106 protein-coding genes and 3 tRNA genes (1 of these 109 running past the window's edge) are annotated in these 115,343 nt (G+C 54.4%); 95 read left to right on the top strand and 14 right to left on the bottom strand.

Features of this window, described 5'->3' with window-relative positions; all coding sequences use genetic code 11:
- From ML541_RS04775 to ML541_RS04675, 21 genes are all read left to right on the top strand, one after another.
- Positions 1–550, top strand: partial view of a sigma 54-interacting transcriptional regulator gene (locus ML541_RS04775; RefSeq protein ID WP_243371291.1) — the final stretch only. It extends 1,217 nt beyond the left edge of the window; 550 of the gene's 1,767 nt are visible here — the last part of the coding sequence; the start codon falls outside the window, past its left edge; the stop codon is at positions 548–550.
- A 515-nt stretch (positions 551–1,065) separates the two neighbouring features.
- Positions 1,066–2,376, top strand: a complete 1,311-nt coding sequence (locus ML541_RS04770) for an acetyl-CoA hydrolase/transferase C-terminal domain-containing protein (RefSeq protein ID WP_243371290.1) — start codon at positions 1,066–1,068, stop codon at positions 2,374–2,376.
- 190 nt (positions 2,377–2,566) lie between these two features.
- Positions 2,567–5,776, top strand: a complete 3,210-nt coding sequence (locus ML541_RS04765) for a SpoIIE family protein phosphatase (protein ID WP_243371288.1) — start codon at positions 2,567–2,569, stop codon at positions 5,774–5,776.
- Between the two features lie 93 nt (positions 5,777–5,869).
- The gene (gene recG, locus ML541_RS04760) at positions 5,870–8,188 is read left to right on the top strand and encodes an ATP-dependent DNA helicase RecG (protein WP_243371286.1); all 2,319 of its coding nucleotides are present in this window, start codon (positions 5,870–5,872) and stop codon (positions 8,186–8,188) included.
- A gap of 157 nt (positions 8,189–8,345) precedes the next feature.
- Complete coding sequence (pruA, locus tag ML541_RS04755) at positions 8,346–11,330, top strand: L-glutamate gamma-semialdehyde dehydrogenase (protein ID WP_243371284.1); 2,985 nt, start codon at positions 8,346–8,348, stop codon at positions 11,328–11,330.
- A 177-nt stretch (positions 11,331–11,507) separates the two neighbouring features.
- Positions 11,508–12,041 carry a DUF177 domain-containing protein gene (locus ML541_RS04750; RefSeq protein ID WP_243371282.1) on the top strand — a complete coding sequence of 178 codons (534 nt, stop codon included), beginning with the start codon at positions 11,508–11,510 and terminating at the stop codon, positions 12,039–12,041.
- A 13-nt stretch (positions 12,042–12,054) separates the two neighbouring features.
- The gene (gene rpmF / locus ML541_RS04745; protein ID WP_243371280.1) at positions 12,055–12,237 is read left to right on the top strand and encodes a 50S ribosomal protein L32; all 183 of its coding nucleotides are present in this window, start codon (positions 12,055–12,057) and stop codon (positions 12,235–12,237) included.
- 51 nt (positions 12,238–12,288) lie between these two features.
- On the top strand, positions 12,289–13,329 hold the full coding sequence (gene plsX / locus ML541_RS04740) for a phosphate acyltransferase PlsX (protein ID WP_243371278.1): 1,041 nt from the start codon (positions 12,289–12,291) through the stop codon (positions 13,327–13,329).
- Between the two features lie 14 nt (positions 13,330–13,343).
- A complete protein-coding gene (locus tag ML541_RS04735) occupies positions 13,344–14,324 on the top strand; it encodes a beta-ketoacyl-ACP synthase III (RefSeq protein WP_243371276.1) in 981 nt (326 codons plus the stop codon).
- A gap of 21 nt (positions 14,325–14,345) precedes the next feature.
- Entirely contained in the window at positions 14,346–15,281 is a 936-nt protein-coding gene (gene fabD / locus ML541_RS04730) for an ACP S-malonyltransferase (protein WP_243371275.1), read from the top strand.
- Positions 15,278–16,018 (top strand): 3-oxoacyl-[acyl-carrier-protein] reductase, encoded by a 741-nt coding sequence (gene fabG, locus ML541_RS04725; protein ID WP_243371274.1) that lies wholly within the window; start codon positions 15,278–15,280, stop codon positions 16,016–16,018. Before fabD ends, fabG begins: the two co-directional genes overlap by 4 nt.
- A gap of 139 nt (positions 16,019–16,157) precedes the next feature.
- Positions 16,158–16,391 carry an acyl carrier protein gene (acpP, locus tag ML541_RS04720; RefSeq protein ID WP_012647694.1) on the top strand — a complete coding sequence of 78 codons (234 nt, stop codon included), beginning with the start codon at positions 16,158–16,160 and terminating at the stop codon, positions 16,389–16,391.
- A gap of 77 nt (positions 16,392–16,468) precedes the next feature.
- Positions 16,469–17,701, top strand: a complete 1,233-nt coding sequence (fabF, locus tag ML541_RS04715; protein ID WP_243371273.1) for a beta-ketoacyl-ACP synthase II — start codon at positions 16,469–16,471, stop codon at positions 17,699–17,701.
- Between the two features lie 15 nt (positions 17,702–17,716).
- The gene (rpiB, locus tag ML541_RS04710) at positions 17,717–18,163 is read left to right on the top strand and encodes a ribose 5-phosphate isomerase B (protein ID WP_243371272.1); all 447 of its coding nucleotides are present in this window, start codon (positions 17,717–17,719) and stop codon (positions 18,161–18,163) included.
- A gap of 88 nt (positions 18,164–18,251) precedes the next feature.
- A complete protein-coding gene (gene glyA / locus ML541_RS04705) occupies positions 18,252–19,499 on the top strand; it encodes a serine hydroxymethyltransferase (RefSeq protein WP_243371271.1) in 1,248 nt (415 codons plus the stop codon).
- A 177-nt stretch (positions 19,500–19,676) separates the two neighbouring features.
- Positions 19,677–20,846, top strand: a complete 1,170-nt coding sequence (locus tag ML541_RS04700) for a hypothetical protein (RefSeq protein ID WP_243371270.1) — start codon at positions 19,677–19,679, stop codon at positions 20,844–20,846.
- Between the two features lie 12 nt (positions 20,847–20,858).
- Positions 20,859–23,255: a DNA internalization-related competence protein ComEC/Rec2 gene (locus ML541_RS04695; protein WP_243371269.1), complete on the top strand. Its 2,397-nt coding sequence runs from the start codon at positions 20,859–20,861 to the stop codon at positions 23,253–23,255.
- Between the two features lie 80 nt (positions 23,256–23,335).
- On the top strand, positions 23,336–24,709 hold the full coding sequence (locus tag ML541_RS04690; RefSeq protein WP_243371267.1) for a diguanylate cyclase: 1,374 nt from the start codon (positions 23,336–23,338) through the stop codon (positions 24,707–24,709).
- Positions 24,710–24,736: 27 nt separating this feature from the next.
- The gene (hisS, locus tag ML541_RS04685) at positions 24,737–25,984 is read left to right on the top strand and encodes a histidine--tRNA ligase (RefSeq protein ID WP_243371265.1); all 1,248 of its coding nucleotides are present in this window, start codon (positions 24,737–24,739) and stop codon (positions 25,982–25,984) included.
- An 81-nt stretch (positions 25,985–26,065) separates the two neighbouring features.
- Positions 26,066–26,854, top strand: coding sequence for an acyl-ACP thioesterase domain-containing protein (locus ML541_RS04680; protein WP_243371263.1), 789 nt, complete (start codon positions 26,066–26,068; stop codon positions 26,852–26,854).
- Positions 26,847–27,800, top strand: a complete 954-nt coding sequence (locus ML541_RS04675; RefSeq protein ID WP_243371261.1) for a divergent polysaccharide deacetylase family protein — start codon at positions 26,847–26,849, stop codon at positions 27,798–27,800. Before ML541_RS04680 ends, ML541_RS04675 begins: the two co-directional genes overlap by 8 nt.
- Before the next feature lie 15 nt (positions 27,801–27,815).
- On the opposite strand, the gene ML541_RS04670 is transcribed toward ML541_RS04675, so the two are convergent.
- Positions 27,816–29,165, bottom strand: a complete 1,350-nt coding sequence (locus tag ML541_RS04670) for a ParA family protein (RefSeq protein WP_243371626.1) — start codon at positions 29,163–29,165, stop codon at positions 27,816–27,818.
- A 103-nt stretch (positions 29,166–29,268) separates the two neighbouring features.
- Between ML541_RS04670 and xseA the strand changes: the two genes are divergently transcribed.
- The 36 genes from xseA (at position 29,269) to ML541_RS04490 (ending at position 68,132) form a co-directional block, all read left to right on the top strand.
- On the top strand, positions 29,269–30,624 hold the full coding sequence (gene xseA / locus ML541_RS04665; protein ID WP_243371259.1) for an exodeoxyribonuclease VII large subunit: 1,356 nt from the start codon (positions 29,269–29,271) through the stop codon (positions 30,622–30,624).
- Between the two features lie 76 nt (positions 30,625–30,700).
- Entirely contained in the window at positions 30,701–30,931 is a 231-nt protein-coding gene (locus tag ML541_RS04660; RefSeq protein WP_243371257.1) for an exodeoxyribonuclease VII small subunit, read from the top strand.
- Between the two features lie 33 nt (positions 30,932–30,964).
- The gene (locus ML541_RS04655; RefSeq protein ID WP_243371255.1) at positions 30,965–31,858 is read left to right on the top strand and encodes a polyprenyl synthetase family protein; all 894 of its coding nucleotides are present in this window, start codon (positions 30,965–30,967) and stop codon (positions 31,856–31,858) included.
- Complete coding sequence (gene dxs, locus ML541_RS04650) at positions 31,858–33,741, top strand: 1-deoxy-D-xylulose-5-phosphate synthase (protein ID WP_243371254.1); 1,884 nt, start codon at positions 31,858–31,860, stop codon at positions 33,739–33,741. Before ML541_RS04655 ends, dxs begins: the two co-directional genes overlap by 1 nt.
- A gap of 66 nt (positions 33,742–33,807) precedes the next feature.
- On the top strand, positions 33,808–35,073 hold the full coding sequence (locus ML541_RS04645; protein WP_243371252.1) for a peptidase MA family metallohydrolase: 1,266 nt from the start codon (positions 33,808–33,810) through the stop codon (positions 35,071–35,073).
- A 101-nt stretch (positions 35,074–35,174) separates the two neighbouring features.
- Positions 35,175–35,579, top strand: coding sequence for an Rrf2 family transcriptional regulator (locus tag ML541_RS04640; RefSeq protein ID WP_243371250.1), 405 nt, complete (start codon positions 35,175–35,177; stop codon positions 35,577–35,579).
- 78 nt (positions 35,580–35,657) lie between these two features.
- The gene (locus tag ML541_RS04635; RefSeq protein ID WP_243371248.1) at positions 35,658–37,007 is read left to right on the top strand and encodes a cytochrome ubiquinol oxidase subunit I; all 1,350 of its coding nucleotides are present in this window, start codon (positions 35,658–35,660) and stop codon (positions 37,005–37,007) included.
- 4 nt (positions 37,008–37,011) lie between these two features.
- Entirely contained in the window at positions 37,012–38,040 is a 1,029-nt protein-coding gene (gene cydB, locus ML541_RS04630) for a cytochrome d ubiquinol oxidase subunit II (RefSeq protein ID WP_243371246.1), read from the top strand.
- A gap of 286 nt (positions 38,041–38,326) precedes the next feature.
- Positions 38,327–39,631 carry a trigger factor gene (gene tig, locus ML541_RS04625; RefSeq protein WP_243371244.1) on the top strand — a complete coding sequence of 435 codons (1,305 nt, stop codon included), beginning with the start codon at positions 38,327–38,329 and terminating at the stop codon, positions 39,629–39,631.
- 20 nt (positions 39,632–39,651) lie between these two features.
- Positions 39,652–40,251, top strand: coding sequence for an ATP-dependent Clp endopeptidase proteolytic subunit ClpP (gene clpP / locus ML541_RS04620; protein ID WP_243371243.1), 600 nt, complete (start codon positions 39,652–39,654; stop codon positions 40,249–40,251).
- On the top strand, positions 40,248–41,501 hold the full coding sequence (clpX, locus tag ML541_RS04615) for an ATP-dependent Clp protease ATP-binding subunit ClpX (protein WP_243371242.1): 1,254 nt from the start codon (positions 40,248–40,250) through the stop codon (positions 41,499–41,501). The genes clpP and clpX overlap by 4 nt, the downstream gene beginning before the upstream one ends.
- An 18-nt stretch (positions 41,502–41,519) precedes the next feature.
- On the top strand, positions 41,520–43,949 hold the full coding sequence (gene lon, locus ML541_RS04610) for an endopeptidase La (RefSeq protein WP_243371240.1): 2,430 nt from the start codon (positions 41,520–41,522) through the stop codon (positions 43,947–43,949).
- A 90-nt stretch (positions 43,950–44,039) separates the two neighbouring features.
- Positions 44,040–44,116: transfer RNA gene (locus ML541_RS04605), tRNA-Asp, on the top strand.
- 6 nt (positions 44,117–44,122) lie between these two features.
- Positions 44,123–44,198 (top strand) — tRNA-Val (locus ML541_RS04600).
- 52 nt (positions 44,199–44,250) lie between these two features.
- Positions 44,251–44,327 (top strand) — tRNA-Asp (locus ML541_RS04595).
- Between the two features lie 197 nt (positions 44,328–44,524).
- Positions 44,525–45,280: a polyprenol monophosphomannose synthase gene (locus ML541_RS04590; protein ID WP_243371238.1), complete on the top strand. Its 756-nt coding sequence runs from the start codon at positions 44,525–44,527 to the stop codon at positions 45,278–45,280.
- A 171-nt stretch (positions 45,281–45,451) separates the two neighbouring features.
- Positions 45,452–46,483 carry a 6-bladed beta-propeller gene (locus ML541_RS04585; protein WP_243371236.1) on the top strand — a complete coding sequence of 344 codons (1,032 nt, stop codon included), beginning with the start codon at positions 45,452–45,454 and terminating at the stop codon, positions 46,481–46,483.
- A complete protein-coding gene (locus ML541_RS04580) occupies positions 46,480–47,244 on the top strand; it encodes a cytochrome c3 family protein (protein ID WP_243371234.1) in 765 nt (254 codons plus the stop codon). The genes ML541_RS04585 and ML541_RS04580 overlap by 4 nt, the downstream gene beginning before the upstream one ends.
- A gap of 10 nt (positions 47,245–47,254) precedes the next feature.
- Positions 47,255–48,352: a cytochrome c3 family protein gene (locus tag ML541_RS04575; protein WP_243371232.1), complete on the top strand. Its 1,098-nt coding sequence runs from the start codon at positions 47,255–47,257 to the stop codon at positions 48,350–48,352.
- 103 nt (positions 48,353–48,455) lie between these two features.
- On the top strand, positions 48,456–49,664 hold the full coding sequence (locus tag ML541_RS04570) for a type II secretion system F family protein (RefSeq protein ID WP_243371230.1): 1,209 nt from the start codon (positions 48,456–48,458) through the stop codon (positions 49,662–49,664).
- A gap of 8 nt (positions 49,665–49,672) precedes the next feature.
- Complete coding sequence (locus ML541_RS04565) at positions 49,673–51,394, top strand: GspE/PulE family protein (protein WP_243371228.1); 1,722 nt, start codon at positions 49,673–49,675, stop codon at positions 51,392–51,394.
- A gap of 21 nt (positions 51,395–51,415) precedes the next feature.
- Positions 51,416–52,342, top strand: a complete 927-nt coding sequence (pilM, locus tag ML541_RS04560; RefSeq protein ID WP_279342356.1) for a pilus assembly protein PilM — start codon at positions 51,416–51,418, stop codon at positions 52,340–52,342.
- Positions 52,342–52,881 carry a PilN domain-containing protein gene (locus tag ML541_RS04555; protein WP_243371224.1) on the top strand — a complete coding sequence of 180 codons (540 nt, stop codon included), beginning with the start codon at positions 52,342–52,344 and terminating at the stop codon, positions 52,879–52,881. Before pilM ends, ML541_RS04555 begins: the two co-directional genes overlap by 1 nt.
- 26 nt (positions 52,882–52,907) lie before the next feature.
- A complete protein-coding gene (gene pilO, locus ML541_RS04550) occupies positions 52,908–53,429 on the top strand; it encodes a type 4a pilus biogenesis protein PilO (protein WP_243371223.1) in 522 nt (173 codons plus the stop codon).
- Positions 53,426–54,058, top strand: coding sequence for a hypothetical protein (locus ML541_RS04545; protein ID WP_243371222.1), 633 nt, complete (start codon positions 53,426–53,428; stop codon positions 54,056–54,058). Before pilO ends, ML541_RS04545 begins: the two co-directional genes overlap by 4 nt.
- A 27-nt stretch (positions 54,059–54,085) precedes the next feature.
- Positions 54,086–56,530 carry a cohesin domain-containing protein gene (locus tag ML541_RS04540; protein ID WP_243371221.1) on the top strand — a complete coding sequence of 815 codons (2,445 nt, stop codon included), beginning with the start codon at positions 54,086–54,088 and terminating at the stop codon, positions 56,528–56,530.
- Positions 56,531–56,550: 20 nt separating this feature from the next.
- Positions 56,551–57,057 carry a type II secretion system protein gene (locus ML541_RS04535; protein ID WP_243371219.1) on the top strand — a complete coding sequence of 169 codons (507 nt, stop codon included), beginning with the start codon at positions 56,551–56,553 and terminating at the stop codon, positions 57,055–57,057.
- Complete coding sequence (locus tag ML541_RS04530; RefSeq protein WP_243371218.1) at positions 57,057–57,497, top strand: type II secretion system protein; 441 nt, start codon at positions 57,057–57,059, stop codon at positions 57,495–57,497. The genes ML541_RS04535 and ML541_RS04530 overlap by 1 nt, the downstream gene beginning before the upstream one ends.
- 44 nt (positions 57,498–57,541) lie before the next feature.
- Entirely contained in the window at positions 57,542–58,216 is a 675-nt protein-coding gene (gene ftsE / locus ML541_RS04525) for a cell division ATP-binding protein FtsE (RefSeq protein WP_243371216.1), read from the top strand.
- Complete coding sequence (gene ftsX, locus ML541_RS04520) at positions 58,200–59,147, top strand: permease-like cell division protein FtsX (protein WP_243371215.1); 948 nt, start codon at positions 58,200–58,202, stop codon at positions 59,145–59,147. Before ftsE ends, ftsX begins: the two co-directional genes overlap by 17 nt.
- Before the next feature lie 2 nt (positions 59,148–59,149).
- Positions 59,150–60,328, top strand: coding sequence for a peptidoglycan DD-metalloendopeptidase family protein (locus ML541_RS04515; protein WP_243371214.1), 1,179 nt, complete (start codon positions 59,150–59,152; stop codon positions 60,326–60,328).
- 53 nt (positions 60,329–60,381) lie between these two features.
- Positions 60,382–61,713 (top strand): S41 family peptidase, encoded by a 1,332-nt coding sequence (locus ML541_RS04510; RefSeq protein WP_243371213.1) that lies wholly within the window; start codon positions 60,382–60,384, stop codon positions 61,711–61,713.
- Positions 61,714–61,816: 103 nt separating this feature from the next.
- Positions 61,817–63,364, top strand: a complete 1,548-nt coding sequence (locus tag ML541_RS04505; protein ID WP_243371212.1) for a hypothetical protein — start codon at positions 61,817–61,819, stop codon at positions 63,362–63,364.
- Positions 63,365–63,415: 51 nt separating this feature from the next.
- Positions 63,416–64,723, top strand: a complete 1,308-nt coding sequence (locus tag ML541_RS04500; RefSeq protein WP_243371211.1) for a cohesin domain-containing protein — start codon at positions 63,416–63,418, stop codon at positions 64,721–64,723.
- Between the two features lie 213 nt (positions 64,724–64,936).
- Positions 64,937–67,480 carry a bifunctional aconitate hydratase 2/2-methylisocitrate dehydratase gene (locus ML541_RS04495; protein ID WP_243371210.1) on the top strand — a complete coding sequence of 848 codons (2,544 nt, stop codon included), beginning with the start codon at positions 64,937–64,939 and terminating at the stop codon, positions 67,478–67,480.
- Positions 67,481–67,640: 160 nt separating this feature from the next.
- Entirely contained in the window at positions 67,641–68,132 is a 492-nt protein-coding gene (locus tag ML541_RS04490) for a hypothetical protein (RefSeq protein WP_243371209.1), read from the top strand.
- A gap of 18 nt (positions 68,133–68,150) precedes the next feature.
- On the opposite strand, the gene ML541_RS04485 is transcribed toward ML541_RS04490, so the two are convergent.
- Together ML541_RS04485 and ML541_RS04480 are read right to left on the bottom strand one after the other, a co-directional pair.
- Positions 68,151–69,221 carry a PilT/PilU family type 4a pilus ATPase gene (locus ML541_RS04485; protein WP_243371208.1) on the bottom strand — a complete coding sequence of 357 codons (1,071 nt, stop codon included), beginning with the start codon at positions 69,219–69,221 and terminating at the stop codon, positions 68,151–68,153.
- A 38-nt stretch (positions 69,222–69,259) separates the two neighbouring features.
- On the bottom strand, positions 69,260–70,996 hold the full coding sequence (locus tag ML541_RS04480) for a DUF4388 domain-containing protein (RefSeq protein ID WP_243371207.1): 1,737 nt from the start codon (positions 70,994–70,996) through the stop codon (positions 69,260–69,262).
- 245 nt (positions 70,997–71,241) lie between these two features.
- Between ML541_RS04480 and aspS the strand changes: the two genes are divergently transcribed.
- The 20 genes from aspS to ML541_RS04380 all read left to right on the top strand — a co-directional run bounded on the left by aspS (position 71,242) and on the right by ML541_RS04380 (position 90,215).
- Positions 71,242–73,023 carry an aspartate--tRNA ligase gene (aspS, locus tag ML541_RS04475; RefSeq protein WP_243371205.1) on the top strand — a complete coding sequence of 594 codons (1,782 nt, stop codon included), beginning with the start codon at positions 71,242–71,244 and terminating at the stop codon, positions 73,021–73,023.
- 9 nt (positions 73,024–73,032) lie between these two features.
- The gene (locus tag ML541_RS04470) at positions 73,033–73,737 is read left to right on the top strand and encodes a LysM peptidoglycan-binding domain-containing protein (protein ID WP_243371203.1); all 705 of its coding nucleotides are present in this window, start codon (positions 73,033–73,035) and stop codon (positions 73,735–73,737) included.
- A gap of 269 nt (positions 73,738–74,006) precedes the next feature.
- The gene (locus ML541_RS04465; RefSeq protein WP_243371201.1) at positions 74,007–76,226 is read left to right on the top strand and encodes an NADP-dependent isocitrate dehydrogenase; all 2,220 of its coding nucleotides are present in this window, start codon (positions 74,007–74,009) and stop codon (positions 76,224–76,226) included.
- Between the two features lie 45 nt (positions 76,227–76,271).
- Entirely contained in the window at positions 76,272–77,225 is a 954-nt protein-coding gene (mdh, locus tag ML541_RS04460) for a malate dehydrogenase (RefSeq protein WP_243371199.1), read from the top strand.
- Between the two features lie 205 nt (positions 77,226–77,430).
- Positions 77,431–77,625 (top strand): 4Fe-4S binding protein, encoded by a 195-nt coding sequence (locus ML541_RS04455; RefSeq protein WP_243371198.1) that lies wholly within the window; start codon positions 77,431–77,433, stop codon positions 77,623–77,625.
- Positions 77,626–77,649: 24 nt separating this feature from the next.
- Positions 77,650–78,783, top strand: a complete 1,134-nt coding sequence (locus ML541_RS04450) for a 2-oxoacid:acceptor oxidoreductase subunit alpha (protein ID WP_243371197.1) — start codon at positions 77,650–77,652, stop codon at positions 78,781–78,783.
- A gap of 2 nt (positions 78,784–78,785) precedes the next feature.
- Positions 78,786–79,604 (top strand): 2-oxoacid:ferredoxin oxidoreductase subunit beta, encoded by an 819-nt coding sequence (locus ML541_RS04445; protein WP_243371196.1) that lies wholly within the window; start codon positions 78,786–78,788, stop codon positions 79,602–79,604.
- 24 nt (positions 79,605–79,628) lie between these two features.
- Positions 79,629–80,174, top strand: coding sequence for a 2-oxoacid:acceptor oxidoreductase family protein (locus tag ML541_RS04440; protein WP_243371195.1), 546 nt, complete (start codon positions 79,629–79,631; stop codon positions 80,172–80,174).
- Positions 80,175–80,301: 127 nt separating this feature from the next.
- On the top strand, positions 80,302–81,483 hold the full coding sequence (locus ML541_RS04435; protein WP_243371194.1) for an HD domain-containing phosphohydrolase: 1,182 nt from the start codon (positions 80,302–80,304) through the stop codon (positions 81,481–81,483).
- Between the two features lie 89 nt (positions 81,484–81,572).
- Positions 81,573–82,526: a GTPase-activating protein gene (locus ML541_RS04430; protein ID WP_243371193.1), complete on the top strand. Its 954-nt coding sequence runs from the start codon at positions 81,573–81,575 to the stop codon at positions 82,524–82,526.
- Positions 82,527–82,554: 28 nt separating this feature from the next.
- Positions 82,555–83,286: a hypothetical protein gene (locus tag ML541_RS04425; RefSeq protein WP_243371192.1), complete on the top strand. Its 732-nt coding sequence runs from the start codon at positions 82,555–82,557 to the stop codon at positions 83,284–83,286.
- A gap of 198 nt (positions 83,287–83,484) precedes the next feature.
- Positions 83,485–83,955: a cytidine/deoxycytidylate deaminase family protein gene (locus ML541_RS04420; RefSeq protein ID WP_243371191.1), complete on the top strand. Its 471-nt coding sequence runs from the start codon at positions 83,485–83,487 to the stop codon at positions 83,953–83,955.
- Positions 83,952–84,404, top strand: coding sequence for a transcriptional regulator NrdR (gene nrdR, locus ML541_RS04415; protein ID WP_243371190.1), 453 nt, complete (start codon positions 83,952–83,954; stop codon positions 84,402–84,404). Before ML541_RS04420 ends, nrdR begins: the two co-directional genes overlap by 4 nt.
- A complete protein-coding gene (ribD, locus tag ML541_RS04410; RefSeq protein ID WP_243371189.1) occupies positions 84,401–85,507 on the top strand; it encodes a bifunctional diaminohydroxyphosphoribosylaminopyrimidine deaminase/5-amino-6-(5-phosphoribosylamino)uracil reductase RibD in 1,107 nt (368 codons plus the stop codon). The genes nrdR and ribD overlap by 4 nt, the downstream gene beginning before the upstream one ends.
- Positions 85,492–86,139, top strand: coding sequence for a riboflavin synthase (locus ML541_RS04405; protein ID WP_243371187.1), 648 nt, complete (start codon positions 85,492–85,494; stop codon positions 86,137–86,139). Before ribD ends, ML541_RS04405 begins: the two co-directional genes overlap by 16 nt.
- A gap of 65 nt (positions 86,140–86,204) precedes the next feature.
- Complete coding sequence (locus ML541_RS04400; RefSeq protein ID WP_243371185.1) at positions 86,205–87,407, top strand: bifunctional 3,4-dihydroxy-2-butanone-4-phosphate synthase/GTP cyclohydrolase II; 1,203 nt, start codon at positions 86,205–86,207, stop codon at positions 87,405–87,407.
- 14 nt (positions 87,408–87,421) lie between these two features.
- A complete protein-coding gene (gene ribE / locus ML541_RS04395) occupies positions 87,422–87,889 on the top strand; it encodes a 6,7-dimethyl-8-ribityllumazine synthase (RefSeq protein WP_243371183.1) in 468 nt (155 codons plus the stop codon).
- Positions 87,889–88,326 (top strand): transcription antitermination factor NusB, encoded by a 438-nt coding sequence (nusB, locus tag ML541_RS04390; RefSeq protein WP_243371181.1) that lies wholly within the window; start codon positions 87,889–87,891, stop codon positions 88,324–88,326. The genes ribE and nusB overlap by 1 nt, the downstream gene beginning before the upstream one ends.
- A 34-nt stretch (positions 88,327–88,360) precedes the next feature.
- Complete coding sequence (locus ML541_RS04385) at positions 88,361–89,671, top strand: homoserine dehydrogenase (RefSeq protein WP_243371179.1); 1,311 nt, start codon at positions 88,361–88,363, stop codon at positions 89,669–89,671.
- Positions 89,672–89,828: 157 nt separating this feature from the next.
- Positions 89,829–90,215: a hypothetical protein gene (locus tag ML541_RS04380; RefSeq protein WP_243371178.1), complete on the top strand. Its 387-nt coding sequence runs from the start codon at positions 89,829–89,831 to the stop codon at positions 90,213–90,215.
- Here ML541_RS04380 and yrfG read toward each other — a convergent pair.
- From yrfG to ML541_RS04345, 7 genes are all read right to left on the bottom strand, one after another.
- Positions 90,208–90,918 carry a GMP/IMP nucleotidase gene (gene yrfG, locus ML541_RS04375; RefSeq protein ID WP_243371177.1) on the bottom strand — a complete coding sequence of 237 codons (711 nt, stop codon included), beginning with the start codon at positions 90,916–90,918 and terminating at the stop codon, positions 90,208–90,210. The genes ML541_RS04380 and yrfG overlap by 8 nt on opposite strands.
- Before the next feature lie 89 nt (positions 90,919–91,007).
- Positions 91,008–92,390 (bottom strand): threonine synthase, encoded by a 1,383-nt coding sequence (thrC, locus tag ML541_RS04370; RefSeq protein ID WP_243371176.1) that lies wholly within the window; start codon positions 92,388–92,390, stop codon positions 91,008–91,010.
- 112 nt (positions 92,391–92,502) lie between these two features.
- Entirely contained in the window at positions 92,503–93,426 is a 924-nt protein-coding gene (locus ML541_RS04365; RefSeq protein ID WP_243371175.1) for a tetratricopeptide repeat protein, read from the bottom strand.
- On the bottom strand, positions 93,419–94,393 hold the full coding sequence (locus ML541_RS04360; RefSeq protein WP_243371174.1) for an MlaD family protein: 975 nt from the start codon (positions 94,391–94,393) through the stop codon (positions 93,419–93,421). The genes ML541_RS04365 and ML541_RS04360 overlap by 8 nt, the downstream gene beginning before the upstream one ends.
- Complete coding sequence (locus ML541_RS04355) at positions 94,390–95,058, bottom strand: organic solvent ABC transporter ATP-binding protein (RefSeq protein ID WP_243371173.1); 669 nt, start codon at positions 95,056–95,058, stop codon at positions 94,390–94,392. Before ML541_RS04355 ends, ML541_RS04360 begins: the two co-directional genes overlap by 4 nt.
- Positions 95,059–95,070: 12 nt before the next feature.
- Positions 95,071–95,844, bottom strand: coding sequence for an ABC transporter permease (locus tag ML541_RS04350; RefSeq protein WP_243371172.1), 774 nt, complete (start codon positions 95,842–95,844; stop codon positions 95,071–95,073).
- Positions 95,845–95,859: 15 nt separating this feature from the next.
- Positions 95,860–96,615, bottom strand: a complete 756-nt coding sequence (locus ML541_RS04345) for a 3',5'-cyclic-nucleotide phosphodiesterase (protein WP_243371171.1) — start codon at positions 96,613–96,615, stop codon at positions 95,860–95,862.
- A 301-nt stretch (positions 96,616–96,916) separates the two neighbouring features.
- On the opposite strand from ML541_RS04345, the gene rimP reads away from it, so the two are divergent.
- From rimP to ML541_RS04275, 14 genes are all read left to right on the top strand, one after another.
- A complete protein-coding gene (gene rimP / locus ML541_RS04340) occupies positions 96,917–97,396 on the top strand; it encodes a ribosome maturation factor RimP (protein ID WP_243371169.1) in 480 nt (159 codons plus the stop codon).
- Between the two features lie 40 nt (positions 97,397–97,436).
- Positions 97,437–98,579 carry a transcription termination factor NusA gene (nusA, locus tag ML541_RS04335; RefSeq protein ID WP_243371167.1) on the top strand — a complete coding sequence of 381 codons (1,143 nt, stop codon included), beginning with the start codon at positions 97,437–97,439 and terminating at the stop codon, positions 98,577–98,579.
- A 17-nt stretch (positions 98,580–98,596) separates the two neighbouring features.
- Positions 98,597–99,187, top strand: a complete 591-nt coding sequence (locus tag ML541_RS04330; RefSeq protein WP_243371165.1) for a DUF448 domain-containing protein — start codon at positions 98,597–98,599, stop codon at positions 99,185–99,187.
- Between the two features lie 3 nt (positions 99,188–99,190).
- Positions 99,191–101,914, top strand: coding sequence for a translation initiation factor IF-2 (infB, locus tag ML541_RS04325; protein ID WP_243371163.1), 2,724 nt, complete (start codon positions 99,191–99,193; stop codon positions 101,912–101,914).
- 27 nt (positions 101,915–101,941) lie between these two features.
- A complete protein-coding gene (locus tag ML541_RS04320) occupies positions 101,942–102,313 on the top strand; it encodes a ribosome-binding factor A (protein WP_243371161.1) in 372 nt (123 codons plus the stop codon).
- Positions 102,294–103,250, top strand: coding sequence for a bifunctional oligoribonuclease/PAP phosphatase NrnA (locus ML541_RS04315; RefSeq protein ID WP_243371159.1), 957 nt, complete (start codon positions 102,294–102,296; stop codon positions 103,248–103,250). The genes ML541_RS04320 and ML541_RS04315 overlap by 20 nt, the downstream gene beginning before the upstream one ends.
- Complete coding sequence (gene truB / locus ML541_RS04310) at positions 103,250–104,170, top strand: tRNA pseudouridine(55) synthase TruB (RefSeq protein WP_347710782.1); 921 nt, start codon at positions 103,250–103,252, stop codon at positions 104,168–104,170. The genes ML541_RS04315 and truB overlap by 1 nt, the downstream gene beginning before the upstream one ends.
- Before the next feature lie 109 nt (positions 104,171–104,279).
- Positions 104,280–104,546, top strand: a complete 267-nt coding sequence (gene rpsO / locus ML541_RS04305) for a 30S ribosomal protein S15 (RefSeq protein WP_243371158.1) — start codon at positions 104,280–104,282, stop codon at positions 104,544–104,546.
- Between the two features lie 176 nt (positions 104,547–104,722).
- Positions 104,723–106,813 (top strand): polyribonucleotide nucleotidyltransferase, encoded by a 2,091-nt coding sequence (pnp, locus tag ML541_RS04300; RefSeq protein ID WP_243371157.1) that lies wholly within the window; start codon positions 104,723–104,725, stop codon positions 106,811–106,813.
- Between the two features lie 39 nt (positions 106,814–106,852).
- Positions 106,853–108,109, top strand: a complete 1,257-nt coding sequence (locus ML541_RS04295) for a pitrilysin family protein (RefSeq protein WP_243371156.1) — start codon at positions 106,853–106,855, stop codon at positions 108,107–108,109.
- A 5-nt stretch (positions 108,110–108,114) separates the two neighbouring features.
- Complete coding sequence (gene dut / locus ML541_RS04290) at positions 108,115–108,564, top strand: dUTP diphosphatase (protein WP_243371155.1); 450 nt, start codon at positions 108,115–108,117, stop codon at positions 108,562–108,564.
- 21 nt (positions 108,565–108,585) lie between these two features.
- On the top strand, positions 108,586–109,689 hold the full coding sequence (locus ML541_RS04285; protein WP_243371154.1) for an aminopeptidase: 1,104 nt from the start codon (positions 108,586–108,588) through the stop codon (positions 109,687–109,689).
- The gene (locus ML541_RS04280; protein WP_243371152.1) at positions 109,689–110,297 is read left to right on the top strand and encodes an L-threonylcarbamoyladenylate synthase; all 609 of its coding nucleotides are present in this window, start codon (positions 109,689–109,691) and stop codon (positions 110,295–110,297) included. The genes ML541_RS04285 and ML541_RS04280 overlap by 1 nt, the downstream gene beginning before the upstream one ends.
- A gap of 10 nt (positions 110,298–110,307) precedes the next feature.
- Positions 110,308–110,661, top strand: a complete 354-nt coding sequence (locus tag ML541_RS04275) for a hypothetical protein (RefSeq protein WP_243371150.1) — start codon at positions 110,308–110,310, stop codon at positions 110,659–110,661.
- 73 nt (positions 110,662–110,734) lie between these two features.
- On the opposite strand, the gene ML541_RS04270 is transcribed toward ML541_RS04275, so the two are convergent.
- The gene (locus tag ML541_RS04270; protein WP_243371149.1) at positions 110,735–111,085 is read right to left on the bottom strand and encodes a hypothetical protein; all 351 of its coding nucleotides are present in this window, start codon (positions 111,083–111,085) and stop codon (positions 110,735–110,737) included.
- A 194-nt stretch (positions 111,086–111,279) separates the two neighbouring features.
- Here ML541_RS04270 and ML541_RS04265 point away from each other — a divergent pair, with 194 nt between their 5' ends.
- Positions 111,280–111,708, top strand: a complete 429-nt coding sequence (locus ML541_RS04265) for an HI0074 family nucleotidyltransferase substrate-binding subunit (RefSeq protein WP_243371147.1) — start codon at positions 111,280–111,282, stop codon at positions 111,706–111,708.
- Complete coding sequence (locus tag ML541_RS04260) at positions 111,705–112,055, top strand: nucleotidyltransferase domain-containing protein (RefSeq protein WP_243371146.1); 351 nt, start codon at positions 111,705–111,707, stop codon at positions 112,053–112,055. The genes ML541_RS04265 and ML541_RS04260 overlap by 4 nt, the downstream gene beginning before the upstream one ends.
- 33 nt (positions 112,056–112,088) lie before the next feature.
- Here ML541_RS04260 and ML541_RS04255 read toward each other — a convergent pair whose 3' ends face one another.
- Positions 112,089–112,829, bottom strand: a complete 741-nt coding sequence (locus tag ML541_RS04255) for a type 1 glutamine amidotransferase domain-containing protein (RefSeq protein WP_243371145.1) — start codon at positions 112,827–112,829, stop codon at positions 112,089–112,091.
- 29 nt (positions 112,830–112,858) lie between these two features.
- Entirely contained in the window at positions 112,859–113,266 is a 408-nt protein-coding gene (locus ML541_RS04250) for a hypothetical protein (protein ID WP_243371144.1), read from the bottom strand.
- A gap of 387 nt (positions 113,267–113,653) precedes the next feature.
- On the opposite strand from ML541_RS04250, the gene ML541_RS04245 reads away from it, so the two are divergent.
- Together ML541_RS04245 and ML541_RS04240 are read left to right on the top strand one after the other, a co-directional pair.
- Entirely contained in the window at positions 113,654–114,115 is a 462-nt protein-coding gene (locus tag ML541_RS04245; RefSeq protein WP_243371143.1) for an NfeD family protein, read from the top strand.
- Positions 114,115–114,966, top strand: coding sequence for an SPFH domain-containing protein (locus ML541_RS04240; RefSeq protein WP_243371142.1), 852 nt, complete (start codon positions 114,115–114,117; stop codon positions 114,964–114,966). Before ML541_RS04245 ends, ML541_RS04240 begins: the two co-directional genes overlap by 1 nt.
- A gap of 14 nt (positions 114,967–114,980) precedes the next feature.
- Here the strand turns inward: ML541_RS04240 and ML541_RS04235 are convergent.
- A partial coding sequence (locus ML541_RS04235) for an IS30 family transposase (RefSeq protein ID WP_243371140.1) occupies positions 114,981–115,343 on the bottom strand: 363 nt, incomplete at its 5' end.

Genomic DNA, 115,343 nt, shown 5'->3' with positions numbered 1-115,343 from the left:
GATGGTCAAGGAGGGGAAATTCAGGGAGGACCTCTATTACCGGCTCAATGTGGTTAACCTAACCATTCCGGCCTTGCGTGAGCGGAAAGAGGATGTTTATTCCCTGACGATGAATTTCATCGAGCAGTTCAATGTGGAGTTCGGCTTGTCTGTGAAGGACCTGGACAGTGATGCCTGGCAAATCTTCAAGAGTTATGATTGGCCGGGCAATATACGTGAATTGCGCAATGTCGTAGAAAGCGCCTTTAATGTTGTCAGCGGCCCGCTGATCACCAGTGCCCACTTGCCGGAACAGCTTACCCAGTTATGCCCGGGCACCAACGTTGATTTCGTGGGGATCGAAGATTTCATCCTTGCCAGTCTGGGGAAGAAAGATATTAGTCAGATAATGGATCAGTTCGAAAACCTGCTTCTTCGGAAGGCTGTCGAGTTCTGCCATGGCAACAAACAGCAAGCGTCGAAGCTCTTGGGTATTTCCCGGCAGGGCCTATACAAAAAGTTGAGTAGGCAATTGGGCGGAGGAAGCGATATGGACACCTCCGAAATGTGAAAGTATGCCGTCCCACCTGCCCGTACATTATGCACGGGCAAATTCCCACATTACTAAACAATGTTTTAACGAATAATCTAATTTCTACCTATCTCGTTCAAGCTCTCCTTCTTTCGCCCTATATCAGTAAACATGGTCTATTTATACCACTGTAAACAAACGTTGACAGTGACTCCAAAGCTGTAAATCAACAGTCAAGCCGCAGTAGACAACGGATTGAGCGCAGATTTATGTTCATGTGCGAGGGTTGTGTAAACACTTGGTGACAGTGCTCGTCCAGGCTTATAGCTCTGACATTGTTGGGCGATAAAAAAATAATTGCGCAATATCAGGATGTTGAGGTATGGATGTGGGTGCTGCATTACATGAAAACAGTGTTTGGTATTCGAGTTGCTATAGAGAAAGCAGACAATCAGATAGGGATGTGCGTGAAGTGAAGATTTGATGAGAGCAAACCGGAGTTTTATCAAAAAACTAACTATTCTATAGAAAAGACATCACAGGAGGCTTCGAACATGAATTTGGCACTTACACAGCGCAGCTTTGAAAAAGAATATCAGGAGAAACTCTGTTCTGCTCAAGAAGCAGCGGCCATTATCAAGTCGGGTGATCATCTCTGTTTTCCTCTGGGGGTGGGTGAACCCACCCTGCTGGTAAGGGCGTTGGCAGCTCGCAAGCGCGAACTGGAAGGGGTCGTCGTCAATCAGCAGCACCATATTTGCCCCGACTATTTCACGGAAGATTCCGTCCCCCACATCAAGGTTAATGCCTGGTTCACAAGTCACGTATCCCGTGAGGCGGTGCAGAAGGGGTGGGCTGATTTCGTCCCCAATCACTTCAGTGAGGTTCCCCGGCTTCTGCGGGAATACTGGCCGGTGGACGTGGCGGGGACCGTTGTCTCCCCCATGGACGAGCATGGTTTCTTCACCTGCAGCCTGTCTGTGGGCTACACGATGGAAGCGGTGAAAAAGGCGAAGAAGGTCGTGGTACAGGTGAATCCGCAGGCACCGCGGACCCATGGCAACTGCCATATCCACATTTCGGAAGTGCATCACATTATCGAGTGCGACGAGCCGCTCATGGAACTGGACATTCCGCCCATTTCTGCGGTTGAGGAAGCGATAGGGGGTTACTTGGCCGAAATGATCGATGACGGCTCCACACTGCAGATGGGTTGGGGAGGGATCCCCAATGCGGTCTGCAAGGCGCTTCTCAGGAAAAAGGACCTGGGCATCCATACCGAGCTCATTTCCAACGGCATAGTTGATCTGATGCTTGCCGGGGCAGTCAACAATTCCCGCAAGCCCATCAATCGTGGCAAAAGCCTTGGAACCTTCGCCCTGGGGACGAAGAAGGTTTTCGAATTCATGAACGAGAACCCCATGATCGAAATGCACCCAGTAGATTATGTGAACGATCCTTATGTCATCGGCCAGATCGACAACATGGTCTCAATCAATGCCACCATCCAGGTGGACCTCCTGGGGCAGTGTTGTTCCGAGTCCTTCGGCCACCTGCAATGGAGCGGAACCGGCGGTCAGGCCGACTTTGCCCGGGGCGCCAACCGCTCGCGCGGTGGAAAAGGCTTCATCTGCACCGCTTCGACGGCTAAAAACGGCACCGTATCCTGCATTGTCCCCACATTGACCCCCGGTTCATCGACTACAACCAGTAAGAACGACGTGGACCATGTGGTGACCGAATTCGGCGTGGCAAAGCTCAGGGGCCAGACCGCCAAACAGCGCGCCATGAACCTCATCAACATTGCCCATCCTGACTTCCGGGGTGAACTGATGGAGGCCGCCCGAAGGATGAACCGCATTTAGAATTTACCCGATTCCTCGCTTCGCTTACCTCTCCCATTGTTATGCCCCCTTGAACAAAGGGGGTTTTTTTGTAGCTGTTTTCTCCCCAGGCTTAGCGCATTCTCCCCGGTTTGTGTCAAAATAGTCGACAGCGTTTCCGACACGGTTATAATTAAGCTATTTCACATCAGTAATCAGGGACAGGAATTCCATGCTCTCGGTCGGAACCGTTTCCACCATCACCCTCGTCTACCTCGGCTCGCTGTTCGCCGTGGCCTATTACGCCGACAAGAAGCGTGACAGTGGAGAGAGCATCATTGCCAATTCCTGGGTCTATTCCATGTCCATGGCGGTGCATTACACTTCCTGGACCATATACGGGACTGTGGGACTTTCGGCTACCAACGGCATTTCCTTTTTTTCACTCTATCTGGGTAACACCCTGATGGCGTTCAGCTGGTGGTTTCTCCTGCGCAAGATGGTGCGTATCAGCAAGGAGCAGCACATCACCAGCATCGCCGATTTCATCTCCAGCCGCTACGGCAAATCAGCTCTTTTGGGAAGCATCGTCACCCTTTTCAGCATCGTTATCATCATTCCCTTCATTGCCCTGCAACTGAAGGCCATCGCCTATACCTTCGACATTCTCACGGTCTCCCGCGGGGGGGAGCGCCTGAGAGAGGTGGCGCCGGTGCTTCCGGAATTCATCGATACTGCCTTTATCGCCGCCATCTTTCTCGGCATGTTCGGTATTCTTTTCGGGGCACGGCACCTGGATGCATCGGAGCGGCACGAGGGGATGGTGGCCGCCGTTGCCCTCCAGTCGGTCGTCAAGCTCATCGCCTTTATTGCCGTGGGAATCTTCGTCACCTATGGTCTTTTCAACGGGTTCAGCGATATCTTCAGCCGGTTCACCGCCAGCTTTCCAGAACGGCAACAGCTTTTTCTCCTGGGAACGAGCCAGGCACCCTATGCCACCTGGTTCACGCTCCTCTTTTCCACCACGGCATGGGTGATGTTCCAACCCCGCCAGTTCCATGTCATGGTCATCGAGAACTCCGATGAAGAGCACATCAAGGATGCCATGTGGCTTTTCCCAGCCTACACCTTTCTCATAACCCTGTTCGTCCTTCCCATAGCCCTGGGCGCAGTCATGATCAACGGCGGCAATACGGCCCTCGCCGATTTTTTCGTTCTCACCATACCGCTTCAGACGGGACACCCCTGGCTGGCCATGCTGCTGTTCATCGGCGGTTTTTCCGCCGGGGCCGGAATGGTCATGGTGGAGGCGGTGGTCCTTTCCACCATGATCCTCAATCATCTGATCGTACCGCTCATTATCCACCTGGGCATCGGCGGCTCCGACATCTCGGGCATTCTCATCAACCTGAAGAGGCTGGGCATTCTCGGCGTCGTCTTCCTCGGCTATCTCTATTACCGGTTCATCGGCGAGTCTTACACCCTGATCAACATCGGCATCATTTCGCTGATAGCCGCCACCCAGTTCGTTCCAGCCATTATCGGTGGCCTGTACTGGAAAAGGTCCAGCCGTCCGGGTGCCATCATTGGCCTTATCCTTGGTTTTTTCATCTGGTTCCACACCCTGATTGTCCCCATGCTGGCGAAAGCGGGCTGGCTGGACTCACGGGTACTGCAGGAGGGTCCGTTCGGCCTCTCTTTCCTGCACCCGCTCAAGCTGTTCGGCATGAGCGAATTGGAGATGCTGCCCCATTCCCTGTTCTGGAGCATGCTCTTTAACGTGGGGACCTTCATCACTCTTTCTCTGTTGACGGAGCCTTCGGAAAGTGTGGCTGAGCAAGCGGTGAAGTTTGTGGATGTTTTCGAGGAGCGCGAGGAGCCGATCCGGCGCAAGAGGATGAGCCGGGCACCTGTCATCGTGGAATTCGTTGAGCTCATGGCCAAATTTATCGGCGAAAAACAGGCCCACGCGGCCATAGCCCAGTACCTGGGGGACAAGGAAATCGACGAGCGGGGGAGCCTTTCCGAGTATGAACTTCCCGTGTTGAAACGGTACACTGAGAAGGTATTGGCCGGATCGGTGGGTGCTGCATCGGCAGGGATCATTGTAGAAAGTTATATGGCGGCACGGGGCAGCCAGCTTGAAGATGTTTTCGATATCTTCGGCACGGTGACCCTGAGCCGTACGGCCAGCCGGGAGCAATTGGGTCTCCTGTACGAGGCGGCGCGGGTTGTGGCGAGCAAGGCGGACTTGCAGGTCATCCTGGATAACATCCTCGATCACATCCAGCAGCAGTTCAAGTTCGATGCTTGTGTCGTCCGCATTCTGAATGAAGAAAAGGGACGCCTTGTCCTCTTGAGCCAGAAGGGGATGAGCATGAAGCATCTGGAGGAATCGGACCGGGAGCTGAACATGGAAACCTATGCGGGGGCAGCCTTTCTCAACAACTATCCGGAGGTGGTCAACGATGCGGACGTCATGAGCAGGCCGCTTTCAGCCAGCATTATCCGTCGGGAAGGCATCAAATCCTTTGCCCATGTTCCCATCACCATCGAAGGACAGCCGGTGGGGGTGCTCTCTGCTTTTTCCAAATCAATGAAAGGCATTTTCACGGAGGAGTTCATCCAGCTGTTCGCCAGCCTGGCGGGGCAACTGGGAATCGCCCTGCGCAATGCCCGGCAGGCGGAAAAGCTCATTCAGGCAAAGGAACATGAAAAGGAAATGCAAATCGCCAGAAGCATTCAACTGGGACTGCTTCCGGCAGATCCTCCCCGGATGGATGGGATAGCGCTGGCAGGAATATGTGTCCCAGCCCGGGAAGTGGGGGGAGATTACTTCGACTATTTCCCCACCGGCAGTGACGCAGTTGACCTGATCATCGCCGACGTTTCCGGGCATAATGTCGGGGCGGCGCTGATCATGACGGAGGTCCGCACCTTCATTCATGCGGAAGCGACCACTATCCGCAGCCCCCGGGACATCATGAACGCTCTCAACGAGTTCCTTTACGAGGACCTGACCCGTGCCGAGCTTTTCATCACCATGTTTTACCTGAATTACGATGCAGGCCTGCGAAAGCTTTCCTTTGCCAATGCCGGCCATAACCGGCCGGTCGTGTGGCGGGCCGCGTCGGGGGAATGCGAGTATCTCGATGCAGACGGGCTGATCCTTGGCATAAAGCGGAAGGTTGCCTTCGAACAGAAACAGTTGCTGTTGCAGCCGGGAGATGTACTGCTGCTTTATACGGACGGGATCGTCGAGACGGCGAACAATGTCGGGGAATTTTTCGGTGAAGACCGGCTCTGCAGGCTTCTCCGGGAATATCGTCACCTTTCCCCCCAGCAGATCATCGACAGCCTGCTCAGACAGGTCAGGGCCTTCGCCGGGAACCATGCTTTTGTGGATGACGTTTCCCTCATGGTCATGCGGGTGGAGGGATGAGGCGTGCAAGCCGGAAGCGCCAGATTTGGGTTGACAACACTCCATCATAATCCCTATAACTCCTGCTAATTTATTCTTTGCTCCAGGTCGTCTATGCCCATTGTAAAATTGCAGGATACCACTGCCTTGCCCTTGCCCGATGCCGTGCGGGAGGCCCTTGCCCTGAAGGCGGGGGATTCGGTTTCCATGGAGGTCGGTGATGACGGCGTGCTGATGGTGCGGCGGATGGACCTTTCCGGGCCGGCGATCGGCAGTGACCCGGCAACCACACCGCTGCAGCAGTCAATTCACCGCAAAAATCTTGCGACACCCATGGGGGCCATAAAAGGGGTAGGCCCCAAGCTGGCGGAACAGCTGGCAAAGAAGGGCATCTCCGTTATTGAAGATGCGCTCTTTCTGCTTCCCCATCGCTACGAGGACCGGCGGAGTTTGAGCAAGGTGGGGCGACTTCGCACGGGGTTTCATGAGGTTTTTCACGCCGAAGTTTTCTCCTGCGAGGCCAAGACCACCAAGGGAGGGAAGCATTTTCTCGAGGTGATGGTCGGCGACGAGACCGGTACGGTGATGCTCAAGTGGTTTCGCTTCAATCCGGTTTTCATGAGGAAGACCTTGCGCGTGGGGCGGAATGGAGTCTTTACGGGCGAGGTGGTTCAGTACGGCTTTCAGAAGGAGATCCACCATCCCGAGGTGGAGTGGCTGGACGAAGGGACCGACCTGGCGGCATTGACGGCAAAAGACCCCCTGAATTTCGGCCGCATCCTGCCCGTATATCCCCTCACGGAAGGGCTCCACCAGAAGACGTTGCGCAAGGTGATGAAGGAGGTTGTGGACCGTTTTTCAGCGGACGTGGAAAACCACCTCCCCGGGGGAGTCATGGAGCGGCACCACCTGCTGCCCCAGGACGAAGCGCTGCGTGAAGCACATTTCCCCGGGCACGATGCCGACCTGGCCCGGCTGAATGCCGGAGCCACCGTTGCCCATAAGACCCTGGCCTTCGACGAGCTCTTCTTTCTGGAGCTGGGACTGGCCCTGAAACGGCGCGGTGTTGCCTTGGAAGAGGGAATCCCATTCCAGGTGAGCCACAGGTACACCCGGGAACTGCTGAAGCTGCTTCCTTTTCAGCTGACCAATGCCCAGCGCCGGGTTCTTTCCGAGATCAAGAACGACCTGATGCTTCCCCATCCCATGCACCGGTTGGTTCAGGGAGATGTGGGGTGCGGCAAGACGCTGGTGGCGCTCATGGCTGCCCTGGTGGCGGTGGAAAACGATTACCAGGTGGCGATCATGGCGCCGACGGAGATCCTTGCCGAGCAGCATTTCCTCACCATTCACCGCTGGTGTGATGCACTGGGGATACGGGTGGCCCTTTTGACCTCTGGCATGAAGGGAAAGGCGAAAACAGCGGTTCTCGAAGAGGTCGCCGCCGGCACAGCGCAGATCGTCATCGGCACCCACGCGGTCATTCAGGAAAAGGTGGAGTTCAACCGGCTCGGCCTTGGGATCATCGACGAGCAACACCGTTTCGGCGTGCTGCAGCGCGGCATCCTCAAGAGGAAGGGACTCAACCCCCACATCCTGGTCATGACGGCGACACCCATTCCCCGCACCCTGGCCATGACCGTCTTCGGCGATCTTTCCCTATCGGTCATAGACGAATTGCCCCCGGGCCGGACGCCGGTTGAAACCCGCATCGCCTTCGAGTCCCGGCGGTCGCAGGTTTACGGCATCATCCGCGACGAGGTGAAAAATGGTCGGCAGGCGTACATCATCTATCCACTGGTGGAAGAGTCGGAAAAATCCGAGCTGAAGGCGGCTTCACAGATGGCCGAACACCTGGCCGGAGATGTCTTTCCGGAGCTCAGGGTAGGGCTCCTTCACGGGAGAATGAAGCCGGAGGAGAAGGAAGCGGTCATGGGCGCCTTCAAGGCCGGAGAAACGGACATCCTGGTTGCCACGACGGTTATCGAGGTCGGCATCGACGTGCCCAATGCCACGGTCATGGTTATCGAGCATGCGGAACGTTTCGGTCTTTCCCAGCTGCACCAGTTGCGGGGCAGGGTAGGGCGCGGGAGCGAAAAATCACGCTGCATACTACTTTCCTCCGGGCATCTTTCGGAAGACGGTGAAAAACGGCTGCGGGTGATGGAATCTACAAATGACGGTTTCCGCATTGCAGAGACGGACCTGGAGATCCGCGGCCCCGGGGATTTCCTCGGTACCCGCCAGGCAGGCCTGCCCGACTTCCGGGTGGCCAACATTCTCCGCGATGGTCGCATCCTGGAAGCGGCTCGGGAGGATGCCTTCGCCGTGGTCGAAAAGGACCCGGGCCTGGTTTCCTCCGAAAACTTCGGGTTACGCCAGGAACTGGCCCGTCGCTGGGGCGGCCGGCTGGAACTTGCCGCCATTGCCTGAGTCTCACTTTTTTGCACTTTTTATAACTGCTCCTTTCTTTGAAAAGACCTGCCACATCCTGCTCCCTTAATTTTCATTCCGGTCCAATTGATTAATCATCGATCCTTATTAAAATGTAGCTGAGAAGTGACCGATTCGCGGATTTGCAGGGGGGCATATGACCGAAAGTGCGCTGAACGGTAGGATCGTCTCCTGTGGGAAAGAGATGTTTGCCCGCATCCAGGGAGAAACCCCCTCCTTTTTCAACAGGGGAAGATGGTTGGGCAAGCTCATGGCCTGGAGCATGCAGGACGAAGCATTCAAAACCGCGCTCTTCCGTTTCGTCGATGTCTTTCCCGCCCTCACCTCAGATAGCATGGTAGCCGGCCACCTGGAAGAATACTTCGACCCGGCCACCCAGCCCCCGGCCCTGGCTCTGCTCCGCCAGGCCGCCGGTTTCTTCGGCCCTTTCGGCACCCTTATCCAGCGTAAGGCTGTAGCAACGGCCATCCGCAAAATGGCCCAGCAGTTTATCATCGGTGAGAATGCCACGGAGGCCCTGCGCAACATGGAGCGTCTGCGCCATCAGGGTTTCGCTGCCGTCGTCGATGTGCTGGGGGAGGCAACCCTTTCGGAAAAGGAGGCCGACGTCTACGTGGAGCAGTATCTGCAGCTGCTTGACGCCATGGATCGCGCCAGGGGGGGCTGGAAGCCTCTAGGCACCGCGTCAGATTCTGCCGGGCTCGACTGGGGGCATGCGCCGCAAATCAATGTATCCGTTAAGGCAACGGCCCTTTACTGCCTGGCGAGCCCGCTGGACTTCGAGGGGAGCGTCGAGGGGATTCTTAGCCGGTTGCGCCTCATCTGCCGCCGGGTCAAGGAGTTAAACGGCTTCCTCTGTCTGGACATGGAGACTTACCGTTTCAAGGAGATCGTCCTTGAGGTCTACCGTCGCCTCAAGCTGGAGAATCCCGATTATCCCCACCTGGGGGTCGTCCTTCAGGCCTATCTGAAGGACACGGACCGCGATCTGGAAAACCTCATCACCTGGGCCAGGGAAAACTGTCTTGGTATTTCCATCCGGTTTGTCAAAGGGGCCTACTGGGATTACGAGATGATCAGGACGCAGCAGAGCGGCCTTTTGGAGCCGGTTTGGGCGATCAAGGCGGAAACAGACGCCGCTTTCGAGCGCCATGCCCGACGCATCCTGGAAAATAGCGACGTCTGTCATTTTGCCTGTGCTTCCCACAATATCCGTTCCATTTCCACCGTCATAGAACTGGCCGATGAGCTTTCCGTTCCCGACCATCGCTATGAATTCCAGGTCCTTTATGGCATGGCCGAGCCTGTACGCAAGGCCATCCTCAGCCGTACGGGGCGCTTGCGCCTCTACTGCCCCTACGGACCGATGATTCCGGGAATGGGGTATCTGGTTCGCCGCCTTCTGGAGAACACCTCCAATGTTTCTTTCTTGCGGCAGACCTTTGTAGATGCTGCCGGAGCCGAGAAACTCCTTGAAGACCCGGTCCATATCCTGGAACGAGAACGACTTGCCGCCCCATCGGGGACAACGGCAAAGTCTTCGCGAAAAGGGGCGTATTTCTGCAACGAACCGGTCATCGATTTCACCCAGGAAGAACAGCGCCGGGCCTTTCGCGAGCGTCTGGAAGCGGCACGCAGGCAACTTGGTGCAAAATACCTGCTGCACGTCAATGGAAAGGAACTGGAAACGGAGGACTTGGTAGCCTCGGTCAATCCGGCAGATCCTGCCCAGGTGGTGGGGTGGGTCTGCCAGGCGGGAACCGCTGAAGTGTCTTTGGCGATCGATGCTGCCCGGCAGGCCTTTCGTATGTGGCGGGACGTTTCCGCGGAAAAGAGGGCGAGATATCTCATCGAGGCGGCCGTGGTCGTCCGCCGCCGCATCTATGAGCTTGCCGCCCTGCAGGTACTGGAGATCGGCAAACAGTGGGACCAGGCCTATGCCGATGTGACCGAGGCCATCGATTTTCTCGAATATTATGCACTGGAAATGGTCCGCCTTGGCAAGCCTCAGCCGATGGGAAAGGTCCCCGGGGAATCCAACTGCTACTTTTACGAGCCGAAGGGGGTTGCCGCCGTCATCGCCCCTTGGAACTTCCCGCTGGCCATTAGCATGGGCATGGTTTCTGCCGCCATCGTCACCGGCAACTGCGTTGTCTACAAACCTTCAGGGCTTACGCCGGTCATCGGCCGGCAACTGGTGGAGATATTCAGGGAAGCGGGGCTCCCAGCCGGCGTCTTTAACTACATTCCCGGACGAAGCGGGGTCATGGGGGATAACTTGGTAGATCATCCCCAGGTCAGCCTCATTGCGTTCACCGGATCGCTGGAGGTCGGGAAGCGGATCATGGAACGTGCCGCAAGGGTGCAGCCTGGCCAGGAAATGATCAAGAAGGTGGTTTGCGAAATGGGGGGGAAAAACGCCATCATTATCGACGACGATGCCGATCTGGACGAGGCGGTTCCCCATGTCTTCAACTCCGCTTTCGGCTTTCAGGGACAGAAGTGCTCCGCCTGCTCGCGGGTCATTGTCCTCGATGGGATATATGATAAATTTGTCGCGCGTCTGGTAGCCCTCGCCGAAGCTGTTTCCGTGGGGCCGGTGGAGAATCCCGCCTATCTTGTCGGTGCGGTAGCCGAAGAAAGCGCCCGGCAGCGTATCCTGGAATATACGGCATTGGGTACGAAGGAGGGGCGGCTTCTTTATCAGGGGCAGGCGCCCGAGGGGGGCTACTTCGTGCCGTTGACCATTATCGGCGAGATCCGTCCCGAGCATCGCCTTGCTCAGGAGGAAGTCTTCGGGCCGCTGCTGGCCGTAATGCGGGTGCGGGATTTCGATGAGGCCCTCGACTGGGCAAATTCGACCCGCTATGCATTGACCGGCGGGGTATTCAGCCGCAGTCCCGGGCATCTTGCCCTGGCCGCAAAGCGCTTCCGTGTCGGCAACCTCTATCTCAATCGCAACTGCACCGGTGCGCTGGTGGGCCGGCAACCCTTCGGCGGCTTCAAGATGTCCGGTGGCGGCACGAAGGCGGGAGGACCGGATTACCTGCTCCATTTCATGGACCCGCGGGTGGTAACGGAGAACACCATGCGCCGGGGTTTTGCTCCCTCCGGTGAATGAGAGGTCGCCGCACTCCAAAAAGTTAACCATCCACGCCTATTTATTGTTGCAAATAATCTGCGAATAGTTTAATAGATTGACCCTTGGCAGTGGGTGGGGATCGGCAGTTTTACCTTGACAAATGCTGATCCGTCTATATACTGGGTAGCTTTGAATGCTGCGCCCATTGGTGATATTTTGAAAGTTCGCATTGCCGACTTAAAAGATAAAACACTGCACCTGGAAGCCGAAGAGCCGATCGGCGACTATCCCGATCTGATCGCCATGGCTGAATCGGGGGAGTGCGAATTCCTGGCCCCCCTCAGACTTGACTTTACCGTGGCCAGGGAATTCGACCATATCAGGGCGGCCGGCAGGGTGGAAACGCTGGTGAAGGTCCCCTGTGCCCGTTGTCTTACCAATTTCCAAGTGACGATCGATTCTTCCTTCACGGTTTTTTATACCAAATCGGTCGAGCCCCTCGATGAAGAGGTGGAATTGGCCGAAGAGGACCTGATCTCAAAATCCTACGAAGGGGAAGAGATAGATTTTGCGCCCGAGGTGGCGGAACAGGTCATCTTGGAGATACCCTTCAAACCCCTTTGCAGAGAAGATTGCAAGGGGCTCTGCAGCAATTGCGGCGCCAATCTCAACGATACCGCCTGCAGTTGCGACAGGAGCGAAGGAAGCTTTAAATTCAATGCGTTGAAAGGTCTGAAGATAGACAAGTAAAGGAGATAATATTATGGCAGTACCTAAGAAAAAGACATCCAAGTCGCGCAAGAACATGAGAAGGGCCCATGACTTCCTTACCGCTCCGACGGTTTCCACTTGCCCTCAGTGCAAATCCCCCAAGCTTCCCCACAGAGTTTGTCCCTCCTGCGGCACCTACAAAGGGAAAGAAGTAATTAAGGCCGAAGAGCTTTAAATTGCCACACCCCGACGTTCTTTTTCAAAAGAACAGCTGTCTAGAGGTCATATGAGAGTTGCAGTAGATGCAATGGGGGGCGATAATGCGCCTGGTGTCGAGGTAGAAGGCGCCGTCGCAGCCGCCAGGGAATTCGGTATCGCCATTACGCTGGTAGGCGATACGGAAAAAGTAAACCGGGAACTTGCAAAGCACGATTGTAAAGGTCTGGATATAACCGTCAGGCATGCCAGTGAAGTGGTGGGCATGCACGATTCTGCCTCCGATGCCGTCAGAAAAAAGAAGGATTCTTCCATCAGGGTCGCCTTCGAACTGGTGAAGAATGAAGAGGCTGTAGCCGTTGTCAGTGCCGGTAACTCGGGCGCCACCATGGCTGCAGGAATGTTCATTCTGAAGCGGATCAAAGGCATCGACCGGCCGGCCATTGCCCAGATATTCCCAACTCTCCGTGGAAAAACCCTTGTGCTGGACGTAGGCGGCAATGTCGATTGCAAGCCCCTCAACCTTGTCCAGTTCGCCATCATGGGAGAGGTTTATGCCCGCTCCGTCATGGATGTGGAAAGCCCGAAGATAGGCATTCTCTCCAACGGCGAAGAGGACAGCAAGGGGAATGACCTGACCCGCGAGTCGAGCGCGCTTCTGAAAAGCACCTCTCTCGATTACTTCGGGTACGTGGAGGGGCGCGATATCTTCAATGGCATGGTGGATGTGGTCGTCTGCGACGGCTTTGTCGGCAACGTGGTACTCAAGCTCTCCGAGGGGCTGGCAGAGGCGGTCAGCACCATGCTGAAAGAAGAAATCAAGCAGAGCCTGCTGTACAAGGTCGGCTACCTCCTTTCCCGGCGGGCTTTCATCAATTTTAAAAAAAAGGTGGACTACACCGAGTATGGCGGTGCTCCACTGCTTGGGATCGATGGCGTCGGCATGATCTGCCATGGCGGTTCCAATGCCAAGGCCATAAAAAACGCCATCCGCTTTGCCCACGAATATGCCCGCAAGGGCGTCAATCAACGCATGGTCGAAAAGCTCCAGGAAAACTATCCTCTTTACATGCAGCAGCTGGAAACTCTCAAGGCTCAAGCGGCTGGGTAGGAAGGTTGTAAATCATGATTCGTACCAGGATCACCGGGACTGGCTCAGCCCATCCCGAAAAGGTGTTGACAAACTTCGACCTGGAAAAGATGGTCGATACCAGTGATGAATGGATTACCACCAGGACGGGAATCAAGGAGCGCCGGATAGCCGTCGAGGGGGAATATACCTCCACCTTCGCCACCAGGGCAGCTGAGAGAGCGTTGGCCATGGCGGGGGTGACTGCTGAAGAACTTGACCTCATCATTGTCGGCACGGTCAGCCCCGATTTCCCATTTCCTTCCACAGCCTGTCTCGTCCAGAGCAACATCAAGGCGGTCAATGCCGCCGCATTCGATGTTTCCGCCGCCTGCTCCGGCTTTATCTACGGTTTATCCATTGCAGACCGGTTCATCAGGACCGGCACCGCTAAAAAGGCGCTCGTCATCGGCGCCGAGGTGCTGTCGCGCATTGTTGACTGGACCGACCGCAATACCTGCCTGCTGTTCGGCGATGGGGCCGGAGCTGCCATTGTCGAAGCCCGCGAAGGGGAGAACGGCATCCTCTCCACCCATATTCGCAGTGACGGCTCCTATTGGGAGCTTCTCTATCAGCCCGGTTGCGGCAGCAGAAATCCGGCCACCCAGAAAACCCTCGATGATAAGCTGATGTTTCTCAGGATGCACGGCAACGAAGTGTTCAAGCTGGCGGTCAGGGCAATGGAGGATGTGGCACGGCAGGCCCTTGCAGCAAACGCCCTCAACACCGAAGATATCGACCTTTTCATACCCCACCAGGCCAACCGGCGCATTATCGATGCCATCGGCAAGAGGCTCGGCGTTCCCGAGGAAAAGGTTTTCATCAATCTGGAGCGCTACGGCAATACCTCTGCCGCCTCCATTCCCATTGCCCTTGATGAAGCCAATCGTGCCGGACGCATAAAAGAAGGGGACGTGGTCCTTTTCGACGCCTTCGGTGGCGGTTTGACCTGGGGCTCCGCGCTGCTTCGCTGGTAATACAGAGAAAGGAATGTTTTCATGAGCAAGAAAGCCTTTATCTTCCCCGGCCAGGGATCGCAATTCGCCGGCATGGGCAAAGACCTTGCTGCAAATTTCAAAAAAGCCGCTCTCGTCTTCGAAGAGGCCGATGATGCCTTGAATTTCAAGCTTTCACGGCTCTGTTTCGAAGGACCTGAAGAAGATCTGAAGCTGACTGCCAATACCCAGCCCGCCATTCTCACTACGAGCATCGCGGCATTGAAGGTCCTCGAAGAAGAAACCTCCCTTAAGGCGGACTTCATGGCAGGGCATTCCTTGGGAGAGTATTCAGCCCTGGTTGCCGCCGGTGCCATCGGCTTTGCGGATGCGGTCCGCACTGTCCGCGCTCGTGGTACGTTCATGCAGGAGGCTGTTCCCGTCGGCGTAGGCTCCATGGCGGCGATTCTCGGCGTAGAACCCGATGTTCTCGCGGAAATCTGTGCCGAAGCAGCACAGGGAGAGGTGGTGGCCCCGGCCAACTTCAATTCTCCCGGGCAGATTGTCATCGCCGGCAATACCGGCGCCATCAACCGAGCCATCGAGATTGCCAAGGCCAGAGGATTCAGAAAGGCCATGCTGCTTCCCGTCAGTGCACCATTCCACTGCGCACTCATGTTACCTGCCGGTGAACGCCTTGCAGGAGAACTGGAGCCCATTGCCGTATCTCCCCTGACCGTTCCCGTTGTGACCAATGTTGAAGCCACCCCTAACAGCGACTCCTCACGGGTAAAGGATCTCCTGGTGAAGCAGGTGAGCGCTCCCGTCAGGTGGGACGCTTCCATTGGGGTAATGATTGCCGCCGGCGTCGATACCTTCATTGAAGTCGGTCCCGGCAAGGTACTGGCTGGTCTGGTGAAGCGGATTGACAAGACGGTTGCCACATGGAACGTGCAGGATCAGGAGAGCCTTAAGGCCCTGATACAGGAGGGATTATGAGTCTGAACGGCAGAGTGGCCGTCGTTACCGGCGCCTCGCGTGGCATTGGCAAGGCCATTGCTTTGAAGCTGGCTGCCGATGGTGCCGATCTTGTTGTTACCGCCACATCGTCAGAGGCCGCCCAGGCCACCGCTGATGAAATCGTTGCCGCCGGGGGCAAAGCCCTGGCGCTCAAGGTGGATGTTGCAATAACGTCCGAAGTTGAGGCTCTTTTTGCTGCAGCGGTGAAAGAATACGGCAAGGTGGATATCCTCATCAACAATGCCGGTATAACCCGCGACGGCTTGCTGCTGCGCATGAAAGACGAAGACTGGGATGCGGTGCTCGACATCAATCTCAAGGGCTCCTTCAACTGTACCCGCGAAGCGGCCAAATTCATGACCAAAGCCCGCTACGGCAGGATCGTCAATATCAGCTCTGTGGTGGGGGAGATGGGCAATGCCGGTCAGGTCAACTACTGTGCCAGCAAGGCGGGGTTGTTTGGCCTGACGAAGGCTACCGCCCGCGAACTTGCCAAGCGCAACATCACCGTCAACGCCGTGGCTCCCGGCTTCATCGAAACCGACATGACCGGGGTTCTTTCGGAGAAGGTCAGGGAAAGCCTGCTGCAGCAGGTTCCGCTTGAGCGCCTGGGTCGCCCCGAGGACATAGCCGCTGCGGTTTCTTTCCTTGTTTCTCCCGGTGCCGGCTACATTACCGGGCATATTCTGTCGGTGAACGGCGGCATGCATATGTAGCAGGCCTTGCGGACCTGTTGCAACTGTTTTTCCAATCGTAAAAATACCTTTTGCAATTTCAGCTTTTCATGTTATGTAGCTACAGAGTTCCATAAATAAACCAGCCTGAAAAGGTACTAAAAAATGGAGGTGCAGGAAAATGTCGTCAATCGATAAACGCATTAAAGAAATCGTTGCTGAGCAACTGGGGGTCGATGAGGCTCAGGTAACCAATGAAGCATCTTTTATGGATGATCTGGGAGCCGACTCCCTTGATACTGTCGAACTGGTAATGGCTCTTGAGGAAGAATTCGACATCGAAATCTCCGATGAAGATGCCGAAAAGATCCAGTCTGTTCAGGACGCCATCGACTATATCACCGATCACACCTGAGAAAATGAGAGGGGAGGTTTACCTCCCCTTTTTTGCAGTGGCAGTAAAAGGATCAGAAATTTAAGGAGCTTCAGTCTATGAGAAGAGTTGTTGTAACGGGAGTTGGTGTCGTTTCTCCGCTTGGCACCGGCAATAAAGCCAACTGGGACGCATTAACGGCCGGGAAGTCCGGTATTGCGCGTATTACGCGCTTTGACGCATCCGATTTGCCGGTGCAGATCGCCGGAGAAGTCAAGGATTTCAATGCCGAGGATTTCATCGACAAAAAAGAAATCAAGAAGATGGACAACTTTATCCAGTATGCCTTGGGCGCTGCCCATTATGCCATGGAAGACTCAGGGCTGAAGATAACCGAAGAAAACGCCGAAAGGGTTGGGGTTCTTGTAGGTGCCGGCCTTGGCGGCCTGCCGACCATCGAAAAATACCACTCGGCCCTCCTGGAAGGGGGATATAAAAAGATTTCTCCTTTCTTCATTCCCATGCTGATCATCAACCTGGCTCCCGGCCATATTTCAATCAAGTACGGCGCCAAGGGACCTAATATTTCCTCGGTCTCCGCCTGTGCCACCGGTACCCATTCCATCGGCGATGCCTATCACATGATCAAGCGCGGCGATGCCGACGCCATGATTGCCGGCGGTACGGAATCCACGGTGACTCCCCTCGGCATTGGCGGGTTTGCGGTCATGAAGGCATTATCGACCCGCAACGACGACCCTGCTGCAGCATCGCGCCCTTTTGACAAGGATCGTGACGGATTTATTCTCGCCGAAGGTGCCGGTATTGTCGTTCTGGAGGAGTATGAGTCGGCGAAGCGCCGCGGTGCCAAGATTTATGCGGAAGTTGCCGGATACGGCATGAGCGGCGATGCCTTCCATCTTACCCAACCTGCTCCCGACGGAGAAGGTGCTGCCCGCTGCATCAAGATGGCTCTGGCCACCGCAGGGGTGAAACCGGAAGATGTGGACTACATCAATGCCCATGGTACCTCGACCCATTTTAATGACCTCTACGAAACCATGGCCATCAAGCGAATTTTCGGCGATCATGCAAAGAAACTGATGGTGTCCTCCACCAAGTCCATGACCGGTCACCTTCTTGGCGCGGCAGGGGGCATTGAAGCGGTCTACACCGCTATGGCCATTCGTGAGGGTGTTGTTCCTCCAACCATCAACTACACGACCCCCGATCCCGAATGTGACCTCGATTATGTCCCCAACACCGCCCGTCAGGCTTCCATCCGTTGTGCCATGAGCAATTCCTTCGGATTCGGCGGTACCAATGCTTCGCTGCTCTTCAAGAAGATATAAGGAGACGGGTGAACGATGATAGCATTGGGTAGTGATCACGGCGGTCTTGAACTCAAGACGGAGATCAAGAAGCTGCTTCAGGAGAGAAATATCTCCTTCGAAGATTGCGGCACCGACAACGGTGATTCGGTGGATTATCCCGATTTCGGCGAGAAGGTTGCTCGTAAGGTCTCCAACGGCGAGGTGGAGAAGGGCATTCTTGTCTGTGGCACCGGCATCGGCATGTCCATCGTTGCCAACAAGTTCCCCCACGTACGGGCGGCCATCGTCACCGACAGCTTCATGGCCCGCATGGCGAAGGAACATAATAACGCCAATATCCTCGTCCTTGGCGGCAGAATTCTTGACAACAAAGAGGGGCGGGAAATGGTATCAACCTGGCTGGACGCAACCTTTGAGGGGGGGCGCCACCAGGGGCGGCTCGATAAGATCGCACTGATTGAAAAAGAGTTATACAAGTAGCCGGACTGAAGGCCGGTGAATAAGTTGGAAAAATACACGGGACTGAACGGTCCCGTTTTACTTTTAAGACCTTTACAAAGGAGAATCTATGTCCATACTGGAGAATTTTGACCCCGCCGTCGCCCATGCCATCCGCATTGAAACGGAGCGGCAGGAGTACAATCTTGAATTGATCGCCTCGGAAAATTTCGTTTCGGAAGCGGTCATGGAAGCCCAAGGATCGGTGCTGACTAACAAATATGCGGAGGGCTATCCCGGCAAACGCTACTATGGCGGCTGTCACAATGTGGATATCGTGGAGAACCTGGCCATCGAGCGGGCCAAGGAACTGTTCGGCGCGGAGCACGCCAATGTGCAGCCCCATGCCGGTTCACAGGCCAACATGGCTGTCTATTTTACCGTTCTTAAGCCGGGTGACACCGTTTTGGGCATGAACCTGGCCCACGGTGGGCACCTGACCCACGGCAGCCCGGTGAATTTCTCGGGCAAACTGTTCAACATTGTTCCTTATGGGGTGAGCAAGGAAAAGCAGACCATCGATTACGACGAGGTGGAGAGGCTGGCCGTTGAGCATAAGCCGAAGATGATCGTCGTCGGTGCCAGCGCTTATCCGCGCACCATCGATTTTGCCGCCTTCCGCAAAGTAGCCGACAAGGTTGGAGCAGTCGTCATGGTGGATATGGCCCACATCGCCGGTCTCGTGGCTGCCGGACTTCATCCCAGTCCCGTGCCCCATGCGGAATTCGTCACTACCACTACCCACAAGACCCTGCGCGGCCCCCGCGGCGGCATGATCCTTTGCCGCGAAGAGTTTGCCAAGGCCTTGAACTCCAATATCTTCCCCGGCATTCAAGGTGGGCCGCTTATGCATGTCATTGCCGCCAAGGCAGTGGCTTTCAAAGAGGCGTTGTCGCCGGAATTCAAGCAGTACCAGCAACAAATCGTCAACAATGCCAAGGCACTTGCCGCAGCATTGATGAAGAAGGGCTTCAAGCTCACGTCCGGCGGCACCGACAACCATCTGATGCTGGTTGACCTGTCGGAAACGCCGCTGACCGGCAAGGTGGCCGAGGAAGCGCTGGACAAGGCCGGTATTACCGTCAACAAGAACGGCATTCCCTTTGATACCCGCTCCCCGTTCATTACCTCGGGAATCAGGATCGGCACCCCGGCAGCAACCACCCACGGTCTCAAAGAGCCTGAGATGGAGCAGGTGGCGGGCTTCATCGCCGATGCGCTTGCCAATGTGGACAATGATGCCAAACTGGCCGAGATAAAGGGGAAAGTTAATGCCATGATGAAGCAGTTTCCCTTGTATGCCCGCAGATTGTCCTGATGTCCGAAGAACACAGGGGGAGTGACGCTCCCCCTGTTTCTCCTGCCGGTTCTCTTTCACTGATCCCCTGTCCGGGGTCCCCTTCTGCTGCTCGCCAATTTTTCACGCCAACTGCTGCAAAAGTTGTGGTATAAATAGCCGTTCCTGAGTCCATTTTCCATGTCCGGGGGTCCATGTATGAGACAGTGCAGGCTCTTCATTCTTGCCATCGCCCTTTGTCTGCTGCTCGATATTGCCAGCGGGTTCGCTGCCGAAACCAAAAAGGGGAAAAAGAATCCTCTTGTCACCCAAGGTGAATTCGTCAGTGATCTTGTCACCGCCCTGGGATGGGAAGCTGGTTTGCCTCCCAAGCCGAGAGAAAGCGATTACCTGGCAATTCTGTCCGGCAACCGGAGTTTCAAGTTCGAAGCGGAAAATTATTATGCAGAAAAAACTGACAACGTTTCAGTTCGCAAATATGCTCTGTTCGGCCCATTCACCGGCAGCGGCTGGGTCAGCGGTATTGCGGTGCCTACTACGGCTCACTTCAGGGTTTTCCTGCCCATCGGCGGCACCTATTCCCTGATCGTTGCCGCCAAAGGAGATGGCCAGAAATGGCAGCTGGGGGGCAAGGAATTTACAGTCAGCACCGGTTCCAGGCTTACCGAAAAGAAGGTGGCCGAGGTATCACTCAATGCAGGGTATCAGGAAATTAACGTGGTCATCCCCCCCGATGGAGCGGTGGACTACTTTCTTCTCGATGCGCCGACCCTGAGAGCCATAGAGCCCGTCAACGGCTGGAATTTAAAAACAGTCTTCACCCATGGGGAGCTGGCGGAGGTAACCGCCGTTCTTCTAGGCCTTGAGGGCAACCTTCCCGATGAGGGCAAGCCGCTCGCCTTTTCCGTGGCTGATGTGATTGAGCTTCCACCAACGGCGAAAATTACTACCGCTGATTATATGGGCAAGCCCCTGTCAAAGAAATGGGCTCGCGCCGGCTATGGAGGGGCGCAACTGGAGGTTCCTTTCAGTGTGGATAAGGAAGGGAGCTACCGGGTGCGGATCAGAGCGCTGGGGAACACCATCTCTGCCGGAATGGACGACTTCAAGGTCAAAGTAAACGGCAAGCAGTACCTGGACTGGATAGATCTGGGGATCTTCCGCCTCGGTCAAGGCAAACACAAGTTAACCATCGATCTGAGCACCAATCAGGGAGTGGACGTGGTGGAAGTCACCGGGAAAAGGTCGGCACCCGCCGATTACATGACCGTGTCTGCCGTGCCGGGAGATCCATCAGCTCCGGTGAAGAGCACGGAAGAAGACAAGATTCTGGCGTCTCTGGCTGAACGTTTCAAGGAAAGACAATAAGCGGTGCAGGGGGTGAATGGAAGGCCGCTTTTCATTCCCCTTGCCGCCATGATTGCCGGTCTGCTGTTGGCGGGACTTCATGCCCTTTCTGTCCCGCCGCAATTCCTGCTGCCCCTACTGCTCGGGGCACTTCTTGCCGTCTTTCTGCCGGTAAGATTTCCCTTCCTGCTGATAGTTTCCCTGCTGTTCTTTTGCTGGGGCAATCTTTCCCTCACAAATCTGCTGCAGCCGCAGTTTCCCCCAAATCACATCACCTTATTCGCTTCGGAACAGCCGGTAACGGTGGAGGGGGTGGTCGACGGCCGCCCGGAAGCAACGGACAAGGGCTGGAGGATCTCCATTCAAGCGGAGCGCCTCTATCGCACCGGTCAGTCTGTCACCGTCAGCGGCAAAATTCTGTTGTTTGCCGGTGGGGGACGACCAGAGGTTGCCACAGGTGACAGGGTGCGCTTCGTTTCCCGCCTCCACAGGCCGCGAAACTATGGTTTGCCAGGTGAGTTCGACTACGTCCGCCACCTTGCCCTGAAGGGCATTTATGCCACCGCATTCGTCCTCGACGGTGATGACTTGGTGCTGGTCCTGGCCAAGGTGGGGCACCCATTGCAGCGCTTCATTGATGATGCGGCAGCGGGCATGGGGAGCTTTATCGGTACGGCTGTCCCTTCCGAGGAAGGTGCCATTCTCAGAGCGCTGCTCCTCGGAGAGCGAGGTTTTGTACCCCCTTCTCTGGAAGCAGCCTATGCCGCCACCGGTGTCAACCACATCCTCTCCATCTCCGGCTTCCATGTGGGGATCATTGCTCTCTTCATTTTCCATCTCCTGCTGGGTATCTGCCGCAACAGCCAATTTCTGGCCTTGAATTTCAATCTGCGCAAAAGCCTGCTCATCGTCACTCTGCCCCTCATCGTCTTTTATCTGCTGCTCTCCGGAACGGCCCCGGCAACTGCCCGTTCCGTCATCATGATAACGGCCTGGGCCCTTGCACTCATGGTCGAGCGCGAGGTGGAACCAGTCAACAGCCTGCTGTTGGCAGCAACGCTCATTCTTGCCGTTGCGCCCGGCGCCCTGTTCGATGTCTCTTTTCAGCTGTCGTTCGTTGCCCTGTGGGGAATCATCGTGCTTACCCCCATCTTCATGGGGCCCTTTTCGCGCTTTAACGGCAGAGGTATCGTGCACATGCTCCTTCTCTTTACTGCGGCCTCCCTTGCTGCCATTTGTGCAACCCTGTTCCCCGTGGCATTTTATTTTCACCGCGTTTCGTTCACCGGCCTCATCGGCAACCTGGTCATAGTGCCGCTCATGGGCTACGGGGCTGTCGTGCTGGGATTCACCGCACTTGCCTTTATCCCTGTTTTCCCCTTTTTTGCAAAACTGCTCCTTGTTGCTGCCGCTTTTCTCGTCAATATCTCCAATCATTTCGTCCTGCTGCTGTCAAATATTCCCGCGCTGCCCCTGCTGAATCCAGATCGCCTTGACCTTACAATGTTCTATTTCCTGCTTGCGGTGCTGACATTTGCTTCCTCAAGGCAAATAAAAATTGCCTGCTCTGTTGCCGCAGCCGTTGCCGTTGCCGGTAACTCATTGCTGTTCAAAATGCCGGACAAGGGACTCCTGCAGATTACTTTTTTCAGTCTGGGGCAGGGTGAATCGAGCTTGGTACGTTTCCCCGACGGGAAGACCTTGCTGGTGGACGGGGGCGGCTCTTTCCGCGAGGGAGGCATGGATGTGGGGGAGCGGCTGCTGGCTCCCGCATTGTGGAGCATGGGGATCACGGCCATTGATTATATGGTGATGACCCACCCACACCCGGACCACATTCAAGGCTTGCTGTACATTGCCGATAACTTCAAGGTGGGGGAATTTTGGGAAGGCAGGTCGGCAGGGGACGACAGTGATTACTACCGCACACTCAAGGCCATCATAGGGAGACGACGAGTTCCGATACACCATTTCGGCGCAACGGACCATCTGGAGATTGGAGGTGCCCGGCTGGAGTTTTTGTGGCCGGATATCAGCGAACACGCCAATTCCTCTTTAAACGATCGGTCGCTGGTCTTCCGTCTCGTTTTCGCACGGGGATCGATCCTTTTTACCGGTGATATCGGTAAAGAGGTGGAGAAACAGCTTGCCGGCAGCTCGGGAAGCAAGAGTATTGTGCTCAAGGTGCCACACCATGGCAGCCGCTATTCATCCTCCCCTGAGTTTCTCCAGGCAGTCTCGCCGGAAATCGCAGTAATTGCGGCAGGCTACGGCAACAGTTTTCATCTCCCGGCAGATGAAACCCTGGCAAGGCTGAAGAGGCAGCATGTTGCAATATACCGGACCGATTGGGATGGGACGATACAGCTCGTTTATGACCAGGATAGGGGAACGTTCGTCCCACGCCGGCAAAACTGGCATTTTAATTGACAGAGTTTGGAATTATCTGTTAGTTTGGCTCCACAATCGCCTGGATGCCCAATAAAGACCGACTCAGGAGATACTTCCTCATGGAGAGGATCCTCGTAGTAGAAGATGACAGCTTTTTCAGGGAGGTCTTTGCCGACCTTCTCAGGGAAGACGGTTTTGCGGTCGATGTTGCCGGTTCCGGCGGGCAAGCCCTGGAAATGATGCGCAGCACCGGTTACGGACTGGTGATCACCGACCTGGTCATGCCCGACATCACGGGACTCGATCTCCTTTCCAAGGTCAAGCAGTTCGACCCTTCCATAGATGTGATCCTGGTCACCGGTCACGCCAACACCGAGACCGCCGTCTTTGCCCTGAAGAACGGCGCTCGCGATTATCTCGTCAAGCCCATAAACAACGAAGAATTCAAGCACACAGTGGCACTTTGTTTCGAGCAGAGAAGGCTTCTCGACGAAAATCAGGAGCTTAAGGGACTCATCAACCTTTTTCAGATCAGCCAGACCATAGCCAACTCCCTCGATTTCGAACATATTCAATCCGTTCTTGCGGACTCGCTGGCCAAGGAATTCGGCCTCCGCCGCCTGATCGGATACTTCCTCAATGATGCTGTGACGCTGGAACTGAAGGAAATAAAGGGATTTGACGAGGAAACCGCTTCAGCTCTGGGTAATCTGATTTTCGACCTGTACAAGGTTTCGGAAGAGGATACGAGAAGCCTGGTACAGCTAGCCGATCTGGAGCGGCACGCCCAGATCTTCAAGGAGCACTCGATAAACGAGGCGATGTTGTTCTTTGTCCGGGCGAAGACCGCCCTGCTGGGCATCATCATTGCCTTCAACGAGACGGGGAGTTCTTTCCCCCCCCACCTGAATTTCAAGAATATCAATTTTCTGCTGGATCAGGCGTCCCTGGCCCTGGAAAACACTTCCCGTTACAACAATGCAAGGAATCTTCTCTATATCGATGAGCTGACCGGGCTTTTCAATTACCGTTATCTGGACATCGCCCTGGAAAGGGAAATCAGAAGAGCGGAGCGTTATTCTTCCAATATCTCCGTCGTTTTCCTCGATATAGACCTCTTCAAACTGGTAAACGACCAGCATGGACATCTCGTGGGGAGCAAGGCGCTGGCCGAAGTGGGGTTGCTGCTGCAAAAATCGGTACGCGACGTGGATACTGTCATTCGCTACGGAGGCGACGAGTACACGATCATACTCGTAGAAACTGGTATAGAGGCCGCCTCGATGGTTGCCGAACGTATCCGCAGCACCATTGAGGCGCATGTCTTCAATCAAAGCGAAGGTCTTAACATAAAACTTACCGCCAGCCTTGGTTGTGCCAGTTATCCGAACGATGCGACATGCAAGCTGCAGCTTCTCGAACTGGCCGATCAGGCCATGTATCGGAGCAAGGCTGGGGGTAAAAACAGGGTTTTTCACATATCAGCGGATTAGAGATTGAATGCGAGGAGATAAACAGGCGTGAGCATCACCGGCATAAAGGGGTTCAACGACATCCTTCCGGGAGAGGTTGAAAAGTGGCAGCATATCGAGGCGGCGGCAAGAAAGATTTTCGGGCTGTACGGATTCTCGGAGATCAGGGTGCCGATTCTTGAAAAGACGGAGCTTTTCTGTCGTTCCATTGGTGACGCTACCGATATCGTCGAGAAGGAGATGTACTCCTTTGTCGATAAAGGGGACAACAAAGTTACCATGCGCCCTGAAGGGACAGCCAGCATCATGCGTTCCTTCATCGAGCACAAGCTTTACGCGGCCGATCCCGTTGCCAAACTTTATTACATGGGGCCCATGTTCCGCTACGAGCGCCCCCAGAAGGGGCGCTACCGGCAGTTTCACCAGATCGGCGCCGAAGTGACCGGCATTGCCGATCCCAAGATCGACGCCCAGGTGCTGACCATGCTCTGTCACTTCTTTGCGGAGCTGGGGCTGGCCGAGCCCCAACTGCAGATCAACTCCCTCGGCTGCCCCCAATGCAGGCCGAACTATCGACAGGTACTGAAGGATTTCCTCAGGAGCCGGATCGACAAACTGTGCGATGATTGCCGGAGGCGGCTGGACACCAATCCCCTCCGGGCTCTGGACTGCAAGGCCACCGGCTGCAAGGAGGCCACGGCAGGTGCCCCTTCGGTCCTGGAATACCTGTGCCACGACTGCAACGACCATTTCGCCCGGACCAGAGCCCATCTGGAGGCGGTTGGAACGGCATACAGCATAAATACCCGCATGGTACGCGGCCTCGATTATTACACCCGCACCACCTTCGAGCTCGTTACCAGCCTTCTCGGCGCCCAAAGCGCTGTTGCCGCCGGCGGACGTTACGACGGCCTTATAGCCGACTTGGGTGGGCCCTCCCTGCCGGGGATCGGTTTTGCCATGGGGGTCGAGCGGGTAGCGCTGCTTCTGGCGGAAAAGGATTTCCGCCAGCGGCCCGACTTTTTCATAGCCGCCCTTGGCGAAGCGGCCCAGGCGGAAGGATTCAGGCTCATGTCAGGACTGCAGCAGAAGGGCCGGTCCGTGGAGATGGATTTTGCCGGTAAGAGCCTGAAAAGCCAGATGCGGCGGGCCGACAAGTTCAATGCCCATTTCACCCTGATTCTTGGTGACGATGAACTGGCAAAGGGGACTGCTGCCCTTAAGAATATGGATGCCGGTACTCAAACCGAGGTGCCCCTTGAGGTGGATGCCTTGTGCAGGACAGCGATATCCTGACGCACCGTTTTTTTCGATCCAGACCGCCTGACTGGCATCAGCAGGCGGTTTTCTTTTGTACGTGAGGTCCCCGGTTTTATCATGGAAGACAGCTTCGAGCACGCGTTGAGGATTCGTTCCTACGAGGTAGATTGCACCGGATCGGTCAAACCGGCAGCTCTCTTCAACTTCTTGCAGGATGCAGCTGTTTCCCATGTGAAACAGCTGGGCCTGTCCGTCAGCGACTTGAGGAAAATGAACCTGACGTGGGTCATTTCCCGCTTCCACCTGCGGCTGTTCCATTACTTGCGGAGCAATGCCCGGATTACCGTGCGTACCTGGCCTTCCACCTGCGAAGGGTTCTTTTCCTGCAGGGAATACGAGATTCTGGACGATGCCGGTACCGTTATCGCCCTGGCTACCAGTTCCTGGGCAGCGGTGAACCTTGATAGCCGCAGACCGGTGAGATTGAAGGACCATCTGCCGGACTTTCCCCTCAGGCCTGAGCGCGCCATTGAGGACAGTTTTCCTTCCCTGCCAGCTCCGTGTACCATCGATCATGAACAGCGCTTCCGGGTCCGTCGTAGCGACCTGGACATCAATTGCCACGTGAACCATGCCGTCTACGTGGACTGGATGGTGGAAACGGTTCCGGCCCATATTACGGCAGGCTACCGTCTTGCAGAAATTGAAGTAGGGTTTCGCGGTGAGGCTTTATACGGGGACAAGCTCGTGTGCCGGTGCGGGATTGTCTCGGTTACGCCGGAATACGTGCAGTGCACCCATCAGCTGGTGAACGAAGCGAACGGGAAGGAACTGACACGGTTCCGTTCCGTCTGGCGACCATTGACGATAGCAGGTGGAGAGACGGGGGGAGGCAACGTTGGCTAAAAAGAAGGGAAAAGGCGGCGTCAACAGGCGCAAACAAAGCTCAGGGGGCAAATATAACCAGCTGGCGATGCTGCTGGCGGTCATTGCCCTGATCGTTCTTGCTCTTTTCCTGCTGGAACAGTCGCGGCATCAGGTCCAGGAGCGACCGGAAGAGGGGCCGCGCCCTGTGCAGCGGCAGAAGATGCCGCCACGTCCGGCCGTGAAATCCGAGGAGCATACCTCTTACTCAGCAGCCAAGGTAAAACCGGCCCCACACCCGAAGGCGCGGCCGCACGTGACCGGGCCTGGCACCGTTGCCATCATCATCGACGACATGGGTCGAAGCGCCAGGGAAGCCGAGTCGCTGCTGGCAATCAATCTGCCGGTTACCTTTTCGGTTATCCCGGGCTACGCCCAGGCACGGAGAGTTGCCGAGATCGCCCATGGTCGGGGTGTGGAGGTCATGGTCCACATGCCAATGGAGCCCCAGGGATACCCGGAGAAAAAAATGGAAAAAAACGGATTGCTGCTCGCCGAGAGCAAAGAGCAGGTGGTGTCCAAGGTGAAAGGGTATCTGCAGGAAGTTCCCTACGCGGTAGGGGCCAACAACCACATGGGCTCACGCTTCACTGAGAACGAGGAGAAGATGCAGCCGGTTCTGCAGATCCTCCAGGAGCGGGGGATGTTCTTTATCGACAGCATGACATCGCCGCGCTCCGTCGGTTTTCGGTTGGCGAGAGAGATGGGAATGAAATGGGGGACCAGGCAGGTGTTTCTAGATAATGTCCAGGATGTGCAGGCGATTAACGCCCAGCTGCAGCAGGTGGTCGATGTGGCACGAAAGCGAGGGAGCGCCATTGCCATCTGTCATCCCCACCGGGCCACCATTCAGGCCCTATCGGAGACCATGCCCCGCATGAGAAAAGAGGGGATCACCTTCGTCTATGCCTCGCAGCTCGTCAGTTGATCTTACCGGACCCCTTCAGGAGATCTGCTCGGCAATACGTCTCTTCAACCTGGAAAATTCCCGGTAATTCTCTTCCATGAGTATGGCCTCGGGATTCACGGCGGTTATGGGGTGAACAAGGAGGAAAGCATCACGCATGGTCTCTCCGTATCCCTTCAATGTCTCCAGGAGGGGAGATAACCGCCCCAGTGGATATGCCTTGCCGGACATGGGGGCGCCGCTGAGATCGAAGCGATGACACTCGATGCTGGTTCCACCCTCTGCCGATACGGGTTTAAAGGCAAAGGCGGATTCCTTGAGGGTATCTTGTAGCATCAGCCGTACCGGGTCATCGCTTGCCATACCCTCGGGCATGTTGTAGATGGAGGATAGCAGGAATTGGGAAAAGCAGCTTTCTTCCATGAAACCGGCGTCGCTGCCGTCCGAGGTCTCGTAAAAATAGGCGATGCCGCTCTGAGCCCGGTCGGCCGGGCTGCCGCACATGATGCAATGGGATTTGACGCCGCTCAGCCGGGCAAAGAACTCATCTTTCTTTCGTGCATCCTCGGCAGTCGTCCATTGGTGGAAGAGCAGCGACCGCGGCTCGGCGGTGGCCTTCATTTCCTTCAACACAGTCCTTGCCAGCTGGGTAAACTGGCCGAAAACGTCCGTGTTGCGTGCATGGGTCAGAATCGGATAAATCTTGCCGTCAGGATTGGTATTGAGACCTTCCACTTTTGGGCTCTTGGATATGTAGGTGTCGTGGCAGCGGTAACCGCGGTTGATGGCGTAGGCCTTGAGCAGCGTCTTCTGGTCGCTGAACATGCCGTCGTACTTCACCCGTTCGTCCACCAGGCAGGGGATTAGCGCGAGACTTTTCTTGTCCATGCCCCGCTTGTCGAAGAGGTCGAAAATGTTGCGACAGTTCTCCATGCTGGCCATATCCTTGATGGGGATGATCACCTGGTCGGCGGCAAAGAGCGCATTCTGGGTCAAAATGTCCAGGTCCGGGCGGGTGTCGATGATCAGGATGCCAGGGATTTGGGAGGTGGCCAAAAGCCTGGCAAGGACCATGGGACCTTTGATGGCGCCCTTCAGCCCCGAAAGGGCGGTGGAGGAGGGAATGTAATTTACCCCGTACTGGCCGGTGCAGAGCAGATCGTGCCCCGGTGTTTCCATGAGCAGGTCGGCTACATCCCTTTCAGGTTTCTGTCCTTTGATGGCGAACATTTTATCGATGGTGAAGTGGTTGTCGAAGGAGAAGATGGAAACGGGGAGGTTTTCATGCAACGCCTTGAGGAAGATGGCGAGATTGGTGGCCAGCGTAGTCTTGCCGACCCCTCCTTTCTCCGAGGAGATGGTGATGACGTAGGGATAGTTTTTCATGGCGGCATCATACAATGAAGCCATTCCCATGGTCAACCGGTTGTTTGACAGGTCCTGGCGCCTGTGGTAGAAACAGCGGTGCGTTTCCGGGACAGGGGGAGAGGTGCTTTTCGCCGATAAGAACATTCTGAGCGTCAGTCAGCTGACCGGCCTTGTCCGCAACCTGCTGGAGGAAAACTTCGAGCAGGTCTGGGTGGAGGGGGAGGTATCCAACCTGGCCATGCCCGGCTCCGGCCACCTCTACTTCACCTTGAAGGATGCACATGCCCAGCTGCGTTGCGTCATGTTCCGCGCCTCGGCACGAGCCCTGAAATTCAGGCCCAAGGACGGAATGGGGCTGATCGTTCGCGGCAGGCTCTCGGTTTTCGATGCCCGTGGAGATTATCAACTCATCGGGGAGTACCTGGAGCCGAAAGGAATAGGGGCACTGCAGCTAGCCTTCATTCAGCTGAAGGAGCGACTGGCCAGGGAAGGTCTCTTTGCCGATGTCCATAAGAAGGAGATCCCCCGGCTGCCCCAGCGGATCGGCATAGTTACCTCTGCGACCGGTGCTGCCATTCACGACATTCTGCAGGTGCTCGACCGGCGTTTTGCCAATGTGCAGGTGCTGCTCAGGCCGGTGAAGGTTCAGGGCGAAGGAGCTGCCGAAGAGATAGCGGCTGCCGTGGACGATTTCAACCGTTATGGAAAGATTGATGTCATGATCGTCGGTCGTGGCGGAGGATCGTTGGAAGACCTGTGGGCCTTCAACGAAGAGATCGTCGCCCGTGCCATTCACCGCTCGGCAATACCGGTAATATCGGCCGTGGGCCACGAGGTGGACTACACCATCGCCGATTTCGTTGCCGATCTGCGTGCGCCTACGCCGTCTGCCGCAGCCGAAATGGTGTTACGGAGCAAGGCGGAGCTCTCCGCCGAACTGGAGGCCCTGTCCCACCGCCTGGGCATGGCCATGCGCCGGTTGCTCAACGAGCAATGGGGAGAACTGAACGGGCTCATCAGGGCGGTGAAGGACCCGACCATGCTCCTGGGGCACCTGGCCCAGCGCCTCGACGACTTTGAGGCCCGCTCGTGCCGCTGCATGCGACAACTGCTGACAAGGAGCGGCGACAGAATTCACGTGCTCAACGACCGGCTCGGGATGCAAAGTCCTGCCGTGCGGCTTGAGCGATGTCGAGAGCTGCTGCTCCTGCTGCAGTCCCGGCTGGAGAAGACCATGGTGCATACTATCGAACGGGCGGGCCAATCCCTGGCCTTCAATGCCGGCAAGCTGGAGGCCCTTTCCCCTCTTGCCACCTTGGGGCGTGGCTATTCCATTGTCAGGAAGCTCCCTGAGGGGGGTGTCGTTGCCGATGGGGGACAGCTTGCTCCAGGCGACCGGGTGGAGATCATGCTCCGAAAAGGGGGCGCGCTCTGCCGCGTTGAATCCGCCCACGGTGAGGCAGTCAGGAAACCTTGACTGCGTGGAGCTTATCTGTATAATAACGCTGTTTTCCCCTGATATCTGCTAATGTCCCATCAGAAAGTCCTTGCCCATGGCCGTTGAAAAATTCGAAACCGCCCTGAAGAAACTGGAAGAGGTCGTCAAGAAGCTTGAGGGGGGCGAACTCTCCCTGGAAGATTCCCTGAAAGCCTTCGAGGAAGGAATCAAGCAAGCAGCCTTCTGCTCCAAAAAGCTTAACGAAGCGGAAAAGCGGGTGGAGGTTCTGCTCAAGCAGAAGGATGGCCGTTTTGTGACGGAGCGCTTCCAGCCCAAGGATGAATGAATTTGACTATTCCAAGTATGAAATGAGATCTCGATGGATTTGAAAAGTTATTTGAAAGAACGCTGTAAACTCGTAGACGATGCCCTAGACCGGTTTCTTCCCCCTGCCGAGGACCTTCCTGCGTCACTCCACAAGTCCATGCGCTATTCGGTTTTTGCGGGTGGGAAAAGGATACGTCCTATCCTGATGCTTGCCGCCTGCGAAGCGGTGGGGGGGGACATACTTCAGGCCATGCCTGCGGCCTGCTCCATGGAAATGATTCATACCTATTCCCTGATCCATGATGATCTGCCTGCCATGGATGACGACGATTTCCGCCGCGGCAATCCTACCAATCATAAGGTGTTCGGCGAGGCGGTAGCCATCCTTGCCGGAGACGCCCTGCTCACGGAAGCCTTCATTCTGCTCAGTAATACGGCAGCCGCCGCAACAGTCCCACCTGCTGCATTGGTCCAGGTGGTTCAGGAAATCGCTTGCTGCGCCGGCTCCCGGGGGATGGTCGGAGGGCAGGTGGTGGACATGGAGAGCGAGGGCAACGCCAATATCGATCTGGCAACGGTGCAGTATATCCACACCCACAAGACCGGTGCATTGATCAAAGCTTCGGTCAAAGCCGGGGCGCTCCTGGGGGGGGCGAGCAGCACGGAAGCGGATAGCCTTACCCGCTATGGTGAGGCCATCGGCCTCGCGTTCCAGATTGCCGACGACATTCTAGATATTGAGGGGACCACTGAGGAGATCGGCAAGGATGCGGGGAGCGATCAGGCCAGGGGAAAGGCAACCTATCCCGCCGTGATGGGGCTGCCGGAGGCGAAAAAGCGTGCGGCGGAACTGGTGGATATCGCCCTTGACGCCCTGTCCACTTTCGACGGAAAAGCCGATCCCCTGCGGGAGATCGCTACCTATATTGTGAAACGGAAGTCCTGATGGCCAGTATTCTGGAAACAATCGACAGCCCCGCAGCACTGGGAAAACTTTCCCTCAGGGAATTGGATGCCCTTGCCGGCGAGCTGCGCGAAGTCATAATCAACACCTGTGCCTGCAATGGCGGACACCTGGCGCCCAGCCTGGGCGTTGTCGAGCTCACCATTGCCCTCCATGCCGTCTTTAACAGTCCAAGCGACAAGATAGTCTGGGATGTGGGGCATCAGGCCTATGCCCATAAACTGCTCACCGGCCGCCGGGACCGCTTTGCAACATTGCGCCTCAAGGGAGGCATAAGCGGCTTCCCCAAGCGTTGTGAATCCCCCCATGATGCCTTCGACGTGGGGCACTCCTCCACCTCAATTTCCGCAGCTCTGGGCATGGCTCTGGCCCGGGACCTGAAAGGGGAAAAAAACAAGGTGCTGGCGGTTATAGGCGACGGGTCCATGACCGGCGGGCTTGCCTACGAGGGGCTCAATCATGCCGGAGATCTCAACCGGGATATGGTGGTTATCCTCAACGACAACGAGATGTCCATCTCGGAAAACGTCGGAGCCCTTTCCAGCTTTCTCAGCCGGACCATTACCAGTGAATTCGTCCATAAGATCAAGAAGGATGTGGAAGGATTCCTGGAGAACATGGACGGCCTGGGGCGGAGCGTCCTGCAAGTGGCTAAACGGGCGGAGGAAAGCCTCAAGGGGCTCTTTACCCCCGGCATGCTTTTCGAGGCTTTCGGTTTTGAATACGTGGGTCCCATCGACGGTCACAATATCGAACTGCTCATGCAGACATTGGAGAACGTCAAGCGTTTCGACGACGCGGTGCTGATCCATGTGCTGACCAAGAAGGGAAGGGGATATGGCCCTGCCGAAGCAAATCCTTCCCTCTTTCACGGGGTCGGGCCCTTTGATGTGCCCACCGGCAAGGTTGCCAAGGGAAAGGGGGGGGCAGCCTCCTATACCTATCTCTTTGGGGAGACTCTGAGCAAGCTTGCTGACAGCGACGAAAAAATCGTTGCCATAACTGCCGCCATGCCCGATGGCACCGGACTTTCCACCTTTGCCGAAAGGTATCCTGATCGATTTTTCGATGTGGGCATTGCTGAGCAGCATGCGGTCACCTTTGCCGCAGGGCTTGCCGCAAGGGGACTGAAGCCGGTCTTCGCCGTTTATTCCTCATTTCTGCAAAGGGCCTACGACCAGGTTTTCCACGACGTCTGCCTGCAGGACCTGCCGGTCGTGTTCGCCATCGACCGGGCCGGGGTGGTGGGGAACGACGGCCCGACCCACCATGGCGTCTTCGACCTTTCCTATCTGCGCTCTCTCCCCAACATGACTCTTATGGCGCCCAAGGATGAAAACGAATTGCAGCACATGCTTTTTACAGCCGTAAACCACGATGGGCCCGTTGCTGTTCGTTATCCCCGCGGCAACGGCCATGGAGTTGCCATCGACCAGGAAATCAAGGAAATGCCGGTGGGGAAGGGAGAAGTGCTGCGTGACGGTGCCGATGCTGCCGTTCTTGCTTTGGGAACCATGGTGTACCCGTCCCTGGAGGCCGCTGAGATCCTTGCTGCCCAGGAAATACATGTGGCTGTGGCGAACATGCGCTATGTGAAACCCCTGGATAAGGAGCTCGTTCTGGAACTGGCGGCCAGGACCGGGCGACTGGTGACGGTCGAGGAAAACGTACTGCAGGGTGGATTCGGTTCGGCCGTCCTTGAACTCCTCGAAGAGGAAGGCTTGAGCCACGTCACAGTGGTGCGCCTGGGCTATCCAGACTGTTTCATCGAGCAGGGGGAGCAGCCCGAATTGCGCGCCGGCTACGGACTGGATGGGGCAGGAATTGCCAGGAGCATTCAAGGTCTGGCGCAAAAAGCTGTATAAGCCGGGGGCAGCCCCGGCTTTTTTCATTCCTTTCGAAATCCATGGGCTTATACGAATGAGGTCTCCATGCCTAGAATAACCCTTGGTTGTATTGCAATAATCCTCCTCTTTGCCTCTCTTCTTCCCCCTGTTTCCTCTTTTGCCGATGATCCGCTGATCCGCAACGATTATGGACTGGAGCTGTTGAACAAGGGCGAATACGAAAAAGCTCTCGAACAGCTGCAGAAGGCATTCTCTCTCTTTCCCTACGATGAAACGCTGCGCAGAAATCTCGCCGTTGCCTATGCGTATGTGGGGAAAAAAGAGCTGGAAAACAATCGCTACCTGGAGGCTGCAGAGCATTTCGACCATGCCCGTGAGCTTGTGCCGGGCAACACCACCTATGGCATGATGCGCGGCATCGCCTTCTATCTGGCCAAAAATTATGAAGCGGCAAAATTCGAGCTGCAGCGGGCTGTCGATGAGGGGAATCAGGCCATAGACAGCTACTATTTCCTGGGGCGTGCCCTGTACGACTCAGGGGAGCTGGAGCTGGCGGTTGAAAGCTTGGTCAAGGCGCAAACCCTGGAGCCGGGCAACAAACCGGTAACTGATCTACTTGAGAAGATACGCAGGGAGATGGCCGTCGAGTCCAGGATGGGCAAAGGACACAGTTCACGATTCGAGCTTTCCTATGATGCGGAGGCGACCTCCGGTCTTGCCGATGCTGTTCTCGATGCCCTTGAGACGGCCTATAACCGGATTGGCTCCGACCTGGATTATTTCCCTGCGGCACGAATTCCGGTCATTCTCTACACGAAGAAGGATTACCGGCTGGTAACATCGAGCCCGGAATGGTCGGGAGGGCTCTATGACGGCAAGATCAGGTTGCCCATCGGGGGGGCGACCGATCTTACCCCCCAATTGAGAGCAGTTTTGTTCCATGAATACACCCATGTGATCGTCAATGAAATCACCAGGGGTAATGTTCCCACCTGGTTGAACGAAGGCCTTGCCGAATATGAGGGGCGAAGGGAATATAACCCCCCCATGGCCGAGCTTGGTGGAAGTGCCAGGCACGGCGGCAACTACCTGCCGTTTACCTCTCTGGAAGGCTCGTTCGGCGGCTTCAACAGTAAGCAGGCTTCATTGGCATACCAGCAGAGCTATTCTCTGGTCAACTACATGATCGGTGCCTATGGCTGGTTCAATATCAAGGAGATACTGACGAATCTGGGTAGAAAAATGCCGCTAAATGCTGCTCTGAGTAAGGCACTGAACGGTTTTGCCATAGATTATTCCGGTATGGTGCGGGAATGGCAAGTCTACATGGAGAAGGAATTTGGAAAATAGACAAGTAGTACATTTATTTTAGCACTAAATACAAATCTTTCCCTTGACAGCAGTGGATACATCAATTATAAAAAGACTAAACTGGTCTTAAAGGTTGTTTTATGATGGAACTGACCCGCAAAGGGGAATATGCAATCCGGGGTATCGTTTACCTGGCCCAGCAGCCGGCGGGGAAGGTTTCGCTCATAAGCGAGATCGCCCAGGCCACCGAGGTGCCCCAGACCTTCCTTGCCAAAATCTTCCAGAGCTTTGCCAAACTTGGCTTGATAAACTCTTCCCGCGGCACGGGGGGCGGGTTCATTCTAGGTCGCCCCGCTTCATCCATAACCCTTCGTCAGGTAGTCGAGGCTGTCGAAGGCCCGATCATGCCTAACCGCTGTCTTTTGGGAACTGGGTCATGTGAGAGGGACGGGCATTGTAGAGTTCATCCGGTCTGGAAAACGGTGCAAAGCCATGTGGTGGGCATACTCGATGGAGTGACCATCGAGGAATTGGCAAGCAAGTAAAAATTTTTTTGATCAATAATGGGACCAAAAAGGTCTCTTTAGGTTTTTGAGGCGGTAAAAACAAAAGGAGGGTGTACGATGGATGTCTTGACACTCAGCAGGCTGCAATTTGCCATTACCAGCATGTTCCATTTTATCTTTGTTCCCTTGACCCTGGGCCTTTCCATAATGGTGGCCTACATGGAAACAAAGTACGTGCGAAGCGGCGAAGAACTTTATCTGAAAATGGCAAAATTTTGGGGCAAGCTATTTCTCATCAACTTTGCCCTTGGGGTCGTCACGGGGATAACCCTGGAGTTCCAGTTCGGCATGAACTGGGCCGAATATTCCCGGTATGTGGGCGACATATTCGGCGCCCCCCTGGCCATCGAGGCGACGGTCGCCTTTTTTATGGAGTCGGTATTCATTGGCCTCTGGATATTCGGCTGGAACAAGGTCTCCAAACGAGTCCATGCCATTTCCATCTGGATGGTTGCCCTGGCGACAAACCTTTCCGCCCTGTGGATATTGTTGGCAAACGGCTGGATGCAGCATCCGGTAGGGTACGTCATGCGTAACGGCCGCTCGGAGATGGTCGATTTCTTCGCTCTGGTGACAAATCCATATGGCATTCTGAAATTCGGCCACCAGATCGTTTCCGGATATACGGTAGCTGCATTCTTTGTCATGGGCATTTCGGCCTGGCATCTCTTGCGTGGGAACCAGTCGTCCTTTTTCAAGGCGTCGTTCAGGATGGCCGCGCCCTTTGCCTTGGTTTCGGTGCTCCTTGTTGCCGCCATCGGTGATTTCCATGCCGTGGAGGTGGCGAAAACACAGCCTGCCAAATTCGCCGCCATGGAATCTGTCTGGGAAACGAAGCGCGGCGTCGGACTGAACCTGCTGCTCATGCCCGATGAACTACATGAGTGCAACAGTGTGGAAAAGATCTGCATACCCAACATGGTGAGCATGCTCGCCTTTCATACTCCCGATGGAGAAATCAAAGGACTCAAGGAATTTCCAAAAAGCGAGCGTCCCCCGGTCCTGTCTGTTTTCCTTAGCTTTAGGGCCATGGTTGGCCTTGGCTTCCTGTTTCTTGCCCTGGCTGTGATTGCTGTCCTGCTCTCACGCAGGGACCTGCTGGAGAAATATCCCCTGTTCCTGAAGGTCATGATGATCGTGATCCCCTTGCCATACCTGGCCAATCAGCTGGGATGGATAGTTGCCGAGGTGGGGCGCCAGCCCTGGATCGTCTATGGCGTGTTGAAAACATCCGAGGCCGTGTCCAAAGCACTGGACAATACTCAGGTTCTTACCTCCTTGCTGGGCTTCACCCTGCTGTACGGCACCCTGGGTTTAGTGGATATCTATCTCCTGGCAAAACATGCCCGAAAAGGACCCGATGAAGATCTTTCGTCGATACTGCCAAAAGAAAGGATGAGGAGGTAATCATATGGAATTGCAGGTAACGTGGTTCGTTCTTTGGGCTGTGCTCTGGGCGGTTTATTTCATGCTTGACGGTTTTGTCATAGGGACGGGAATGCTCCATGGATTTCTCGGTAGAAGCGACGGCGAAAGGCGGGTATTGATCAACACCATCGGGCCCGTGTGGGACGGCAACGAAGTCTGGCTGATCACGGCGGGGGGCGCGACATTTGCCGCTTTTCCCACCACCTACGCACTCATGTTCAGCTATCTCTACACGGCTCTTTTGCTGCTGTTGTTCGCCCTCATCGTGCGTGGCGTGTCCTTTGAATTTAGAAGCAAGGAGGAAAGTGTCTTATGGAGGAGATCATGGGATTATGCCATTCCTGTCAGCAGTTTCCTGCTGGCACTTCTTTTCGGCGTTGCCTTCGGCAACATCTTTGCGGGGCTCCCCATGGATGCCACGGGATATCACGGATCACTCCTTTACCTCCTGAATCCCTATGGTCTTTTGACTGGGGTGCTCTTCGTGCTGCTGTTCATGGTACACGGTTCACTGTATGTGGCCATCAAAACGACCGGAGAGCTCAGTGAACGGGCCCGTGTTATGACTGCCAGGGCCTGGCCTGCGTTGGCCGCGGTGGCGGTTGTTTTTCTTGCCTATACCAAACAGGCAACCCAACTTTACAACAATTATTTCAAGGCGCCTGTCCTTTTCCTCATTCCGGTGGCAGCGGTTGCAGCCATGATCGTCATCCGTATCGAGTTGACTAGGCGGAACCCGCACAAGGCCTTTGTCGCATCCTGTGTGACGGTGATCATGATCGTTGCTACCGGTGTGGCGGGACTTTTCCCGAACCTGATCCCTTCCAGTCTCGATCCCGCGTACAGCCTGGCCATTTTCAATACGTCTTCCAGCCCCTATACATTGAAGATCATGACACTGGTGGTTGTTCTTTTCCTTCCAATCGTCATTGCCTACAAGATTTGGGTCTACCGCGTTTTCCACGCACCTGTGACCGTCGAGTCGGTACTGGAGGATAAACAGTCATATTGACCCAAATGACTTCGGATGGCTGCAAAAAAGGCCCTTTGCCTGTGGTTGGTGAAGGGCCTTTTTCATGGGAAAGCCCGCTCCCGTTGAGGCTATCTTCTTTCTTGACACCAATGGAACTGTTTGTTATTTTTACAAATCTTTTTGGTGCCGGATAGCGGCCGCAGTCATAAAACTGAACGGTCGTTTAACCAATCCTGAGTCCGCTTCTGTCCGTGCTTCCCACCATTATCCATGTCTGGCTGCGGCAGTAATCCTGCCAGTTAATTACCCATAAGAGAGGAATAAAATGCAGATCAGTGTCGAATCGTTAAGTTCTGTGAAAAAGAAGATCAACTTTGAGATACCTGCAACACGTGTTGCTTCAGAGGTGGACAAAGTTTACGAAGAAATCAGAAAGCATGCGTCAATCAAGGGTTTCCGCAAAGGTAAGGTGCCCAAAGATTTAATCAAAAAGCACTATCACGACAAAATGGCCGATGACGTGCTGAAAAATCTGGTCAATGACACCTATTTCAAGGCGTTGACCGATGAGAAAATTTATCCGGTTTCCTATCCGGTTATTGACAGCGACGAGTTGAAAGTGGGGGAGAACTTCAAATATAGTGCGACCGTTGAAGTCTTTCCTGATGTGGATGTGAAGAATTACGAAGGGCTGACAGTAAAGAAGGAAAAATTCGTCCTGAATGACGATGTCATTGCTGCTCGCCTGCGCGAAATGCAGGAAAACATGGCTCACCTGGAACCTGCCGAGGCCGGTGCCGCAGCCAAAACCGGCGATTTCGTCACCTTCGATTTCAAGGGTTCCATCGACGGTGTTCTCTTTGAGGGGGGATCTGCGGAAGATTACCAGCTCGAACTCGGTTCGGGTCGCTTCATCCCTGGTTTCGAGGACCAGATGGTGGGGATGAAAGCTGGTGATGAAGGGGATCTCAAAGTCACCTTCCCCGAAAGTTACGGCCAGAAAGACCTTGCCGGCAAGGATGCGGTCTTTGCCGTTAAAATAAAGGACATTAAGGTAAAGGAACTTCCTGAGCTGAATGACGACTTTGCCAAGGATTTCGGTGAATTCGAGACCCTCGAAGAGCTGAAGAAAAAAATTACCGAGGTCCACACTCAGCAGGAGAATGATCGCATTGAGGGAGACCTCCGGGACCGGCTGATCAAAGTCCTCATCGAGAAAAACGATATCGAGGTTCCTGCCACTCTCGTGGATAGGCAGCTGAACCTGATGCTGGAAAACAGCAAGAGAAGGCTCGCCACGCAGCGGCTCACCATGGAGATGATGGGACTCAACGACGAGACCTACAAAGCCCAGTTCCGCAGCCAAGCCGAACTGCAGGTCAAAGGCTCAATTCTCCTGGATGCCGTGGCCCGGAAGGAATCCATTGAGGCCACTGATGCCGAAGTAGATGAAAATATACAGCAGATCGCCGGGCAGAATGGCAACGCCGAGCAGGTGACCAACTATTATCGGCAGAATGCCCAGGCAAGAGAAAACCTGACTGCCCAACTGAAGGAAGACAAGGCCATAGAGCTCTTGCTGTCAAAGGCAAAGGTGACGGAAGTAGAGCGCAGCGAACTGGATAAATAAACTGAGCCCGAGGAGTTCACATGCTTGTGCCGATTGTAGTTGAGCAGACGGGGAGAGGCGAGCGGTCCTACGACATCTATTCACGGCTGTTGAAGGACAGGATCATCTTTCTCGGTGGAGCAATAGATGACAACGTATCGAATCTGGTCATTGCCCAGCTTCTTTTTCTGGAAGCGGAGGACCCTGATAAAGACATTCATCTCTACATCAACTCCCCCGGCGGGGTGGTGACTGCAGGGATGGCCATATACGACACCATGCGTTACATCAAGGCGCCGGTGTCGACCATCTGTGTCGGTCAGGCCGCCTCCATGGGGGCATTTCTTCTTTCCGGAGGCGAAAAGGGAAAGAGATTCAGCCTTGCCAATTCACGGATAATGATCCATCAGCCGCTGGGTGGCTTCCAGGGACAGGCAACCGACATCCACATTCATGCCCAGGAGATCTTGCGCATGAAGCAGAGACTGAACGAACTGCTGGCCGAGCATTGCGGGCAGACGGTGGAAAAGGTCGAAGCAGATACGGAACGGGACTATTTTATGTCTGGTGAAGATGCGAAAACGTATGGTATCATAGATTCCATAATTACCAGAAACACCATTACGGGAGGTTCCCGGTGAGTAGAAGAGACGACCGGTCCGACAATCTGATCTGTTCCTTTTGCGGAAAGAGCCAGGAAGAAGTAAAGAAATTGATTGCTGGCCCAACCGTCTACATCTGTGATGAATGCATTGAGTTGTGCAACGACATCATCGCCGAAGAGTCCAAGTTTGAAGAAGCAACCGGACCCGATGTGAAAAAACTGCCGAAGCCCCTGGAGATAAAAGAAGTTCTTGATGAATATGTGATCGGCCAGAAGCAGGCTAAGAAAGTACTGGCCGTAGCGGTCTATAACCACTATAAACGCATCGAAGCCATGACCAAGCCGGGTGACGTGGAGATGCAGAAGAGCAATATTCTGCTTCTCGGACCCACCGGTTCGGGGAAGACACTGCTGGCCCAGACCCTGGCGAGAATCCTCAAGGTTCCATTCGCCATGGCCGATGCGACCAATCTCACCGAGGCAGGTTACGTTGGTGAGGATGTGGAGAACATCATTCTCAACCTTCTGCAGGCTGCCGATTACGATGTGGAGCGGGCACAGAAGGGGATTATCTACATCGACGAAATCGACAAGATAGCACGGAAGTCCGATTCCCCTTCCATAACGAGGGATGTGTCGGGCGAGGGGGTGCAGCAGGCACTCCTGAAGATTATCGAAGGCACCGTTGCCAGTGTACCTCCCAAAGGGGGGCGGAAACACCCCCAACAGGAGTTCCTCAAGGTCGATACGACCAACATCTTGTTTATCTGCGGCGGGGCTTTCGCAGGCCTGGAAAACATCATCCAGCAGCGAATTGGTGTGAAAACACTGGGTTTTGGCGCAGACGTCAAAAAGAAAGTCGAGAAAAAAGCTGGCGAATTGCTAGTGGGTGTTACCCCAGAGGATCTGCTCAAATTCGGCTTCATTCCCGAATTTGTCGGCAGGTTGCCTGTTCTTGCTTCACTCACCGAACTTGATGAAGAGGCCATGGTCCAGATCCTCAAAGAGCCGAAAAATGCCTTGGTAAAACAATATCAGAAGCTCTTCGAGATGGAGCACGTGAAGCTGAAGTTTACCGACGGTTCACTGGTTGCCATCGCCAAGGAGGCATTGAAACGGAAAACCGGTGCGCGTGGTCTCAGGTCCATCCTGGAAAACGCCATGCTCGACATCATGTACGAGATCCCATCCCAGACCATGGTCAAAGAGGTGGTGATCAGCGAAGATGTCATCTACAACAAGGAAAAGCCGATCATAGTTTACGAGAACGTGGCGGAATCCGCCTGAAGCACGGGAAACTTTTCAATGTCAGAAAAAATCAAGACCAGCAGCATCAAGAGAGGGAAACCGGCCCGGTTCCCTCTCTTTCCGTTAAGAGATATGGTGATTTTTCCCCACATGGTGGTGCCGCTGTTTGTTGGCAGGGAAAAATCCATTCACGCACTTGAGGCGGCAATGAACGGCAACAAGTACATCTTTCTTGCCACCCAGAAGAATGCCAAGATCGAGGACCCTAAGCCCGACGAAATCTTCACGACGGGGACTATCTGCCACATCATCCAACTCCTGAAGCTTCCCGATGGCACGGTAAAAGTGCTGGTCGAGGGGAAAAAGCGCGGATCGATCCTGTCGTATCTGAATTGTGATGGCTATTTTGCAGTCGAAGTGGCGGATATCGCCGAATCTTCAGCAAAATCGGCCAAGCTTGAAGCCCTTGTCAGGGGCGTCCGCAGCTCATTCGAAAGATATGCAAAACTCACCAATACCATCTCTGCCGAGGTGACCAATGGCATTGCCGGCACTTCCGATCCTTCCCGGCTGGCAGATACCATAGCAACCCACTTGAACCTGAAGATCACTGACAAACAGGATTTGCTGGACCTGTCTGCACCGCTGAAAAGGCTGGAAAAGCTGTTGGTATTCATGGAGTCGGAGATCGAGATTCTGCAGATTGAGAACCGTATCCATTCCCGCGTCAAGAAGCAGATGGAGAAAGCACAGAAAGACTACTATCTGAATGAACAGATGCGCGCCATTCAGAAAGAGCTGGGTAACAAGGACGATTTTAAGCAGGAACTGGCTCTACTGGAAAAGAAGATTGCCGGGCGGAAAATGTCGGCAGAGGCAACGGAAAAAGCTCTTTCCGAGTTGAAAAAACTGAAGGCCATGTCTCCCGCTTCTGCGGAAGCTGCGGTAATCAGAAACTACCTAGATTGGGTCATCTCCATTCCCTGGAATGAATCGTCAGCTGAAAACGTTGATCTAGCCACTGCCGAAACCATTCTCGATGCCGATCATTTCGGGCTCGAAAAGGTGAAGGAGAGAATACTGGAATATCTGGCAGTTACTTCTCTTGTTACTTTGAAAGGACCTATACTTTGTCTGGTGGGGCCCCCGGGGGTCGGTAAGACCTCTCTGGTTAAATCCGTTGCCAGGGCAACAGGACGAAAATTCGTCAAGATGTCCCTGGGCGGAGTGCGGGATGAGGCCGAAATCAGGGGGCACAGACGGACCTATGTGGGTGCAATGCCCGGCAAAATTATACAGAACATGAAACGAGCGGGCACCACCAATCCCGTATTCCTGCTGGATGAGATCGATAAGATGAGTGCGGACTTCAGGGGCGATCCGGCTTCAGCCCTTCTGGAAGTGCTTGATCCTGAGCAGAATGCCACTTTTAACGATCATTTCCTGGACCTGGATTATGATCTTTCCAAGGTGATGTTCGTGACAACCGCGAACTCCCTCCATTCGATTCCCAGACCGCTCCTTGACAGACTGGAAGTCATACGGCTGGAGGGGTATCTTGAAATGGAAAAGCTGGCTATTGCGAAGCAGTATCTGGTGAAAAAGCAGCTGACTGCCCACGGTCTTGACGAAAAGAAAGCTAAGTTCACTGACAAGGCCATTTTGGATATAATTCGCAATTATACCCGGGAGGCTGGGGTAAGGAATCTCGAAAGGGAAATCGCCACTATCTGCAGAAAAACCGCCCATGCCTTTGTAAAGGGTAAAGTGGTAAAGTCGCGTAAGGTATCCATTGCCGATGGCGAGGTCAGGGCTTACCTGGGAGTCCCACGCTTCAGATATGGATTGGGAGAGGAAAACGATGGCATCGGCGTTGTTACCGGCCTTGCCTGGACCGAGGTGGGGGGGGATCTGCTTAAAATCGAAGTTGCCACTCTGCCCGGCAAAGGTAAAATGATCGTAACAGGTAAACTTGGTGAGGTAATGCAGGAGTCGGCCCAGGCTGCCATGACCTATGTCCGTTCTCGCGCCTTGATGCTGGGTCTGGAGCTCGATTTCTACCAGAGCCTGGACATACACATTCATGTTCCGGAAGGCGCCATTCCAAAGGATGGCCCCTCAGCCGGGATAACCATGGCGACGGCGATAATCTCGGCGCTGACCAAGAAGGCGGTACGCAATTCTCTAGCCATGACCGGGGAGATTACACTCTTAGGCAGGGTCCTGGCTATTGGCGGATTAAAGGAAAAACTTCTTGCTGCCAGACGGGGTCTCATAAAAAGAGTACTGATTCCGGAGGAAAACGAGAAAGATCTGGTGGAAATGCCGAAGGAGCTGCTTGCCGGGTTGGACATACTCCCGGTTAGGCATATGGACGACGTCATTCTGCATGCCTTCGTGTCCAGCCCCCTGGTTGCAAATGTCGAATGCCTTGCAGAGACTGCCGGTATGATGAAAACCCAAACGGAATCGGTTACCTCCCATTGATATTTTTTTCAAAATAGTCTTGACACCCTTTGTGCCGTTTTGATATAAGGAGTGTCTGCTTAAGACGGCATATCAAGTCAGGCAGGTTCTGGGGTCGTAGTTAAGATGGTTATAACGCCGGCCTGTCACGCCGGAGGCCGCGGGTTCGAGCCCCGTCGACCCCGCCATTTTCAGGGCGAATAGCTCAGCTGGGAGAGCGCCAGCCTTACAAGCTGGATGTCACAGGTTCGATCCCTGTTTCGCCCACCAACGTTTTTTGCGGGAGATCCGTCTCCCGTTTTTGTTCAACAAAGTGAATAATGGGGTCGTAGTTAAGATGGTTATAACGCCGGCCTGTCACGCCGGAGGCCGCGGGTTCGAGCCCCGTCGACCCCGCCATCTTGAAAAGCCATGCCTGTGCATGGCTTTTTTCGTCCCTATCTCTCCTTTCCGGTTCAGCCGGTCCTTTCACTTGACTTAGAAGCTCCAAATCGTTTATCTTTAAAAGGTTCATACACTGCAATTCTGTTTCCCCCAAGGAATAGTCTTGTCAAAAAGAACATGGTTTCGAGTCTAGGAAAATCGAGGGGGTAGCAGTGAAGGCTGTTGTAGTCATACCCACCTACAACGAACGCGACAATCTGGAGAAATTGACGACTAAGGTTCTGGCTCAGGACGAGTCCATTTCCGTACTGATAGTTGATGATAACTCCCCCGACGGTACCGGCGACCTTGCCGACAAGATGGCCGCATCCGATCCCAGAATCGGCGTTCTTCACCGAAAAGGGAAGCTGGGGCTTGGATCCGCATACCGAGAGGGTTTTCGCCTTGCCATGGACCAAGGGGCGGACTACATCATTGAGATGGATGCGGATTTTTCCCATGATCCTGAAATACTGCCGCGCTTTCTGCAGGCAATGTCCAATTTCGATCTCGTTATCGGCTCCCGTTATTTGAACGGAGTAAGCGTCGTGAACTGGCCCATAAGGCGGCTTATCCTCAGCTATTTTGCCAGCGTCTACACGCGCATGATTACGGGGCTCAGGATCTCCGATTGCACCAGCGGATTCAAATGTTTTCGCCGTCAGGCCCTGGAAAAAATCGATCTTGACAAGATTAGGTCCGATGGATATTCGTTCCAGATCGAAATGAATTATCGTTGTGTCGAACGCGGATTCAGGGTAGGGGAAGTCCCTATCATCTTCATAGACAGGCATGCCGGGTCGTCGAAAATGTCCAAGAAAATCGTCCGCGAAGCAGTGGTCATGGTTTGGAAGTTGAAGCTCGGTTCCCTGTTCCGCAACTTATACCAAAAGGAATCGCCATGTCGTCCCAACAATGGACCATCCTGACATTGCTCGGTTTTTACGGCTGGGTCCTATCCACAGTCGCATTCATTCTGATGAGCTTCCCCTCCAATGGAGGATTTGCCTGTAAAAGGGGAGTTAGTACCGGAAGCTGCGTGGTCTTCTTCTTTTCCCTATGGATTTTCGGCATGCTCAACGCCTGAAAGGGAGTAGTTCTTGCTGGTAAAAACCTTCCTTCCCTTATTGCTGCTTCTGCTGTCTGCTTGTGCAGCTGTGGAGCCACTCACTCTTCGCGATCCCAAGATCAATCTCGCTTGGCCATACCCTCCCAACGAGCCGCGAATCAGGTTTCTTCGGTCTATCAATGGTGCCGAGGATATTTCTCCACCCCACGGAAAGATCCGGGAATATTTCGATTTTCTGGCAGGCGAGTCCGAGCAGGGCATGAAGCTCGAATTGCCTTTTGCCATCGCCGGGGATGGTCAATCGGTGATATATATAGCGGATACGGGTGCTGGGGTTGTCCACAGGTACGATCTGAAGTCTCGGGAGGTGGGGTATCTGTATTTGGCTGGAGATGATGTGTTATCCAGTCCCGTAGGAGTCGCGGTAGACTCCGGCAGAAATCTTTACGTTTCCGATTCGTTGAACGGCAAGGTCTATAAATACGACAAAAACGGCAAGTATCTCAAGGAACTTAACCCCGAAAAGCCCTTTTTACGGCCTGCTGGTATTGCTGTCAACAGCAGGGATGAAAAATACGTTGTGGATGTCCTGGCACACAAACTGTATATCTTTGATAAGGACGACCACTTCAAGGGTGATTTCCCGCGGGAAATCCAAGGGCAGCAGCTCAGTTATCCTTCCAATGTGGCCTTTGACAGCAGCGACAATGTCTACGTGACCGATGCCATGAACTTCACCATCAAAAGGTTTTCTCCAGACGGCGTGCTGACGGGTAAAATCGGCGATATCGGCGATGCCCCCGGTTCTTTCGCCAGGCCGAAGGGAATAGCATTGGATGGAGAAAATCATCTATATGCCATCGATGCCGCCCTTGATAATTTCCAGATTTTCAACGGGGATGGGAAACTGCTTCTGCTTGTGGGGAAAAACGGCTGGAGACCGGGGGAATTCTATCTCCCGAGTGGCATATACATCGACAAACAGGACCACATCTTCATTGCGGATACTTACAACAGCAGGATTCAGGTTTTTCAGTTTTTGAGAGAGGGTGCGAAACAGTGAAAAAGGTTCTTGTGGGATTGACCGTCTGCATCGGCCTGCTAAGCTTCCAGAACAACAGCTTTGCCGTCTATGGCCCAAAAGTAACCGAAATCGGCAATAAGCATAATCTGTCCTATGCCAACGTTGGGACTGTCGATAACCCCATTACATACAATGCTTCCGATCCTAACGATCCCCGTGCACGGCAGATATGCATTTTCTGCCATACTCCTCATAATGCGGTCATCAACCGCGGACTATGGAATCGGCAGGAGACGACCCAGCTCTTCGGGCAATATTCCTCTACCAGTCTCCATATCAGGACTGACCTGAAAAGCGTCAGTGATTACAACGAGCCTAATGGGTCATCACGGCTCTGCCTTGGCTGTCATGATGGCGTTACCGCTCTGGGAGCCGTAGTTCAGGGACCTAACAGCGGTACTAACATCGCCATCAAAGGTAATCCTGCTCTGGCCATGTCCGGTACCCATGTTTTCACTCGTTTCAAGATAACCAACGACCACCATCCCATCTCTTTCAACTATGCCAAGGTACAGCCATCCATGGCAAACTACAAGCCGGTTCCGGCGGGGGGAAATGTAAAGCTGGACCATCTGGGCCGGATGCAGTGCACCACCTGTCATGACCCCCATCAAACCAAGGATACGACTATGCCCTTTTGGGTCTGGGAATATATACCGCCCGATCCCTATGCCTCCCCGGCCAATTCCCATGATGCAGTTTGCTTGACCTGCCATGACTTCGTATTCCCACTGTTTTAAGGATGCGCTTATGTATAAAATATTGATTTTGGCAGCGCTAGCCTGCAGTTTGTCGGCAGTCGCCTACGGAGCTGGGAGAGGATTCAATCAAGCCACTCATCTGGACAGTACCAAGGTTCCTCGGGGGTGTGCAACCTGCCATAACGGCTTCAACTTCAAGACCGGTGGTGGTGCGTCAATATGTATCATCTGCCATGGGGATACCTCGCGCCTATCCCAGGAATATAAATTCATACCAAAGAAATTCCTGCCCAGGGATTCCGAATTGAAAAACGTTGAGACCGACTTCAGGAAGACTTACCATCACCCGGTATTCGAACCCCTTGCAGCAAGGCACCGGGCGAGCGAGACGATGCCGGAATCGGACCCGAAAGCGCCGCGCCATGCCACCTGTGCCGATTGCCACAATGTCCACTATTCTTCCCCTGCCAGTAAATTTGCTGGAATCAAAGGCAAGCGAACCGACGTTATCTCCTCTATTACCAACGAATGGGAACTGTGTTACCGCTGTCATGGTGATGCGGCAAACCTTCCGGGGCGCAGTACCAACAAGCGTGCGCTGTTTGCTTCGACAAATCCATCCTATCATCCGGTGGAAGCGGAGGGAAGGAACTCCGCCGTAGTTAGCCTGCTGAAGCCCTACAAGGAGAAGAAGTTTACCCCTGGCGACGTTTCCCGCATTACCTGCGGCGATTGCCATGGAAGCGACAATGCGTCTTCCCCCTCCGGGCCCCATGGTTCCAATAACCAATTCATTCTCGTGGAAAACTATTCCATCAGAGACGACCAGCCTGAGGCACCGCAGCTATATGCCCTTTGCTATCGGTGCCATAGTCGCACCAGCATCCTGAGCGATGAGAGCTTCAAATACCACTCCCTGCACATTAACGGAAGGACCACCGGATCATCCTTTCAGGGGACATCCTGCTATACCTGCCATGATTCCCATGGCAGCACTGAAAACAAATACCTTATCCGATTCAATAAAGAGGTTGTTTCAGCCAATGCAAACGGGATGTTGAAATTCGTGGAGAAAGGTCTGGCGTCGTTTCGCGGTGAATGCTATCTTTCATGTCACGGAGTGGATCATAATCCAAAAAAATACTAAAAACACCAGGGTTATGTTAAAATGTGATTATTAAAACCACAGTCTTCGCTGCTGTGGTTTTAATTATTTTAATTTCAGCTTTTTTGTGGTAAATTCAGCTTCTATGTCGCTTTTCAAATGCAAAATAGGCACCGCAGACGGCAAAATCCTCGAGAAGGAATTTGAGGCGGCAAACATTTCCGTTCTCAAGCAAAGTCTAGAGGAACAGGGCTATTTCGTTTTCGAGCTGAAGAAAAAGCCGCTGCAGTTTCTGCAGGACGTCGGTATTGCCCGCCGCAAAGTGGATAACAAGGCTCTCCTTACCTTCAATCAGGAACTGCTTGTTCTGATCAAGGCCGGGCTGCCGATTATCCAGGCATTGGATACCATCCTGGAACGGGTTGAGAAGGGACGCCTGCCGGAGATTCTTAATGAGGTCCGTGAGGATGTCAAGGGGGGCGCTGCCTTATCTGCTGCCTTTCAAAAGCACCCCAAGGTTTTTCCCCATCTTTACATTGCCTCGATTCAGGCAGGCGAACGGACCGGAGACCTGCCGCAGACGATTTCACGTTATATTGCCTTTCTGAAAAGGTCCGAAGGATTCAAGAAAAAAGTAATCTCCGCCCTGATCTATCCGGGTATTATCTTGACGGTCGCATTCATAGCTGTAACCATGTTGCTGGTTTATGTGGTTCCCACGTTCAGCCAGGTCTACGCTGATTCAAAATCTAGCCTGCCACTACCGACACAGATGTTGATCGCCTTCACCACTGAGCTTAAACGTTACTTTGTGGTGGTGGTGGGCTTTATCATCTTGGTGGTCTTTCTCCTAAGGAAATGGACGGAAACGGAATCGGGGAGATTCAGGCTGGACAACCTCAAGATCAGGATTCCATTCATAGGGCCGCTTCTTATCAAATATGCCATGACTACCTTCATGAGGACGCTGGCTACAGTCCTTGGTAGCGGTATTCCCATCGTGGAATCGCTCAGGATGTCCGTCGGGACCCTTAACAATGTGCTGCTGGAGCGGAAGCTCCTCGATGCGGTGGTGCGGGTTGAAGAAGGGGTTCAGCTCTCCGCAGCCCTCGAAGGGACGAAAATGATGCCCCCGCTTGCCTTGCGTATGCTGGCGGTAGGCGAGTCCACCGGCTCACTGGAAGAAATGCTGGGAGACATCTCCGAATATTTCGAGGAAGAAATCGAGCGAAACCTCCATGTGCTGACAACTTCCATAGAGCCGGCCATTATGGTGGTCATGGGAATCATCATCGGCGGCATCATCATCACCATGTATCTGCCCATATTCAAAATCGCGGGTACGGTAGGCTAAATAACAACATGGCTACTACGTTCAAAAGAAAAAGGCTCGGCGACATCCTGGTTGATAAGCAGATTATCACTCAGGAACAACTTGCCTTCATCATCGATAAACTGAAAACCACCAGTGACCGTTTCGGCGTCATTTGTCTCAATGAGGGGCTTATCACCGATGCTGATCTGGCCCTGGCTCTGGCGGAACAATTCGGGCTGGAATATGTGGACCTGCAGGGTTTCAAGCCAGATGAAGCGCTTCTGGAACTGCTGCCGCCCGATGCCATGCAGCGCTATCATTTCGTGCCACTGGATCTGATCGGTGACGCCCTCGTCGTCGCCATCTATGATCCCACCGATGTTCTCAAACTGGACGAAATGGAACTGCTGCTTGACCGGCCAGTCATTCTCAAGATCGCACCGGAATCCCAGATTCTGGTCCTCCTGAAAAAGGGGGAGGGGGCACGCAGCGTCCTCAAGGAAGTTTCCGAGGATTTCATGCTGCAGTTGGTGACCGAGACCGAAAAAGGGGAGGAAGTCCTCTCGGTAGAAAAAATTTCGGCGGACACCAGCCCCATCATCAAACTGGTCAATTCCACAATTCTTGATGCCCTGAACCGGCGTACAAGCGATATACACATAGAGACCACCCAGGAAGGGGTCATCATCAAGTACCGTATCGACGGCGTGCTTTATAAGGCGACGGAGCCCATCGACCTGCATTTCCAGGGGCCGATCATTTCCCGTCTCAAGGTTATGAGCGAACTGGACATTTCCGAGCGCCGCATTCCCCAGGACGGCCGGTTCAAGGTACGGATCAACGGCAAATCCATAGATTTCCGTGTTTCAATCATGCCCAGTGCTTTTGGAGAGGATGCGGTCATACGTATTCTCGACAAGGAAAGTATCGCCACTGACCTTAAGGGGCTTACCCTTGAGACTCTGGGAATGGATGCAAGGGAGATAAAACGTTTTCGCAAGATGATCAAGGAACCGTACGGAATGGTCCTGGTCACTGGCCCTACGGGTTCGGGCAAGACGACAACCCTCTATGGTGCCCTTACCGAGATTCACTCGGGCGAGGAAAAGATCATCACCATTGAAGACCCGGTCGAATATGTGCTTCGCGGCATTGTCCAGATCCCGGTCAATGAGAAGAAAGGACTTACCTTCGCACGGGGACTCCGTTCCATTCTTCGCCATGACCCGGACAAGATCATGGTCGGTGAGATCAGGGACCCGGAAACGGCGCAAATAGCTGTCCAATCAGCTTTGACAGGCCACCTGGTCTTTACCACCGTCCACGCCAACAATGTTTTCGATGTTATCGGCCGTTTCACCCACATGGGGATCGACCCCTACAATTTTGTCGCCTGCCTCAACTGCGTAATGGCCCAGCGCCTGGTGCGGAAAATCTGCCAGAAGTGCAAGTATCCGGTCGTCATTCCCGATGATAAGCTAGCGGAGTCGGCCATAGACCCTGAGCGGTGCCGCAACGTTACCTTTTACGATGCCAGGGGATGTGACGAATGCAACGGTACCGGTTATCGCGGCAGATCGGCCATTGTCGAACTTCTGGATCTCAATGACGAGATACGGGAGCTGATTATCGCCAAGGCTTCGGCAATTCAGCTGAAGAAAGCCGCCAAGGAAGCAGGCACCATATTTCTCCGCGAGTCTGCTGTGGAGAAGGTATTGGCAGGCGATACCACGTTAAGGGAAATAAATCGCGTCACCTTTGTTGAATAAATCGAACTTACCGGGTCACATATGTTTTTTTCGAAAAAAGCCATAGGAGTTGAACTGTCGGGGGAGGCCGTGAAAATGGCCGTCGTTGAGGGAAGTCGCCAGTCCCTGAGTCTGACGGCTTGCAATACGGCGCCCGTTCCCCCGGGTATGCTGAAATTCGGCATGAAGGAGCCTAATGTCCTGAATCCATCAGCTTTTGTCGCCATCGTTCGCGATACCTATCTCCGGCTTCTTTCGAAAACAGAGGTCGTTTCCCTGTCTCTGCCCGAAAGCACGGGCCGGGTTATGCTCATGGATGTGGAGACGCGCTTCAAAAGCAAGGATGAAGGAAAGGAAATCATTCGCTGGAAGCTGAAAAAAAACTTCTCCTTCAATATTAACGAAACCCATCTGGATTACCAGGTCCTTGATGAAAGAGACGACGGTGCCATGTCTATCCTTGTGTCCATCGTTTCCACCAACGTCATTACCCAGTTCGAGGACCTCTTCATTCAGGCAGGGCTTGAACCCAAGTACATCGATTTCACCGGTTTCAATATTTATCGGCTTTTTACAAACCGTTTGTCATTGACGGAAAACGTCACGTTCTTCTCTTTTTACGGCGGTATCTTCACCATGATGGTCTTTTATGGCGAAGTGCTTGTTTTCTACCGCTCCAAGGACATTTCCCAGGGTGCCTTCGAACCGAACCGCGTCTTCCGGGAGATCAACAACTCACAGTTGGTATTCCAGGACAAGTTTCCCGGCTTTTCCGCCAACGAGATTTTTTGTTTTGCTGCGGGTGATGAAGCCGAATCTTTTCGTGGCGTGGTCGGTGATGCAATCGGGGCGGAACCGATCTTGCTCGATGTGAGCCGCGTGGTAGCCAGCCGGAATAGTCTGGCTACGGATCGACGATTGCTGCAATCCTTGTCGGGTGCTCTCGGTGCGGCAGTGAGGACTTTCTGATGCAGCTGAACATCAACTTGGCGACCAGAAGCTATATCAATACACGTCACGTCAATCTCACCATTGCTGTTGCCATCCTCCTTCTACTGCTGTGGCTTTCCTTCAACATCAAGGAAATCGCCTTCAACGCCGGGGAGAGCAGACGGCTTGAAACGCAAGTAGCAGCCTTGGAGAAAAAGCTGCAGGGGGAGACTAAGGGGGTACCCGTGAAGCAGTACGACGCATTACTGAAGAAGATACACTTCGCCAATTCCGTCATAGACAGGAAAAATTTCGACTGGCTTGGTTTTCTGAATCAGCTGGAGTCGGTTGTGCCGGAAAGAATCACTCTTGCCACTGTCGAACCCGACGTGCAGAAACAGAGCCTCAAACTGACCGGATATGCAAGGGACTTTGCAGATTTACGCCACTTTTTCGAAGTCCTTTCATCGTCCTCCTACTTCAGGAATATTTTTCTGGAGAACCAATCGGCAGTCAAGGTCGGGCAGAATCAGAAGGGGGTAAGTTTCACCATTACCTGCACGGTAATATACCGATGAATCTCAAACTTCTTAAAGAGACGCTGATGGCGAGGAAACGCTCCGTCATGCTTACGGGGGGCCTGCTTTTCGTGAACATAGCTTCCTTTGTGTTTCTTTCCGTCTATCAGGAGCCACGGGTTGCTTCCCTGCAGACCAGTTGGTTCGAGAAACGGCAGCAGAGCAGCCGGACCGATATCCGAGATGCCGCCACCGTTTATGCCCAAGGGACAAAAGACTTGCAGACCTGGGACGCCAGGATTCTTCCCCAAAGGGATTTCGCGCGGCTTTTAGGCGAATTGTACGAAGCCGCCGCCAACAATAACCTGGTGGTAAAAAGCGTTACCTATAAGCCTGGCAGTATCAAGGAGCAAGGACTGCTTGCCTACACCATTGATTTTTCGGTTTCGGGCCGCTATGCCGGTCTTAAGAGCCTCATCTCAGACCTGCAGCGCTCCCGGCAGATAATAGTATTGGACAACCTCTCCCTTGCCAATACCAGCCAGACAAAAGAAGAGGTTGATCTGAAGCTGAGGCTGACCACCTATTTCCGGATGGAGGGGCGATGAACAGGAAAAAACTGACCCTTGCCATTCTGGTACTGGTGCTCATCTTGTCCGTGATATACAGTTTTTTCAGCCAGCCACGGCAGAAGAAGGCCGCAAATCTCAAATACGGGGGACAAACGTCACCAACAAGCCAACGGAGCGCAAAAGCATTCTCCGGGCTAAGTTCCGCACGGCTGGATGAAAAAAAGCTGCACCTGGAATTGCTGGACAAGGAGCACCCGAAGTTTGCCGGCTTCAGACGGAACCTTTTTTCCCCAATATTCCACGAAGAGGCTAAACCGGAGGCGAAGCCAACGGGGAGAATCACTCTCCCTGTACCGCCACCACCACCCCTGAGACCACCACCATCCGTGGTGCCTCCTGTTGCTCAGATTCCCGAGCCGACTCCCGTACAACGAGATATGGCGAGATTTACCTTTCTCGGCTTTTTGAAAAAAGACAACACGAAGACGATCTTTCTCTCCAGCGATAAGGAGATTTTTCTCGTAAAAAAAGGGGATACCATTGCCGGCAAATATCAGGTTGCCAACCTTACCGATGATGCGCTGACAATCCGCCCGCTGGCAGATGGAGGGGAAATCGTCATTCCCCTGGTGGAGAACAAGTCCCTGGCTGCACCGAAACGCTGAAAAGACTGCCCATAAGGAGCTTTAATAATGCACCCCTTCAAACAGCTGCTTACCATGTTACTTGGCCTGGCTATTCTCGCCGGCTGTGCCGGCGGTCGCTCCGCATTCAGCACCGCCGAAAAGCTGGAGCGGGAGGGGCGCCTGGATGAAGCCGTTCTTAAGTATGCGGAGGTTTCAGGCGCAAACCCGGATGTGGGAGAGTACCGCGCCCGGTTCCTCCAGGCCAGTGCGGCAGCTGCTCAGAAGCACCTGAGAAAAGGAAACGAATTTCTGACAGCTAAAAATTACGATGACGCACTTCGCGAGTTCCAGACCGCTTTTGCCCTGGATTCTTCCCTGCAACAGGCCCAGCAGCAGAGCGAACTGGTGATCAGACTGAGGAATTCACTGGTCTACCAGAAAGAAGGGGAGGAGTTCGAAAAAAACCGTAAACCCAGGGAGGCACTCCGCTCCTATCAAAAAGCCCTGGAGTTCAACGCGAACAATGATGAGGCCAAAAACGCCATAGACCGGCTGCTGAAGAGCAAGAAACCGAAGATGGATGGTTACGAGCTGAACCTCAAGTCCAACAAGCCCCTTACCCTCAAGTTCAAGGACGCCAAAATCAAAGAGATTTTCAATATAATCTCCCAGCTTTCAGGCATTAATTTCGTTTTCGACGAGGGGGTCAAGGACCAGAACTTCTCCATTTATCTGGAAAATGCTACCTTTCAGCAGGCACTGGATATCATCTGCGGTGTGAACAAGCTGGGCAAAAAGGTCCTCAACGAGAACACCATCATCATTTACACCAAAAGCCCCGAGAAGACCAAGCAGTATGAAGAGCTGGTCGTCCAGACCTTTTATCTCAACAAACTCGACGCCAAAAAGGCGGTCAACCTGATCCGCACCATGCTGCAGGTGAAGAAAATCTATGTGAACGAAGAGGTTAACGCCCTGGTCATAAGGGACACTCCCGAGGTCATCGAGGTGGCGCAGAAAATTCTCGATGCCAACGATGTTCCCGATGCGGAAGTGGTTCTTGAAGTCGAGGTGATCGAAATATCAAAGGGCAACACGGAGAATTTTGGTCTGGCCTTGAGCCGCTATGCCGTCTCTACTGCTGCAGCCAAAGAAAAAACTACAACTTTCCTATCGGATGTCCTTGTTCAGCCAACGTCCACAACCAGTTCTTCCAGCACTTCCAGCACGACCGCCAGTCCCGATAACCTGCTGACGCTCTTCCGTTGGCGCGGTTTCAACGGCTTCCTGACCGTACCCAATGCCACATTCAATTTCGGCAAGACCTTGTCCAACAGTGAAACCCTGGCTAATCCGAAGATACGGGTTAAGAACCGGGAGAAGGCCAAATTCAATGTGGGAACCAGGGTACCGATCACCACCACCTCCACCAACGGTACGAGCATTGGCGTCAACGTCAATGTCCAATACGTCGATGTTGGGGTCAAGCTTAACGCCGAGCCGACCATCCAGCTGAACAACGAGGTTGCCATCAAGCTGAGCCTGGAGGTCAGCTCAATCCTCAGCAAGGACAAGATTGGCGACGCCAGTTCGCTCACCACCGTCGTCACCATCGGTACCCGCAACCTGGATACGGTTTTGAGCCTCAAGGATGGGGAAACCAGCATTATCGGCGGCCTCATTCAGGATTCCAATACCAAGAGCAAGCAGAAGGTCATGGTGCTGGGGGATATCCCCATCATCGGTCCGCTCTTGTCCAGTAACGACAACTCCAATAGCAAATCTGAGCTGGTGTTGGCTATCACCCCCCGGGTCGTCCGTTCTGTCACCGTGCCTGAAGGGGAGGCGGCGGGATTCTGGTCCGGCAAGGAGGACGAACCCTCCCTGTCCAAGCCCTATTCATCCTTTGTCCAGGAGCCTGAGCTGGTCCCTGCCGTGCAGACAGCGCCCCTCCCCCCGGCCGAGGCCCAGACGCAGCCCCCCGCAACGCCTGCGGTGAAACCTGAAACCGAAAAGAAGGCCGGCCCGGCCGCACAGCCTGCTCCACCGGTTACTGCCGCACCGGCGCCTGCCCCTGCTGCAGAACAGCAGCCTGCTCCCAAGGTCACCCTCAACCTAGCGGCACCTGCTTCGGTAAAGGTTAATGACCAATTCACCGTCGAGGTGAAGGCTGCCAATGCAGCCAATCTGATCAGTGCTCCCTTCACGCTGGCATATGATCCCATCTTCCTCGAACTGGTTGGGGTTACGGAGGGTCCCCTGATGAAGAAGGACGGCAAGCCGACAACGTTTCGCCCCACAATCGACAAAACAACGGGGCAGGTGGCGGTCAACCTTTTCCGTTCTCCCGATACGGGGGGGGTAAGCGGCAGCGGCACCCTGGTAACGGTTACATTCAAGGCAAAAAACCAGGGGCCGGCCAGCATGGGCTTCCTGGACACGAATTTTTCTGCTGTCGGCGGCAAGCCGGTGGAGGCCGTAGCTTACAGTGCTGTGGTTCAAGTACAATAAGAATGAGCCTTGACCGATAGATGAAGCTTTTGACGAGAAATAAACAGGGCGTCAGCCTAGTCGAGCTGGTGGTGACCCTGGTCATTCTTTCCATTCTGGCGGCTGTGATACTACCGTCGGCCCAGATGACGGCGCGAAGGACCAAGGAGTTGGAGCTGAAGCGGAACCTGAGGACGATCCGTACCGCCATTGATGAATTCAAGAAGAAATATGACGAGGCGATAGCGGAAAAAAAGCTTCCTTCGGTACAGAACAAATCGGGCTACCCCGAGTCACTGAAACAGCTGGTGGAGGGCTATGACTTCGGCGGCCTGACCGAGAACAATATCAAATTCCTGCGCCGGGTTCCCCGTGACCCCTTCAATCCCACCAAGCCGGGGGAGGATGTCAAGGAAGAGGAGCTATGGGGACTTCGCTCATATGCTGACAAGCCGGACAGTACGACCTGGGGGGGAGAAGACGTCTACGATGTCTATTCCTTGAGTGAAGAGACGGCCATCGACGGCACCAAATACAAGGACTGGTGATGAATATATCCGCACCCGACAAATCGTTGCAGAAGGCAAAACGATATACCTTCGTTGATAAAAAGGGCTTTACGCTCATTGAGTTGTTGATAGTCATGTCCATTGTTGGTATCCTTGCCGCCATCGCCGTTCCCAATTACAAGTGGGGGATTATCAAGGCCAAGGAAGCGGTGCTGCGCGAAGATCTTTACAATTTCCGCACTACCATCGACAATTTCTATGCTGATCAGGGCAAATATCCCGACGCTCTGCAGGAACTGGTGGACAAAAAATACCTGCGCGATCTACCGAAAGACCCCTTTACCAACGATAAGGAGAGCTGGAAGGTGGTGGCTCCTCCTCCCGGAGCCGACGGGCTGGAGGTCAAGGGGGCGGTGTATGATGTCCATAGCGGATCGGACCTGATCGGCACCAACGGTATAGCCTACAACGAATGGTGACATTGTCGTCCCAGCTGTAAAGAAATAAGGATGAGGCTTGATTCATGATCCAGTTGCATAATGTCTCACTCGCCTATCAGAATGATATGGCGGCCCTCAACAATGTCAGTCTCAAGGTCCCCAAAGGGGATTTTATTTTTTTGACCGGACAGTCGGGTGCCGGGAAGTCGACCCTGTTGAAACTGCTTTACGGGGCGCTTGATCCCACACAGGGGCAGGTGGTCATTGATGGGCAGAATATCTCCCGGCTCTCCCGCTCACAGATTCCACTCCTGAGACGGAAGGTCGGCGTGGTTTTCCAGGATTTCAAACTCCTTCCCCAAAGGACGGTCCTGGAAAATGTGGCGGTCACCCTGGAGGTGCTCGGATGGGGCAAGAAAGACATCGGCAAGAAGGTGTATCACATACTGAAACAAATGGGGTTGGAGCATAAGATCAACAGCAGCCCCTTAAGGCTTTCGGGGGGCGAGCAACAGCGGATCGCCCTGGCCCGTGCACTGGTAAACGATCCTAAGATCCTGCTGGCCGACGAACCGACGGGAAATCTCGACGAAGAAAACAAGGAGCAGATTCTGGCCATTTTCAAGGAAGCGAACATAAGGGGGACTACCGTTATCGTCGCAACCCATGATCGCCGCGCCATTGAAAATTCCCACCGGAGAGTAGTCGTTCTGGAAAAGGGACGTATTGTGGAGGACTCTGATGTCGTCGCGGAATAAGCTGGCAAGAAGACCTAAACTGGAAGGGGAAGGTTTTTTCGGCCGGTTCGGCTATTTCTTTGCCAGAGCCGTTGCCAACCTTAGACAGAATGTTCTCGTCAGTGCCCTCACGATCGGAACGATTTCCCTGTCCCTGCTGATCATTGCCCTTTTTTTGCTGGTATACGTAAATCTTGAGAAGGTTGCCGATACCTGGAGCGAAAAGGTCCAGTTAACCGCTTTCTTCCAGAACGAACTCTCTGCCGATGAGTTTGCCACCCTTAAAGGGCGTATTGCCTCTCTGGGTGGGACGGAAAAGATCATCTATGTCTCCAAGAACGACGCGATGAAACGGTTCCGTGCCCGGCTCAAAGGACAGGAAACGTTTCTGGAAGGGGTCGTGCCGGATGTACTGCCGGCTGCCATCGAGATCAGTCTCAACAAGAACAGCAGAAACAGCGAGGCGGTAGATTCCTATGCGTCCCGCCTAAAACGAATCCCCGGCATAACCGAGGTTCAGTACGGAGAGGAATGGGTGAGGCGCTTCAACACCTTTCTTACCTTCATGCGCCTGGTTGGAGCGCTCGTGGGTGGATTTCTCATCCTTGCCGGGTTGTTCATCGTTTCCAATACCATCAAGCTGACAATATATGCTCGTAAAGACGAACTGGAGGTGCTGGGGCTGGTGGGGGCGACGCGGTTTTTCATAAAAGCACCCTTTCTCATAGAAGGAATAATCCAGGGAGCGGCAGGGGGGCTTGTTGCGCTTTTGGCGCTTGCCGCCTGTTATTTCGGCTTTCTTCACAATGCGGGGAACTTCCTCTCGTTCAACATCACCGCTGCAGGACTGTCGTTTCTGCCGGTTACCTATCTGGCCGCCATCTTTGCAGGCGGGATATTTGTCGGTTTCATCGGCAGTCTCACTTCCCTTAAACGTTTCATCACCATCTGAAAATGCACCTGCGAATCATACTTATCTTGATTCTTCTGCCCCTGCTGCTCCCCCGTCTGTCTTTGGCTGATGTTAAGGACGATCTGCAAGGCATCAACAGGGAGATCAGCCAGAAGAAATCGCTTCTCAACAAGACAAAAAAGACGGAAACAAGAGTTTCCGGTGAATTGCAGCAGATAGAGAAGAATCTCCAGGAAAAAGAGGCAAATCTGCTTTCGCTGGGACGCGATCTCAGGGGAGTGGAGAACAATCTGGGGCGGATGCGAGGGCAGATTGCTACGGTCGAAGCAGAAACCCTGCGCAAGAAACAGCAGATCGACAGCCGCATTTCCGCACTATACAAGGCTGGCGACGCGGGGAATATCCGCGTCTTCTTTTCTTCAGGTTCATTCCCGCAAATGATGGAAAACCTACGCTACATGAAGGCTGTTCTGGAAAACGACCGGCGGTTGTTTACCGACTACCAGGCGAAGATGGAGCAGCTCAGGTTGCTGAAAGGGGAGCTTGAGCATGACCAGGCAAACAAGGAAAAAATCCGCAACAGGATAGAAGCCAAAAAGCAGGAAATAGAACAGGAGAAGAAGACAAAGACAGGCCTGCTTCTGAAAGTGAGGGAAGACAAGGAAGGCTACATCACCTCTTTGAAAAAGCTTCAGGCCAATGCAAGAAGGCTGCAGGCAATGGTCGAAAGGCTTGAAGCACGGAGTAGAAAGGGTTATACTGTCCGGAATAACAAGAAGGTCCTGGCTCCGGATAGGTATGTAGCCGTCCCCGACAAGGGGCTGGGCGCACAGAAGGGCAAGTTGACCCTGCCGGTAAAGGGGACAATAACCGCCCAGTTCGGCAGGCAGAAACACCCTCAGTTCAATTCCTATACCGTCAACAACGGCATATCCATCAACGCTCCCGTCGGCACGCAGATTCATGCCATCTACGATGGTCAGGTCATTTTTGCCGATTATTTCAAGGGCTATGGGAATATGGTTATCGTCGATCATGGCGGCGGTTTCTTCAGTCTCTACGCGCATGCCTCCTCCATCAACAAGAGGGTAGGCGCTACGGTCGCCAAAAACGACGTTGTGGCCAGTGTGGGAGATTCCGATTCCAGCAATGGAGCAATGCTTTATTTTGAAATACGTTATCAGGGGAAGCCGGTTGATCCTTCACCCTGGTTCAGGTAAGAGGGCGCGAATAAGACAATGACAAATACAAACGGGCAGTTTGGGGAGGAAAGATGTTGAGAAGCGGTAAAGGCAGGAAAATGCTGGCCATTGCCACGGTTGCTACCGTTTTGGTGGTATTCTTCGGTATGGGAATCCAGCGGCGTTGCGCAGCACAAGGCGGAAACGACTATGAATCCATCGAACTCTTTACCGATGTGCTTTCCATAGTCAAGAAAAGCTACGTGGAAGAAGTGGATACGAAAAAGCTCATCTATGGAGCTATTAACGGCATGCTTTCCTCACTGGACCCCCATAGTTCATTCATGCCTCCCGATACCTACAAGGAGATGAAGATCGACACCAAAGGTTCCTTCGGTGGCCTGGGGATCGAGATCACCATCAAGGACGGGATTCTGACTGTTATCTCCCCCATTGAAGACACCCCGGCATTCAAAGCGGGCATAAAGGCGGGGGACCAGATCCTCAAGATCGACGACAAATTCACCAAGGATCTGACCATAACCGAAGCGGTCAAGCGGATGAGAGGCCCCAAGGGGACCAAGGTAACAATTTCCATCTATAGAGAGGGGCTGGAGAAGCCGAAGGATTTCACCATGGAGCGCGACATCATCCAGGTGAAGAGCGTCAAGTTCAAGACTCTCGACGACGGCTACGGTTATGTGAGGATATCCCAGTTCCAGGAAAAGACCGATGATGACCTGGAAAAGGCACTGAAGGCACTGCACGAGGAGAACGGCGGGAATCTGCGCGGCCTCGTTTTGGACCTGCGCAACGATCCCGGCGGGCTTCTGGACCAGGCAGTCAAGGTGGCAGAGCATTTCATCGACGAAGGAAAGCTTATTGTCTATACGGAAGGACGGGAGAAGGATTCAAAGATGCGTTTCACCTCCCGCAAGGGGGGCAAAGAGCAGAACTATCCGATCGTAGTCCTGATCAACAGCGGCAGTGCCAGCGCTTCGGAAATTGTTGCCGGGGCACTGCAGGATCATAAGCGGGCCGTGGTCATGGGCACCCAGAGCTTCGGCAAAGGATCGGTCCAGACTATTATCCCCCTTTCAGACAACTCTGGGCTCAGGCTGACTACGGCCAGATATTTCACCCCCAGTGGCCGCTCAATCCAGGCCAAAGGCATCACCCCCGATATCGTTGCCGAACGGGTCGAACTTTCCGCGGTGGAGAAGAAAGAGGGGATGCACATCCGGGAAAAAGACCTGGATAATCACTTCGAGGTGGAGAGCAAGGAACCGGCCGAAGAGAAAAAACCGGCGAAGATACCCACCCACAAGATGGACGAACAGATGAAATCTGACTCCCAGTTGTTGAGAGCCCTTGATTTACTCAAGGGATGGGACATACTAAAGTTGATGAATAAATCTTCATGACAATTGTCGGATTCCCGACAAGCACAATGCATTAATTTAACAGGAGGCGCACAACAGGAGGCATTACAACATATCAGTCAAATAAAGATAGAAAGGAGTAATTATGCGAAACCAATCGTTGGTTGTTCTCCTTCTCGGTGTCTTTCTGGCTGTTGTTGTTTCAGGCTGCGGCGGCGGTGGGGGAGGGGGTAATGCTGCCCCTCCCCCCTCCGCACCACAGTTCGTGCTTTCCGCTTCAAAGCAGAATGTCCTTTCCAATGGTAGCGATTCCGCGCTGGTAACTGCAACTTTTGCCTCGACTGTTCCTAACGGGACCGTGGTGAACTTCAGTACCGATAACAGTGCAGCAGTTATAGATAAGACGGTACAGGCAGCAAGCGGCAAGGCAACTGCTTCGGTAAAGGCCACCAATCTTAATGCTCCTGTGGTGATAACGGCAACCGCAGGCACGGTGAGCAAAACCATTACCATTAACTTCAGTTCGACCGTTTCGGCCAATGCCGCCACTCCGACCGTTGCACCAAATACTCCGGCAACTATAAACGTAGTATCCAGTGTCACCGATCCTTCTCAATTGCAGGTTACGGCAACTCCTGCTGCCGATACTACGATTCCAACCCCGGCCGGGAACGGTCAATTTACCGCCACTGTTACTCCGCAGACTTTGGGGCCGGTAACGGTGACCGTTTCAATTGCAGGGACGTCCGATTCAAGCAGCACGACCGTGACTGCTGTGATGCCGATTACCATGATGGTCAGTCCCGCAGGCAATCTTCTTGCTGATGGCACGAGCAAAGCTACTGTTACAGCCAGTTTTCCGGGGATAACCGTTCCCGCCGGCGAGGTCGTCCAGTTTACCGCTACCAATGGCGCCGTGCTATCAAGTTCCTCTGCACCTGTGGATGCAAATGGTCTTGCAGCGGTTAACGTAACGAGTTCCACCCCGGGGACATCGGTTGTGACCGCCTCTTACAAGGGGTCTACCGGCACGGCAAACCTGGTTTTCGAACAGCCGCAGTTTTCCGTCACCGCTTCCAAAGGTATCGGTCTTGCTGACAATACTGACACGATCACCATAACCGCCACTTTCACTGGTACTGCCCCGGCGGATGGTACGGCGGTCAATTTCTCCGTTACACCCGCCACCGCCACCCTTGGAGCAGCTACTGCAACGACGACTAAGGGTGTCGCAACAACTACGCTTAAATCGTCGACGCCGGGTGTTTTTACCGTTACTGCTGCTTCAGCCAGTGCTACTGTCAAATTTATTGCTCAACCGACTGCGATGGATGCCTTTATTGGGTTAACCCCCGCGGTGACAGGGCTAGCCAGTCTGCAGTTCACGCTTGTGAATTCTCCAGGCGCCACCTTTACCGGCGGCTCCGAGAGTGCCCTCAATGAAGCTACCGGATCACTTATCGTTGCCAATCCATCCTCGGGCACTGATACCATAATTGGCCTGATCAGCGGCACCGGTTTCAATACAGGGACTGCACCGATTATAAAAGTTTCCTATGGAATAGCTTCCGGTCTCCCTGGCGTGCAGGTGAGTCCTTCAGGTATTTCGGCGGCCAATTCGAAGTTTCAGCCGATAACTCTAAATCAGCAGAATTTTGTTGTTACCGTCAAATACAACACAGATACGTTTTAGGATCGGAAAAAAGGGCGCTTTTGCCTCTTCAGCGTAAAGGAGATGGGTTACATGAAAAGACTTTACTTTGCAGTAATGATTGCACTGAACCTCTGTTTCGCTGCATCGGCTTTTGCCACTGCCAATGTGGTCATCCCCCCTTCAGTTGACGGAAAATCCTGGACACTGCAGGCAAAAGACTTTGACAACATTGCGGGAGCTGAGCTGACTATCAGCTATGATCCTGCAATTCTTGGCAGTCCCACGGTGACCCAGGGCTCCTTCCTGGCCGGTTCGATGCTTGTGCCCAACACCAACACCCCAGGAGTCGTTCGCATCGGTGTTGTTACCACAAAGCCTTTATCAGGCTCCGGCCCCCTGGCGACGGTGACCTTTCAGCGGAAAACCAGCGGATTCGGCAAAATCAAGCTTGCGGCCAGACTGGTCAATAACGATCTTGCTCCTGCACCTGTAATTCCGATCGTTCCAAGCGAAGATGGAACAGAGCCGCCAGATAAACCAGGAAACAGTGGTGGATCTTCCGGCGACAAGTCAAGCCAGCAGACCCAGTCCGGGGGCCAATCTCAAAACACCGGCTCATCGACCGTCGTACTTGGTGGCAATGTCACTTTGCCTCCCGATCTGAGCGGATCTGCCGAGGAGAAGAAAACGCCACAGGCAACGCCCGACTATCGGGAAGAGCAGCGGCATGAATCTCCTTCCGTGGGCAGGGAAACTGCTGCATCTGAAGGCAAGCGGCAGGAGCCGACAGAGGCTCCTGCTGTAAAGATTGAACCGACGGAAAGCATCCTTGGCCGGTTCAAGGGGTACAAGGGGGAAATGACCAGCAAGGCATTTATTGATTTATTCACTGTGGATGCAAAGGCTCCGGTCAAACAGGATCCTCCCATTCTTCTGGCTGACGGCAAGGCGAACCTCTCGCTGACTGTGCCGAACCCCCAGGGGAAACAGGCTCCCAACTTCGCATTGAAAAAGGCCAGACTGGTAAGTTTGAAGGTGGCTCCCAACGGATCTTGGATTGTGGTAGCCAAGCCTGACAAAGGGGCCTACGACGCCTCGGTCACCATGCTCGTTGATGACTCGGCGGTCGAAATGCCCTTGACCGTGGCGCCCAAAGTGGATATCGACCTGGATAGGTCAGGAAAAGTGGATGAAAACGACTTCGCCATATTCCTCAGGGATCGCGGCACTGAAAAGGCGCCGAAGCATGACCTGAACAAGGATGGTCGCCGTGACTATATTGACGACTATATTTTTACCGCCAACTTCCTGGTCCTGCATCCGAAGGCTGCGCTAAATACGTCGGATGAGAAACGGAAGCCTGAAGGGCAGAGCGCCGCCAAACCTAAGGGCAAATAAAGACCAAAAACGTAGCAACTTCTGGGGGGCCGGCTTGTCAGCATGAAAGCCGGCCTTTTTTTGTCCAGCGGACGACATTTCAGCAATTGACAAAGCAGCGTAAAAATTGTATACAGTATGCCATTTAATGGTCTGGATCTGTAGTGTTCTTAACTGTTTTCTAGCTATTGTCTTGTAAAAAGGACGACAATAAATACACCGGAGGATGGAAAAATGATTGAAGCCTATCTGGCCCATGAAGCCGAACGTAAAGCGCAAGGCATTCCCGCATTGCCGCTTAATCCCGAGCAGACTGCGGATCTCTGCAAGCTGCTGGAGAATCCTCCCGCAGGCAAGGAAGAATTTCTCCTCAATTTGTTGAAGGAGCGCGTTTCCCCCGGCGTTGATCCCGCAGCCGAAGTAAAGGCTGCCTTTTTGGCGCAGATCGTCAAGGGGACGAAGAAATCTCCCCTGGTGGACCGCAAGGAAGCCATCCAAATCCTCGGCACCATGATGGGCGGCTACAACGTGGCACCTCTCATTGATGCGCTTGGCGATGCAGAGCTTGCTGATTCCGCCGCCACTGCGCTTTCCGGCATGACGCTTGTCTATGACGGCTTCGACAGGGTGGTTGAACTGTCCAAGTCCAATGCTGCCGCCAAAAAAGTGCTTGAGTCGTGGGCCAATGCGGAGTGGTTCACCAAGCGCCCCGGTGTTCCCGAAACCATCAAGGTCAAGGTTTTCAAGGTAGAGGGAGAGATCAATACCGACGACTTTTCTCCCGCCGGTGATGCCTGGAGCCGCCCCGACATTCCGCTCCATGCACTGGCAATGGGCAAGACCCGCTTCCCGAACCGCCAGAAAGACATTGCCGCATGGCGTGCAGCCGGCAACCAGGTAGCTTTCGTTGGCGATGTGGTCGGCACCGGTTCTTCCCGCAAGTCCGCCTGCAACTCGGTCCTGTGGCACATCGGCAACGAAATCCCGGCTGTTCCAAACAAGAAGACCGGTGGCGTCATCATCGGCGGCGTCATTGCGCCGATCTTCTTCAACACCGCCCAGGATTCAGGTGCACTGCCCCTGAAAGCAGACGTCACCAAGATGAACGACGGCGACGTCATCACCATCAACACCAAAAAAGGTGAAATCACCAATGAAAAGGGCGAGGTGATCTCCACCTTCAAGATTGCCCCCAATACCTTGGCTGACGAGTTCCGTGCCGGTGGGCGTATACCCCTGATCATCGGTCGTGCCGTTACCGATAAGGCCCGTGCCGCCCTCGGTCTGGGTGCCACCGATATTTTCACATTGCCGGTCAATCCCCAACCGAAGTCCGGTCAGGGCTACTCCCTGGCACAAAAGATGGTCGGCAAGGCCTGCGGCGTAACCGGTGTTCTTCCCGGTACTGCCTGCGAACCGAAGATGACCACCGTCGGTTCCCAGGACACGACCGGCCCCATGACTGCCGATGAACTGAAGGAACTGGCCTGCCTCAAATTCCTCTCCCCCATGTTCATGCAGTCATTCTGCCACACTGCCGCCTATCCCAAGCCGGCTGACGTCAAGATGCACAAAAATCTGCCGAAGTTCATCACTGAGCGCGGCGGGGTGCCCCTCAAGCCGGGGGATGGCGTTATCCATTCCTGGCTGAACCGCCTGCTTCTTCCCGACACCGTCGGAACCGGCGGCGATTCCCACACCCGCTTCCCCATCGGCATCAGTTTCCCCGCAGGTTCCGGTCTGGTTGCCTTTGCCGGCGCCATGGGCTTCATGCCGCTGGATATGCCCGAGTCGGTGCTGGTGCGTTTCAAGGGCAAGCTCAACCCTGGCATCACCCTGCGGGACGTGGTCAATGCAATTCCCTACTGGGCTATCAAACAGGGTAAGCTGACCGTGCCCAAGAAAAACAAGATCAACATATTCAATGGCCGCATCCTCGAGATGGAAGGGCTGCCCAACCTGACCGTGGAACAGGCCTTCGAACTCACCGACGCTGCTGCCGAAAGAAGCGCCGCTGCCGGGTGCATCCAGCTTTCCAAGGAGTCCGTTGCCACCTACCTTCGCTCCAATGTTGCGCTCATGAAGAAGATGATCAAGGACGGCTACCAGGATGCCAAGACCCTGCAGAACCGTATTGACGCGGTTAATGCCTGGTTGGCCAAGCCGGAACTGCTTGAGGCCGACAAGAATGCCGTCGAGACCGGCGCCTATGCCGATGTCATCGAAATCGATCTGGCCGAGATCACCGAGCCGATCCTTGCTTGCCCCAACGACCCGGACGATGTCAAACTCCTCTCCGAGGTTGCCGGCACGTCCATCCAGGATGTCTTCCTCGGCTCCTGTATGACCAACATCGGCCATTTCCGTGCTGCTGCCGAGATCTGGCGCGGTCTGAAGTTCAATCCCAACGTCCGCACCTGGATATGTCCGCCGACCCGCATGGATCAGGCCCAGCTGAAAGATGAAGCCTATTTCTCCGTCTACAGCGCCTTCGGTGCCCGCATCGAGATTGCCGGCTGCTCACTTTGCATGGGGAACCAGGCCCGCGTGCCCGACGGCGTGACCATGTTCTCTACCTCCACCCGCAACTTTGATGACAGGATCGGCGATGGAGCCAAGGTATTCCTCGGTTCCGCCGAACTGGGCGCCGTTGCCGCCACCATGGGCAAGCTGCCGACGGTAGCCGAGTTCATGGCTGTGTATAAGGAAAAGGTCGAACCTAAGAAAGATGTCGTGTACAAGTACCTGCAGTTCGATGAGATGCCAGAATATAAATAAGAAGAGCTATTAGCAGTAGTGTTGAAAAAACCCTTCGTCCGGATTCCGGGCGGAGGGTTTTTTATTTATTTCTTTTGCTCCTGGGCTGCGGAGAATATCAGTGCAGTGAAAGGTGTTATAATTTGTGAAAAACATATAAAAAATTTGGACGGAGGTTGCGATGCTTGCCGATACCTATCGCATTTCCATCAGCGCCCAACCGGACACCATCTGGAACCTGCTGCCGGAGTGGCTGGATAACCTTGACCTGTATATTCACAAGGTGGATTCCATGAAGGTTGTGGAAAGATCCGCGAACCGGATAGTCAGGGAACTGTCATACCGGGGAACGCCGTTCCGTGAGACGGCAATCTTCGACCAAAACAGCAGGAGTATCAGACATGAGTTGCAGGACCACCCCCTGTACCAAGGGGTATACGGCACCAGCGTGGTACCAACCTCGGTTCAGAATCCCATGGCGCCGGTCGAACTACAGCTTTACCTGGAGTTGGAGCGACGATCCTTCAAGATAGAAAAACTGGTGCAGATGGAAGGTGAATTGGCTACAGATATCGAAAAAGTGTTGAGGATTCTGAAGAGAATGGCCGAGGAGCGGGAGCATGAGCTGGAGGGGAGAGGGCAACACCTCAGCGAAGGGGTGACCCATCGCTGAGGCGCGGTACTGCCTGTTTCAACTGGTGTACATGAATTTCCGTTCCAGATCCATGGAGTGAGACAGCCGCTTGGCATCGTCCAGCGTAATCATATCCTGCTCATACATCTGCAACAGGTGCTGATCCAGTGTCTGCATGTGATACTGGGTCTGGCCGTTCTCGATGTGCTTTTCGATTTCATCGAGGCGCCCTTCGCGAATGCATGCCTGGATAGTAGTCGTGGAGCGCATGATTTCGACGACCGGAAAAATGTTTTCCCCTGTTTTGTCCTTGACCAGCCGCAGTGAGATAGTTGCGACGAGAATGTCGGCCAGTCGCTGACGGATGATCTCCTGAGCATCGGCGGGGAAGTGACCGACGATCCGGTTTATGGTCGAAACGGCACTCTGGGTATGCAACGTCGACAAGACGAGGTGTCCTGTTTCGGCCGTTTTTATGCAAGCGTCGATGGTTTCCTTATCCCGCATTTCGCCGACCATTATAACATCCGGATCCATTCTCAGTGCCGACTTCAAGGCAGAATTGAAGTTATCCGTATCGATGCCCACTTCCCGTTGGATGATGCAGCTTTTCTGTGAGGTAAAGAGGAATTCAATGGGATCTTCGATGGTGATGATGTTGTGGTTGTAGTTTTCATTGAGGAACCGCAACATGGATGCCAGTGTGGTAGATTTTCCGTTGCCGGTCGGGCCGGTTACCAGAATCAGTCCGTTGGGGGCGGTGGCTATTTCCGAAAGGACTGTGGGCAGGTGCAGTTCGGCAAAGGTGCCGATATGGGGTGGTATGACACGCATGACGACCCCGAAATGCCCACGTTGGCGGAATAGACTTACCCGGAATCGACCGCCGCTGGACAGGGAATAGGAGGCATCAAATTCGCGTATGTCGGCGTTGAATTCCCGTCCGTTGTGCTCCATGACCGTCTTTGCGATGAAAAGCGTGTCATCGGGGCCGAGGTTGGGCATTTTCGCACGGATCAGCTGTCCTCGCGCCCGGAAGAACGGGGGGTTGTCCACTTCGAAATGGAGATCGGATACCTTTTTCTGAAAGGCGATTTCGAGTATCTGGTGTAATGTCCGCGCGTCCATAAGAGTCCTTTTCTCTGTGAAATGTGGTTAATCTATGGCTAATGAGCCTTTTTTTCAAGCTTTTTTCGCATGAGAATATTATCGAAGATGAGGCTTCCGTGTTTAGCCAGGGAGGCAATCATGTCGGTCGGAGCCGGTCCGGCGGCTCTTGTGCCGAAATCCGCATAGGTCAGGGCGATGACACGGCCGAAGCTGACAATTGGTACAATCAGCACTTTATTTTCGGCCGGTGCGTCTATTTCCCGGTACAGGGATTTCAATGCTTCATCCTCTGCCCGTTCGAAAAGTACCTTCACATTATCTATGGTGCGCTGGAAAACGGAAGGGGAAGCCAGGGAAATCTTGAAGCGGAGGGGAGCGGCGGCATCGGCGTTTTTGTAGGCTCCTGTGCCGATGCCTCGTTCGGCTATCAGCTCTCCGTTAGTGACGATGAACGTTATGGATCTCTCGAAGATTTCGGAGACGAACTTGAGCAGGGCAAAGGATATGTCCGGTATCTCCTGGGCGGCATCCAGCTCCTGAATACACCGGTTGAAAGCCTTGACGGGGAGGGGATCGGTGCTGCCGAACGCGTTTTTCTGCATGTAGGAGCGGAAAGACTCGATAAATCTTATGCTCTCCTCTGCAAAACCTACCTTCGTGTTCTTCATGTCAGGCTTGGGAAAGATAGTGCGGACTCCATCCCTGAGCGCGGCCAGGCAGGAATTCACATCGGGTTCCGATGCCAGTTTTATGACGGAAAGCCCCCCGTAATGGGAGAGTTTTGCTTTTATGAGTCCTGAATGATTTTCGCCGGCATCTATTATCACGAGGGGGAACGAGTCTTTGGCAAGGGCCTTGTCAATGAGAGGATCAAGATCGGCTTCGTTATCGGTGGTAAAGACAGCCAGCCTGTCAGCCTTGCAGGCAGCGGTCAGGAGGTTCGTGGCCAGCCGGTCGCAGCTGAATATGACGACGACTATTCCCGAGGCTTCCTGTGTGACTGAATCGGAGATAGACGTGCCGGATAAGCCGACCATGTAAGAAACAAGTTTTTGCTGTTCGTCTGCCGGTATGTCTTTCAGTTCTTCTTTCAGTTTCTGGCGGATGTCTTCTGCAGGATCGAAAAATTTCACCCCGGCAAAGACCTCAGGTATTTTCCTGTCCAGGTTGTCCAGGTCGTCCAGGCCAAGATCGCTTGCGGAGATCAGCGGAGTGTCGTCTTCCTCCGGCTCTTCCTCTTCGCCTGCGGCAAAGGTGGCTTCACCCAGCGTACCATCCCGTTTCTTCTCATCATATATACGAAGCGCATCCATTAGAATGCTTTGGGCGTTGAGGTTGAGGGTTTCCTTGAGCGTGTCGGGGAAGTAGCGGTATTCGTCGGAGACTATCTGTTTGTCCATCTCCAGTTCGAAGGTTCCGCAGGTCCAGGTGAGGACATCGACGATGGTCATTTCGATCAGCATCTCCAGCCCCTTGAAGGCGATGTCCTTGTTGATCAGTCCATTTTCTATGAGGGTGGCAACGAGGGGGCGACGATTCCGGCCTGCATCCTTCTGCTCCTGCAGAGCACTTTCCAGTTGCACCGCCGTGATCGCTTTCATGTCTACCAGTATCTGGCCGACACGGATGCTGTTGTTGTGGTGATTCGCACTGACGATATAGCCTTCATCGAAAACGATCTGGCTATGTCCCCGCTTGCTTTTCAAGGCCAGGGTGCCCGATTTCTTGGTTGAGTGAAGCAATTGAATCAAATCGACAATAGGGAGATGTTCGAGATCGCCGACAAAAGACATGCAGCACCTTCACTTTCTGTTCTTAAATTTGTAGGCTTAGTCCTGATTGCCTTTGGGAAGAGGATTATAACCAAAATTTTCGAGAAAATCCTCAATTATCTTCATTTGAAACAAGCGGAGTCGCATTCGTTATGGCTTTTTCCAATTATTTTATGGTTTCAACGGCTTTATTCCTTGAAGCGTCTGGGTTTTTTGAGTATAATTTGCAAGTTTTTTTTAACCGAGATTATAGGGGGAGTTTTTAAATGATAGATTTTCTGGGCGATTGGAAGAGAACACATTACTGCGGTACCCTGACCGCAGCCGATACAGGAAAAGAGGTAGTACTGATGGGGTGGGCCCATCGGCGCAGGGATCATGGAGGGCTGATATTCATCGATCTGCGCGATCGCGAAGGTTTGGCACAGGTCGTCTTCGATCCCGACAAGAGCGCCGCAGCACACCATAAGGCCGAGACCGTGCGCAATGAATATGTCGTTGCCGTGAAAGGGAAGGTCATTCCCCGGCCGGAGGGAACTGTCAATCCCAACCTTCGGACCGGAGCCGTGGAAATTCTTGTTTCGGACTGCAAAATCCTCAGCCGTTCAAAGGCCTTGCCATTTACCCTTGACGACTATGTGGATGTGGCGGAAAACCTGCGCCTCAAGCATCGCTACCTTGATCTGCGCCGCCCGGTGTTGCAGGAGAATCTTATCCTCCGTTCCAGGGTTGCCCAGGTTACCCGTCAATATCTGACCGACAACGGTTTCCTCGAGCTGGAAACGCCGTTTCTTACCAAATCCACCCCCGAAGGGGCCAGGGATTTTCTTGTTCCGTCACGTATCAACCGTGGCGAGTTCTATGCCCTGCCCCAATCGCCGCAACTCTTCAAGCAGATTCTGATGATCTCCGGCTTTGATCGCTACTTCCAGATCGTTCGCTGCTTCAGGGACGAGGATCTCCGTGCCGACCGGCAGCCCGAGTTTACCCAGATAGACTGCGAAATGTCCTTTATCGACCGTGAGGATATCATCACGGTCATGGAAGGGCTGATCGCCCGCATTTTTGCCGAAGTGAAGGGGGTTTCCGTAACCCTGCCCATAAAGCGTATGACCTATGCCGAGTCCATCAGCCGCTTCGGCGTGGACAACCCCGATCTCCGTTTCGGGTTGGAGCTGGTCGAGCTTTCTTCCATCGTCAAGGGCTCGGGGTTCAAGGTCTTTGCCGATGTTGTTGCCGGCGGCGGCATTGTCAAAGGGCTCAATGCCAAAGGCTGCGCAGGCATGTCCCGCAAAGATATCGACGAACTGACGGAATTCGTGAAGATTTATGGGGCTAAAGGTCTGGCTTATGTGAAGGTGACTGACGAGGGATGGCAATCTCCCATTACCAAATTCTTCACTCCGGATGAAATATCGGCCATGGAAAAAGCCTTCGCTGCCGAAAAAGGAGACCTGCTCCTTTTTGTTGCCGACAAGGCCAAGGTTGTCAACGATTCCCTGGGTAAGCTGCGGAACCAGCTGGCAAAGCTGCTGGGGCTCCTGGACAAGGATACCTTCAATTTCGTCTGGATCACCGATTTCCCGCTTCTCGAATGGGATGAGGAGGAGAAACGGTGGGCTGCGGTTCATCATCCCTTTACTGCTCCCATGGATGAAGATCTGGAATATGTGGAAAGCGACCCGGGACGGTGCCGCGCCAAGGCATATGACTTGGTGTTGAACGGCAACGAGATCGGCGGCGGCAGCATCAGGATTCATCAGGAAAAAGTCCAGTCGCTCATGTTCAAGATGCTCGGGCTGAGCGATGAGGATGCGAAGGCGAAGTTCGGCTTCCTTCTCGATGCACTGGAGTACGGAACGCCCCCCCATGGCGGGATTGCCTTTGGCCTTGATCGCTTGATCATGCTTCTCACCGGAAGCGATTCCATTAGAGACGTTATTGCCTTTCCCAAAACACAAAAAGGGGCCTGTCTCATGTCGGAGGCACCTTCTCCCGTTGATATTAAACAGCTGAGAGAACTGGGCTTGAAAACGACCGGGAAATAAGGGTGCCTGATGCGTCGTTTCCCTTTGACAAGGTTTCTGCAGTGCTGTCTGCTCATGTACCTTATTGCCGGATGTTCCACACCCGTCCCCCTCTGGAGGCAGGATGCCCTCAGCCTCCTGGAGAGGGTCCGTAATAACGACGGTCAGAAGCTTCTTCCTGCAGAGTACCAGAGCATCGAAGACCTGGTGCTGCAAGGTGACACCCTGGTGCAGAAAGAGGAGATAGAGGAGGCGGACAAACTCTATCTCCTCGCCTGGTCGAAAGCCAACCTCCTTGAGAAGAATCTTCTTCTCGAAAAGCGGAGGCTGGCCGAAGAGACGTCGCGCAGGGAAGCGGAACGCCTTGAAGCTGAGCGCCAGCATGCCGTTGAAGAGGAAAACCGGAAACGGGCGGAAAAATTGGCGACAGAAGCCAGGGCCGCCCGGGAAGCAGAGGCGCGCCGGCTAGTGGAAAAAGCCGAAAAAGCGCGGCAAGCACGGCAACTTCCCACCTATCATACCGTCAAAAGGGGAGAGAGCCTGCCATTCATAGCATCACAGTCCGAGGTGTACAATGATCGCAACCTCTGGCCCCTCCTATACCGCGCCAACCGCGATCAGATCAGCAACCCAAAGCATCTCTGGCCTGGTCAGGTGTTGCGGATTCCCCGCAATGCCAGCCGGGAGGATCTTGCCGAAGCAAGGCGCTATGCCCAGGACCGACCTCTTCATTAAGCTGCAGTTCCCCATTTCTGCCTTCTTTTTTTAAAAAAGCCATCAGATTGTAACAGGTTAGTAGGGATATTTTTCCTTGACACGCTAACCCTATTTGTATACTGTATACAAAATTTCCGCTCATATAATGATATAAGTCTAATCTTGCTGCTGTGATTATTTCAATATCCAACCGAGCGTATCGCGCACAACACCTTCATTCTTGATAGCATCGGCACTGCCGTCATTCCGGACTTCCGGCATGACGGCATAAAAACTAAGGAGGGAACATGGCAACACACAAGATTATCTGGACAGAAATCGACGAAGCACCTGCACTGGCAACCTACTCTTTGCTTCCAATCGTTCAGGCCTTCACCAAAGGAACGGGCGTTGAAGTCGAAACAAGGAATATCTCTCTTGCAGGAAGAATCCTTGCGAACTTCCCTGAAAACCTGACAGAAAGCCAAAAGATACCCGACTATCTGGCACAGCTGGGTGAGCTTACCCAGAAACCAGAAGCCAATATCATCAAGCTGCCTAACATCAGCGCCTCCGTGCCCCAGTTGAAAGAAGCCATCAAGGAACTGCAGAGCCAGGGCTATAAGGTTCCCGACTATCCTGAAGAGCCGAAAAACGATGCAGAGAAGGAAATCCAGGCACGTTATGCAAAGTGCTTGGGTAGCGCTGTCAACCCGGTCCTGCGCGAAGGTAACTCGGATCGCCGGGCACCTCTTTCCGTGAAGAATTTTGCCAAGAAGAATCCCCATAAGCTTGGTGCATGGACCCCTGATTCCAAGGCCCATGTTGCCCATATGACGAGCGGCGATTTCTATGGCAACGAGAAATCGGTCGTCATGGAAAACGGTGGCGACTTCAAAATAGAGCTGGTCTCCGACGGAAAAACTACCGTTCTTAAAGATAAACTCACTGCAGCCAAGGGGGAAATCCTTTCTGGTACTTTCATGAGTGCTGCTGCCCTGAAAAAATTCTATGCAGAGCAGATCGAAGATGCAAAGAGCAAGGGGCTTTTGCTCTCCCTGCACCTGAAAGCAACCATGATGAAGGTTTCCGACCCCGTCATGTTCGGCTACGCTGTGTCGGTCTTCTTCAAAGACGTTTTTGATAAGCATGCTGCCGCTTTCAAGGAAGCAGGCGTCAATCCCAACCTGGGCCTGGGCGAGCTCTACAAGAAGATCAAGGCCCTTCCCGAAGCCAAGCAGGCCGAAATTGAGGCCGATATCAAAGCCGTCTACGCCAAGCGTCCTGCCCTGGCCATGGTTGATTCGGATAAGGGCATCACCAACCTCCATGCTCCCAACGACATAATCGTTGACGCTTCCATGCCGGTTGTGGTGCGTGATTCCGGCAAGATGTGGAACGCAGAAGGAAAACTTCAGGATACCAAGGCGCTGATTCCTGACCGCTGCTATGCAACGTTCTATCAGGAAATCATCGAAGACTGCCAGAAAAACGGCGCCTTCGATCCCTCCACCATGGGCTCAGTTCCCAACGTGGGCCTGATGGCACAGAAAGCGGAAGAATATGGTTCACATCCTACCACCTTCATTATCCCTGCTAAAGGGACTGTGCGAGTTATAGATGCAGCCGGAAAGGTGCTGATGGAGCACAATGTCGAAGAAGGGGATATCTGGAGAATGTCTCGCGCCAAGGACATCCCTATTCAGGACTGGGTTAAACTTGCCGTCAACCGTGCCAAAGCGACCGGTGCTCCTGCTGTGTTCTGGCTCGACAAGAACCGTGCCCATGACGCAAACATGATCGCCAAGGTTGAGAAGTACCTAAAGGACCACGACACCAAGGGACTTGAGTTCCACATCATGAATCCGATCGAGGCAATGCGCTTCTCCGTTCAGCGTATCCGCAAGGGACAGGATACCATCTCCGTCACGGGTAACGTACTCCGTGACTACCTGACCGACCTGTTCCCTATCCTGGAGCTTGGTACCAGCGCGAAGATGCTCTCCATCGTGCCGCTTCTGGCTGGCGGCGGCCTTTTCGAGACAGGTGCAGGCGGATCTGCTCCCAAGCATGTCCAGCAGTTCGTCAAAGAAGGCTACCTGCGCTGGGATTCCCTGGGTGAATTCTCCGCCCTGGCCGCATCCCTAGAGCATCTTGCCAACACCTTCAAGAACGACAAGGCTCAGGTTCTTGCCGATACCCTCGACCAGGCGATCGCCAAGTTCCTGGACAACAACAAGTCCCCCGCTCGCAAAGTCGGCCAGATCGACAACCGCGGCAGTCACTTTTATCTTGCCATGTACTGGGCCGAGGCTCTTGCCGGTCAATCCAAGGATGCAGAACTCCAGACCAAGTTTGCCAAGGTTGCCAAGCAGCTGCAGGAGAACGAGGCAAAGATCAACGAGGAGCTTCTTGGCGCCCAGGGTAAGCCGGTAGATATGGGTGGGTACTATCACGCCAATTTTGACAAGACTTCAAAGGCTATGCGTCCCAGTGCAACGCTGAACGCAATAATCGATGCTATCTGATATAACCCCGGTTCATTGAACCCCAAACAAATCAAGGAGGAAGTCATGGCAAGAAAGAAAATTGCATTAATCGGTGGTGGACAGATTGGTGGCGTTTTGGCTCAGCTTTCCGCTCTGCGCGAGTTGGGTGACGTGGTGCTTTTCGACATCGTTGAGGGTCTCCCCCAGGGTAAAACCCTCGATATTGCAGAAGCTTCTCCGGTTGACAATTTCGATGCAGCGCTGAGCGGCGCAAATGACTATGCAGACATCAAAGGTGCCGACATCGTTATCGTAACTGCAGGTCTTCCCCGCAAGCCCGGCATGAGCCGCGATGACCTCATCGCCACCAACGCAAAGATCATGCAGTCCGTTTCCGAAGGGATCAAGCAGTACGCACCCAATTCCTTCGTTATCGTTATCTCTAACCCCCTCGACGCCATGGTTACTCTCTGCCAGAAAATCACCGGCTTCCCCTCAAACCGCGTCATGGGTATGGCCGGGGTTCTCGACTCCGCACGATTTGCTGCATTCATCGCCTGGGAACTGGGCGTATCCGTAAAAGATGTCAACGCAATGGTTCTCGGCGGCCATGGCGATACCATGGTTCCCATCGTCCGTTATGCCAACGTCAATGGTGTTCCCGTCATGGAACTGCTTGAGCGCAAGTACAATGACAAGGCAAAAGCCAAGGAAGTCATGGCTGCACTCGTCAAGCGTACCCAGGGTGCCGGCGGCGAGGTAGTCGGTCTGCTCAAAACCGGTAGCGCCTTCTACTCACCTGCTTCCAGCGCTATCTCCATGGCTGAAGCCATCCTTCGCGACCAGAAGCGTCTCCTTCCGGTCTGCGCTCTGCTCAACGGTGAGTTCGGCGTGAAAGGCTACTATGTGGGCGTTCCCTGTGTACTTGGCTCCAACGGTATCGAAAAGATCGTCGAGTTCTCCCTGGATGCGGAAGAGCAGGCAATGTTCGACAATTCCGTTGCTGCAGTAAAAGAACTTGTGGACAGCATGAAGTAATTTCCTTTTCACACGGTTGACAGCTGGAAAAGAAGGGCCGTAGCTGCCCTTCTTTTCCTTTTTTAGCGCCAGGAAATACTCCTAGAACATCGTTACAGGGTGAAAAGGGTTTTATTTCAACTCTTTCTTGCTATTTGTATACAGTATGTGCTATACAAGCACAGTTTTGCCTCAAAGGCATATTCCAGCAAAGGAGTGTACGTAGATGGATAAGAAGCTTCCGACAATTGAGATCATCGAGAAGTACTGCAAGGGATGTCACATCTGTGTCGAGTTCTGCCCGACCAAAGTTCTGGAAATGCAGGGCTTTGTGGCGTCGGTTAAAAATCTTGAAGCCTGCATCAAGTGCATGCAGTGTGAACTGAGATGTCCGGATTTTGCAATTAAGGTTACTGCTTAATAATTAAACCAGGAGGTAACAAAAGTGGCAAAGAAAGTTGCTTTTTTGCAGGGTAACGAAGCTGGTGCCCAGGGGGCATTGTACGCCGGCTGCAAATTTTTCGCCGGCTACCCGATCACTCCGTCCACCGAGGTTGCGGAGGTTATGTCAGCCGAGTTGCCTAAGGTAGGTGGAAAATTCATCCAGATGGAAGACGAAATCGGCGCAATGGCGGCCGTTATTGGTGGTTCCCTGGCCGGCTCCAAGTCGCTGACCGCAACATCCGGTCCTGGCCTCTCACTTAAGCAGGAACTCATCGGCTATGCCTGCATTGCCGAAGCTCCTGTCGTTATCTTCAACGTCATGCGTGGCGGTCCCTCCACCGGTATGCCCACTGGCCCGAGTCAGTCCGACGTCATGTCCGCCAAATGGGGAACCCACGGCGACCATCCTGCCATCTGCCTTGTCCCTGCTTCCGTTCAGGAGATTTTTGAAGAGACGGTTCGCGCCTTCAACCTGGCCGAGAAATACCGTACTCCGGTCATGATCATGCCTGACGAAATTGTTGCCCATATGCGCGAGCGGATCGTTTTCCCCGAGCCGGGTGAACTGGAAGTCATCAACCGCACCGCCCCCTCTGTTCCTGCCGATCAATATAAACCATACGACACCAAGTTCGGTGATGTGCCTCCCCTGGCTGCGTTCGGTTCAGGCTATCGTTTTCACGTGACTGGCCTTAACAAGGCTGAAGACGGATTCCCCACCACCAAGGCAGCTCTCGTTCAGGCCGAAGAAGAGCGCCAAGTTCGCAAGGTGGATGCCAATATCGACGACATCGTCACCTTTGAAGAATACATGCTTGACGATGCCGAGGTTGCCATAGTTGCTTTCGGTTCCACCTCCCGCTCTGCCCGTTATGCAGTCAACGAGGCCCGCAAGGCCGGCATCAAGGCAGGTTTGTTCCGGATCAGGACCTTCTGGCCGTTCCCGGACAAACAAATCAAAGCACTGGCTTCCAAAGTGAAGGCTATCATTACTCCCGAAATGAATCTGGGCATGTGTACGATCGAAGTCCGGCGCTGTGCCGAGGGCAAGGCTCCGGTACACGGCATCTTCCGTGTTGACGGTGAGCCGATCAACCCCGGCCAGATCCTCGATAAGATCAAGGAGGTTAAGTAAAAATGGCTTTTGATTACGAGAAATATATTCGTCCCGGCAAACTGCCGCATATCTGGTGCCCCGGCTGCGGCCACGGCATTATCATGAAAGGACTGATCCGGGCGATCGACAGCCTTGGCCTGGAGAAGAACAACACCGCTATAGTTTCCGGTATCGGTTGCGCTTCCCGCCTTCCCGGTTACCTTGACTTCTGCACCCTTCATACCGCCCATGGCCGGGCAGCAGCTTTCGCCACCGGCGTGAAAATGGCCAAACCCGAGATGAACGTCATAGTTGTCGGCGGTGACGGCGACGGCACCGCTATCGGTGGCAATCACTTCATCCATGCCTGCCGCAGAAACATCGACATGACCTACATCATCATGAACAACAACATCTACGGTATGACCGGCGGTCAATTCTCCCCATGTACCCCGACCGGTGCCAAGGCTTCCACGACCCCTTACGGCAATCCTGACCCTGCATTCGACGTGGCCAAACTTGCCATAGGTGCAGGGGCTACATTTGTTGCCCGTGGCACTGCCTACCATGCCACCCAGATCGATAAGCTTATTGCGGAAGCTGTTCAGCACAAAGGCTTCTCCGTCGTTGAAATTCTCGACGACTGCCCGACCACTTACGGCCGTCGTAACAAGTTCAAGTCGGTTATCGAAATGATGAACAGACTGAAGGATATCGCCGTTCCCGTCAAGGCTGCAGAGAAAATGACTCCCGAGCAGCTCCAGGGGAAAATCCTGACCGGTGTACTGTACAAGGAAGAAAAGCCTGAATACACCACCGAGTACGCAAAGGTCATCGAGCGCGCCAAAGGCGGCAAGTAATTAAATCCTAAAGGAGAAAGTCAGATGTCACAAAGATATGAAATCAGATTCTCCGGGGCAGGCGGACAGGGTTTGATCCTTGCCGGAGTTATCATGGCTGAAGCCGCCTCGATATATGACGGAAAGCAAGCCGTTCAGTCCCAGAGCTATGGACCTGAGGCCCGCGGCGGTGCGTCCAAATCGGAGGTTATCGTTTCCGATTCTCTTATCGACTACCCGAAGGCTACCGTTGTCGACGCGCTGCTGGCTCTTACCCAGGAAGCATGCGACAAGTATTCCCACGACCTGAAAGAAGGGGGCGTGCTTCTTATCGACTCCGACCTGGTGACAAGGCAGCCCAAGGGCAACTTCAAGGTTGTTTCCTTTCCCATCATCAACACCGCTAAAAACGAGGTGGGACGTGAGATCGTTGCCAATATCGTCGCCCTTGGCGCCATGGTTGCCTTGACCGGTGTCGTGTCCAAGGAAGGTGCCGAGAAAGCTGTACTTGCCCGTGTTCCCGAGGCATTCGTCGAACTCAACAAGAAGGCTTTCCAGATGGGCTACGACAAGGCCATCGCTGCAAAATAATTTTTGAAAGTAAAAAGGAAGAAAGCCCGGTGTCCGCATCGGGCTTTTTTTTTATCGTGCAGGGCTTAAAATGTAGATTGAAACGAGTTTTCCCCCTGAAGCCAGTGCACTTTTGCAGAGGATGCTTATGTCGGACAATCTTTGCGAAATGTCTCTTCAACAGACTTTGTCGCTTTTGCAGCTCACAGATCAGGCTCTGCACGACATCTGCTGTAAGAGGTTTACCCGTGACTTTCTGTATCAGGAGATATTCGGAAAGGTGCTCGGCGGGAAAGGCAGGCGTGGTCCTGCCAGCTTCTTTCTCATTTTTCAGGAGGAAAGCGGTGTACTCCAACCGGGACGTGCTTTTCACATGAAAGATGGTGCTTTGGTGGAGAGGTCCGATGAAATCTCCCTTGATCCCTTCTCTGGGTATGCGGTTAATCTGCTGGAAGCGCAGGCCCAGGAGGAAGTGGTTCTTGTGAACTGGGCTGACAGTTATGAAAGCATAGGAGATTTTCAAGCCTATTTCCATCCGGCTGTAAAAAACTTTATTGGTGCCCCGATCATCAACTTTATTATTTGCCGCATAAGCGGCGCAGCTACAGGTGCCATTGTAGCCTTCAATTATCCGGGGAGGGCAACGACATACGATGCTGAGGTCCTTAAAAGCATGGCGGTTGTTATCGGCTCCCTGCAGACCATGTCCGATGAGGTACAGGAGACGGAGAAGGCTTTCAGATACACGATAGAGGCCTTGGCCAGAGCATGTGAAGCTGCCGAGGAAGACACGGGAAAACATATACAGAGGGTGAACCGTTATGCGGGGGCTCTTGCTGCCAACATGGGGCTTCCCAACGATTTTGTGGAAACCATTTCCTTCTCGGCACAGATGCATGACGTGGGCAAGATAAAAATTCCGGCTACAATTTTATTGAAACCAGGGCCTCTTGATGATGCTGAGGCAGAGCTGATGCGAAAGCATCCCATTTATGGTCAACAAATACTGGGAGATTCACCTCGCTTACAGCTGGCACGGGATATAGCCATTGCTCATCACGAAAACTGGGATGGCAGCGGATATCCATATCAGCTCAAGGGGGATAATATTCCGTTAGCAGGAAGGATTGTCAAAGTAGCTGATGTTTACGATGCCCTTAGATCGAACAGAAGCTACAAGAATTCACTTTCCCACCAAGCTGCACTTTCTGTCTTTCGCCATGGTGATGAACGAATCAATCCTGCCAAGCACTTTGATCCTGTGCTTCTTGGGGTGTTTTTCAAGATTGAACATATTTTCGACAAAATTTATGAGAGCTTCAATGTTTAATCCTGCCAATTGATACTTTTATTTCCCTCCGTTTTGACATATAGTATTCGCACTTTTACCCATGTAATCCAGCGAAGAAGGAGCTCCGGATGTTTCTCTTGCCCAAGGGAAATCCACTATACGAAAATGTCGCCGCTGCCAAGGTCAAGCTTCCCGAAATACTGGACAAGCTGAAAAACGGCGGCTTTACCGGATATCTCAATTTTCTTTTCCCCTCCGCCAATGTGACCCTCTTCTTTGAAGGGGGAAAACTGATCAGCACCATGTGTGAGCAGGGGAGTAAGAATACCTCCGGCTTTGAAGCCCTCACAGAGTTATGCAGCCAAATTGTTGCCGGTGATGGCAGCCTTTCCGTCTATCGGCTTTCACGGGATCTGGTCATGGGATTGCACGCTCTGTTGCACGGAGAGGTCCTGTACAAAGCGCAGGAGTTGAAGCTGATCAATGTGAAAGGGCTCCTGGAAAAGATGAAGGCACGTAAGCTCAATGGCTGTCTGCGTATTTATACTGAAGACCGCTCGGCGCTCATCTTTTACAAAGAAGGTTCTCCCTTGGGGTTTTTCCATGATGGTGCAAGCGAAATAGAGACCTCCGCCACCGAATCCCAGAAGATTGCCGGGTTGCCGGGAGCCAAGGTGGACATCCTTTCCACCAAAAGCGCCGATGAACTCATGCACATGGACCTGTTGGAGATGGTCAATATCGACAAGATATGGGAGACGACCAGGGCTCGTCACGAAGCCCAAGTGCAGCAGCAGTACAAGGAAGCCCAGGAGCGGGACAAAAGGCACCAGGACGCGAAACTGCTGGAACTGGAGGACGATCTGAAGGAGGTTGCCGCAGCTTATCTGGGCAAGATGGGCCGGGCGCTGATCGAGAAGGAACTTGCCGATTGCGGCGGCAGGATTGCGCTGCTGGATCACGACCGGATAACAAAGTTCCTGGCAGGGGTGGAGAGGTCATCGAAATTACTGACCAGCATTTCCAAATTGAAAGAGATGACCGAACTGTTGCAGAAGGAAATCGGTCGTCTGTCCATGTAATGGTTACATTCTTACAGGAGGAGCAGTAATGGAATTTCTATCCGAGGTGAGCACCGTAGCGCTGATTCAGACAATTTTCTGGTTTCTGGCGGGCATCATCAGTTTTTACTTCAGCATCGGCAATGCCCGTATCTGGACGAGCATTTCCCTCGGTTTTTTCCTTATTTTCATAAGCCAGGCATACCTGCTTGCACCCTGGAGCGATTATCCGCGGCTGGCTGCCATCCATTACATTATCGGCACCATATCCATCATGGTCATGACCCACGGGTTCCAGGAGTACTATGTTTTCAGCCGTACTTTGGAGGTCGGTGGGAGCAAGTGGCTGGTCTATCTGGCCTGCCTGGTGGTCATCCTGCTCTCCACCCTGTTTGTCTTCATCAACCCGGAACCTACCTACAACGTCCTGCGAAACATCCGCATGATTGAAAATGCCAACTGGGTATTCCTCTCCCTGATAAATATCGACATGATCCGCAAAATTTATATGCAGGTCCGTGATTCGGTCATCGCCAACGGCTTCATAGCCTTCGGCATCGTCTTTGTCTGCATTTTCCTCTGGAAAGGCTCCGAGCTCTATCTTCAGGTCTTCTGCTGGGACAATGACTGGTCCCTGTTCATGCAGAGCATTGGCGCGTACCACAACATAGATTACCCGGGACGGGTAAACTTTTCGTTGTTGGTGAATCAGGTGGCAGGACTTCTCTCGGGGCTTTCCGTGGGAGGTACATTCATCTACCTGTTCAGACTTCTCCGTTGAACCGGTTTTGCCGTCGGTTGTCCGAAAAGCGCCTAAACCTGGCGCTTTTTTTGTTTTGTCATGAAGCCCTTTCCTTGACCTGGCAACACATATCGGTTATCTTATCTGCCTTAACAGGTTGTCGGATAACCAGTGCGGGAAAGGGTATGAAGCCTTGCTCCTTGCCGTTTTCGCCAACCTGTAAAAGGGGAGCGATCTATGAGCCGTCCCAGCTGGGATGAATACTTTATGGAAATTACTCGCCTGGTCGCCAAAAGGTCGACCTGTCTGCGCCGTCAGGTGGGGGCGGTCGTCGTCAAGGATAAGAATATTTTGGCAACGGGTTACAATGGCGCACCATCAGGCGTCTCCCATTGTCTTGATGTGGGGTGTCTGCGGGAAAAGCTGGCTATCCCTTCGGGGGAGCGCCACGAATTGTGCCGCGGCCTCCACGCCGAACAGAACGCCATCATTCAGGCGGCAAAGCATGGCACCGGCATCGAGGGATCGACGCTGTACTGCACAACCATGCCGTGTATTATCTGCTCGAAGATGATCATCAATGCCGGCATCAAGCGGGTTGTTTTCGAAGCGGGCTATCCCGATCAATTGGCAGAGGAGATGGTTGGAGAGTCGGGGGTTGTCGTGGACCGTTTTCCGAAGCCGGGACCGGAGCAGGAGGAACCATGAAGTGTCCCTTTTGTGCCTTTGCCGACAGCAAGGTCGTTGATTCCCGTCCGGATAAGGAAGGGTCTACCATCCGCAGAAGACGGGAGTGCGAGTCGTGCGGCAAAAGGTTCACCACTCGCGAGCGGGTCGAGGAAATACTTCCCCTGGTAATCAAGAAAGATGGCCGTCGCGAGCCCTTCGACCGGATGAAGCTGGTCGCCGGGGTCATGAAGGCATGCGAGAAGAGACCGGTATCGGTGGAGACCATCGAGCGCCTCATCGACCGGCTTGAAATCCAGATGCAGGAAAGCGGGGAGAAGGAAATACCCAGTAAATCCCTGGGTGAATGGGTAATGACGGAGCTCCATGGGATCGACCAGGTGGCCTATGTGCGGTTTGCCTCGGTCTACCGCTCTTTCAAGGACATCACCGAATTCATGTCGGAATTGCAGGAACTGTTGAAAAAGTGACGGACGTTGCCGAAACCATGATGAGACGTGCCGTGACCCTGGCACGGAAGGGAGTGGGTAAAACAGCTCCCAATCCTGCCGTTGGCTGTGTCATCGTCAAGGATGGCGCGATTGTTGGCGAGGGTTGGCACAGGAAAGCAGGCACCCCCCATGCGGAGGTCCACGCTCTGCACCAAGCGGGAGCACGGGCGGAAGGGGCAGATGTTTATGTCACCCTCGAACCCTGTTCCCATTTCGGCAAGACCCCCCCTTGTGCCGATGCCCTTATTGCTGCCCGGGTTGGCCGGGTCTTTGTCGGCATGGTCGATCCTAACCCCCGGGTATGTGGTGCAGGGATCGGCAAACTGCGAGCCGCCGGCATTTCTGTTACGGCCCCGCTGCTTGAAGAGCAATGCCGTCTGTTGAACGAGCCGTTCATCAAGCATGTGGCCACTGGGCTCCCCTTTGTCGTTCTGAAAACCGCCATGACCATGGATGGCAAGATTGCCACTGTCGGCAGGGATTCGAAATGGGTGACCTCTGAAAAATCAAGAAGGTATGTTCATAAACTTCGAGCAAAGCTTGATGTGATCATGGTGGGGGTCGGCACGGTCGTCAAGGATGATCCGCTCCTGACATCGAGGATTCCGGGGGGGAGAGATCCGCTGCGTGTCGTGGTCGATTCTCGACTGAGGATACCTCTGAACGCCCAACTGTTGCACGTTGATTCACCCGCAAAGACCATCGTTGCGACGATCTCTTCAGATGCCGGACGGATCTCGCGCCTGACCGACCTGGGGGCAGAGGTTCTTTCCTGCAGTGGAACGGGGGATCGGGTTGACCTTTTCAGCCTGATGACGGAACTGGGCAAGCGCGGCGTACAATCCATTCTTCTGGAGGGGGGGGCTGAGCTGGCCGGAGAAGCTCTCCGCAAAGGGGTTGTCGATAAGTGCCTGTTCTTTTATGCCCCGAAACTCATTGCCGGTGAGGGGCTCGGGCCTTTTGCCGGCGATGGTGTGGACAAGATGGCCGATGCCCTCAAACTGCAAGACGTTACGGTGATTAAATTCGGCGAAGATATCCTGATACAGGGATATCCGGAGAAAAGATGTTTACAGGCTTGATCGAAGAAATCGGCATGGTCGTCGGCATGGAAGTCACCCGGGAGGCTGGCATCCTGACCGTGGCTGCCGGATTTCCCGCGGACCTTATAGCCATTGGTGATTCCATTGCCGTCAACGGCGCCTGTCTCACCGTCGTGCGCAAGGGTGCCGGCACCTTTTCCTTCGATGTTTCGCCCGAAACCATTGCCAGGACATCCTTCAATAATCTGAAAAAGGGGACGCCGGTAAACCTGGAGCGTGCCCTTGCTGTATCCGGGCGGCTTGATGGCCACCTAGTTTCCGGCCACGTGGACTGCCTCGCCGTTATTCGCGAGCGGCGTGCCGTTTCCGGCAATACTTTTTTGTCCTTCCGCATGCCGGGTGAGTATCTCAAATATGTGGCGGCAAAGGGTTCCATTGCCATAGAGGGAATCAGTCTGACCGTCAATACGGTGGACGAGGAAGGTTTCACAGTGAATATCATCCCCCATACCCTGCAAAAGACCACTCTGGAGGGGAAAAAGGTGGGGGATGTGGTCAACATCGAGACCGATATTTTGGCCAAGTATGTGGAGCGGCTCCTCAGCCGCCGTGACACGGGGAACAGCCCGGGTATCTCATTGGAACTGCTTGCAAAAAGCGGCTTTATGTGACATAAGAATAGGCGGTTCCAGAGAAGATCAGCTGTGCCGAAACTGAAAGAAGGAAGGTTCTGTTCATGAGTGTAGCGAAGATAGAAGATGCCATTGAAGATATCAGGCAGGGCAGGATGGTTATTCTGGTTGACGACGAAGACCGGGAAAACGAAGGGGACCTGACCATGGCGGCCGAAAAGATCACCCCCGAAGCCATCAATTTCATGGCCAAGTATGGCCGTGGCCTGATTTGCCTGACTCTTACCGGGGACAAATGCGACCAGCTCAACCTTCCCCCCATGGTTACCAGCAATACTTCGTCATTCGGAACTGCATTCACCGTTTCCATCGAGGCGAAAAAGGGGGTCACAACCGGAATCTCCGCTGCGGATCGTGCCCATACCATTCTCACGGCGGTTGCAGACGAAGCGACTGCCGATGATCTGGCCAGACCGGGTCATGTCTTTCCTCTGCGGGCAAAGCCTGGCGGCGTTCTGGTGCGGGCGGGGCAGACGGAGGGCTCGGTTGACCTTGCCAGGCTGGCCGGTTTGAAACATGCCGGGGTTATTTGCGAGATCATGAATGATGACGGCACCATGTCCCGCATGCCCGAACTGAAAAAGTTCGCCAAGGAGCATGGGATAAAGGTCTGTACAATTGCAGATCTGGTCGCATACCGCCTGAGAAACGAATCGCTGGTGCGCAGGGCTGCCGAAGTCAGACTCCCCAGCCAGCTCGGCGATTTTACCGCCATTGCCTTCGAAAACGACATTGACAAGCTGGAACACCTGGCCCTGGTCAAGGGGGATATCCGCGGCGACGAACCGGTTCTGGTGCGTGTTCACTCGGAATGCCTCACGGGGGACGTTTTCGCCAGCATCCGCTGCGACTGTGCCGAACAGTTGCATCGTGCCATGGAAATGGTCGAAGCCGAGGGGACAGGGGTTGTCCTCTACATGCGCCAGGAAGGACGCGGCATCGGTCTGATCAATAAGCTGAAGGCCTATGCGCTCCAGGATCAGGGGAAGGATACCGTTGAGGCGAATCTGGCTCTCGGCTTTAAGGCAGACCTGAGGGATTACGGCATAGGTGCCCAGATTCTCGTCAACCTGGGTATCAAGAATATCCGGCTCATGACCAATAACCCGAAAAAAATCGTCGGCCTCGAAGGGTACGGCATCAACATCGTCGAGCGGGTTCCCATCGAAATTGCTCCCTCCCAGAGCAACAAGAAATACCTGAAGACCAAACGGGAAAAGATGGGACACCTGCTGGAAAATATCTGAGACCTGGAGGAATCATGCCTAAATTCATAGAAGGAAAACTGGATGCCAAGGGGCTCAAGTTCGGCATCATTGTCGGACGTTTCAACAGCTTCATCGGCGAACGCCTCCTGGAGGGGGCGCTGGATGCACTGATCCGCCACGGGGCCGATGACAAGAATATCGAGGTGGCCAGGGTTCCCGGCGCCTTTGAAATTCCCCTGGCAGCCAGGAAAATGGCGGCAACTGGCCGGTACGACGCCATCATCTGTCTCGGTGCAGTTATCCGCGGAGCAACTCCCCATTTCGATTATGTGGCTGCCGAGGTTTCCAAGGGTATCGCCCATGTTTCCCTAGACAGCGGCGTTCCGGTCGCCTTCGGCGTCCTTACCACCGATACCATCGAGCAGGCCGTGGAGCGTGCTGGCACCAAGGCCGGCAACAAGGGCTTCGATTCAGCCATGACGGCAATTGAAACGGCCAACCTCTTCAAGGGGATCAAGTAGTGAGCAGCAGAAGAGAAGGTCGGGAACTCGCCCTGCAGGCGCTTTACTCCGCCGATGCGGAGACACTGGGCGGGACCTTCGCCCTGAAGAAGATCGTGGATAACTTTGCCGACGGTTCCGAGCCATCCCTGGACGTGCAAGGTCGTGCTTTTTCCTTTGCCACGGAACTGGTTAACGGCGTGCTGGCCAACAGCGAGGCAATTGATCGAAAAATCGAAGAGAAATCCAAGAACTGGTCCATAGCCAGAATGGCGAAGGTGGACTTGAACATCCTGCGTCTTGCGGTATTCGAGCTTTTTTACCGGCCCGACATCCCCAAGAACGTTACCATCAACGAAGCCATCGAAGTGGCAAAGAAGTTCGGCGCCGAAGACTCTCCCGCTTTCATCAACGGTATTCTTGATGAAATAGCTTCAGTGGTGCCCGACAAGGAATAATGCCGGCGTGGGCCTTTATTGTAAGCGAGGTACTATGAAAGAAACTAAGATCGGACTGATCGGCTTCGGCACCATCGGTGCCGGGGTGGTCAAACTGCTGGATAAGAACGGGAGCCTTCTCGAAGAGAAGCTGGGAACGAGGCTTTCCCTGAAGAAAATCGCCGACCTGGACATTACCACCAATCGGGGGGTAAGCGTTGCGCCAGGGGTTCTCACCACCAATGCGGATGAGGTCCTTACCGACCCGGAGATCTCCATCGTCATCGAGTTGATCGGAGGGTACGAGCCTGCCCGCAGCTTTGTCCTCAAGGCCATCGCTAACGGCAAGCATATCGTCACCGCCAACAAGGCTCTGCTGGCAGTGCACGGCGAGGAGATATTCGCCGCGGCAGCCCGGCAAGGGGTGGAAGTGCTTTTCGAAGCAGCGGTAGGGGGAGGCATCCCTGTCCTCTCCTCCATCAGGGGTAACCTGGCGGGCAACAATTTTACCACCGTCCTTGGCATCCTCAACGGCACCTGCAATTACATTCTCACCCGCATGACCCAGGAAGGGGTGGATTTCGCCGATGTACTGAAGAATGCCCAGCAGCTCGGCTATGCTGAGGCCGATCCCACCTTCGACGTGGAGGGGGTCGATACCGCCCACAAGTTGTGTCTGCTCCTTTCCCTTTGTTTCGGCACCCGGGTCGATCTGAAGGATGTTTCCACGGAGGGAATCAGCGCCATTTCCGCTGTGGACATCAACTTTGCCCGGGATTTCGGCTACAAGATCAAGCTGCTGGCCATAGGCAAGCGCGACGGCGAGCGTATCGAGGCCCGGGTTCATCCGACCATGATTCCGGTCAATTATCCGCTGGCCGATGTGAATGGTGTTTTCAACGGCATCAGGCTTTCGGGCGATTTCGTGGGACCGGTCATGTTCTACGGACGGGGTGCGGGAATGGACCCCACCGCCAGCGCCGTAATCGGCGATGTGGTGGATATAGCCCGCAACCTGCTGGCCGGCATATCGCGGCGCTGCGCCCCTCTGGGCTTCGGCGATGACCGGGTGAAGAAGCTTACCATAAAGCCCATGGGGGAGATCATCAGCAAGTACTATATCCGCTTCAATGCCTACGACCGGCCGGGAGTCCTGGCCAAGATCTCTGGAGCGCTCGGCGACAACGGTATCAGCATCGAGTCCATGATGCAGACCGCCCGGAGCACAAACGGCACGGTACCCATCGTCATCATGACCCACGAGGCGAGGGAAATGGATGTACGTAAGGCACTGTCGGTGATCGACACCTTTGATATCATCAAGGAAAAGAGCAATCTCATCAGGATCGAGGATAACCTGGAATAGTTCTCCCTTATCCCTTTTGTTTCCGAACCGCCCGTCGGCATTCTGTCTGCGGGCGGTTTTTTGTTTGAAGCCAGGGGAGGGGGAAGTGGCATTGTGGAAGTGATTATGGCTGTTAAGATTGATAATAAATGACCAAGTGGCACAAAGGAGGTCGACAATGCTGCTTAACGCGGGCATCTTCAATCGATTTCGTACCAGTAAACGCGGAAGGGCCGATGTGGAGCCGGACAGCGATAAACCACTCAATCTCAAACAGGACAAGCTGCCGAATATCAGAAAAGAGCTGCGCTTTCTCAATCGGGAGCGGGGAATGGATCTGGCGATGACCTCCGCAGGATTGGTATTGCTGGGGAGCGGTATCGGTCTGGTCTTTGCCCACCGCTACAAGCTCGCTTCTCTCGTCGGTGCTGCGTTTCTTCTGCAGCAACTCCTGGAGTACCGCCAGGTCCGTGAGGAAGACGCCAACGAATTGGAGCTTGAGCGTCGGGCCCTGAAGCTGGAACGGGGGGATTTCGGCAAGCTGGAGGTGATTCCGTTCAGATAGGATCGTGAGGCAGCGGTATCCCGGCCAGGTTGATCTCAGTGGAGCCGTCCTGGGGGATAAGCTGGCTGAAATAGTGAATGGATGAGAAGTTCCGGGAGGCGATGGGGGGAATGGTGGAACTGAAGCGGCTCACGTAGATCAGGTACCTGATGCCATATTCGGCAGCCGAGGAAAGGTTCGTTTCGCTGTCTTCACCGAGCATGGTCCTTTCTGGGGTGTACCTGATGCGGGAGGCAAGCTTCGGCCAGAATGCAGCATCTTCCTTGGGCAGTCCCAGGTCGTGGGCGGAGACGATTGCGTCAAAGTAAGAGCCGATGCGGGTCTTTCTCATCTTCAGGGCCAGTGTCTTGCTGTGGGCGTTCGTCACCAGGTAGACCGCCTTGCGGTGCTGTTTCAGGTAGAGGAGGAATTCAATGACGAAGGGGTGAACCGCAATGAGATGATCCACCTCCTCTTTCAGGAGCGGTATGTCCAGCCCCAGTTGCGCACTCCAATAGTCCAGGTCTGTCCAGTTGAGGGTGTTTTCCTGGGAGCGGAAATGGTTGACGAGCATCACCTGCGCATCTTTAAAAGGTATCTTGTGCTTCTCCGCATAGCGTTTCGGCACATGCTCCAGCCAGAAATGATCGTCGAAATGGCGATCCAGGAGGGTTCCGTCCATATCCAGCAGGACCGTGTCTATATCCTTCCAGTTCAGTATCATGACCGGTGACCCCCTTTTCAGTAAATGGCGAAACCCGGAGAAAGAAAAACCCCGCCTTAAGAGACGGGGTTTTTTGTTGCTGTCTTTGCTCAGAGGGCCTTTTCGGCTACGTAATTCCGGATGGCGGCCCGGTCCGCCGGCATGATCTCGCAGCGGGTCGGTAGTTTTTCGATACCATGCAGGGATGCGGGGAGGGACGGGGGATTGCCGGTGGCCTTTTCGACCGCCTCGCCGAACTTGGCGGGATGGGCGGTGGCAAGGCAGACAGCTGTGCCGTCCTGGGTGTATTCCAGGGCCGCCTTGACCCCGACGGCCGTATGAGGATCGAGGAGATAGCCGGTCTCCCGGTGGAATGCGGCGATGGTCTCCAGGGTTTCCGCTTCATTGACGGAACGGGAGGCGAATTCTGCCCGTACCTTGTTCATTTCTTCGGCAGTGAAGGTCATGCGGCCCGTGGCGGCAAAGTGGCTGAAACAGTCGCGGACCCGTGCCGGATCTTCACCGAAGAGGTAGTAGAGATATCGTTCGAAATTGGAGGCCACCTGAATATCCATGGATGGCGAGACGGTCTGGACGACGGAACCCTTGGAGTAGTCTCCTTCATTGATGAAGCGGGTCAGGATGTTGTTCTCGTTGGTGGCAAGGAGCAGTTTTGCTATGGGAAGCCCCATGCGTTTGGCCACGTAGCCGGCGAAGATGTCGCCGAAATTGCCAGTGGGAACGGCAAAGGTGACCGGAGTTTCCTTCTTGTCGGCAACCCGGAACCATGCGTAGAAGTAATAGACCACCTGGGCCAGGACCCGCGCCCAGTTGATGGAATTGACTGCTCCCAGGGCATACTGCTCCTTGAAGGGAAGGTCATTGAAGAGTTCCTTGACGATGTTCTGGCAGTCGTCGAAGGTGCCTTCCACGGCGATATTGAAGACATTGGCGTCAAGAACCGTGGTCATCTGCCGTGCCTGGATTGGGGATGTCTTGCCGTAGGGGTGGAGGATGAAGATATTGATGTTTTCCTTTCCCCGGGCCCCATAGATGGCGGCGCTTCCCGTATCACCGGAGGTGGCGCCGACGATGTTCATTTTTCTGCCCGTTTCCTTGAGCAGGTATTCGAAGAGGTTGCCGAGCAGCTGCAGGGCCACGTCCTTGAAGGCCAGGGTGGGGCCGTGGAAAAGCTCCAGGATGTGGACACCGTTTTTGGCCACTACCGGGGTGATTTCCGGGTGGGCAAAGCTGTCGTATGATTTGTCGATCAATTTCTTCAGGTCCCCTGCGGGAATGTCGTCCACGAACCGGGAAATCACCTGGAAGGCCAGTTCCCGGTAGGGGAGCTGCCGCCAGGAGGCAAGGGTGGCAGTGTCAACGGCTGGAAAATGCTCGGGAAGCAGCAGGCCGCCGTCAGTGGCAAGGCCCATCATGACAGCGTCTTTGAAACCGACGGGGGAGATATTTCCCCTGGTGCTGATGTATTTCATGGGTGTGTTCTCTCTGTGGAAATTGATAATGCAGCCATCGAACGGCGTATCTTAGCAGGTTCAGGGGCAAAAGTGAAGGGCTGCAGGGCCGTTTTCTTGCGCTTTGGTAAAGTTACCGTTCGTGGGCCTGCTGCAGCAAGGTTTCGCGCTCTTCCATGAGCTGCAGCGACCGCTCCTTTTCTCCCATCTTTTCATGGAGCTGTGCCAGACGGAGCAGATCTTCCGCAGCGGCAACCCTGTCGCCACCGTTCTGACTGACGCTCTGGGCGCGTCGGTAAAAGGAGACCGCATCCCGGTCCTTGCCTACGGACGCGTAGGTATCGGCGATGCCGCGCAGATCTGCGGCTATTTGCCGGCTTTTGCCGAGGCTCTTGTCCAGATCAAGGGCCTTCCTATAAGCATCAAGGGCTTCAGTGGCGCGTTTTGCCTCTCTGTGAACGGAACCGAGGAGTCGCAGGGCATTGGCCTCCTCTTCCGGCTGATTGTTCGTCCGGCTCAACGAAAGTGCCTGTTCCGCCTGCGTTCTTGCCGCGTCAGACTGTCTTTCCCGATGCAGTATCCTGGCCAGGAGGTTGGTTGCCGCCGCTTTTCTGCCGTCTGCGGCAGTCGAAACCGCCTTTAGTGCCCAGTCCTGCGCGACCGGCAGGTTATTCGCCTGCATGGCAACGCTGCTCTTTTCGAAAGCGACTTCCGGAAAAATATCCGATGCAGGCGCCACCAGCTCCACTGCCCGGTCGATGGCTTCCTGTGCAGCTTTTGTATCCCCCCCGCGGCGGTTCACCCTGGAGATATTCACCAGTGCCACGATCATGCCTTCGGTATTATCGAGCGCCCCGTTCATCCGCAGCGATTCGCCGAATTCCTCCAGGGCCAGTTCGTGGTTTCCCCGTGCTTCGGCCTTTATGCCACGCATGTTATGATTGATCGCCTCCAACTGGGGGGGGGACAGGCGGGGCAGATTTCGGCTGCAGCCGGAGCCGATGGGGGCGAGAAGGAGGAGCATGACGCAGGAAAGTATTACTCGTGCATTATTCATGGCTGTCACCCGGGACGAACTGCCGCTGCTCGGCAGGGGGGACATGATTTTTGAAGGGCCACATGTCCTTGACGGCATTCATCACTGTATCGGCTCCCTCCATGACGTCTTCTGCTTTATTCATCAGCTTCGGGACCCTCGGCATAGCCTTTTCCGAGGTCTTTTGCAGCTGCAGGGTCGTCTTTTCCAGATGGTCCATGCTGGCGTCAACTTTCTGCAGCAATGGGGGAAGGCTCTTTTCCAGATTGGTCATGGACCGGTCAACCTTTTCCAGGGTGGGCCCCAGGGCGGAAACCTTGGCATTGGTGTTGTTAAGGAGATCAACGCTGCTTTTAGTCACGGTGCCCACATTGTCCCGGGAAGAGACCAGCAGCTCATCCACCTTTTCCCGGGTATCCTGCAACTGCCGGGTCAGGACCTTGATGTTGCCCAGTGACTGCTTGATGTCCCCGTTGGGGTCGTTGACATAACTGATGATTTCTTTGACCTCCATGAGCACAGGCTTGACCTTTTCGGCAATGTCGTTGGCAACTTCTTCCAGCCCCTTGCTCTTTTCAAAATTGATGGTGTCGCCGTTCTTCAGGACCCGGGCTTTGGCAGAGCCGACCGATATCTCGACGATACTGTCCCCGACCAGCCCCTCCTTGACGAGCCGGGCAGTGGAATCGCTCTTGATCCATTTCTGGTATTTCTTGTCGATCTCCATTTCGATATCCACCATGGCCTGTTCATTGAGGCTGATGCTCTTGACGCGTCCGATCCGGAAGCCGGAGAGCTTGACCGGCATCCCCTTGGCAAAGCCGGTCCCCTTTTCGGTGGTGAACTTCAATTTGTACTTGGGGGTGAGAAGGTCCTTATCGGCGCCGATGAACAGCACTACCGCCAGTGCACCCAAGATGGCAACGGCGGCGAAGAGGCCGATCTTCTTTTCCAGATGTTTGAATCGCACATCTTCTTCTTTTATCATGATTGCTGCCCCTGGTTTATGGTGATGACCCTGGCATCCTTCAGCATGGGCAGGACTTCAGGGTTTGATGAGATAAAAAGGGATGTTCTTCCTTCCTGTTCGCCATGGAACTGCATAGCGGTCGCCATGAAGGCCCGCCGTTCTTCCTGGTTCAGCCCCAGAAGCGGCGATTCGTAGACCATCAGTTCGGGATCCATGAGCATGGCCCGGGCGAAACCAGCAGCTTTTTTCTGGTGGAAGGGGGTGTGGCCAGGAAGCTGCATCAGTTTTCCTTGATACCCCGCCCGCTTCAGCACCTGTACGCCGAGCGTTTCCATTTCGGCGTTATTCATTCTGCCTTTGTATGAAAGGGGCAGGGTGACATTTTCCCAGATTTTCAGATTGGAAATGAGTCCTCCATTGGCATAAACGATGCCGATCCGCTGCCGCAGCTCGTACAGCCGGTTCTCGGGCAGGGAAGTTGGTTTGGCGCCGAAAATGCTGAATTCTCCCCGGTCGGTTTCGACAAACCCGAGGATGAGCCGTACCAGCCAGGCATCCACTTCCTCCTTAGGGGTAATGATAACGGTGATGGAGCCCCGTGCAACGGCAAAGGTGGCATCATTGAACAGGTCGTTCCAGGCGATCTTTTCTGCAGTGATTATATCGTTGGCAGTATCGGTCATGGCAATGTCCGGTTACAGAAGAGAAACCAGGGTTATGATTCCATCCAGCACAAAGACGAGAAACAGGCTTTGCATGACCCCTTTGGTCGCCGCCTGGGGGATCTGTGTGGCGCTTCTGCCCACGCCAAGCCCGTTCCGGCAACAGGCTGCCGAAAGGAAGAGCCCGAAAAAGAGGCTCTTGACGAAGGACATGCCGAGCTCCTTGATGGTCAGTATGGAGAATATGCTCTGGGCGAACTTGTCGAAGGAAACATGCCAACCCAGCGACGCGACGATGAATCCACCAAGAATGGCGGCAATCTCGAAATAAATGGTGAGGATTACCACCGAGGCGGTTACGCCGATCACCCGTGGCATGATGAGGTAGCGTTCAGCGGGGATTCCCAGTGCCTCGATGCTTTCGATTTCATTGTTGATCTTCATGTAGCCTAGCTCGGTGGCGATGGCTGTGCCGCTTCGTGCAATGACGATGATGGCTGTCAAAACCGGGCCCAGTTCACGGATGACGAGCCATACCAGGACCCGCCCCATAAGGGTTTCATTGGTCCCCACCAGGCTGATGATCTGGGTGATGATGACAATGCCTATGGTCAGCGAGATGATGACGATAATTTTCAGCGATTCCAGGCCGGTGAAATAAATCTGCTTCCGCAATACGGCCATGATTGGTCGCCTGCCGTAATGGAGGGTGACGAGCAGGTTACTGAAGGCATGGGTGACGGTTTCGACCAATCCCATGCCGGTCAACAGCTGCTTCAGTATCCATGCGCCGAGGAGGGTTATCATAGGCCGACCACGGGATCAGAGCTCATAGACATTGCCGTCCCGCAACAGTTCTATCCGTGCATTACCCAGATCATCCAGTTCGGACGCTATCTTGTCGTAGTGCTGCGGCTTCGGGTGGGTAACCAGGATGCGCGGCGGCAGAGTCTTGATCTTTTTCAGTTCCCTGGCCAGCAGGGCCGGGGTGAGATGCCTGGTCAGAAGCGCCAGCTCCTCCATTTCATTTGGAAACGACACCTCGATGATGAGGGCCGAAAGCCCGTCCGTGAATTCCCAGAGCCGCTCGGTCGGACCGGTATCCCCCGTGTACATGATGGATTTGTTCCCCTTGCGGACTATGTATCCGACTGCAGGCACCGTATGGTTTACCGCAACCGCCGTGACCCGGTATGCGCCTATCTCCAGTTCCACTTCCGGGACGATCCTCCGGTATCGTATGACCGGATGCGCCGGGGGAATCTTGCTGAAATCTGGCCAGATGACATCATTGAGCAAGTGTGTACCCAGGGAATCAATGGTTGCATCGATACCGTAAATGTTCAGGTGCTTATCCAGTTCTTTGATGACGATATTGTCGGCAAGCATGGGAATGCCGCGGATATGGTCCAGGTGGGCATGGGTGATGAATATCTCTGCAATGGCCCATTGTTCGTGTTCGGAAAGCACGGCGCCGATAGTACCCGCGTCCAGCAGCAGACTCTCATCCACGAGGAAAGCCGATGGGTGAAAGTGGGGGAATTCGGCCCCTGCACAACCAAGTACACGTAATCTCATGTTTTTCCTCGATGCTTTCGTAGTGGCGGTGCCGGCAGTTTGCGCGTTCATTCATGTGTCGGAATTCATTCCGCCAATACTATATCTTTTACCTAATGAAAACCAGCAGTTTCTATCAAATACTACCCGGAAACGATTTTTCGTCAATTGCAGGCGGAAACCCTCACGCAATCGGATTCGGGCGATAAAATTTTCTAAAAAAATGCTTGCCTTTTGGCCATCTGCATGGTAAAGAGGAAGTCACAAGTAAATGTTCACTAAAAGTGAGCTCCTCCGGCTCACTTTTTTTTATGGGAAAATTATGGCCAAAGTAGATGTTGTTTCCCGGGTAACCGAACTTGCCGAACAGGTACTGTCGTCCCTCGCCATGGAGCTGGTTGAGCTCGAATACAAGCGGGAAGGGCGAGAACTGGTCCTGCGGCTTTTCATAGACAGGGAAGGGGGCGTTACCCTGGATGACTGTGAATCGGTCAGTCGTGAGTTGTCGGAAATTCTCGAAGTGGAGGATATCATACCCGGGCATTATCGCTTTGAAGTGTCATCCCCCGGCCTCGACCGCCCCCTGAAAAAAGCTGCCGATTACGAAAGATATACGGGGAAACTGGTTAAGATCCGGACGTTTGAAGCCCTGGCCGACGATGCCGGCAACAAGCGAAAGACCTTTCTCGGCGAACTGAAAGGCTTGCAGGATGGCCAGGTCCATGTGGCCCTGAAAGAAGGGCAGAACGCCGTCATCCCGCTGGATAAAATTGCCAAAGCCAATCTGGAATTCGAATTCTGATATTTCAAATATATCAAGCAGATACTAAGGAGATAGAAACGTGGAAACGAACTTCAACCTCAAGCATACTATCGATCAGATCGTTAAGGAAAAGGGGATTGATAAAGATGTGGTGCTGGAGGCTCTTGAGCAGGCAGTTCTGACCGCTGCCAACAAAAAATTCCGCAACACCCGTGACCTGGAGGCACACTACAACCCCGAGATCGGCGAAGTGGAATTGTTCGAGTTTGTGACCGTCGTCGATGAGGTGCAGGATTCCTACAAGGAAATAGACCTGGAAGAGGCCCGGGAGATTGACCCCGACGTGGAAATCGGCGACTCCTTGGGAATGAAGATGGATGCCAGCGGTTTCAGTCGCATCGCTGCCCAGACTGCAAAGCAGGTCATTATCCAGAAGGTGCGCGAAGCCGAGCGGGAGACCATTTTCAATGAATTCCAGGAGCGCCAGGGAGAGGTCATCAACGGTGTCGTCCGCCGTTTCGAAAAAGGGGACCTGGTAGTGGATTTGGGACGCGCCGAGGCGCTGCTTCCCCACAAAGAGCAGGCTCCACGCGAAGTATACCGCCAAGGGGACCGGGTCAAGGCTCTCATCACCGAGATCAGGATGACCACCAAAGGGCCGCAGATCCTCCTTTCCCGCACCCATCCCATGATGCTCGCCAAGCTCTTCGAGGCCGAGGTGCCGGAGATCGCCGAAGGGATCGTCGAGATCAAGAGCGTTGTCAGGGAGCCGGGGAGCAGGGCGAAAATTGCCGTTTACTCCCACGATTCCGATGTGGACCCGGTCGGCGCTTGTGTCGGTATGCGCGGCAGCAGGGTGCAGAACGTGGTCTCCGAGCTTCGCGGCGAAAAGATCGACATCATTCCCTGGTCGGAGGATGTGGCCCGTTTTGCCTGCAACGCACTGGCTCCGGCCGTTGTCTCCAAGGTCTACGTGGATGAAGAAAACCGGGCCATGGAGATCGTCGTTGCCGACGATCAGCTATCCCTCGCCATCGGCAAGCGCGGCCAGAATGTGCGCCTGGCGGCGAAATTGACCGGCTGGAGGATCGACATCAAGAGCGAGACTCGGGTGGCCGAAGCAGAGCTGCTGCAGTTTGCTTCTTACGACGGTACCGAGGAGGAGCTGGTCGAGGAGGAAGAGGCAACCGAAGCTGCACCGGTAGAAGAAACTGAGGAGTGATAACCCGGTAAGTGACCATGGCTGAGAAAGGTCCGGAAAGAACCTGCATTTATTGCAGGACTACCAGAAATAAAAAGGAACTGCTCCGCTTCGTACTGGCGCCGGATCGCACGCTGGTTCCCGATCTGCTGGCCAAGCTTCCGGGTCGTGGTGCCTACACCTGCATGACCTCTGTCTGCGTGAAGGGTGCTGCAGACAAAAGGCAGTTCAGCCGCGCATTCAAGGGGGAAGTCAAAGGGGCCGATGGGGCCGGGCTCATTGATCAGCTGGCAACCAGGATCGAGGAGCGGATCGCCTCCTACATCTCCTTGGCCAACAAGGCGGGGAAGGTCTCTTCGGGGACGGACATGGTTCTTGAGCGGATGAAAGACCAGTCCCCCGGATTTCTCTTCATTGCTTCGGATATTTCGGCGGATATCGGTCAGAAGGTGAAGGCCCTGGCGGAAAGAAACGGGGTTGAATACTGCACCCTTTTTGATAAAGAGAAATTAGGCGCCCTTATCGGCAAGGAAATGAGGGTCGTCGTGGCAATCGGGGTGGGCGGCTTTATAGAACCACTTAAGCAGGAGACAGCAAAGTTGAGGAACTTCTTCGAGGAGGGACGATAGTAGATGAGTAAAACCCGTGTATATGAGCTGGCACAGCAAATGGGCATCGACAATAAGGAACTGATGGCAAAGCTCGCTGCAGTCGGTGTGGAAGTAAAGAACCACATGGCAGCCATTGATGATGCCGACATTAAAAAGCTGAGTGCTCCGGCTACTGTCAAGGAAGTCTCCCAGGAAGAAGTTCGTGTCAAACCCACACTGATCCGCCGCCGCGCCAAGGTCGTTGAGACCGTTGTGGAAGAGCCGCCAGTCGAAGCCAAGGCTGAGCCGGCACCGGTCCAGATTGCGGAGAAGGCGCCCGAGGTTGAAAAACCCAAGGCCGAAGAGGTTCCTCCTGCCGTTCCCACTCCACCTGCAGCCGAGCCTGTCAAGGCCCAGCCGGCAGAAGAGGCGGCTCCGGAAAAACCCAGTCCCAACAAGGCAAAGATTCTGGGGCGGGTCGAAATCCCCGGATTGACCCAGAAAGAGAAACCGCCCGTCCAGCGTGAAGGCCAACCGGCTGCGCGGATATTGGAACGACCCGAGGCACGCCGCTCCGGAGAAAGACCGGCCCCTACCCCCCGGCCTGAAGGTCAAAGACCGGGGCAGCGTCCTGAAGCCGGTTACCGTCCCGGTGGGCCCCGCCCTGCCGGCCGTCCCGAAGGGAGGCCCGGCTACACCGAGCGCCCTGTGACCCGCGGTCCCGAAAGACCAGGACAAGCCCGTGGACCTGAACGGCCGGCTGCCGTGCCTCTGGAAATGCCGCCCGTAGGTGAAGATCGGAGAAAGGGGCGTAAAGGGAAAGAAGCTGCCGGTGTTGCCGGTAAAAAAGGTGCTGCAGGAGCCCCGGCACCTAAACGCAAGGAAGAGTTCAAGAAGTCGGACCTCTTCGAGAAACATGAGCGGGTCTTCGAGCCCGGACCGAGAGGGAAAGGGAAGAGAAAGGCAGAGAAGGTCCAGATCGGCAAGAAGACGGAGATCACCGTTCCCAAGGCCATCAAGAGGATCATCAAGATCTCTGAAACCATCACCGTCGGCGAACTGGCCAAAAGGATGGGGATCAAGGCCAATGACCTCATCCGCGCCCTGATGAAGATGGGGGTCATGGCCACCATCAATCATGCCCTCGACGTGGATACCGCCACCATCCTTGCCACCGATTTCGGTTACGAAATCGAGAACGTGGCCCTGGATATCGACGAAATACTGGAATCTGCGCCTGATGCACCAGAAAGCCTGGTCAAAAGGCCTCCTGTGGTAACTATCATGGGCCATGTCGACCACGGCAAGACCTCACTGCTGGATGCCATTCGCCAGACCAACGTCATTGCCGGTGAGGCCGGCGGCATCACCCAGCACATCGGTGCCTACGACGTTACCCTCAACGGCCGCAAGATAACCTTCCTGGATACTCCGGGTCACGAGGCCTTTACCGCCATGCGTGCCCGTGGAGCGAAGGTCACCGACATCGTCATCCTCGTCGTCGCTGCCGACGACGGCGTCATGCCCCAGACCAGGGAGGCGGTCAATCACTCCAAGGCTGCCGGCGTACCCATCATTGTCGCCGTCAACAAGATCGACAAGCCGGAAGCCAAGCCGGAACGGGTCAAGCAGGAATTGATGGAACTGGGACTCGTTTCCGAAGAGTGGGGGGGCGACACCATCTTTGTCGATGTTTCTGCAAAGAAGCGTATTAATCTGCCGACGCTTCTGGAAATGGTGCTGCTCCAGGCCGACGTGCTGGAACTGAAGGCCAATCCCGACAAGGAAGCTCGCGGCACCATCGTCGAAGCAAAGCTGGATAAGGGACGTGGTCCGGTGGCAACCGTACTGGTCCAGGAAGGTACCCTCAAGGTCGGCGACTACTTCGTTGCAGGCGTTAATTTCGGCCGCGTCAGGGCAATGCAGAACGACCGCGCCGAGAAGGTTGCTACGGCAGGTCCTTCCATGCCCGTGGAAGTCATCGGCTTTACCGGTGTACCCGATGCCGGTGATGTCTTCGTCGCCCTGGCCGATGAAAAGCAGGCCAAGGAGATCGCCAGCCTGCGCCAGCAGAAGGTCAGGGAAACGGAGCTTGCCAAGCACAGCAAACTTTCCCTGGAACAGCTCTACGAAAAGATCCAGATGGGAGAGGTCAAGGATCTCAACACCATCGTCAAAGGCGACGTCCAGGGCTCCGTGGAAGCGGTTTCAGAGTCCCTGCGCAAGCTTTCCACCGACGCCATCCGTCTGAACGTCATTCATGCTTCGGTCGGCGCCATAACCGAAACCGACGTCAACCTGGCAACGGCCAGCAACGCCATCATCCTCGGCTTCAACGTCCGTCCCGAAGTCAAGGCACAGGCCCTGGCCGAAAAGGAAGGGGTCGATATACGTCTCTACAACATCATCTACGATGCGGTGGACGACATCAAGAAGGCCATGGAAGGCCTGTTGGAGCCGACCCTGCGGGAGAAATTCCTTGGCCGGGCAGAGATCAGGGAGACATTCTCCGTGCCCAAGCACGGCACCGTCGCCGGTTCCTATGTCCTTGACGGCAAGATGATCAGAAATTCCCAGGTTCGTCTGCTCCGCGATAATGTCGTGGTTTTCGAGGGGAAAATGGCAAGTCTGCGCCGCTTCAAAGACGACGTCAAAGAGGTCGCATCGGGCTATGAGTGTGGGATTTCCATAGAAAACTACAATGACCTCAAGGTCGGCGACATCATAGAATCATTCGAGATGGAAAAAGTCGCCGCTAAGCTCTAACCGGGATTGAAATTACAGGAGTCAACGTTGTTCAAACGTTCAGAAAAAGTTGCCGAAGCAGTCCACGAGCTTGTCTCCCAGTTGCTTGTCAAGGGGCTGAAAGATCCTCGCATCGGCTTTGTCACCATTACCGGTGTCAAGGTCACCGACGACATGCATCTGGCCACTGTCTACTTTACTGTGATCGGCAGCGATGAGGAAAAAAAGGCCACCGAACAGGGGCTGAACAGCGCCCGGGGATTCATCCGCAAGGAAATGGGAAAGAGTTTCCACATGCGCTATGTTCCCGACGTTGTTTTCAAATACGATGCCTCCGTTGAGTACGGTTCACGCATCGAATCGATACTGAAGGAAATCGGCTCAACGGAACACGATGATAATGATAAAGAAAATAGCTGACGAAATCGCAGCCAATACGTCATTCCTCATAACCACTCACGAAAGCCCCGATGGAGACGCCGTCGGCTCAAGCCTGGCCCTGGCCGGTTATCTGACCGGTCTCGGCAAGGATGTGACGGTTTACCTTTGCGATCCGGTGCCCGATATCTACCAGTTCCTTCCCCTGGCGGACAAAGTGGTCAATGGGCTCCCCCCGCGTCACTATGATGTCTGTTTCGTCCTGGATGTGGGCGAGCTAAGGCGCGCCGGCACGGCGATCACCAGCTGCCGGACCATCGGCAAATTCGTCAATATCGATCATCACCTGAACTGCGAACAATTCGGAGCGATCAACTATGTGGACACCAAGGCGTGTGCCACCGGTGCCCTCATCTATCGCATCATTGAAGGGGCGGGCCAGCAGATAAACTACGACATCGCCCTTTGCATCTATACCGCCGTCATTACCGATACCGGTTCCTTTCGTTACTCAAATGCCAATCCCGAGGCCTTTGCCATCGCCGCAAAAATGGTGGAAAAGGGGATCAACGCCTGGGATGTGGCGGAAAAGCTCTATGAGAGCCAGCCCCAGAACCGCCTGCAGCTCCTTGCCCTGGCCCTGGCGACCCTTTCTTTTTCCCCTTTTGGCGACTATGCCTCCATTGCCGTCACCCTTGATATGTATAGGCAGTGCAACGCCAGTGCCGAACTGACCGACGGCTTCGTCAATTATCCCCGTTCCATCAAGGGGGTCGAGGTGGCTGTCTTTTTCCGTGAGATCAGGGAAGGGCTCTTCAAGGTCGGTTTCCGGTCCAAGGGGAAGGTGGATGTTTCCGCCCTAGCAGCGGCATTCTCCGGCGGCGGCCACCACAATGCCGCCGGCTGCACCGTTGAAGGCACCCTTTCTGCTGTAAAAGAGAAGATCTTCACCCTGCTGGAACAATCCCTGCGCAGATGATCGACGGATTCATAGTTGTAGACAAACCGGCCGGGGTTACATCCCACGACATGGTCGGCATGGTGCGCCGGTTGGCCCGGCAGAAGAAGGTGGGGCATACCGGCACCCTGGATCCTTTTGCCACCGGGGTTCTGCCCGTTGCTCTGGGCGAAGGGACCAAGGCTATTCCCTTTCTGGACGAGGGGGTCAAGGAATATCAGGCGGTCATGGTTTTGGGGTCTGCCACCGACACCCAGGACTGCACAGGCGTCATCATACGTAGTGCTGATTGGTCGGGCATTACGGAACAGGCTGTTAGGGACGCCTGTCAGGGCATGCTCGGCAGGCAGAACCAGCTTCCCCCCATGTTTTCTGCCCTGAAAAGAAACGGCGTGCCGCTTTACAAGTTGGCCCGGCAGGGAACTGAGGTGGAACGAGAAGCACGGGAGATCGAGATCTTTTCCCTGGTGATCGACCGGATAAGCTTGCCCCAGGTGGCTTTTACCGTCAGGTGCTCCCGGGGTACTTATGTGCGGACTCTGGCCCACGATATGGGTGAAAGGCTCGGCTGCGGTGCCCATCTGGTGCAGCTTCGCCGGACCAGGAGCGGGCCGTTCACAATTGACGACGCCGCTACGCCGGAGCTTCTGCAGAAAAGGTTTGAAGACGGGGCGATAGCTGCGGGCCTTGTATCACCCCATGGGGGGCTTTCCCATCTGCCGGACCTGATCTTAAGTGAAACGGGTGCGGCTAGGGTCATACGCGGCATTGCCCCTGTTTCCGGGGATTTTCTGCACCAGCCGGATGAATGGCCGGCGGACGGCCAGTTGGTCCGGCTGTCGGTGCGGGAGAATCTTATGGCCGTGGCTGAGGCTTTTATCTTGCCGGAGAAGGGGGGGCAGCTTTCCTTCAGACTTTGCCGGGTATTTAATTCTGGATAATTCCTTTACAGATCAAAGGGTTTGTGGTAATAGTATCTGGCTTTATCCGATAAATTGCTTGCGCAATCAAGCTAAAATCCTAATCTTAAAGAAAAAGGGGGTGTAGTAAATGTTGGCAACTGACAAGAAACAGGAAATCATAGGTGCGTACAAACTCCATGACAGCGATACCGGATCGCCGGAGGTTCAGATAGCAATCCTCACCGAGCGCATCACCTATCTGACCGAGCACTTCAAGACCCACAAGAAGGATCACCACAGTCGTCGCGGGCTTCTGAAGATCGTCGGCCAAAGAAGGGGACTGCTTGATTACCTCAAGAAGAAAGACGTGGAAAGATACAGAAACATCATTGAGAAGCTTGGTATAAGAAGGTAAGAGAAGGCAGTATACCTCTTGCGGGGTATATTGCCTTTCTTTTTTTATTGGAAATGGGCTGTAATGGCCCTTTTATTTTGTTGGGGGCGTGGATAAATCAGTCATTCACCTGTAATGAATGATTTATCGGCGGCCCCAACAGTCAACGAAAAGAAAGACTAGGAGACCGAACGAATATGGAAACTAAAGTACAGGTGGAATGTGGTGGAAGAACCATCACCATCGAAACCGGCAAGATGGCCAAGCAGGCCAGCGGCGCCGTGGTCGTCAGCAGCGGCGATACCAGGGTGCTGGTTACGGCAGTGGCCACCAAGACCGCCAAGGAAGGGCAGGATTTCTTTCCCCTGACGGTCAATTACCAGGAAAAAGCATACGCAGGGGGCAAGATTCCCGGCGGTTTCTTCAAACGCGAGGCTCGTCCCTCTGATAACGAGACCCTGACCAGCCGGCTCATCGACCGGCCCATCAGGCCGCTCTTCCCGGAGAACTTCCTTAACGATACCCAGATCATGGCTACTGTCATTTCTGCAGACAAGGACCACGATCCGGGTATTCTCTCCATGGTTGGCGCTTCCGCTGCCCTGATGGTGTCGGACGTTCCGTTCCAGGGGCCGATTGCAGGGGTGAAGGTGGGAAGGGTTGACGGCAAATTCATTGCCAATCCCAGCTATGAAGAGATGGAAAAGAGCGACATCGAGATCGTCGTTGCAGCCAGCAAGGACGCCGTTATCATGGTCGAGGGAAGTGCTGCCGAGGTTCCCGAAGAGGATATGCTGGAGGCCATCTTTTTCGGCCAAGCGGCAATCCAGGGCCTTCTGACCGCCCAGGTGGAATTGGCCGAAAAGGCAGGCGTAGCAAAGCGTGAAATTCTGCCTCCTGTCGTTAACGAAACGCTGAAGGCGAAGGTTAAGGAACTTGCCTACGCCCGCATGAAAGAGGCGGTTCGGATCAAGTCCAAGGTCGAACGGCACAACACCATCGATGCCATCACCGAAGAGGTTATCGCAGCACTGACCGAGGAATTCGAAGGTGCCGAAAAGGACATAAAGGCCTTTATGGGCGACTTCGAGTATGAGCTGGTCCGCGAGCACATCATCAAGGACGGCGAGCGCATCGACGGCCGCGATACCAAGACCATCCGCCAGATAACCACCGAAGTGGGACTGCTGCCAAGGGCACATGGCTCGGCCCTTTTCACCAGGGGCGAGACCCAGGCCCTCGTCGTGGCAACCCTGGGCACCTCCATCGATGAGCAGCGCATCGACTCCCTCTTCGGCGAGAGCAAAAAGCGCTTCCTGCTCCACTACAATTTCCCGCCGTTTTCCGTCGGCGAGACCAGTTTCCGTCTGGCTCCTGGGCGCCGCGAGATCGGCCACGGCATGCTGGCCGAGCGGGCTTTGGCCCGGGTAGTGCCCAAGCATGAGAGCTTCCCCTATACCATCAGGATCGTTTCCGACATTCTGGAGAGCAACGGCTCCTCCTCCATGGCTTCCGTCTGCGGTGGTTCCATGTCCATGATGGATGCCGGTATCCCCATCAAGGCGCCGGTTGCCGGAATCGCCATGGGTCTCATCAAGGAAGGAAACGATTTTGCTATCCTTTCCGATATCCTCGGTGACGAGGATCATCTGGGGGATATGGATTTCAAGGTTGCCGGAACCGCAGCCGGGGTCACCGCCCTGCAAATGGACATCAAGATCGGCGGTGTCACCCGCGAGATTATGGGGGTCGCACTGAAGCAGGCCCATGAGGGGCGCCTGCACATTCTCGGCAAGATGGCGGAAACCATCGCTGCCCCCAAGGCGGAGCTGTCCACCTTTGCGCCGCGCATTACCACCATCTACGTCAAGACCGACAAAATCCGCGACGTTATCGGCTCCGGCGGCAAGAACATCCGCGGCATCACCGAGGCCACCGGCGTTACCATCGACATCGACGACACCGGCAAGATCAATATTGCCAGCACCGATAAGGCGGCCTGCGATCTGGCCATCAAGATGATCCGCGACCTGACCGCCGAGGCCGAAGAAGGCAAGCTTTACATGGGCCTGGTGAAAAAGGTCATGGAATTCGGCGCCTTCGTCGAAATCTTCCCCGGCACTGACGGCCTGGTCCATATCTCCGAGCTGGATACGGAGCGGGTCAAGAACGTCACCGACGTCCTCAAGGAAGGGGATAAAGTGCTGGTGAAATGCATCGGCATCGACAAACAGGGTAAGATCAAACTGTCCCGGAAAGAAGCACTGGGTGCCAGCCTGCCCGAGTAGCGGCTGGTAATTTCCCCATTCCGGTGTATAGTTCTTACCATGATAAAAAAGACCACCCTTGAAAACGGTATCCGTGTCATCTCAGAGACACTGCCGAACCTCAATTCAGTTTCCATCGGAATCTGGGTCGCCAACGGCTCCCGCCACGAACGGCGGGAGTCGAACGGCGTCGCCCACTTCATAGAACATCTCCTCTTCAAGGGAACGACCCGCCGCACGGCCTTGGACATAGCCCGGGAGATTGACTCGGTCGGGGGCATCCTCAACGCCTTCACCAGCCGCGAATATGTCTGCTACTATGCCAAAGTGCTGGACCGCTTTCTCCCCAAGGCGGTGGATATCCTGACCGACATCTTCACCAACTCCCTCTTCGACCCCGAAGAAATCGAGAAGGAGCGCAAGGTCATCCTCCAGGAAATCAGCATGGTGGAGGACAACCCCGAAGATTTCATCCACGACCTGTTTCACCAGAAATTCTGGAAACACCACCCCCTGGGCATGTCCATTCTCGGTGACCAGCAGTCGGTCGGTGGACTGACCCGGGAGAAGATCGTCGGCTTCAAGGACCGTATGTACCGGGCGGAAGATATCATCATCACCGCTGCCGGCAATGTGGATCACCAGGAACTGCTTGACCTTTTGCAGCGGAATCTCCCCCACATTGCTGACGGCAATGGCCGGGAGGCATCCAGCGCACCTACTCACAAAAAACGTATCGAAGCAGTGGAACGTGACCTGGAGCAGGTGCACATGTGCCTGGGAATCCGCGGACTGTCTCAGAATCACCCGAGGCGCTTCGACGCCTTCGTCATGAATACCCTCCTGGGCGGCAGCATGAGTTCCCGCCTCTTTCAAGAAGTGCGGGAAAAGCGCGGCCTTGCCTACTCCATATATTCGTACATGGCATCCCATGCCGATTCAGGATCTCTGGTCATCTATGCGGGGTCGGCTCCCGACCGCCACCGGGAGGTGCTGGAATTGTCCCTTGCCGAGCTGAAACGGCTGAAACGGGAACCTGTTCCACAGGTGGAGCTGGATTCGGCTCGGGAGCAGCTCAAGGGGAATATGATCCTTTCCCTGGAGAGCAGCGATAACCGCATGTCGAAACTGGCCAAAAACGAAATATATTTCGGTGAATACCAGCCCATCGATGCCATCATTGCCGGCTTCGACAACGTCACCACCCAATCGATCATTGACATTGCCAGAGAGCTGCTGGACGAGGACTACCTGACTCTTGTGCTCCTCGGCAAGACCGATGACAGCAAATCCTTTTCCGGCATCACCCTTCACTGACTCCCATGAATGCAATCAACGTTAAAATCAAGCGCGTCCGGCCGGAAAAGGGGCATTCGCTTCCCCGGTATATGACGGCCCATGCCGCAGGCATGGATCTCTGTGCTGACCTGGACCAGGAGCTGGTGCTGGAGCCGGGGGAAAGAACCCTCGTCCCCACCGGCATTGCCATTGAGCTTCCCGAAGGATACGAGGCCCAGATCAGGCCCCGCAGCGGGCTGGCACTGAAACACGGCATTTCCCTGGTCAATTCTCCCGGCACCATCGATGCGGATTACCGGGGCGAGATCGGCGTCATAGTCATCAACCACGGCACTGAACCGTTTGTCATCGGTCACAACGAACGCATCGCCCAGATGGTCTTTGCTCCTTTCAGCAGGGCAGCCTTTGAGGAAGTCGCCGAACTTGGAGAAAGCGAGCGCGGTACCGGAGGGTTCGGCCACACCGGCAGATAACAGAAAAGTCTGGAGGTTATGATGAAAGACATGCGCGTCAGGCAACTGGCCGAGGTACTGGTTAATTATTCCACCAAAGTGAAAAAGGGGGATGTGGTTCTCATTTCGGCCAGCGGTATGGAGTCTATTCCCCTGGTCAAGGAACTCTATGCCCTCTGCCTGGAAAAGGGGGCCAAATACGTAGAGTACGAATTTACCGTCCCCGATATCAACCGCTATTTCTACAACAATGCCACTGAAGAGCAACTTTCCTACTTTCCCGAACACAAACTGGACCTGATGAAGAAGGTGGACGTCTATATAGGCCTGTCCGCCGCTGACAACTCCATGGTCATGGCCAAGGCCGATCAGAAGAAAATGATAGCCTGGTCGAAGCTGACCCGTCCCATTATCGACAGGCGGGTCAAGAACACCCGTTGGGTCATCACCCGCTTCCCCACCCATGGTGCCGCCCAGGAGGCGAAGATGAGCCTGGACGAGTACGAGGATTATCTCTTCGCCGCTTGCTGCATCGACTGGCATGCTGAATCCCTGAAACAGGACAAGCTGAAGAAGCTGGTGGATGCCGCGGACAAAGTGCACATCAAGGCCTCCGATACGGATCTTACCTTCAGCATCAAAGGGCTTCCGGGCATCAAGTGCGACGGCCGTTACAACATCCCCGACGGCGAGGTCTACACCGCTCCGGTGAAAAACTCGGTGGAAGGTTACATCACCTATAACTGCCCGACTGTTTACCAGGGAAAGGAATTCAACGACATCCGCCTGGAGTTCAGCAAGGGACAGATCGTCAAGGCCACCAGCCGGGGAATGGACAAGGAGCTGAACGACATCCTCGATACAGACGAGGGAGCGCGCTATGTGGGTGAATTCGCCATCGGCGTCAACCCCAACATCCGCGTTCCCATGCGCAATATCCTCTTCGATGAAAAGATCTTCGGTTCCATCCACTTCACCCCCGGTCAGTGCTACGACGAGTGCGACAACGGCAACCGTTCCGCTGTCCACTGGGATATGGTCAAGATTCTCACCGGTGATGGCGAACTCTGGTTCGACGACCAACTGATCCAGAAGGACGGCCGCTTTACGCATCCCGACCTGCTGGAACTGAACCCGGGTGCATGATGCTCCTGGAAATCAACCCACAAAACCCACAGCCGCGCCTTGTTGCCCAGGTTGTTGAAATCCTGGAAAAGGGTGGGGTAGTGGCTTATCCCACCGATACCACCTACGGCATCGGCTGCAGCATCTTCAACAAGAAGGGGATCGAGCGCATTTACGCCATCAAGCAGCGTGACAAGAAAAAGCCCTTCTCCTTCATCTGCGCCGACCTCTCCGACATTGCCCATTACGCCAAGGTGAGCAATTACGCCTTCAAGGTGATGAAGCGGTTCCTGCCCGGGCCATATACCTTTATTCTCGATGCCACCAGCGTCGTTCCCGATCTCTGTATGACCAAGCAGAAAACCGTCGGTATCCGCATCCCCGCCAACAGGATCTGTCTTGCCATAACAAAGCTCCTGGGGCATCCGATCATCACCACCAGTGCCAATCTCTCCGGAGAAGACCCCATCGGCGATCCATTCCAGGTGGAAAGAACTCTGGGCAAGCTGATCGATTTGACAGTGGACGGGGGCGTGCTGACGGCGGATGTGAGCTCGGTGGTGAGTCTGATCGGCGATCGGCCGGAAGTGCTGCGCAAAGGGGTAGGGGACGTGAGCTGGTGTCAGTGAGGATGTGCTGATGCGCAAGAAGACGGTCAGACTAGGACTTAATTACATACTGGTCGCCATGGTGCTGATCACCATTGCCACCTTCTTCCATGCTGAGTTGGCCTGGCTCTTTCTGCTCTCGCCGGTGGGGGAAACGGAATTCGCCCTGATCGGGCTGGTGGTGGGCTGGATGTTCGGGGGCCTTGGGGTGGTGATCGCAGTACTGGGGATGCTGCAGGCACCGACGCGGGAAGGCGAGGTGTCGCTGCGGCCGATGATTATTGTCCTAGCCGCAATCCTCGTTATCTTCATGGTGCTATTTTATGCCTCTTTCATGAAGCCGGAGGAGCCGAGACTGCGGCCCGGAGAAACCATCACCATCTGAATTCTGGAAAATATAAATGACGAGGCAACAAGCACTGTGCTCACAGGAATGACGCCGGAGATCAGTCCCTTTTTCAATGGTCCGCCACGTAGCGGTCGATCAGCTCCTCGATCATCTCTCCGATGGTGGTCCGCCGGTGGGCCGCCGCAATCTTCAGTTTCAGGTGCAGGTCTTGGCGGATGTTTGCCGTAAGCCGCACATCCCCCTCGGGCACCAGCCCCGAGACCGCCTTTACGGTCGCCGCCTTCACCCCCCGCTTCAATGGTTTTACCGCTACCTGCCGCGTCCTCTTCGCCCCCTGTGTCGCAACCTTCTCTATTGCCTTCCTGACCGGTGCCGGTTTCTCAACTGCCTTTTTCACCGGTGCCGGTTTCACGATCTTCGGTATCTCGAAAAGCCCCATCTGGTTTTCCAAATCGTCCATGTGTCCCTCCTGTCGCATCAGCAGTACATAAAAGCAGGGTTGTGAATATAACAATAAATACTTACCTGTTCAAGTAATTAGATGGAGGTTGGGGTAAAGGGGAGGGGTGATCCCCGGAACATCCCGGAAATTAATTGAAATTCCTTGCTTTCTCGTGTAGAAAGGGCAAAGCAATCCTAAAAGAGGAAAAATATATGGCCCTTGACTTCAGTTCCCTGCAAAACGCCATAAGCCAGCTTGAAAAAAGCCTGAAATTCACCCATTCGCCGGCTGCCGAGATGGATGGGGAACTGTTCGAGCAGTTGCGGAACTCGGTTATTCAGTGCTTCGAGTTCACCTATGAGCTGAGTCACAAAATGCTCCGAAGGTACCTTGAGGAAACCGCTGCAAGCCCTGACGAAGCTGATTTCAGCACGTTTCAGAATCTGATCCGGACCGGCAATGAAAAGGGACTTCTACGTTCCGATTGGCTGCGCTGGCGAGTCTACCGTCAAGCACGCACCGACAGCAGTCATACCTATGATGTGGACAAAGCTGAGGCAGTTTACGCCATTGCGCCCGAGTTCCTGGAGGAGGCCAAATATTTATATGCTCGGCTCATGGAAAGAAGCAGTCTGGTATGAGTGGTACCTTCGTGAAGGCGGACCTGGACCTGAAGCCCCACGATTGGGATGAGGTAAGGCGCATCCTGGAGAAATCCCTCCCGGGCTATGAGGTATGGGCTTTCGGCTCCCGCGCCAAGTGGACGGCCAAACCCTATTCCGATCTGGATCTGGCGGTAATCTCGGACAGGCCATTGCCCATTGATCTGATGGCCGACCTTCGGCAATCGTTCGAGGATTCGGACCTGACCATTAAAGTGGACGTGGTTGATTGGGCGACAACCAGCCCCGCATTCCGCAAGATCATCGAAGAGAGCAAAGTTGTGGTGAAACAAGGAGTAACAAGGTTGGACGCGAAAAAGCCCTGAGAGCATCAGGGCTTTTTTGTTGCTTCGGCTGAGTTACATCCTGGCCTGCCGGGGCGGGGCATGGCGGCGACGCATGGCCATGGCGCCTAAAGCTATGGCACCGATACCCAGTGCGGTGCGAACTGCCGGCGTCGGCATCCATTTCATGGCCGTCAGCATGGCCTGGGGGGGCTCGTTTCGCTGGGGTGCCGAGACCATCGGGGCGGGTGCCTGCTCCGCAAGGGGAGCCGCACCGGAGAATGCCTCGACTATTGCCGGGACGAACTCCATCAAATCCTGGGGCCCACGGCTGGTGATGATGTTGCCGTCCCATACCACCGCCTGGTCCAGCCACGTCGCACCGGCATTGACCATGTCGTCGCGAATGCCGGGCCACGAGGTGATGGTTCGCCCGCGCAGCATCCCCGCCGACGCCAATACCCATGGTCCATGGCAGATGGTGGCGATGGGCTTGCCCGATACCTGGAAGGCGTGGACGAATTCCCGTGCCTCGGCCGACTGGCGCAGCAGGTCGGGGTTTATGAAGCCGCCGGGAATGAAGATGCCGTCATAATTCTTCGGATCGGCCTCCTGCACCGTCATGGTCACCTGAACCTTGCCCGCCGGTTCGTGCATGTTCACCCCCCTAATCCGTCCCAATCTCAGGGAAATGATGTCCACCGTCGCCCCCGCCAGCCGGAGCGCCTTCAGGGGTACCTCCAGTTCCACCTTTTCGAAACCGTCCGCGGCTAGGAGCGCGATGTGACGGCCTTCAAGTCTGGTCCCTTCGATCATGATCAACCTCCTTGTGCAGGTTGGTGAATCTAAAAGTATTTCAGCCAGTAACGGTTGCCTCCCTTTTCATTTGAATAGGTGAATTTCAGGCACTTGGGCGCTTTCCCTGTGTCCATCGGAATCTCGATGCGGAAATCCTCAGGCCCGGTGAACGATTCGGCAAAATGCCTGCTCCCCTTTGCCAGCACCTTTCCCTGGTCGTCGAGGAGTTCTGCAGTGAGTTCCAGGGGCTCATAGGGCTTCAGTTGGCGATTGTTCACCACTGTCCCCTCGATGCAGATACCCGTATCGGTAGTTACCGGCTGCCATGAGACGCAGATGTCATGGATGCCGCACTGATGGGTCGTGGTGGGGAGGTTGGCGGTGGTCTGTTTCTGCTGTCCCGCGCAGGCGGTGGCAAGAAGCATGGCCATGGCAAGGAGGACATTCTGCACCATAAATTACCTCCATTGGACCTTCTTTCACCTTATAAAAGCATACCGCATCACATCCCATTGCAAAGCTGAAATCCCATCTGACTTCATTGATTCAGAGCTTTTTCTTTCCGTATTTACAATGGTTATGATCTTGCGTAAATACGATGATACGTCTCTACTTACCCGCTTAGGTGTACAGGTGCGGTGGAGTGGGGGAGGCTGTCGCTAATGAACGAATTATAGTTTTTAATGTGTTGAACCCCACCGTCTGTTGGCATATATTGGCGAAACCTGAATTATCTTAATGATATAAGTGTAAAAATTTTTTACAGGTGTAAAATTTTTTTACACTTTTTGTTAAATCTTTGGTTTCCATAGCTTTTATGGTTACCTTTCCTGGAGGTACAGATGGATATCCTCTGGTGGCATTGGCTTGTCCTTGGTCTCATCCTCATCGGCCTTGAGCTGGTCGTTCCATCCTTCACCATCATCTGGTTCGGCCTGGGAGCAGTTCTCGTCAGCATCCTGCTGGCGCTCTTCCCAGCCTGTCCTTTACCCCTGCAGATCTTCGCCTGGTGCGTCGCCTCCATTCTCTTCACCTTCGTCTGGTTCCGTTTTTTCAATCCCCGCAACAAAAGCAGGACCTTTTCCGGTACTGCCAAGGATGCCGTCCTGGGCCAGACGGGCCTGGTCATCCGTGGCGCGGAGCCTTACGCCAAGGGGGCGGTCAAGTTCCAGCTCCCCCTTTTGGGTGCCGACGAATGGCCCTGCCTGGCCGATGAGCCTCTGGAGATCGGGGACCGGGTGAAAGTTGTGGATGTGGAAGGCCACGTGATGAAGGTGGAAAAACTGAAAAAAGGAGAAAGCTGATGAATCCCGCTACAATTGTCCTTACCGTTCTCTTTGCCCTGGTGGTGATCACCGTCTTCATGGGGGTGCGGCTCGTGCCCCAGGGGTACGAATTCGTCGTCCAGCGCCTCGGCAAATACCACTGCACCCTGAAGCCCGGTCTCAACATCATTATTCCCTACGTGGATATCGTCGCCTACCGCCTGACCACCAAGGACATCCCCCTGGACATCGGCGCCCAGGAGGCGATCACTAAGGACAACGCCGTCATCGTCACCAATGCCATCGCCTTCATCAAGATCATCGACCCGGTCAAATCGGTCTACGGCATCAGCAATTACGAATACGCCATCCAGAACCTGGTCATGACCTCGCTACGCGCCATCATCGGCGAGATGGAGCTGGACAAGGCGCTCTCCTCCCGGGACATCATCAAGGCCCGCCTCAAGGACATCATCTCAGAAGACGTCACCGATTGGGGCATCCTGGTTAAATCTGTCGAGATCCAGGACATCAAGCCCTCCGATTCCATGCAGCGGGCCATGGAGCAGCAGGCCACCGCCGAGCGGCTGAAAAGAGCCATGATCCTGGAGGCGGAAGGGAAGAAGGAAGCCATGATCCGCGAGGCGGAAGGGAAGCTGGAGTCGGCCAAGCTGGAGGCAGAGGCGCAGATCAAGCTGGCCGAGGCCTCGGCCAAGGCCATCGAGGATATTGCCGGGGCAGTGGGGGAGAAGGAGCTGCCGGCGCTGTTTCTCCTCGGCGACCGCTATGTGAATGCCATTCAGAAGCTGTCAGTGTCGCAGAATGCTAAGACGTTTGTGTTGCCGGCGGATATTTTGGGGGCGGTTAAGGGGATTGCTGGGCGGTCTTAGAAGAGAAGGTGGATTCAAATTGCAAGTGCACCACGTGAATTTTGAAAGAAGACTTCGTGTGGTGTCTGGTAGTTAAGGCATTTTCTGGGTCGATGATTCACCTTTTCAATTATGAAATGCAGTTCTTCTTCAGTAACTGCGTGAAAATCGGTACCTTTAGGAAAGTAGAACCGTAAGAGGCCGTTGGTGTTTTCGTTGGTTCCTCGCTGCCAGGCTGCATAGGGATCGGCGAAGTACACTTTCAGCCCTATTTTTGCTTCCAGCTCTTTGAACTGTGAAAATTCCTTGCCGTTGTCTACTGTTAGCGTCTGGCACAGCAGCCGTGGAAGCTTCTGGAAAGCAGCGATAGTCTGGGTATTCATGGTTGCCGCCTTCTT

The organism is Geotalea sp. SG265 (genome assembly GCF_022808985.1).
Classification (GTDB): Bacteria; Desulfobacterota; Desulfuromonadia; order Geobacterales; family Geobacteraceae; genus Geotalea.
This window is presented reverse-complemented; position numbering and strand designations above follow the sequence as displayed.

Coding starts and splice junctions, on each gene's coding strand:
- nrdR (WP_243371190.1), top strand. CDS start 83,952: ATGAAGTGTCCCTTTTGTGCCTTTGCCGACAGCAAGGTCGTTGATTCC.
- ML541_RS04765 (WP_243371288.1), top strand. CDS start 2,567: ATGCTCTCGGTCGGAACCGTTTCCACCATCACCCTCGTCTACCTCGGC.
- ML541_RS04510 (WP_243371213.1), top strand. CDS start 60,382: ATGTTGAGAAGCGGTAAAGGCAGGAAAATGCTGGCCATTGCCACGGTT.
- ML541_RS04385 (WP_243371179.1), top strand. CDS start 88,361: ATGAAAGAAACTAAGATCGGACTGATCGGCTTCGGCACCATCGGTGCC.
- ML541_RS04490 (WP_243371209.1), top strand. CDS start 67,641: ATGCTTGCCGATACCTATCGCATTTCCATCAGCGCCCAACCGGACACC.
- acpP (WP_012647694.1), top strand. CDS start 16,158: ATGTCGTCAATCGATAAACGCATTAAAGAAATCGTTGCTGAGCAACTG.
- recG (WP_243371286.1), top strand. CDS start 5,870: ATGCCCATTGTAAAATTGCAGGATACCACTGCCTTGCCCTTGCCCGAT.
- ML541_RS04690 (WP_243371267.1), top strand. CDS start 23,336: ATGGAGAGGATCCTCGTAGTAGAAGATGACAGCTTTTTCAGGGAGGTC.
- ML541_RS04680 (WP_243371263.1), top strand. CDS start 26,066: ATGGAAGACAGCTTCGAGCACGCGTTGAGGATTCGTTCCTACGAGGTA.
- ML541_RS04365 (WP_243371175.1), bottom strand. CDS start 93,426: ATGAATAATGCACGAGTAATACTTTCCTGCGTCATGCTCCTCCTTCTC.
- ML541_RS04645 (WP_243371252.1), top strand. CDS start 33,808: ATGCCTAGAATAACCCTTGGTTGTATTGCAATAATCCTCCTCTTTGCC.
- ML541_RS04260 (WP_243371146.1), top strand. CDS start 111,705: ATGAGTGGTACCTTCGTGAAGGCGGACCTGGACCTGAAGCCCCACGAT.
- fabF (WP_243371273.1), top strand. CDS start 16,469: ATGAGAAGAGTTGTTGTAACGGGAGTTGGTGTCGTTTCTCCGCTTGGC.
- pilO (WP_243371223.1), top strand. CDS start 52,908: ATGGCGAGGAAACGCTCCGTCATGCTTACGGGGGGCCTGCTTTTCGTG.
- ML541_RS04660 (WP_243371257.1), top strand. CDS start 30,701: ATGGCCGTTGAAAAATTCGAAACCGCCCTGAAGAAACTGGAAGAGGTC.
- ML541_RS04635 (WP_243371248.1), top strand. CDS start 35,658: ATGGATGTCTTGACACTCAGCAGGCTGCAATTTGCCATTACCAGCATG.
- tig (WP_243371244.1), top strand. CDS start 38,327: ATGCAGATCAGTGTCGAATCGTTAAGTTCTGTGAAAAAGAAGATCAAC.
- ML541_RS04350 (WP_243371172.1), bottom strand. CDS start 95,844: ATGATAACCCTCCTCGGCGCATGGATACTGAAGCAGCTGTTGACCGGC.
- ML541_RS04735 (WP_243371276.1), top strand. CDS start 13,344: ATGATTCGTACCAGGATCACCGGGACTGGCTCAGCCCATCCCGAAAAG.
- ML541_RS04515 (WP_243371214.1), top strand. CDS start 59,150: ATGCACCTGCGAATCATACTTATCTTGATTCTTCTGCCCCTGCTGCTC.
- fabG (WP_243371274.1), top strand. CDS start 15,278: ATGAGTCTGAACGGCAGAGTGGCCGTCGTTACCGGCGCCTCGCGTGGC.
- ML541_RS04430 (WP_243371193.1), top strand. CDS start 81,573: ATGTTTCTCTTGCCCAAGGGAAATCCACTATACGAAAATGTCGCCGCT.
- ML541_RS04245 (WP_243371143.1), top strand. CDS start 113,654: ATGGATATCCTCTGGTGGCATTGGCTTGTCCTTGGTCTCATCCTCATC.
- ML541_RS04640 (WP_243371250.1), top strand. CDS start 35,175: ATGATGGAACTGACCCGCAAAGGGGAATATGCAATCCGGGGTATCGTT.
- thrC (WP_243371176.1), bottom strand. CDS start 92,390: ATGAAATACATCAGCACCAGGGGAAATATCTCCCCCGTCGGTTTCAAA.
- ML541_RS04470 (WP_243371203.1), top strand. CDS start 73,033: ATGCGTCGTTTCCCTTTGACAAGGTTTCTGCAGTGCTGTCTGCTCATG.
- aspS (WP_243371205.1), top strand. CDS start 71,242: ATGATAGATTTTCTGGGCGATTGGAAGAGAACACATTACTGCGGTACC.
- plsX (WP_243371278.1), top strand. CDS start 12,289: ATGAGAGTTGCAGTAGATGCAATGGGGGGCGATAATGCGCCTGGTGTC.
- ML541_RS04485 (WP_243371208.1), bottom strand. CDS start 69,221: ATGGACGCGCGGACATTACACCAGATACTCGAAATCGCCTTTCAGAAA.
- ML541_RS04405 (WP_243371187.1), top strand. CDS start 85,492: ATGTTTACAGGCTTGATCGAAGAAATCGGCATGGTCGTCGGCATGGAA.
- ML541_RS04250 (WP_243371144.1), bottom strand. CDS start 113,266: ATGGTGCAGAATGTCCTCCTTGCCATGGCCATGCTTCTTGCCACCGCC.
- ML541_RS04345 (WP_243371171.1), bottom strand. CDS start 96,615: ATGAGATTACGTGTACTTGGTTGTGCAGGGGCCGAATTCCCCCACTTT.
- ML541_RS04530 (WP_243371218.1), top strand. CDS start 57,057: ATGAATATATCCGCACCCGACAAATCGTTGCAGAAGGCAAAACGATAT.
- yrfG (WP_243371177.1), bottom strand. CDS start 90,918: ATGATACTGAACTGGAAGGATATAGACACGGTCCTGCTGGATATGGAC.
- infB (WP_243371163.1), top strand. CDS start 99,191: ATGAGTAAAACCCGTGTATATGAGCTGGCACAGCAAATGGGCATCGAC.
- ML541_RS04315 (WP_243371159.1), top strand. CDS start 102,294: ATGATAAAGAAAATAGCTGACGAAATCGCAGCCAATACGTCATTCCTC.
- ML541_RS04360 (WP_243371174.1), bottom strand. CDS start 94,393: ATGATAAAAGAAGAAGATGTGCGATTCAAACATCTGGAAAAGAAGATC.
- ML541_RS04565 (WP_243371228.1), top strand. CDS start 49,673: ATGGCTACTACGTTCAAAAGAAAAAGGCTCGGCGACATCCTGGTTGAT.
- ML541_RS04440 (WP_243371195.1), top strand. CDS start 79,629: ATGTCACAAAGATATGAAATCAGATTCTCCGGGGCAGGCGGACAGGGT.
- ML541_RS04240 (WP_243371142.1), top strand. CDS start 114,115: ATGAATCCCGCTACAATTGTCCTTACCGTTCTCTTTGCCCTGGTGGTG.
- rimP (WP_243371169.1), top strand. CDS start 96,917: ATGGCCAAAGTAGATGTTGTTTCCCGGGTAACCGAACTTGCCGAACAG.
- ML541_RS04570 (WP_243371230.1), top strand. CDS start 48,456: ATGTCGCTTTTCAAATGCAAAATAGGCACCGCAGACGGCAAAATCCTC.
- ML541_RS04275 (WP_243371150.1), top strand. CDS start 110,308: ATGCGCAAGAAGACGGTCAGACTAGGACTTAATTACATACTGGTCGCC.
- ML541_RS04545 (WP_243371222.1), top strand. CDS start 53,426: ATGAACAGGAAAAAACTGACCCTTGCCATTCTGGTACTGGTGCTCATC.
- ML541_RS04655 (WP_243371255.1), top strand. CDS start 30,965: ATGGATTTGAAAAGTTATTTGAAAGAACGCTGTAAACTCGTAGACGAT.
- ML541_RS04465 (WP_243371201.1), top strand. CDS start 74,007: ATGGCAACACACAAGATTATCTGGACAGAAATCGACGAAGCACCTGCA.
- mdh (WP_243371199.1), top strand. CDS start 76,272: ATGGCAAGAAAGAAAATTGCATTAATCGGTGGTGGACAGATTGGTGGC.
- ML541_RS04265 (WP_243371147.1), top strand. CDS start 111,280: ATGGCCCTTGACTTCAGTTCCCTGCAAAACGCCATAAGCCAGCTTGAA.
- ML541_RS04295 (WP_243371156.1), top strand. CDS start 106,853: ATGATAAAAAAGACCACCCTTGAAAACGGTATCCGTGTCATCTCAGAG.
- ML541_RS04380 (WP_243371178.1), top strand. CDS start 89,829: ATGCTGCTTAACGCGGGCATCTTCAATCGATTTCGTACCAGTAAACGC.
- cydB (WP_243371246.1), top strand. CDS start 37,012: ATGGAATTGCAGGTAACGTGGTTCGTTCTTTGGGCTGTGCTCTGGGCG.
- ML541_RS04270 (WP_243371149.1), bottom strand. CDS start 111,085: ATGGACGATTTGGAAAACCAGATGGGGCTTTTCGAGATACCGAAGATC.
- ML541_RS04575 (WP_243371232.1), top strand. CDS start 47,255: ATGTATAAAATATTGATTTTGGCAGCGCTAGCCTGCAGTTTGTCGGCA.
- ML541_RS04425 (WP_243371192.1), top strand. CDS start 82,555: ATGGAATTTCTATCCGAGGTGAGCACCGTAGCGCTGATTCAGACAATT.
- pilM (WP_279342356.1), top strand. CDS start 51,416: ATGTTTTTTTCGAAAAAAGCCATAGGAGTTGAACTGTCGGGGGAGGCC.
- ML541_RS04540 (WP_243371221.1), top strand. CDS start 54,086: ATGCACCCCTTCAAACAGCTGCTTACCATGTTACTTGGCCTGGCTATT.
- ML541_RS04480 (WP_243371207.1), bottom strand. CDS start 70,996: ATGTCTTTTGTCGGCGATCTCGAACATCTCCCTATTGTCGATTTGATT.
- pnp (WP_243371157.1), top strand. CDS start 104,723: ATGGAAACTAAAGTACAGGTGGAATGTGGTGGAAGAACCATCACCATC.
- ftsX (WP_243371215.1), top strand. CDS start 58,200: ATGTCGTCGCGGAATAAGCTGGCAAGAAGACCTAAACTGGAAGGGGAA.
- ML541_RS04445 (WP_243371196.1), top strand. CDS start 78,786: ATGGCTTTTGATTACGAGAAATATATTCGTCCCGGCAAACTGCCGCAT.
- rpiB (WP_243371272.1), top strand. CDS start 17,717: ATGATAGCATTGGGTAGTGATCACGGCGGTCTTGAACTCAAGACGGAG.
- rpmF (WP_243371280.1), top strand. CDS start 12,055: ATGGCAGTACCTAAGAAAAAGACATCCAAGTCGCGCAAGAACATGAGA.
- glyA (WP_243371271.1), top strand. CDS start 18,252: ATGTCCATACTGGAGAATTTTGACCCCGCCGTCGCCCATGCCATCCGC.
- rpsO (WP_243371158.1), top strand. CDS start 104,280: ATGTTGGCAACTGACAAGAAACAGGAAATCATAGGTGCGTACAAACTC.
- clpP (WP_243371243.1), top strand. CDS start 39,652: ATGCTTGTGCCGATTGTAGTTGAGCAGACGGGGAGAGGCGAGCGGTCC.
- ML541_RS04400 (WP_243371185.1), top strand. CDS start 86,205: ATGAGTGTAGCGAAGATAGAAGATGCCATTGAAGATATCAGGCAGGGC.
- ftsE (WP_243371216.1), top strand. CDS start 57,542: ATGATCCAGTTGCATAATGTCTCACTCGCCTATCAGAATGATATGGCG.
- ML541_RS04330 (WP_243371165.1), top strand. CDS start 98,597: ATGGCTGAGAAAGGTCCGGAAAGAACCTGCATTTATTGCAGGACTACC.
- ML541_RS04770 (WP_243371290.1), top strand. CDS start 1,066: ATGAATTTGGCACTTACACAGCGCAGCTTTGAAAAAGAATATCAGGAG.
- ribE (WP_243371183.1), top strand. CDS start 87,422: ATGCCTAAATTCATAGAAGGAAAACTGGATGCCAAGGGGCTCAAGTTC.
- ML541_RS04535 (WP_243371219.1), top strand. CDS start 56,551: ATGAAGCTTTTGACGAGAAATAAACAGGGCGTCAGCCTAGTCGAGCTG.
- ML541_RS04555 (WP_243371224.1), top strand. CDS start 52,342: ATGCAGCTGAACATCAACTTGGCGACCAGAAGCTATATCAATACACGT.
- ML541_RS04420 (WP_243371191.1), top strand. CDS start 83,485: ATGAGCCGTCCCAGCTGGGATGAATACTTTATGGAAATTACTCGCCTG.
- ML541_RS04280 (WP_243371152.1), top strand. CDS start 109,689: ATGCTCCTGGAAATCAACCCACAAAACCCACAGCCGCGCCTTGTTGCC.
- ML541_RS04355 (WP_243371173.1), bottom strand. CDS start 95,058: ATGACCGATACTGCCAACGATATAATCACTGCAGAAAAGATCGCCTGG.
- dut (WP_243371155.1), top strand. CDS start 108,115: ATGAATGCAATCAACGTTAAAATCAAGCGCGTCCGGCCGGAAAAGGGG.
- ML541_RS04455 (WP_243371198.1), top strand. CDS start 77,431: ATGGATAAGAAGCTTCCGACAATTGAGATCATCGAGAAGTACTGCAAG.
- ML541_RS04670 (WP_243371626.1), bottom strand. CDS start 29,165: ATGAAAAACTATCCCTACGTCATCACCATCTCCTCGGAGAAAGGAGGG.
- ML541_RS04435 (WP_243371194.1), top strand. CDS start 80,302: ATGTCGGACAATCTTTGCGAAATGTCTCTTCAACAGACTTTGTCGCTT.
- ML541_RS04505 (WP_243371212.1), top strand. CDS start 61,817: ATGCGAAACCAATCGTTGGTTGTTCTCCTTCTCGGTGTCTTTCTGGCT.
- lon (WP_243371240.1), top strand. CDS start 41,520: ATGTCAGAAAAAATCAAGACCAGCAGCATCAAGAGAGGGAAACCGGCC.
- ML541_RS04500 (WP_243371211.1), top strand. CDS start 63,416: ATGAAAAGACTTTACTTTGCAGTAATGATTGCACTGAACCTCTGTTTC.
- dxs (WP_243371254.1), top strand. CDS start 31,858: ATGGCCAGTATTCTGGAAACAATCGACAGCCCCGCAGCACTGGGAAAA.
- pruA (WP_243371284.1), top strand. CDS start 8,346: ATGACCGAAAGTGCGCTGAACGGTAGGATCGTCTCCTGTGGGAAAGAG.
- ML541_RS04255 (WP_243371145.1), bottom strand. CDS start 112,829: ATGATCGAAGGGACCAGACTTGAAGGCCGTCACATCGCGCTCCTAGCC.
- ML541_RS04700 (WP_243371270.1), top strand. CDS start 19,677: ATGAGACAGTGCAGGCTCTTCATTCTTGCCATCGCCCTTTGTCTGCTG.
- fabD (WP_243371275.1), top strand. CDS start 14,346: ATGAGCAAGAAAGCCTTTATCTTCCCCGGCCAGGGATCGCAATTCGCC.
- ML541_RS04285 (WP_243371154.1), top strand. CDS start 108,586: ATGAAAGACATGCGCGTCAGGCAACTGGCCGAGGTACTGGTTAATTAT.
- ML541_RS04495 (WP_243371210.1), top strand. CDS start 64,937: ATGATTGAAGCCTATCTGGCCCATGAAGCCGAACGTAAAGCGCAAGGC.